The organism is Candidatus Arsenophonus nilaparvatae, from assembly GCF_045346035.1.
Classification (GTDB): domain Bacteria; phylum Pseudomonadota; class Gammaproteobacteria; order Enterobacterales; family Enterobacteriaceae; genus Arsenophonus; species Arsenophonus nilaparvatae.
In genome coordinates this window covers 2,593,362-2,708,704 of the sequence record NZ_CP158507.1, presented here as the reverse complement: position 1 = coordinate 2,708,704, position 115,343 = coordinate 2,593,362, and the positions used below count along the sequence as shown (strand labels likewise).

The following is a 115,343-nucleotide window of genomic DNA, read 5'->3' as shown; positions in this document are numbered from 1 at the left end:
TTTTTTTCCTGTTTTGTTAATGTATTCCAAGTTGGAATATCATTTGAAAGTGGAATTTTTTCTGGTAACCAAAAATTGGAGGTTAATTTATTCCATACTTCTAGATCCTTATCATCCTCAATACGGTTCCAGTTGATTGCTCGTACTATCGAATTTTTTATCGCCATTTGATAAACCTATAAATTATAGTGCACATGAAACGCAGCCTTTGACTTCTGTTCCTTCTAATGTTGATTGGCGGATCCGTATGTAATAAAGGGTTTTAATCCCTTTTTTCCAAGCATATATCTGAGCACGATTAATATCTCGCGTGGTTGCGTCATCAGTAAAGAAAAGGGTCAATGACAGCCCTTGATCGACATGTTAGGTAGCAGCAGCATATGTATCAATGATTTTTTCAGCACCTATTTGATAAGCATCTTGATAATACTCTAAATTTTCGTTCGTCAGGTAAGGGGCTGGATAATAGACGCGGCCAATTTTTCCTTCTTTACGAATTTCAATACGCGCAACAATAGGATGAATGCTGGAAGTTGAATGATTAATATAAGAGATAGAGCCTGTGGGTGGAATGGCTTGTAAATTCTGATTATAGATCCCGTGCTCTATAATAGATTGCTTGAGTTTTTGCCAATCTTCAGTAGTTGGGATATGGATGGCTGAGCGTTGAAATAGCTGTTTTACTTTTTCAGTTTTAGGTTGCCACTGCTGATTAATATATTTATCAAAATATTCGCCAGAGGCATATTTAGAGTGCTCAAAACCGCTAAAATATTGTTGGCGCTCAATAGCTAGCTTATTCGATGCCTGTAATGCGTAGTAAGTTACGGTATAAAAGTAGATATTGGTAAAATCAATTCCCTCGTCTGAACCATAATGAATATGCTCACGTGCCAGATAGCCATGTAAATTCATTTGTCCTAAACCAATAGCGTGTGATTTTTTATTACCTGCTTGAATCGAGGGCACTGATTGGATCTGGCTCATATCTGAAACAGCTGTTAATGCTCTAATGGCAATCTCAATTGAATGAGCAAAGTCAGGGGAATCCATCGTTTTGGCAATATTCATTGAGCCTAAATTACAGCTAATATCTTTACCTACATGCCGATATTCTAAATTCTCGTCGTAGATGCTGGCATCATTGACTTGTAAAATTTCTGAGCACAGATTACTCATATTAATCCGACCATAAATAGGATTTAGACGATTGGCATTATCCTCAAATAAAATATAGGGATAGCCTGATTCAAATTGAATTTCTGCTAAGGTGAGGAAAAACTCACGGGCGTTGATTTTCTGTTTGCGAATGTTTTTATTATTTACCATTTCTGAATATTTTTCAGTAATGTTAATTTCCGACATAGGGACACCATAACAGCGCTCAATATCGTAAGGTGAGAAAAGATACATATCTTGATTATTTTTAGCTAGATGAAAGGTAATATCCGGGATCACTACACCCAGTGACAAGGTTTTAATCCGGATTTTTTCATCGGCATTTTCACGTTTAGTATCTAAAAAGCTTAAAATATCAGGGTGATGGGCGTGCAGATAGACTGCTCCAGCCCCTTGTCTTGCGCCAAGTTGATTGGCATAAGAGAAGGCATCTTCTAGCATTTTCATTACAGGTACTACGCCAGAAGATTGGTTCTCAATCAGTTTTATCGGTGCCCCAGCTTCACGTAAATTCGTCAATAAGAAAGCTACACCACCGCCACGTTTTGACAGTTGCAAGGCGGAGTTGACAGAACGGCCTATCGATTCCATGTTATCTTCTATCCGTAGTAAGAAACAAGATACCAGTTCACCACGCTGTTTTTTACCGCAATTTAAAAAAGTGGGCGTTGCTGGTTGGAAGCGGCCACTAATAATCTCATCCACCAGTCGACTAGCTAACTCTTGATTTCCTTGGGCAAGAGTCAAAGCAACCATGCAAACTCTATCTTCATAACGCTCTAAGTAACGCTTACCATCAAAAGTTTTTAAGGTGTAGCTAGTATAATATTTAAAGGCACCAAGAAATGTTTGAAAACGAAACTTGTGGTTATAGGCTTGCTGGAAAAGTTTTTTAATAAAAGTAAATGCATATTGTGCCAGTATTGCCGAGTCGTAATAATTTTCTGCTACTAAAAAATCCAGTTTTTCTTGTAAATTATGAAAAAAAACCGTGTTTTGATTGACATGGTGGCGAAAGTAATGATGAGCTGCCTGCTTATCTTTATCGAGTTGAATTTTATTATCTTTATCATACAGGTTTAGCATGGCATTGAGTGCATGATAATCGAGTTGTTCTTGAGGCTGTACTGTCATAAGGAAGCTCCGTATTACTTCACTGCATTTGTTGTTGCCAAAATTGTTGTAACCCTTGGCGTACTTGTTGAAGATCCCGTTCAGTACCGAGTAATTCAAAACGATAGAGCAATGGTACTTGGCATTTAGCGGAAATAATGTTACCTGCTATAGCGTAAGTTTCACCAAAATTACTATTTCCTGATGCAATGACGCCCCGTAAAAACTTTCGATTTTGGGGTTGATTTAAAAAGTAAATAACAGCTTTGGGCACAGCACCGGTTGTACCACCGCCACCATAGGTAGGGAGCAGTAAAACGTAAGGTTGGGTCGCACTTGGTAGTATCTCATTCGTATCAATAGGAATGCGTGTAGCAGGGAAGCCCAATCTTTGCACAAAGCGATGGCAATTTTCCGATTTACTGGAATAGTAAATAAGTGACTGAGTTTTCATCATATTATGTTAATTACTAGCTAATTGATTGATCATATCAGGGCGAAAGCCTGACCAATGTTGTTTACCAGCTATAACAACGGGTACTTGCTGATAGCCCAATTTGGTAATAAAACGCAATGCTTCATGATCTTGGGTTAAATCCACGACATCATAAGGTAAATTTTTACGTTTTAGTGCTAGACAAGTTGCATTGCACTGTACACAATCTGGTTTACTGTAGACGATAATATTCATTGTTGGCTCCTTAATTTGGTAATAACTAAGTTTACAATTGATCAGCCATTATAAATACTATATCTTGATTTATTTTTATTCAACCATACTATATATAGTGTTATCTAATTTGTGGTGGGAATTTTATCTAACTTATTATTTCAACAAGAAATAAAAAATTTGTATTTTTATTATATTTTTTTAACAAATATTCCAATAGGCAGAAATATTTTTGCCAACAGCGGTAATTTTGCTTGCGGGATAAAATGAATTGTTAAAATAGTTCACTATTTTAAGGAAGTTGTTATGTACCACCATTATTTTTCTACTCCAAAAGGTTTTCCAAGACCTTTCATTCACATTACCGCTGATCATAATGGAATAATCGGTGTTGATTTTGTTAACCAAATAAATGAAAAAGAACGTAAAAATGTTCATACCGAACAGTGTATAAAAGAATTAGAGCAATATTTTAATGGTGAAAGAGACAATTTTTCTGTCATCTTGAATCCTTCTGGTACCCATTTTCAGAAAAGAGTTTGGCAGCAACTTGGTGAAATTCCATATGGCCAATGCTGGAGTTATAAGGAACTCGCAATTGCACTAGGTTCTGCTAATTTCTGTAGAGCAGTTGGTATGGCAAATTCGCGTAATCCTATTGCGCTTATTATTCCGTGTCATCGTGTTATTGGTCATGATGGTAAATTAGTAGGTTACAGCGGTGGGTTAGATATAAAAAGTTGGTTTTTAGATTATGAAAAGAATGGAAATAGTCGAAAAATTGGCTAAAAATGTTATAATAAACATTTATAAACACTATTATTGGTTTTTTTGATTGTTTTTTTAGGCTTTTATCCTATATTACAATGATAATTTAAGTTTTTAATTAATTTCGTGATCTTAGTAGTAGACAATGAAGCATAATTTTTGCTGTACTATATAAGACACAAACTGTGTGTTTTTATTTATGTAAAGGTAATATTGATGTCAAAAGTTAAAGGTAGCGTTAAGTGGTTCAACGAAGCAAAAGGTTTTGGTTTTATCACTCCAGAAGATGGCAGTAAAGACGTGTTCGTTCACTTCAGTTCTATTACAACCGAAGGTTTTAAGACTTTGGCCGAAGGTCAGAAAGTTGAGTTTGATATTACTGAGGGGGAGAAAGGGCCATCTGCTATAAACGTTGTCGCTATTTGATTTACTATAAGAATTTATAATAGTCCGTCTCAATTATTGAGACGGGTTTTTATGTTGGCATGAAATTAAATGATTTATCATTTAATTTCTATGCCTTTCGCTTGTAAATCTGCATGATAAGATGAGCGTACTAATGGGCCACATGCTGCATGCGTGAAGCCCATTGCTATTGCCTCATTTTTCATTTCTTCAAATTCTTTAGGGCTGACATAACGTTTTATTGATAAATGATGTCGACTGGGTTGGAGATACTGGCCTAAGGTTAGCATGGTAACGCCGTGTCGGCGTAAGTCTCGCATAACATCAACTATTTCTTCATTAGTTTCACCTAGTCCAACCATTAATCCTGATTTTGTCGGTATTTCAGGATGCATTTGCTTGAATTTTGCTAGTAGTTGTAATGACCATTCGTAATTAGCGCCAGGGCGTACTTGGCGATAGATACGCGGAACATTCTCAAGATTGTGATTAAAAACGTCGGGTGGCGCAGCGGCTAAAATTGCTAAGGCGCGATCCATACGACCGCGGAAATCAGGCACTAGCGTTTCTATTTTGATGTTTGGATTTTTCTCTCGAATAGCGGTAATGCTGTCAGCAAAATGTTGGGCTCCTCCATCGCGCAGATCATCACGATCTACTGAAGTAATAACAACGTATTTTAATCCCATATCTTTAATGGTTTCTGCTAATTTTGCTGGTTCATTAGGATCAGGAGCATTAGGACGTCCATGGGCAACATCGCAGAATGGACAGCGACGAGTACAGATAGCCCCTAAAATCATAAAAGTGGCGGTACCATGATTAAAGCATTCAGCGAGGTTAGGACAAGAGGCTTCTTCACAGACTGAGTGTAAGCCATTCTTACGCATTGCGTTTTTTATCTCTTTTATTCTGCTGGAATCAGCGGGGAGTTTTATTTTCATCCACTCAGGTTTAGGTAAAATTTCTGTATGATCCGTTCTTATTGTTTTGACAGGGATCAGTGCCATTTTATCAGCGTCACGGTATTTAACGCCACGCTCCATTTGAATTGGTCTACTCATAATTATGCCAGTTCCATTAGGTTCCTGCTGCGGATCAATAATAGATATATTTTATGCTATCATATGTGATCATTATTTATGTCATATTTAAATTTTTTTTTAATAATTATAAAAAAATTATAACAACTTATTCTGCAAGTTGAAATCCTAGTAGGTTGCAGAAATGTTTTATTAATAAAGGTTCGACATCTTTAACCTGGCTGCCAGGGACTAAATCATTTAGTTGCGTCATTTGCATGCCGGCATAGCCACAAGGATTAATACGTTCGAAGGGCGCAAGATCCATATTAATATTTAATGCTAAGCCATGAAACGAACAACCTTTATGGATACGTAACCCGAGAGAGCATATTTTTTTTTGTTCAACATAAACCCCGGGGGCTTCGCGCTGTGCGTAGGCGGTAATACCAAATTCGGATAAAGTATTAATTACCGTATTTTCCAGTGTAGTTACCAGCTCTCTCACACCAATTTGATTACGCTTTAAGTCTAATAAAATATACATTATTTGCTGACCGGGGCCATGATAAGTGATTTGTCCACCACGATCAGATTGGATAACTGGAATATTCCCAGGCGCGAGTAGGTGCTCTTTTTTACCCGCTTGGCCTTGGGTAAAAACAGGGTAATGTTCCACTAGCCAAAGTTCATCTGGTGTATCAACCGCGCGTTTTTTAGTAAACTGATGCATCTCATCAGAAATGGGTTGGTAAGCATGCAGCCCAAATTGACGTAATATAATGGTTTTTTTTAACAAACTTTTTCTGCCACTGATAGGGGTATGCAATAATTATGCAGTATAACCTGCATAAATTATTCTTGCTAGTATAGTTTCAAGTACATCAATAATTTGTGTCTACAACACCATACGAACTAATTCTAGTTTAGCTAATTCTTCGTACAGTTTTTCTATTTGTTCAATGTTGGTTGCTGTGATGGTAATTGATACTGAGTGAAAGTTACCTTTACTACTTGGTTTAACCGATGGTACATAATCACCCGGAACATGTCGTTGAACCACTTCAACGATTTGATCTGTTAACTCAGGTTTAGCAAGCCCCATCACTTTGTAGGTAAATGAGCAAGGAAACTCTAGGAACTCATGTAGTTTGGTTTTCATAGCTTCTCCTAAAATACTACCACCACGCTTATTGCCATATTAAATGTTATATGATTTAGATAGTATATTTATTCATATTTCTTAAATAAAAAATTAAGTTATAAATTGAACATATTTACCATAATGGAGGTTGCAATGTTATTTTTCAATCTTTAGCCAAACCAGCGCTGAAAAAACAATTTAATATAATCTAATATTTTACTAAAAAATCCACCTTCATCGACCTCTTTCAAGACAACAAGCGGCCGTTGTTCAATGATCTTATTATCTAATTGTAAGTTAATGGTGCCAACAACTTGGTTTTTCGCTAATGGTGCCTGTAGTTCAGTATTGTTTAATGTATAGCTAGCTTTTAAATCTTTCATACGACCACGGGGAATGGTCAGATAGAGATCGTTTTCAATACCTAATTTTACCTGATCAGTATTAGCAAACCAAACCGGTTGAGAGGCAAACTCCACCCCGCCTTCTAATGGTTTGACGGTTTCAAAAAAGCGAAAGCCCCAAGTGAGTAATTTTTTGCTTTCGGTGTCCCGACCTTTACTGCTATGGCCACCTAATACAACAGATATGAGTCGCATATTCCCTTCGGTAGCGGAGGCAACCAGGTTGTAACCTGCCGCGGCAGTGTGTCCTGTCTTAATGCCATCTACATTCAGGCTTTTATCCCATAACAAACCATTTCTATTTAATTGGCGGATCTTATTAAAAGTGAACTCTTTTTCTTTGTAAATGGCATATTCTTCCGGAACATCTCGGATCAGCGCTTGGCCGATTAGTGCCATATCATGTGCGGAACTATATTGTCCATCAGCATCTAAGCCATGGACAGTAAGAAAGTGGGTGTTTTTTAAACCAAGGCGTTGAACATTGTTGTTCATTAATTTGACAAAACTCGCTTCGTCACCCGCCACATACTCAGCCATTGCCACACAAGCATCATTACCAGATTGTAAATTAATACCACGTATCAATTGAGATACAGAGACACGATCACCGGGTTTTAAGAACATCAGCGAGGAGCCTTTAAACACGGGGTTACCTGTGGCCCAGGCATTCTCGTCGATAGTGACGATATCGTTCATGCTAATTTTACCTGCTTTAATTGTTTGACCAATGATATAACTCGTCATCATTTTAGTCAGACTGGCAGGGTCACGACGTTGATCGGCATTTTTTTCCGCTAACACTTTGCCTGAATAATAATCAATAAGAATATATGCTTCAGCGTCAATATTTGGTGCAGAAGGGATCACGTTGATTTGCATAGCATTATTGCTATTAGCAAATAGAGTGCTGGAAAATATAAGACTAATATTAAGTATTAGGCTACCGATAGAACGGGAGAAAATTGCATATTTCATAATAATATACGGGATCCGCTGGCAATATGTTAATAGAGTGGGCATCGTAATATCAGCTTAAAAAGTCATATACTATTTCTGAAACAGAGATGCCTGGTTAGTTGCTTTTTATTTTACTCTAATGAGATTTTATTGATTAATCAATAGATTATTCGGTATTTATGATAATGCTCGATTGATTTAATTCTATTAATATTTTGTTTTGTATTTGTTCCGCTATTTTAGCATTTTGAAAAGGGCCAAGTTGCACACGGTAGATATTATTAAATGGTTGAATACGCCCAGGTGTATTTAGCTTTTTTGAAACAGACTGCTGCCATGCTGCTGCTTTAGCCTGATCACTTAACGCACCTATTTGTACGAAATAACGTTCAGTAGCCACGCTTGCTAATTTCATTGACGACGGATTAGCAGGATTATTTTGACTCACCATATTGGTTGATACCGTACTAGGAATTTTTGTTGATTGTATTGATTGAGATAAAGCGGGTTGGTGAGTGTGATTTTCTGCTGTTGATTGATTGCTGCTTGAGGAGTGAGTCTCTAATTTTGGTGGTTTAGGCAAGGCATAACTCTGCTTGGTAATATTAACACCAATCGTGCCAGGTCCAGTTAAGGTGCCGGTAGGGGAAACTAAAATCGGATCAATTTTAATACGCGTTGTTAGCATTAAATTTAACCGATCGGCAGCTGCCTGTGATAGCGCTATATTTTTACCGGCTATATAGGGGCCTCGATCATTAATGCGGACTATCATCATTCTGCCATTGATTAAATTAGTAATACGGGCATAACTTGGAATAGGTAAAGTAGGGTGTGAAGCTGTGAACTCATAAGGGCTGGCTTTTTCACCCGTCGTAGTTGTTTTACCGATAACTTCAGAGCCAAAAATGCTAGCAAAGCCTGTTTCACTGAAATAGGCAGGATCTTTTATTATTTGATAAGTTTGGCCATTAAGTTGATAGTCATTATTAGCGCCAGAGTGATAAGGTTCGTAACGTGGCTCTGCTCCTGATATATCTTGTACCGGCGCCATAGGCATATTGGTATTTTGTTTAGTTTGAGAAACACAGCCTGCTAAAAGTGCTATAGTAATGCTAAATATAAGCCAGTGATAGTGCATTACAGACCTCGTGATTATAAGCTTTTTGACAGAAATTTTCGATGGGTATGGATTGACATAATAATTCCAAATCCAGCCATTAAAACGATTAATGCCGAGCCGCCATAACTTACCAAAGGTAAAGGAACACCCACTACAGGTAAGATACCGCTAACCATGCCAATGTTGACAAATATGTAGACAAACAGAATTAACATTAAGCCACCAACCATAACTCTACCAAAGGTATTTTGTGCATTAGCTGCAATTATTAACCCTCGCATGATTAGTAGTAGATATAATACCAGTAAAATAACTACGCCAATTAACCCGAGTTCTTCAGCTAATACGGCAAAAATAAAATCAGTATGACGTTCTGGTAGAAATTCTAATTGCGATTGCGTGCCATGTAACCAGCCTTTGCCAAATAATCCTCCTGAGCCAATAGCAATTTTAGATTGGATAATATGATAACCAGCACCGAGTGGATCTGTTTCTGGATCGAGTAACATCATAACACGATCTCGTTGATAGTCGTGCATCAGAAAGAACCATAGAATGGGAATAAAGCAAGCGATGCCCGTGGCTGCAATGGCAATCAATTTCCAATTCATACCCGCTAAGAACAGGATAAACAAACCGGAGGCAGCAACTAAAATAGATGTGCCTAGATCAGGTTGAGCGGCAACCAGTAGTGTGGGGAGAAATATAAGTATCAATGCCAGCAGGGTATTTTTTAAGGTGGGAGGGCAGAGATCGCGATTGACAAAACGTGCAACCATCAATGGAACCGCAATTTTAGCAATTTCAGACGGTTGAAAACGAACGAAGCCAAGATCTAACCATCGTTGTGCACCTTTACTGATTTGCCCAAATGCATCGACAAAAATTAACAGCATTAAGCAAAAAATATACAGGTAGGGCGCCCAATTTTCATAGATACGCGGTGAAATCTGCGCCATAACAATCATGATAACAAATCCAATCGCGATTTGTATCAGCTTACGCTGCATCATATCAATATCTTGCCCACTAGCACTCCACATGATCATGACACTGTATATCGTTAAGGCGAGAATAATCAGCAACATTGGAATATCAATATGTAAACGCGTCCAAATAGGTAATTTATGTGATTTATCGGTCATATATTACTGATCTTCTTCTGGAGATACACTGGTATCTGGTGTTTGTGATATCGTTTTTTTACCAAGCAAAACATAATCAAGAATATTGCGGACAAGATCGCCAACGGCCGGTCCAGCCCCACCATTTTCTAGAATAATAGCAACGGAAACGGTCGGCTTTTGATAAGGGGCAAATCCTATCATTAATTTATGATCACGCAAGTGCTCAGCTAATTTACTTGCATTATAGGTTTCATAACTGAATACCTGCGCCGTACCTGATTTGACGGCAGCCTTGTAGGGAGTGTTGGCAAAACTTCTACGTGCTGTACCATTTGGTGCATTAGCAACGCCATACATACCTTCTTTAGCTAACTCCCAAAAGCCTGAATGAATATCACCAATTTGGATATGCTCTTTCTGCTCATAAGGCAGCATAGCATTACCTAATTTAGTGCCATAAAGTAGATGGGGAATTTTAACCGTGCCGTCATTAATTAACGTCACTAATGCTTTTGCCATTTGGATCGGTGTTGTGGTCCAATAACCTTGGCCGATGCCGACTGGAATAGTGTCTCCTTGATACCAAGGTTTTTTGTAGCGTTTTAGTTTCCATTCCCGGGTTGGCATAATGCCAGAGCGTTCTTCGGCAAGATCAATACCAGTATAATGCCCATAGCCAAATTTCTGCATCCAATCGGAGATACGATCGATACCCATATCATAAGCAACCTGGTAGAAAAAGGTGTCGGCTGATTCGATAATGGCTCTAACGACATTTAATCTACCGTGTCCCCATTTTTTCCAGTCTCGGTAACGTTTTTCGGAATTTGGTAATTGCCACCAACCAGGATCAAATATGGTGGAGTTGGCGGTGACAATGTTTTCACTTAACGCTGCGACCGCCATGAATGGTTTAACGGTTGAGGCGGGCGGATATAATCCCTGGGTAGTTCTATTAATTAGCGGACGATTAGGATTATTTAATAAAGCTTGGTAATCTTTATTAGAGATACCATTAACAAATAGATTAGGGTCATAGCTTGGAGTAGATACCAGCGCCAGTACTTCTCCGTTGCGAGGATCGGTTACAACAACGGCAGCTCGGCTGGTGGTGAGCAACTTTTCGACCTCAATTTGTAAATTGAGATCAATAGTGAGATAAATATCTTTGCCTGCCTGAGGTGCTTGTTCATGAAGTTGGCGTATGACTTTTCCCCGACTATTAACTTCGACCTCTTCATAGCCTGTTTTGCCATGTAAAATATTTTCGTAATACCGTTCTATACCTAATTTACCAATATCATGGGTGGCAGTGTAATTTTTTAGTAGACCATCATTTTCTAGACGTTCGATATCCTTATCATTAATTTTGGCTACATAACCAATAACATGCGTTAGCGCAGAGCCATAAGGATAATAGCGGCGTTGGTAACCTTTGACTTCTATCCCGGGAAACCGGTATTGATTAACGGCAAAACGTGCAACTTGTACTTCATCTAGTGAGGTTTTTAACGCTATAGAGGTAAAGCGGCGTGAACGTTTACGCTCTTTTTTGAAGTTTGTAATGTCGTCGTCAGTGAGATCAACTACATCACGCAATTGTGCCAATAGCTCTGTTAAATTAGGGACTTTTTCAGGAATGACTTCTAACTGATAAAATGTTCGGTTTAACGCGAGAGGAATCCCATTTCTGTCATAAATAATACCTCTACTAGGTGGAACAGGAACCAATTTTATCCGATTATCATTGGAGCGAGTTTGGTAGTCTTCATGGCGAACCACTTGTAGATGATAAAGATTAGCAATTAAAATACTTACTAATATCACAATGATAATAAAAGCTATCAACGCTCGACGAATGAATAGAGTAGATTCAGCGGTGTAATCGCGAAAAGGGGTGCGTTTCTTTTTTTTTGTTTCTTTCTTCGCATTCACACTAATAACCTACACAAATATGTTATTCCCGATGGTAAGGATGATTTGTTGTAATGCTCCATGCCCGGTAAAGACTCTCTACAACAAATATTCGAACTAAAGGATGAGGCATTGTTAAGGATGACAGTGACCAACTTTGTTCTGCTGCTGCTTTACAGGCAGGGGCAAGACCTTCTGGGCCACCAATTAGAAAGCTAATATTACGTCCATCTTGTTTCCATTGATCTAATTGTTCAGCAAGTTGTCGAGTTGTCCAGCTTGTACCTGGTATATCAAGGGTAATTATACGGTTACCTTTGCCAACTGCAGCTAGCATCTGTTCTCCTTCTTTCTCGATGATACGTTTGAGATCAGCATTTTTCCCACGTTTTCCCGCAGGGATCTCAATGAGTTCAAAAGCCATATCTTTTGGAAAACGATGAAGATAATCTTGAAAACCGGTCTGGATCCAATCAACCATTTTGCTACCAACGGCAATCAGTTGTAATTTCAAATTCAACTCCAGAGTTTTTCAAGTTCATACATACGGCGACTATCTTCTTGCATGATATGAACAATTGCATCGCCTAAATCGACAACGATCCAGTCAGAAACACCTTGTCCTTCAACACCCAGAGGAATTATTCCTGTCTTACGGAATGCTTCAATTAATTTGTCCGAAACTGATGTTAAGTGGCGATTAGATGTTCCGGTACAGATTATCATGCAATCGGTAATGCTAGATTTTCCACGTACATCAATAGTGACAATATCTTGCGCTTTTGTATCGACAAGCTTGTCGATAATAAATTGTTGGAGTTCAGTTCCTTGCAAAGGTTCACCTTTAATTTCAAGTTAAATAAAAAATATTAATGTTATATTTTATTCAGTTATAAAATTCTGTTGAAAGAAATAAGCATAAGATAATCTATATTTTAATCTAATTTTTAGTAAAACCAGTTGAATATTTATAATTAGTTTTAAGATAAATTATCGGAAATTATGCCTTATTTTCATCAGCAATATAAAAAGCGCCAAGATATTACCAATCACCTTATATACTCACAATAGTTTAAGGGAGTTTTTGTCAATTTTTTATATTTATTGGTTAATTATGAGCAATTTTGATAAAGATGATGTTTATCAATATAGCGCAAAACTGCAGGTGGCAATATATCTTTGCAACTTTTTCTATCACGTTTTCGTTCACGAATTTCAGTTGCAGAAATATTTAACAAGGGGGTATCAGCCAGATATATGGCACCACAAGGTTTATGGCTGAGTATTTCCGGCTCATGCACTTGATGATTTTTTAGCCATTGTTGCATTGATGGAGTTGAAAAATAAGTGCTATAGCCTGGGCGAGCGCAGACTAATAAATGACAAAGATCCAAAATTTTTTGCCAATCAAACCAGGTATTGATTGATAGTAGTGAATCTTGTCCGATAATAAAGGCTAGTGGTTTTTGCCTACCGATTTGTTGCCGAAAAGAGAGTAGTGTTTCAACGGTATAAGAGGGAGTTTTACGTTTAAGTTCACGGGTATCAATACTAAATAGCGGATTATTTTTGATAGCTAATTTTATCATTGCCAATCTTTGTTGAACGGTTGCTTCAGGTTGTGGGCGATGGGGTGGCACATGATTGGGAAGTAAAACAACCTGTTGTAAACCGACTTGCTTAGCTAGCGCTTCAACGGGAAGTAAGTGACCATAGTGAATAGGATCAAAGGTACCACCAAATAGTGCTTGAATAGATTTAGAATTAGCTGTTTGCTTAGTTTGTTGAGTCATTAATAAAACTCTCGGGCAGTGATTTACCGCACAATAGCATAGATAAAGTTTCTAATTTTGGCCAAATTGACTGGCCATAATCTTGTTTTAAATGTAATTCAGCATGGGTAATTAACTGTATTGCAAGCTGTAGTTCGCGAATGGATAAACGTTGTAGCGCAGCGCTAATAAGAGGGCGGCGGGCTTGCCAAATTTTATGCTGATCAAATAATTTTTTTAAATTTTCATCGCTATTTTGTTGTGTTAATGTCAAAAGCAATATCAGTTCACGTTGAATTATACGTAATAGAATCACTGCTTCATAATCTTCGCGTTGTAATTGTTGTAGGATATGCCAAACGCGTTTAATTTTACCTGCAAGTAGCGCATCAACCCAATGATAAGGTGTAAAATTAACGGCATTATTTACAGCCTCTTTGACACGAGGTAGGGTGAGGTTACCATCGGGATATAAGAGTGATAAACGTTCAAGAGCTTGGTTAAGAGCTAGTAAGTTGCCTTCATAACAGTAACAAAGAAGCTCATTAGCTTGTTTATCTAAGGTAACAGATATGGCTTTTGCTCGTTGGTTTATCCATTGAGGTAGTCTGGACTGTTCTGGTGTCAGACAATTAATATAAACTGCATCTTGGCCTATTTTTTTGCACCAGGCACTATTTTCTTGTGCTTTTGTTAATTTGCCGCCGCATAATATGAGTAATAAATCAGGATGTAATAATTCAGCCAACTTAAGTAGCTTTTCCGCTATGACGGTTGTGGGGCCACTTTCAGGTAATATTAAGATTAGGATTTGTCGGCTAGCAAATAGGCTAAGCGATTGACTAAGATGATAAATAGTGTCCCAGTCGGTGCTTGTATCTAGCGAATAGGTATAACGTTCAGAAAAACCCTGCTGTTGAGCAACTTGACAAATTTTATCCATGCTTTCTTGTGATAAAAGCGGATCATTGCCAAAAATCAGATAACAGGTTCGCAGCTTATCAGTAAGCTGCGAAGTTAGCTGCTCCGGGTAAATACGGATCATTCTGAGTCTACCGATAGCGCTTTCTCGACAACCACAGATCCTTCTGGCTCATTCTGAATAGTGCTATGAACGATCAGTAATTTACGAATTAACTGGCGAGCCGCTTGTTCACGCATTTCTTGTTTAACAAGTTCGCTTTCGGCGTCTTTAGCTAGTGTTTCTAACGGATTGTCGAAGAAAGCGCGCTCGACGCGTGTTTTTATCGGATAAACAGTGCCGTTAGGGAGGATAATTTGTGCGCTGACCCAGAAATTTAATTGTTTTTCTGCACTTTTACCGTCTTGATAGATGGAAACGGTTTTGGTGTTTTCTGATGAACCCACTATTTTTAAAATTGGCACATTCTGAAGATTTTCATCGATTAAGTTGACATTATTTAGGCGTAATTGCTGCCTAATTGCACGTGCTAGCGGGCCGTAGGGATCACCACTACTTAATCTTAATGTTTTTAGTTCTTCAGGTATTTGCGTCGTACCTTGTAGGCGAAATCCGCAGCCAGCCGTGATCAACACTGCTAAGCTTAGAAATAAGGTAATTAAATAACGCACATGGTCTCCTTATTAAGTTAGCCGACAACAAGGTTTAACAGCTTGCCTGGCACATAAATTACCTTACGGATGTTCATACCTTCAAGGTATTTTGCCACACCATACTCTTGCGTTGCCATAGCTAACACAGAATCTTGTGATGCATTGATATCGACAGTAATACGCCCACGAACTTTACCATTAACTTGAATAATGACTAATTTAGTATCGTCTATTTTTGCTTGTTCGTCAGCAACTGGCCAAGGCGCATTATCGATATCTCCCAGCTGACCAAGTGCTTTCCACAGGATAAAGCAAGCATGGGGGATAATGGGCGATAGCATCCGTACAATAGCTTCTAGAGATTCTTGTATTAATGCTCGATCCTGTTCACTATCATGGGAGGCTCGCGTCAGTTTATTCATGAACTCCATAATAGCAGCAATCGCAGTATTAAATGCATAACGGCGGCCGATATCATCAGTCACTTTGGCGATGGTTTTATGTAGGTCACGCCGCAGGTTTTTCTGCTCTGGAGTAAGGTTGGTGCTATTTAATGGCGCTGTTTTACCTTTTTGCGTATGTTCAAAAACGGTACGCCAAAGACGACGAACAAAACGATTTGCACCTTCTACACTTGATTCTTGCCATTCTAAAGTAAGTTCCGGCGGAGCGGCAAACATCATAAATAAGCGAACCGTATCCGCCCCATATTTTTCTACCATTAATTGTGGATCAATACCGTTATTTTTCGATTTAGACATTTTACTCATCCCGGTATAGGAGAGTTGATGCCCATGCTTATCAGTTGCTTTGACAATCTTACCTTTTTCATCCCGTTCAACAGTCACATCAACGGGTGACACCCAAACTCGTTGTCCATTTTCACCTAAGTAATAAAAAGAATCGGCTAATACCATTCCTTGACATAACAGACGTTTAGCTGGTTCATCAGAATTTACTAAGCCTGCATCACGCATTAGTTTGTGGAAAAAACGGAAATATAATAGATGCATAATGGCATGTTCAATACCACCGATATATTGATCAACAGGCAACCAGTAATTGGCCGCGGCTGGATCTAGCATCCCTTGGTCATAATTAGGACAGGTATAACGGGCATAATACCAGGAAGACTCCATAAAGGTATCAAAGGTATCCGTTTCACGTAATGCTGCATGACCATTGATGTTAGTCTTGGCCCATTGTGGGTCGGCTTTGATAGGACTTGTGATGCCATTCATCACCACATCTTCAGGTAAAATGACAGGTAGTTGTTGTTCGGGTACTGGCATGACAGAACCATCTTCCATGGTTACCATAGGAATTGGTGCTCCCCAATAACGTTGGCGAGAAACTCCCCAATCGCGTAGACGATAATTGACTTTACGTTGCGCCGAAGCTTGTGAAACCAGTTTATCGGCAATCGCATTGGCGCCTGTTTTATTGTCCATGCCACTAAATTCGCCTGAATTAATCAGTGCATTTTTGTCAGTCAACGGACCTGCTTTTAGATCGGGCATCTGGCCTTCATTATCAGCAATAACCGCTTTGATCGGTAAATGATATTTGGTTGCGAATTCCCAGTCACGTTGGTCATGCCCTGGAACTGCCATTACTGCCCCTGTACCATATTCCATTAACACAAAATTGGCTATCCAGATCGGAATTTTTTCATTAGTTAGCGGGTGAATTGCGAACAGATTGGTGGCAATACCTTTTTTCTCCATGGTTGCCATTTCTGCTTCAGCAACCTTGGTATTACGACATTCATCAATAAAAGCGTTAAGTTTAGCATTTTTTTCTGCCGCGCTTTTTGCTAACGGATGAGTTGCTGCAATAGCGAGATAAGTCACCCCCATAAAAGTATCTGGCCGAGTAGTATAGACAGTTAGCTTTTCATCCATGTCTGCCAGCTCAAAGGTAATTTCAACCCCTTCTGAGCGGCCGATCCAATTACGCTGCATGGTTTTAACTTGCTCTGGCCAGCCATCGAGTTTATCTAAATCATTGAGTAGCTCTTCTGCATAAGCGGTAATTTTTATGAACCATTGGGGAATTTCTTTGCGTTCGACCGGGGTATCGCAACGCCAGCAGCAGCCATCAATGACTTGCTCGTTTGCTAACACCGTTAAATCATTTGGACACCAGTTAACGGCAGCGGTTTTTTTATAAACCAAACCTTTTTCATAAAGCTTAGTAAAAAACCATTGCTCCCAACGATAATACTCCGGTGTACAAGTTGTGACTTCTCGACTCCAGTCATAACCAAATCCGAGCATTTTTAATTGATTTTTCATGTAATCAATATTGGTATAAGTCCAAGGCGCTGGAGCAGTATTATTTTTTACTGCGGCACCTTCTGCCGGTAAACCAAAAGCATCCCAGCCGATAGGTTGCAGTACATTTTTGCCTAGCATGCGTTGATAACGTGAGATAACATCACCAATGGTATAGTTGCGTACATGCCCCATATGTAGCTGACCAGATGGGTAAGGTAACATTGACAGGCAATAGTATTTTTCTTTGTTATTATCTTCTATTACTTTAAATGTTTGTTTTTCTTCCCAATGACGTTGTACGTATTGCTCTATCTCTTCTGGTCGATATTGTTCTTGCATGACACCGATGTTCCTATGGCGATAATGCGGCATTGGCCGCGAATGATATAGTTTATTTTAGATCTGCATAGAATAGCGGATAAATGCCTCTAACAACAACTATTGATAAATATTTAACGAGCAAGTTAAATTAATTTTATTAATGCAAATAGTGGGTTGTTTCAGAGGGTAGTATGTTAGATGGTAAGTCTAGCCCGCTTTAGGCGCTATTTTAATATTATTATTTAGCCGATTGGGCGACGATTTTTGTCACCCAACAAGGATAGAGGGATTAATGTATGATCTTAGCAAGAAATTCTTTAGCACGCTTTGATTTCGGCGCAGCAAAGAAATCATCTTTATTGCTATCCTCAATAATTTTTCCTTCGTCCATAAAAATCATTCGATGAGCAACTTTTTTAGCAAATCCCATTTCGTGAGTGACTACTATCATGGTCATTCCTTCATTAGCAAGCTTTATCATTACATCAAGTACTTCGTTGATCATTTCTGGATCTAATGCGGAGGTCGGTTCGTCAAAAAGCATCGCAATCGGATCCATACAGAGTGCTCTGGTAATGGCAACGCGTTGTTGTTGCCCACCAGATAACTGAGCTGGAAATTTATTGGTATGGTTAGCTAATCCAACTCGCTCTAATAATTTTAAGGCAGTACTTTCAGCGGTTTTTTTATCTCTGTTTAAGACTTTTATCTGTGCTAGTGTTAAGTTTTCAATAATTGATAGATGAGGGAATAATTCAAAATGTTGAAATACCATACCGACTTTTGAGCGCAATTTAGCCAAATCTGTCTTTTTGTCATTAACATGAATATTATCAATATATATTTCACCATGTTGAATTGGTTCTAAGCCATTAATGGTTTTTATTAATGTTGATTTACCTGAACCGGAAGGGCCACAAATAACGACAACTTCCCCTCTTTTGACATTCATCGAACAATCAGTAAGCACCTGAAACTGTCCATACCATTTAGAAACATTTTTTAAAGAAATCATTAATAGTCCTTTTTCAGATAGCTAACTAGCATAAATCTATATAAATTAATGAAATATTATTTTTTTTAACAAATTATTATAATAAAAAAGCTCATTAACTAAATTTAATGATAAATATCAATAACAAGATAAAACCGTATCATCGGTTGTTAAGACATGATGATAATTAATATATGCTAAATTGATTAGTCTTCTTTTTGCTTAATAAAACATGCCAATATGATAAATAGGGCAACCAATGCCCACATAGGCCAGTTACTCCAACGTGCATAAGGTGTAAGACCAGATGTTGGTGTTACCTCAGTATTTAATACTGAGCGAGTGAATTGAGGAAGTTCTGCCTGAATATCACCATTAGGTTTGATTACTGCTGTAACACCATTATTAGTGGCACGTAATAGTGGTCGACCAAGCTCGAGTGCCCGCATGCGCGCCATTTGAAAGTGCTGCCATGGGCCAATAGAATGTCCAAACCATGCATCATTTGAAAGCGTTAATAGAAAATCGGTATCTGATTTAAAGTTGTCTCTAACTTGGGAGCCTAAAATAATTTCATAGCAGATAGCAGCAGTTAGATGAATATTACCAGCAATTAACTGCTGCTGCTCATAATCACCACGACTAAAACCTGACATTGGTAAATTAAATAAAGGGGCAATTGGTCGAAGAATAGTTTCTAATGGTACAAATTCACCAAAAGGCACCAGGTGGTGTTTCTGATAACGATTACTGGTTGGATATTGGTAAGGTTTATTTTCTCCCAACACAATAATACTATTAAAAAAATTACTCACACCCTGTGTGCTTGGTTTAGCATCAACTATACCAGTAATTAGGCGAGTATTTTGTAAGCGCAGTAGTTTATCTAATGAGGTTAGCCAAACGTTATTATCCAATTCGATAGATGGAATAGCGGATTCTGGCCAGATAACGATATTGGCATTGCCAAAATAAGGTTTAGAGAGATCGAGATAAGTACTAATGGTTTGTTCAAGAAATCCTGGTTGCCATTTTAAGCTTTGCGGGATGTTACCTTGAACTAAAACAATTTGTGATTTTTTTTCTGCGACCGGCGTGAACCACTGATAATTTTTAAATATTAGGGGTAACAATAATAAGATAATTGCTGTAATTAGCGGAATAATTCTGCGTTTTAGGCAAGTAAACACTAAGCAGCTGCTAATGATCAGCAGTAGTAATGTTATCATCTCAACGCCAAATATCGGCGCGATGCCTTTAAGCGGCCCGTCGATTTGACTATAACCAAATTGTAGCCAAGGGAAACCAGTTAGTATCCAGCCACGTAAATATTCAGTTATTTGCCATATTGCTGGTGCGGCAAAAATAAAGCGAGCAATATTAAGGTGCGGAAAGAATCGATTGAGCAGATAAGCAAATAGCACGGGATAAAGTGATAAATAAGCTGCCAGTAAGATGACTAAAAAGACATTAACCACTAATGGCATACCACCAAAATCGGCAATACTGACATAAACCCAGTTAATACCACTGCCAAAAAGACCAATTCCCCAACAAAATGCTATTAAACTTGCTTGTTTGCTTGAGCAATTAACAATTAGCAGCTGTAAGCCAAAAAGAGAAAAAAGCGCGGCTAACCAAATATCAAAAGGTGAAAAAGCCAGTGTTCCGCAGAGCCCGAAAATTAACGCGATCAAAGCTCGTAACCACTGACGTTGATAGAGTGGCATTTTTTTCATTAATGCTATTCTTCTATAAGATTTGGGATTGGTGCTTCATCAGGAATTTTCACCTGAACTTGAATGATTTTGCGGCTATCGGCCATGGTAATTTTAAACATATAACCATCAATTGTGATAACTTCCCCTCGGGCAGGCAAATGTCCAAAGGCTTGCATCACCAAGCCACCAATGGTATCAACTTCTTCATCATTAAAGCGCGTGCTAAATGCTTTATTGAAATCATCAATTTGGGTTAGCGCACGAACAGAATAAGCATGTTTGCTTAACTGGCGAATATCAATGTCTTCTTCATCATCATATTCGTCTTCAATCTCACCAACAATTAATTCGAGAATATCTTCGATTGTTACCAAACCAGAAACGCCACCAAATTCATCGATGACTATTGCCATATGATAACGTTGTGAGCGGAACTCTTTTAATAACAGATCAACACGTTTACTTTCAGGCACAACAACGGCGGGACGTAATACTTTATCGATTGTGAAAGGTTCAGCATCAGTACGCATAAATGGCAGTAAATCTTTAGCCATTAATAGACCTTCAATATGGTCTTTATCTTCACTAATTACTGGAAAACGAGAATGTGCTGAGTCGATAATCACATCAAGGCATTCATCTAACGATTGATTTCGTTTTAAGGTTACTATCTGAGAGCGTGGGATCATGATATCCCGAACACGCTCGTCGGAAATATTCATTACCCCTTCAAGCATTTCTCTGGTATCAGGATCAATAACATCTTTTTGCTCTGAATCACGAATGAGTTCAACTAAGTCATCACGATTTTTGGGTTCACCGTGAAATAGTTGATTTAGGCGCCCGAAAAAACTCTTTTTCGAGTGATGATTATCATTGTTTGTAGGATGGTCGTCGCTCATGGCGTTTTATTAAAGTTTCTCTAAGTAGTTTATCGTATCATAATTATTTAGCACAAAAGTAGCATTATAGTTATGCTTTTTCATGCTGATAAGGATCAGGATAACCCAATTTTTGCATAATTTCAGTTTCTATTGTCTCCATTTCTTCTGCTTCAAAGTCAGTTAGATGATCATAACCTAATAGATGAAGACAACCGTGTATTACCATATGCGCCCAGTGAGCATCCTGGTTTTTTTGTTGTTCAATCGCTTCTTTTTCAACAATTTGACGACAAATAATCAGATCGCCAAGTAAGGGTAATGTAATGTTTTCTGGCGCTTCAAAAGGGAAGGATAGCACATTTGTTGGTTTATCTTTTCCTCGATATGTCAGATTTAAATTTTGGCTTTCTGCTATATCGACAATACGAATTGTGATTTCACTTTCAGATTGAAATTGTGGCAGGAAAGCTTCAAGCCAGTTTTGGAATGTCGTTTCACTGGGTAATCCATTATGATCTCTACAGGCCAGCTGGAGATCAAGAATAACTGATTGCAAGCAAATGTCTCCTTTTCTATAGGGCGCTTGATGGTTCTTTTTGTTGACGAAGTAACTGTTTTCGTTCTTGTTCTTTTGTTTCCCAGTTTTCGTAGGCAATAACCACTTTTGCTACTACAGGATGGCGTACTACATCATCACTATGAAAAAAATTAAAGCTCAGTTCTTTAACTTCAGAAAGTACTTCAATTGCATGGCGTAAACCTGATTTGTGGTCACGAGGCAGATCAATTTGAGTTACATCGCCGGTGATCACGGTTTTAGAGTTAAAGCCGATGCGGGTCAGAAACATTTTCATCTGTTCAATGGTGGTATTCTGGCTTTCATCAAGAATGATAAAAGCGTCATTGAGTGTGCGACCTCGCATATAGGCTAATGGCGCCACTTCAATCACATTGCGCTCAATCAATTTTTCTACTTTTTCAAAACCCAGCATTTCAAATAGGGCATCATAAAGCGGCCGTAAATAAGGATCAACTTTTTGACTAAGATCACCTGGCAGAAAGCCGAGTTTTTCGCCGGCCTCAACAGCGGGGCGAGTGAGTAGAATACGACGTATTTCTTGACGTTCTAAAGCATCAACCGCAGCAGCAACGGCGAGATAGGTTTTACCTGTTCCGGCAGGGCCAATGCCGAAAGTAATATCATGGCTATGTATATTAGCAATATATTGAGCCTGATTCGCTGTTCGTGGTTTGACAACGCCTCGTTTGATTTTAATGTTTACAAATTTGTCGTAACTGCCAACATTTTCAACGGATTGCTCAAGAAATTGATTTTCCATAATAGATAAGTGGATTTGTTCAGGGACAATGTCAGGGATAATGCCACGTATAGGGGCTGTATCAACATATAGGCGGCGTAAAATGTTGCTAGCTGCGTTGATATTAAGTGGTTTGCCAATCAATTTGAAACGGTTATTTCGACGATTAATTTCGATAGCGAGTCTACGTTCCAATTGCTTTATATTATCATCGAACGGGCCACAAAGGCTGATTAACCGTTGGTTATCGGCTGGCTCTAAAAATATTTCGCTAGTGGCAATTTGTGGATTATCTTTTGCGATCACTGAGTCTCTCTACTTAATATTAAGGTTGGTAATTTGCTACACCGAGCTCGTCTTCTTTGCGTGTCCGTGCAATAACCGATTCGGGTGATTCTTGGCTCCTTAATGCCATACTATCTTCTGTTTTAACTACTTTACCGCGTAAAGAATTGGCATAGACATCGACAATTTCGACATCAACAAACTTTCCGATCATATTTTGGCTACCTTCGAAGTTTACCACCCGATTATTTTCGGCGCGGCCGGAAAGTTCCATAATATTTTTACGTGAAGGCCCTTCAACCAGAATACGTTGAATGCTACCCAACATTGTTCGGCTATAATTCATTGCTTGCTGATTAATACGTTGCTGAAGTAGATAGAGGCGTTGTTTTTTTTCATCTTCGCAGACATCGTCAGGTAAATCAGCAGCTGGAGTACCAGGGCGTGGTGAGTAGATAAAACTAAAACTCATATCAAAATTAACATCGGCAATAAGCTGCATGGTTTTTTGAAAATCATCTTCTGTTTCACCCGGAAAACCAATAATGAAATCTGAGCTAATAAGAATATCGGGTCGTGCTTTACGTAATTTTCGGATAATGCTTTTATACTCAAGGGCTGTATGAGACCGTTTCATCATCGTCAAAATACGATCTGACCCACTTTGAACGGGAAGATGCAAGAAGCTAACAAGTTCAGGGGTATCTTCATAGACAGCAATAATATCGTCGGTAAATTCAATTGGATGACTGGTGGTAAAACGGATGCGATCAACGCCGTCAATGGCGGCAACTAGACGTAATAATTCGGCAAATGAACAAATTGCACCGTCAAAAGTTGTTCCACGATAGGCATTGACATTTTGACCCAATAAGTGAATTTCACGCACACCTTGCGCAGCTAATTGTGCGATTTCAAATAAAACGTCATCACATGGTCGGCTGACTTCCTCACCACGCGTGTAAGGAACGACACAAAATGAGCAGTATTTATTACAGCCTTCCATAATGGAAACATAAGCTGAAGGGCCTTCTGCTCGAGGTTCCGGTAATCGATCAAATTTTTCAATTTCTGGAAAACTGATGTCGACGATTGGACTACGTGTACCTTTGACTTGATTGATCATCTCTGGTAGACGGTGTAAAGTCTGTGGGCCAAAAATAATATCAACACTGGGAGCCCGTTGACGAATGAAATCCCCCTCCTGTGAAGCGACACAACCACCAACACCAATAATAATATCGGGATTAACATCTTTTAGATTTTTCCAACGCCCTAATTGATGAAATACTTTTTCTTGCGCTTTTTCGCGAATTGAGCAGGTATTTAGCAGTAGAATATCGGCTTCTTCGGCTATTTCTGTTAATTGATATCCATGGGTGCTGTTGAGCAGGTCAGCCATTTTTGATGAATCGTATTCATTCATCTGGCAGCCCCAGGTTTTAATGTATAGTTTTTTATTCGTCAACATTTTGTATATCCGAAGTTTTCAGTAGCAAAATCTGTCATACTGGGAACATTATGTATTAAATTAGAAAATTTTGATATGTATTGTATTCGTTTGGGGCATCGGTGACCAGTATGTTGGATAGATTATTAGTAAATGACTTAAGAAAAACTAGGCCTACTATTAGATTGATGACTATTGATAGCTAAGTTGATATGAATAGAATAGATGAAAATTATGACATTGTAGTGGTTGGTGCCGGTATGATAGGTGCAGCCATGGCAATTGGATTAGCCAAAGAAGGTTGGCAGATCCTGTTACTTGAACACACTAAACCTGCATCTTTCGATCCGTTAGAGCAGCCTGATTTACGCGTTTCAGCGCTAAGTTATACTTCGGTGGATCTACTTAAGCAACTTGGTGTGTGGGATAATGTTTTAAATATGCGTGCCGCCCCTTATCGAAGGTTAGAAACGTGGGAAGGGGAAAACTCACATGTGATGTTTGAAGCAGACAGCCTTGGTTTACCTGAACTGGGTTATATGGTTGAAAACCGTATTTTGCAATTGGCATTATGGCAGCAATTTTCTCAATATCCCAATCTTAGCTTGTTATGTCCCGCCAAATTGGTAGCAATGCAGCGTCAGAATCAACAGTGGGAAATAACTTTAAATAATAATCAGCAACTATCGGCAAAGTTAATTATTGCGGCTGATGGTGCATGTTCTCAGGTGCGATCTTTAGCTGGCATTGGCAGTAGCGGTTGGCAATATAATCAATCATGTCTGCTTATTACAGTTAAGATGGAGCAACCGCAACAGGATATTACTTGGCAGCAATTTTTTCCTTCTGGTCCGCGAGCATTTTTGCCGTTATTTGATCATTGGGCCTGTTTGGTTTGGTATGATAAACCTGCTCGAATTAGACAACTGCAAGCTATGTCCCTAGAGCAGCTTAAGCAAGAAATTATGGCAACTTTCCCAGCTCGCTTTGGCTCACTGCAAGTTGTTGCTAAAGGGAGTTTTCCACTGACCCGCCATCATGCTAATCGTTATGTTGAAGAAGGGCTAGCTTTGATTGGCGATGCGGCTCATACTATTAATCCACTTGCTGGTCAGGGCGTTAATCTTGGTTACCGTGATGTTGATAGTTTGTTGAAAGTATTGATTAATGCTAAAACCTATTTATTACCTTTTTATACTCGAAAAACTTTACTGACTTATCAACAGGATAGGATGCCAGATAACAAATTGATGCAGGCAGGTATGGATGCTATTTATACACTGTTTAGTTCTCAGCTAGCGGGTGTGAAATCGGGCCGAAATTTAGCATTAATGTTAGTACAACGACTAAATACAGTTAAGAAAAAGCTACTTAAATATGCTTTAGGTTTATAATATAAAGTCGATTATGATATTTTTTGACTGTTATGTTGTAAAACGTTGTTTTTCAGGTTGAGAGAATGTCAAGATTAATTAAATTGTGAGATGGATCAAAAAAACATTATTTTTGTTATTTTTTTATGATTCACGTGTTATACTGTATCTAGATGTTTGTTTTTATTCATAAAGTTTATCGTTTTTACTGGTGTTGGTAGTCCAACTTGGCATATGTTTTTGACTATTTCTGTCATGTTACTGTGATATTAATAGCTATGTTTTGATGCTTTTTATTTTACGCGTTTGAAGTAGATCGCCGCTGTTTTTCAGCGGCGCTATTAATTCTTATAAACCATCAACCATCAACTTCCTTTTCTTTAACTGGTTATAGAGCTAAGCTTTTGGCAAAACAAAGCGTATTACAATAATTAATAAAAAGTAATTAATGGCTATTTTATGATGGTTTGTAATTGTTTGAATAAATTATCAAACAATTCTTAATTAGATTTTTAGGTTATCTCACTTTGGGGATTTTTTACCCTTAGCCATGTTTAACTAAAATACTAGAGATATGCCGGTAAATCATTATTAACAAAAAATAATTTTTTATATGTAACTTATTCTTATTCAATGCCGCTCGGGATTTTTGATTTGCCTAATTAACTAAGTTAGCTGGCTGTTTGTGGTACACCTTCAGTCAGCGACATTTTTAAATCATATTTAAATTAGATAAAAATCACTCCATTAAGTATGTCGTATCGTTGCTTTTAAATTTAATTTATGGAAAGTAAAATATTCTTACTGGATATTCTTTTTGAATTCTTTGCAAAATTATTTAATTTTGTAGCTAATTGAAAGCTGATGGCTGGGGTACCAGGATTCGAACCTGGGAATGCCGGAATCAGAATCCGGTGCCTTACCGCTTGGCGATACCCCAATCGGGGATAATTGATATAATAATTAAAATCTATAATATGGCTGGGGTACCAGGATTCGAACCTGGGAATGCCAGGATCAAAACCTGGTGCCTTACCGCTTGGCGATACCCCAACTGGATAAACTAATATCTATAATATGGCTGGGGTACCAGGATTCGAACCTGGGAATGCCAGGATCAAAACCTGGTGCCTTACCGCTTGGCTATACCCCAACGAGAATATAAATAATTTTTATAAAGAATGGTGCGGGAGGCGAGACTTGAACTCGCACACCTTGCGGCGCCAGAACCTAAATCTGGTGCGTCTACCAATTTCGCCACTCCCGCAAATATGGTGGCTACGACGGGAATCGAACCTGTGACCCCAGCATTATGAGTGCTGTGCTCTAACCAGCTGAGCTACGTAGCCATCTTTTTGCATAACCTTTATCGGCGTTGCGGGGCGAATTATGCGTATATCGACCCGAGTCGTCAACTGATTTTTTTACGATTTCTACAGAAAAGTATCTGTTTGTTTGGGTTGTAATCATTTTGTCGATAAAATCGACAAAAAATAACGACGTGGTTGCCAAATAATAATAGCTTGATATGTTAAATATAAAAACTAATTAAGTTAAGATATTTTTGCTCATGAAGTGAAGCGATGCCTTTTATTTCAATGGTAGTGATAATTTCCATTAACAACCAAAAGCATCTTATTGGTATCTTGCGATAAAATGTTGATGGCCATTGAGCAACTTGTCAGTGGGCAAAAGTAAACAAATTAGCGCGTAATATTGTATATCTATGCAGCTAGTTTGCAGCGATTAATAATTGCTGTTGTCTATTAAAATAAAAGATAAATGTGAGTGGCACCATAAATTCTTTATATTCGAGCTAGTAAAAGCATAGATAAATGTATTACAACGCTATTGCTATTCAAGCAAATGTTGTAAAAGTTCGCCATTTAACATAGCACGTTTAGTTAAGGCGAAAGCGCCAATAGCTGAATTATGTACCAGTTGTGAAGTAACAATCGGTAAATCATTGCGGAAATCTTTTAGCGCTTGGGTTTTGATACAGTTTTGCACGGCGGGTAGGAGAACTTTTTCAGCTGCTGTAATTTCTCCTGCAATGACCACTTTTTGCGGATTAAATAGGTTAATAATAATGGCAATTGCTTTACCAAGATGATGGCCTACGTGTTTAATTACTTCAATTGCTAACGGATCGTTTTTATTTGCCGCCTGGCAAATTACTTTAATAGAACAGTTATTTGCTTTTAATTGGCTCGGATAATTTTGGTCAAGTTGTTGCCTAATTCTATTTTCAATAGCGCTATTAGCTGCAACGGTTTCCAGACAACCAAAGTTACCACAATGGCAACGTTCTCCTAATGGATCTATTTGTATATGGCCGATTTCACCCAGATTGTAACGGTTGTTCAATAAAATTTCACCCCCCATAACCACACCTGCACCAGCGCCATGATGAATGCGTACAAAAATGGAATCGGCGCAATTTTGTGTAGCGCCGAAATAATGTTCTGCCAGTGCAAAACTACGAATGTCGTGACCGATAAAACAGGTTATTTTGAAATGCTCTTTCAGATTACGCAGTAATTGCCAGTTATGTACTTTTATATGGGGCATATAATGGACAATTCCTGCTTGTGGATTGACTAAGCCAGGTAAAATAACTGAAATAGCAATCAACTCGCGATTAGGGCGTTGATGTTGTTGAATGAAATTTTCAATGGCGGCAATTAAATGATTTTCTGTTTCTTGTTGACCGGTTTCTGGCAAGGGTGAATGCGCTTCGGCGAGCATTTTGCCGTTTAAGGTGTAAAGTGCTAATGTACAGTCACGACGGCCTAATCTGACACCGATGCTATGAAAAATATGATGTTCAGAAATAATTGAAATTGGTCGGCGACCACCGGTAGAGGCTTGTTGAGCGACTTCTTTAATTAAACCACGCTCCAGTAGTTGGCGGGTTATTTTGGTTACACTAGCAGGCGCCAACTGGCTTTGTTCTGAGATCTGAATTCGAGAAATAGGGCCATTTTGATCAATAATTCGATATACAACAGCACTATTTAATTGTTTAACTAAATCAATATTACCAATTTGCTTCAAGATGTAATTGTTACTCATCAGTATATATGCTCGTTACAGTTCTATTTCACGGCCATTAACAATGGTTTTGCGGATGATGAAGTCGTGATCAAATACGATAAGGTTTGCAACTTTATCTTTTTCTATGCTCCCAAGTTTTTTGTCGACACCAATAGCACGAGCTGGATAAAGTGTGGCCATTCGTAATGCTTCATCTAATGCAATACCTACATGTTCAACGATATTTTTGACAGCATCTATCATCGTTAAGGATGAACCACTTAATGTACCATTTTTATCAACACATAATCCATCGCGATAATATATGGTTTTACCAGCAAAGGTAAAATAATCCATTTCACTGCCATTAGAATCCAGGCCAGCAGGTGCGGTGGCATCTGTTACTAGAACTAATTTATCGCCTTTTAATTGTTTACTGTCACGAATATTAGCCCAGTGAACATGTAATCCATCGGCAATAATTCCTGCATATACATTAGGAGTGTTGTAAATAGCACCCACTAATCCCGGGGCTCGACCTGAAATAGCAGGCATGGCATTGAAAAGATGGGTTGAGAATTGAATACCTGCCTTGAAGCCATTTTGTGCTTCTTCATAAGTGGCATTGGAATGGCCTGCTGAAACAACAATACCGGCTTCAACTAATTGGTGAATATATTTTTCTGCAACTATTTCTGGTGCTAAGGTAATTTTAGTGATCACATCGGCATTTTGACATAGATAGTTGATCATTTCGGCAGAAGGCTGACGAATATATTCAACATTGTGGGTACCTTTTTTGACTGGGTTAATGTAAGGCCCTTCAATATGTAGCCCTAATGCTTGGTTTTTATATTTGGCCAGGTAGTCACGCATCGTCTCTATTGCTGTTTTAATCAGCGGATCAGGGCTGGTGATCAATGTAGGCAGGAAGCTGGTACAGCCATTTCGTTCATTTGCTTTTTGCATAATTTCCAGCGTCTGAATAGAGATATTTGCTGGATTATCATTGAACTGTACACCACCGCAGCCATTAACTTGTAAATCAATAAATCCCGGCGCTAGGATCGCATTTTGTAAATCATGAATTTCAATATCCTGAGGTAATTCTGCAATTGGACAAACTTGTTTTATCTGTTCTTTTTCAATAATAACTGCATGATTGTCCAGTCGTTCATAACCTGTGTAAATAATGCAGTTGATTAATGCATACATGATATTTTACTCTTCTATAATGGCTAAAAAATAGTATAATTTATCGAATTTTTTGTATTTTTTGGTTTATTATATTGAATTTTGCTATTTTAATTTAACTAGCAAATTGATTAATGATGTCAGATTCTAATTGACAAAAATATTTTAAAGTTTTTACTTTTAGCTCAAGGGTTGCTGGTTCATCACAAACTAAAGCCGATTTTGCATGCATTTGTAGGCAGCTAATCGTCCACATATGGTTAATCGAACCTTCGACCGCAGCCTCAACGGCTAATGCTTTATTTGCACCGGTTGCTAAGATTAAAATTTCTTCCGCATCAAGTAGGGTTCCTACCCCAACAGTGACAGCATATTTAGGCACCCTATCAATATTGTTATCAAAAAAACGAGAATTTGCCTGTCGGGTTTCTGGTGTTAGCGTTTTGATCCGGGTGCGAGAAGAAAGAGATGAAGCAGGTTCGTTGAAGGCAATATGGCCATCACTACCAACGCCTCCCATAAATAGATGTATTTTACCATAAGACTTAATTTTATCTTCGTAACGTTTGCATTCAGCGTCGATATCTTTTGCATTACCGTCGAGTAAATTAATATTATTTTCTGTAATATCAATATGGTTAAACAGATTTTCATACATGAAAGTGTGATAGCTTTGTGGATGATTTTTTGGGATGCCGACATACTCATCCATATTAAAAGTAACTACATGTTTAAAACTAATTTTACCTGCTTTATAGAGATTAATTAGCTCATGGTAGGTAGCTAGTGGTGTTCCGCCTGTGGGCAGCCCTAATACAAATGGATTTGTAGCCGTTGGATTAAATTGATTAATTTTGTTTGCAATGTAATTGGCGGAAAAAAGACCAACATCTTTTGCTGTTGTTAGAGGAATAAGCCTCATTATTTTTTTACCTCACTTAATTTTGTTTCATATCAGCTATATTTCAATAATTTTGTATTATTCTTTGTTATTACTTGAGTTTTTATAACTCAAAGATTGTCTATTTATTAACGCCTGAATTCTAGTAAAATAAGATATTTTTCATGAAAAAAAAAAGGTTTTTTGTTTAGCCACTATTTTAATCAAATAACAGGGTGATATTTAGACTTTTATCACAACTTTAGCTGATATAATTTGTGATGCAAAATAATTGGGTCTGAATTACTTAATGAATATATGCAAAAAATTGAATATTTATAATATTTAGCAATAAGATCTCAGTAATGAGGTTATTCAAGGGGAAAACATAGTGAATGTGTTAAGTTATTTACAGCGAATAGGCCGTGCTTTGATGGTGCCTGTCGCTGTGCTGCCTGCCGCTGCGATTTTAATGGGGATCGGTTATTGGATCGATCCTAATGGCTGGGGAGCTAATAGTACTATTGCTGCTTTACTGATTAAATCAGGTTCAGCAATTATAGATAATATGTCAATATTATTTGCAATTGGCGTTGCGTATGGTTTATCAAAAGATAAAGATGGTTCGGCGGCATTAACCGGTTTTGTCGGTTTTTTAGTGGTAACAACCCTATGTTCACCAGCGGCTTATTCGATGATTATGGGTATTGCTATCGAGCAAGTTCCTGCAGCATTTAGTAAAATTAATAATCAGTTTGTTGGGATATTGGTTGGGGTATTGGCGGCGGAACTTTATAATCGCTATAGCGGTGTCGAGTTACCGAAAGCATTGTCGTTCTTTAGTGGCCGCCGTTTAGTACCTATATTGACTTCATTTTTGATGATCCTGTTATCTTTCGTTCTGATGTATGTTTGGCCATTTATCTATAATGCATTAGTACTGTTTGGTGAAAATATTAAAGATTTGGGTTCATTAGGTGCCGGTATTTATGCTTTTTTTAATCGTCTATTAATCTCGGTTGGATTACATCATGCATTAAATTCAGTATTTTGGTTTGATGTGGCTGGTATTAATGATATTCCTAACTTTTTGGCTGGCGCTAAATCGTTAGCTACAGGTTTAGCCGAAAAAGGTATTACTGGGCGTTATCAAGCTGGATTTTTCCCTATCATGATGTTTGGTTTGCCTGGTGCGGCATTGGCCATTTATCAGTGTGCTCGTCCTGAAAATAAAGCAAAAGTCGCAGGTATCATGATGGCAGGTGCTTTCGCCGCCTTTTTTACTGGGATCACTGAGCCGCTCGAATTCTCATTCATGTTTGTGGCGCCGGTTCTTTATGTCATTCATGCTCTATTAACTGGATTTTCTGTTTATATTGCAGCTGCAATGCACTGGATATCGGGTTTTGGTTTTAGTGCTGGTTTAGTCGATATGTTACTGCAGAGTCGTAACCCATTAGCAGTGCATTGGCATATGTTGATTTTCCAAGGGATAATTTTCTTTTGTTTATACTATGTCATATTTCGCGTTGTGATTAATAAGTTCAATTTAATGACCCCAGGTCGTGAAATAATAAACGACTATCAAGCCGTTGATGATTATGACAAAGATATCACCACCAGTGCTAAGGATATTACCCATGAAGCATACCAATATCTTGCGGCGGTGGGCGGAACCGATAATTTAACAGTAATCGATGCCTGTATTACTCGTTTACGTTTAGGTGTAAAAGCCGTTGATATCGTTAATGATGACTTGGTAAAAAAACTGGGTGCATCAGGCATCATTCGTTTAAATAAACATAGTGTGCAAATTATTGTTGGAACCCGGGCAGAAATGATTGCGGAAGCAATGAAAAAGATCGCCGCACGAGAAGTTGTTGCACCGTTAAATTTTGTTGAGAAAGATAATCGACAGTCAGCAGTAAAAGTAAAAAATAAGCATGTGGGGCAAACAATTTTAACGCTGGTGGCACCGGTTAGTGGTAAAATTTATTCCCTTGATGAAGTTCCGGATGAAGCTTTTGCTAGCCGCATTGTCGGTGATGGTTTAGCGATTAAGCCAACGAGTGGTGAGGTATTAGCGCCTGTATCCGGTAAGATTGTGAAAATTTTTGCTACCAATCATGCTTTCTGCATCGAGACAAATGAAGGTGTTGAAGTGATCGTTCACATGGGTATTGATACTGTAACGTTAAAAGGGCAGGGTTGTGAGCGTTTAGTTGAAGAAAATAGTGATGTAAAGGTAGGTCAGCCTATCCTGAAATTAGATCTCGATTATTTGGAACAGCATGCTAAGTCAATGATAAGTCCAGTCGTTATCAGTAATATTGATGATTATCAGGGATTGACAATAGTTGCAACTGGTGAAGTAATCGCTGGAGTAACACCAATTTATGATGTATTGAAGTAATGTGTTTTATCATTATGATTTGATATGATAACCATATAATTAATAATGAATAAAAACGGGAAGGGTTATGAACCTCCCGTTTTTCCTTTATGAGCTTTTTATTGATTAAATAAAGCCTAATAATATATGTTAATAAACGGTTGTTTCTAATTCGGATATCGTAGATGATAAAAGCGTTATTAACATGCTTTTGCATTGAGGAACTATGACAATGAATGAGGCAGATACTCGCCCAACAAATTTCATTCGCCAGATTATTGAAGAAGATTTGGCTACAGGTAAGCATACTCATGTATATACCCGTTTTCCACCTGAACCTAATGGTTATTTACATATTGGTCATGCCAAATCAATCTGTTTGAATTTTGGTATTGCAGAGGATTATCAGGGTCAATGCAATTTGCGTTTTGATGATACTAATCCAGTTAAAGAAGATGTTGAATATGTTAATTCCATTCAAGAAGATGTGAAATGGTTAGGGTTTAATTGGAGTGGTAACGTAAAATATTCGTCAGATTATTTTGATGACCTATATCAATATGCTATTGAGCTGATTAAAAAAGGCTTAGCTTATGTTGATGAATTAAGTCCCGATGCTATTCGTGAATATCGCGGAACTTTAAAGCAGCCAGGTAGAAATAGTCCATATCGTGATCGCACTATTGAGCAGAATTTGCAGCTATTTGACAAGATGCGAGCGGGTGGATTTGAAGAAGGAAAGGCCTGTCTACGTGCTAAAATTGATATGTCATCCTCTTTTATTGTCATGCGCGATCCGGTGTTATATCGAATAAAATATGCTGAACACCACCAATCGGGTAATAAATGGTGTATTTATCCAATGTATGATTTTACTCATTGTATTTCGGACGCATTGGAGGGGATTACCCACTCACTTTGTACCCTGGAATTTCAAGATAATCGCCGATTATATGATTGGGTATTAGATAATATTACCATTGATTGTCATCCAAGACAGTATGAGTTTTCGCGTCTAAATCTTGCCTATACGGTGATGTCAAAACGTAAACTAAATCAGTTAGTGGCGGAGAATAGGGTTGAAAACTGGGATGATCCCAGAATGCCAACCATTTCAGGTTTACGTCGTCGTGGTTATACGGCAGCGTCGATTCGTGAATTTTGTCGGCGTATTGGCGTGACTAAGCAAGATAATACTGTTGAAATGGCAGCATTGGAATCTTGTATTCGTGATGATCTAAATGAAAATGCACCACGGGCAATGGCGGTATTAGATCCCATAAAGTTAGTGATTGAAAATATGTCTGCTGATGAGCAAATGCTGACGATGTATAATCACCCTAATAAACCTGAGATGGGCGCTCGACAAGTGCCATTTAGTCGGGAACTTTATATCGATCGAGCTGATTTTCGTGAAGAAGCTAATCGGCAATATAAGCGCTTAGTTTTGGGTAAAGAAGTACGTTTACGAAATGCCTATATTGTACAAGCTAATCGGGTTGATAAAGATGCAGAAGGCAACATTACCACGATTTATTGTACTTATGATGCTGATACATTAAATAAAGATCCTGCTGATGGACGTAAAGTCAAAGGGGTTATCCATTGGGTCAGTGCATCACATGCCTTGCCAGCAGAGATCCGATTGTATGATCGCTTATTTACTGTGCCTAATCCTGCCGCAGAAGAGGACTTTTTAGCTACCATTAATCCTGATTCTTTAGTGATTCGCTATGGGTTTGTTGAACCAAGTTTAATTACCGCGCAACCGGGAAAAGCTTATCAGTTTGAACGCGAGGGTTATTTTTGTGCAGATAGCCATGATCATACAGCTAAGCAGCTGGTATTTAATCGGACTGTAGGCTTAAGAGATAGTTGGGCAAAAATAGCAAGCTAAGAAATTACTCCGTTAAGAGTTATGGTAAAAAGCGTGGTTTATAGCCACGCTTTTTATTAAAAAATATCGTCATTATTGTTCACGAGATATTTTTATTAACAGAAAAATGGCTTTCTGTTATAAATTTTTATTCGTTTAGAGCAAGTCAAAAAAATATGTAGTCAATATCCTTATCAAAAAAATCAATTGGTTACTAACAAGGATGTTATATCATGCTTAAGTTTATTAATTCATCTCTTCCAATAGAAAAAGCGGTTTTACAAGCAGAGCTGCAAACGATATCACCTAAGATCAATTTCACCTGTCCATTAAAAAGTATTTATAACAGTGATGTTTTTATATCGGTACAAAAAAGACCATTAAAGGGTTTGCATACTTGTCAAAAATTAAGTTTTCCAATAGATAAAGTCAGCAGTGAGCAACGTTATCATAATGCTCTATTGGCTGATTTTGTTTACAATCGTGACTTTACAATTTTAGAAGCAACCCAGTGGGGAATTGATCGTGAATTGGCAAGGTTTGTGTCTAAAATGACTAATATAAAACTTTATCCACAAGATGGTCTATTAGAAGATAGTCATACTGGATTGGTGGCTTATATCTTCCGCAATAAGGTTGAGCGGGAAATTCGATTGGTATTTGGTGGGACAACCAGCGGTCATGGAGTGAGCGGTGGAGCTCCGCGTTATATAAAAAATATTAATAATTTTATTAAGCAATGCGAGGCGAATGTTCATAATGTATTTGGTGGTGTTCCAGCTTGCTATAAGCAGGCTGCGCAATTAATGCATAATCTGCAACAACTGGTTCAAATGGATGGGGAATGGAATGGATACAGGCTTTCAACCAGTGGTCATTCATTAGGCGGTGGTTTAGCTGCTTATGCAGCACTGAAGGTATCTAGCAAAGAAAATGTTATTTTGGCGGAATGTTTTAGCAGTGCTCAATTTGGCCGAGGTTTACAGCGCGATTTGTTAAAGCAACATGGTAGTTTAGATTTAGAGAAGGCTATGCATAATGTCAATCATCATTATGTCGAAGGTGATGTTATTCCGAAGATGGATAAATTTTTTGCGGTTGATCATATTGGTAAAATTAATATTATTCCCCAAGCAACGAACAAAAAAGACAACTTTTTAGCGGCACATTCAAATTATGTCAAGCATAGTCTTATTTATGCGCTACAAACTTGAAAATAAAAGGAGAAATTGGATTGCAATTCTCCTTTTATTTTTAACTGATTAATAACAAAAATAGTAATAGGCTGGGTTATTTTTCTTCTTTACTATTGCGGGCAGGGTGGCCCAAATCGTTTTCATCACAATGATCTTTTTTGGAGCAATGTCCATATAGATAGAGACTGTGATTAGAGAGCTTGATGCCATGACGTTCCGCAATATTTTTTTGTCGTGTCTCAATGGATTCATCGCTGAATTCAATGACTTTACCACAATCCAAGCAAATTAAGTGATCATGGTGATGTTGTTGTGTCAACTCAAAAACCGATTTACCGCCTTCAAAATTATGGCGAGTAACAATACCCGCGTCATCAAATTGATTTAGAACACGATAAACCGTTGCGAGGCCAATCTCTTCCCCCATATCAATGAGTTTTTTATAGAGATCTTCCGCACTGACATGATCGCATTCAGGCTCTTGTAATACCTCTAAAATTTTTAAACGTGGAAGTGTTACTTTAAGCCCTGCATTCTTCAATGCTTTATTGTTGTCGGTCATGCGGATCCTACCTTGTTGCATTAGCAGTGAATTCAATAATATCAAAACATCGTTAACAGTAGTATACTGTTTATTTCAAACTAATTTTACAATTATATATGTCATAATATCATTACACAATTTGCAGGAATTATCATATACAAAAAATATTGACAGCTATCAATCGATAATAGCTTGTAAATTTAGCTCTTCAGATATTTGTTTTACCCAGCTTTCCACTCGCTCAGCGGTTAGTTCCGGCTGTCTGTCTTCATCAATGGCAAGGCCAATAAAGTTAGAGTCATCAGCGAGCCCTTTCGATGCTTCGAAGTGGTAACCTTCTGTTGGCCAATGGCCAACAATGATAGCACCATTAGGTTCAATAATCTCTTTCACAGTACCCATAGCATCACAGAAATATTCCGCATAATCTTCTTGATCGCCACAACCAAAAATAGCTACTAGCTTATTGGTAAAATCAATTTCTTCTAATGTTGGAAAGAAGTCATCCCAATCACACTGTGCTTCACCATAATACCAGGTAGGAATACCGAATAGTAAAATATCAAATGCTTCAATATCCTCTTTACTGCTTTTAGCAATATCATGAATTTCAGCAATATCAGCGCCGCCAAGGGTTTCTTGGATCATTTTGGCAATATTTTCTGTATTGCCAGTATCACTGCCGAAGAAGATACCTATGATTGCCATAAAGTAAATAAACCTCTTAATTTTAATTTGAGTTGCTTTGTTATCTTATCTTATCGTTATTAACAGTAGTAATAGCAAAGATAATAACGATTGATTAATAAATAATTAAATAACCGTTATTTTGACGAAAATAACGGCATAATTCTGTCAATTTTGTGTGTTTTAGGCAAAATAAACCAGTAAAATTGCAATTCATCGGTTTTTCTTTGCTAATTGTGTCAGCAATATTTGTTCTATTAATTCACTACGGCTTATTTTTTGTTCTTGAGCTAGCATATTTAATGCCGCAACAGCACGCTCATTGATTTTTAGTTCAACACGGCGTAAACCTTTGCTTTTATCACGTTTTAACTGATTACGTTTATTAATTTTTAATTGTTCATGTCGAGATAAAGGATTGGTTTTTGGACGCCCTGGTCTAGGTTCATCGGCGAATAAATCCCGGGTTGTGCGATCAGTCTGCTCTTTTGCCATAAATTTAAATGTTGATGGAAATTTGCTAGTTACTTAAACCAATCATACCCTAGCATGATAACTATCGCTACTAACAGATAAAATATACTCAATTGATAAAGCAGCCTATTAGTGAGTAACTGAAGTTAGCAATAGCCAGTAAAACGTATAAAAAGTGATCTTACTGGCGCTGGCGTTATTTTTAAGCGTTAATTTTTGTTATTGTTCCTATTTGTTGATGCCAGAGTTGAGCATAAAAGCCATTTAACTTGAGTAGATTATCATGGCTATCGAATTCAATCACTTGACCTTCATTAATCACACAAATTTTATCAGCATGACGAATGGTATTGAGGCGATGGGCAATACTAATAACAGTTCGGCCAGCAGACAAATAATGCATATTTTTCATGATAGCGGCTTCTGAATCATAATCTAGTGCAGAAGTGGCCTCATCAAGAATTAAAATCCGTGGTTGTGTTAACAGGGCTCGGGCAAGTGCTATACGTTGCCGTTGTCCTCCTGATAAATTCATACCTCTCTCTGCTAACTGCATATTGAAACCTTGAGGAAGTTGTTGAATAAAATCCAGTGCGCCTGCTATTTGCGCTGCCTGGGTCATGGCTTCGTCAGAAGCTGCCGGTTGGCTTAAGCGGATATTATCTGCTATCGAGCCTGCAAACAAAATACTTTCTTGAAGTACTACACTCATATTAAGACGTAAAGCAACGGGATCGGCGACAGCTAGATCCATACCATCAATAGTAATTTGACCCTGCTGAGGAACATAAAGTCGTTGTAATAACTTTGTTAAGGTACTTTTTCCTGATCCTGAAGGGCCTGTGATACCGATAAATTGTCCGGCCTTAATTGACAAGGATAGGTTCTGCAATACTTCTGGCATGTCGTTAGCATAACGAAATCTGATATGATTAAATTCAATATTACCATTAATAGATGCTGTATTGGCTAACCCATTTTGGCCAAATTCAGTAGGTTCATCAAGAATATCACCAACACGTTTAAGGGCGATAAGGGTATGCTGAAAATCTTGCCATACTTGCGCCAGACGAAGGATCGGTTGAGTAACATGTGCGCTAAGCATATTAAAAGCAATTAATTCTCCAGGACTAAGTTGGTCTTGCATAACGGCTTTAACACCAAACCATAATAGAATAGCAGTAGTTATTTTATTGACCAGTGTAATAATTTGACTGGCAATGATACTGCTTTTTTGTACCTGAAAGCTTTTTTGTAATTGGTGACTTAAGATTTTTTGCCAGCGTTGTAAAAACCTATTCTCGGTGGCGGTTGTTTTAACGGTTTCAATACCCGTGATTGTTTCAGTAAGAAAAGTGGTATTATCGGCTTGAGCTTCATACTCTTTTTCTACCCGTTTACGAATAATCGGGCCAATTAATAGCCAAAAGATAAAATAGATAACCAATGAACCAACGACGATGCCAGCAAGTTGGGCACTGTAGTTGAATAACACGACAATAAATAATGTGACAAAAAATAGATCGATAAACAGCATTAATGTTGAGCCAGTGAGAAATTGCCTAATTTGCGCCATCTCACGAACTCGGGCAATAATTTGCCCCGTTTGTCGCTGTTTAAAATAGTCAAGCGGCAGTCCTAATAAATGACGATATAAGCGGCCGGATAATTCAGCATTAATTTGGCCAGAGGTATGATTAAAAATTTTATTACGAATAAAACTATAAATAGGTTCGGCTATTGCTAATGAGATAATGGCAAATGCTAAAACATGTAAGCTATTTAGGCTACGTCCTACCAAGACTTTATCAATCAGATGTTGAAAAAGAATTGGGTGAATAAGGGCAAATATTTGTACAACGCTGGCGAGTATAAAAATATCTCTTAGTTGTTTATTTTGCCTAAGAACTGAAGGGGAAAACCAATCTAATCCAAACTTGATTTTTTTAGCAGTTAATTTTTTTTCCGCCACGAGCAGTACTTTAAATTTGATTGGTTTTTTGGGCTTATTATAATGAGGAAAAGTTAATGTTTTCTCTGAACACGGATTTATTACTTCAATAATTTGTTGCGTTATATTGGTAAATATCCACCATACGCCTTCTATTTCAATTAAAGCGGGTAACGGAATATGTTCCAGTTCAGCTGGTGTAAAAAAGCTTACTTTGCTTTTTAATTGCATATAATCCGCACACTCTCGTAACTGCCAGTCGGTTAGATGTTCAGATTCTAATCCTAAGGAGTGAGTTAACTGTTCAATTGTGATGGATTTACTCAGTTGTTTACCCAGCCAGATTATTGCATCTAGGGCTTGGTTAGTGGCGTTATTAGCTATTGCTACGCTAGGAAAAGTTTCCATCGCTTATTTCTCCCGCATTGATTCGGACAGATATTCACGAATTGGGCTTAAGAGATAATCAATCACACGCCGTTTATCGGTTTTGATTTCTGCCACAATGGACATGCCTGGTGTGATATCAATTGAATGACCATCAACCATCAGATTATTTTGTTTCAGACTGATTTGCGCGGGAAAGATAAGTCCTAATTGCTCATCTTGGGCTGAATCACGGGAGATTGATAATACTTCACCCTCGATAGTACCATAACGGGTATAAGGGAAGGCATCAACTTTAACGGTGACGTTTTGCCCAGGGCGAATAAAACCAATGTCTTTATTTAAGATCTTAACTTCAGCAATTTGCACATCGTTATCTGGTACAATGACCATCAAGTTTTGTGCTGGTTGTAATACTGCGCCTAAAGTATAAATGGTTAACTGTTGAACGGTGCCAATAACCGGTGAGCGTACAATTTCTAACTGCTCTCGTTCATCAAATTTTGCGTATTTTTGTTCTAGCATTGACAGCTGGATCTCTGACTGCTTTTTTTTATCGTTCCATTCATGGTGTTTTTGCGATTGAAATGCATTGAGTCGCTCTTTTAGGTTTTTTTCTTGTGAAACTAAGATATTCAACTCAGATGTTTGTTGGGCAATTAAGCGCTTAGTTTCTAATAATTCTTTTTCCTGCTCTAAATATTCTGATTTACTGATCATCTGTTTTTGACTTAAGGTTTGACGGGCCTCTAAACGCTGTTCGATATTCTTTTTTAATAAAAAAAGCACATTAAGATCATTATTTTTTGCTGTTTGTGATGAATGATTAACTTCAATTTCAGAGGTTAAACTAGCGATTTGCGCATCAAATTGGGCTTTTTCATGGTGATAGTTTTGGCTGATTTTTTCTTGTTGTCGTTTTGTTAATTGGTGAAAGGTGAGTTGTTGGTGAGGAATTTTGTTTTCCAGTAGCGATTGGTAAAGTAATTTCTCAATTGTATGATACTCGATTTGATATGAAATACCGATGATATCCTGACTAACACCCAGTGCGTCAAGAGTGAGCAGCGGTTCCCCTTTTTTCACATGTTGGCCGTTTTTCACATGTAATTCAGTTAATCGGCTCTGCTCATAAGCTTGAATAACTTGTGAGTGCCCCGACACAATAAGTCGTCCAGTTGAGGTGGCTTGAACATCTAATTGTCCCCAGTAGGCCCAACCAATAGTAATAACAACACCGATACTTAAGGTCAGTGCGGTTAAACGTGCAAAAGGTGATGGCGGGCTATTCATCAACGCCAGGTGTGGGGGCAAGAAGTCATAATTATATGGCGGGAAAAACTGCTTTAACTTCCGTGTAATACGATTTGTCATGAAGTTTCCTACTGCTGCTTTAACGATTGTTGTAATGACCACAGATAGTGGTAATGTTTTTTAAGTTGCAATAATTGTGTATGGCTTCCTTGCTCAATAATTTTGCCTCGATCCATGACAATAATATGATGGTGATGACTAAGCGTTGATAAGCGGTGTGCAATAGTAATTACGGTACGCCCTTGGGCAATTTTTTGCATATTTTGTTGGATCATGGCTTGTGTTTGATCATCCAAAGCGCTGGTGGCTTCATCAAAGATCAGAATACGAGGATTGCTAAGTAGTGTGCGAGCAATGGCAATACGCTGGCGCTGACCGCCTGATAATGATTGGCCACCTTCAGCAATTAGCGAATCGTAACCTGAAGGCATTTTTAAGATGAAATCATGGGCACCGGCTAATTTAGCGGCGGTAATCACTTCATCTAAAGTCGCATCAGGTTTTGATTGAGCAATATTGTTAAATACCGATTGGTTAAACAGAAAATTTTCCTGTAATACGATACCAATTTGTTGCCGTAAGCTAGCTATGTTGATTTGGTAAAGAGGAATATCATCAAGTAATATACCGCCTTTTTCTGGTGTATAAAGGCGTAATAACAGACGCGCTAAGGTACTTTTACCGGAACCTGAAGCACCAACAATGCCTATCATCTCTCCGGCTTTAATGGATAAATTATATTGATTAATAATAAGGGGAAGATCTGGTTGATAGCGAAAATCCACATTTTGAAACTGGATTTTGCCGGTTAATTGCGGGTGCAAACCATCACTATGTTGTTCGGCTGGTAAATTAATGATTTGTGCTAGTTTATCAATGGCAACCCGAGTACGGATATAATCCCCCCATAATTGCACCAATTTCCCCAATGGTTGACTACTGTGAGAGACCATCATTTGAAAGGCGATTAATTGGCCTATCGTCATATTTAATGCCAGTACTTCGGCAGCCCCAATCCATAAAATTATCGCCATAGTCAATTTTTCAATAAGCATGACAATATGACTGCCTTGTGAATTTATTTGCTGTGCCTGAAAGTTACTCGCAACCATGTCGGCGGTTTGCGCATCCCAACGGCGGATAAAACGTGGCTCAACTGCCAAACTTTTAATGGTTTCACTGCCAGCGACGCTTTCAGTTAAAAAAGAGGTATTGATTGCCGCATGCATAAATTGTGTTTCGGCCGCTTTTTCTATCTTTGGCGTTATTCGCCAGGCTAACAGTAAATAACAGGGGATCGACAGCAAAAAAATGAGTGTTAGTGTCGTTGATAGAATCGACATTACATAGATAAAGATGAATAAAAAAAGCACGTCGACCATCAAAGTAAACATACTGCCGGTTAAAAATTCACGGATTGTTTCTAATTCTCTAACCCGATTAACAATTGCGCCTACTTGACGGGTCTTGAAAAAGGAGAGTGGTAAGTGTAATAGATGCCTAATCAGTTTTAATCCGAGCCGGATATCAATACGGTTGGCGGTATGGACATAGATATATTCTCTGAAACCTTTTAATATAACTTCAATAAACGCGGCGATTATTAAGGCAAAAATAAGCACATCTAAAGTGCTAAAGGCTTGATGGATAAGTACCTTATCCATAATAACTTGAATAACAATCGGTGATAATAGAGCCAGTATTTGTAATACAAATGAGAAAAACAAGATTTCAATGAATGTCTGTTTATGCTTTAAGAATTCAGGTATAAACCAACGAATATCAAAGCGGGATTGTTTTTGATTTATTTTGAGCTAATTTCCATTCCACTGTTGAAGAAAAGCTTGTTTCTGCCAAATTTCTGGTGGTTTATTACCAGCAGCTTGTATTAAAACTTGCTCATCATTATAGCTCGCTAAAATATAAGGGATATTAGTGTTATCATAAATAATAGCGGGTAGAGTCAGACGCGATAGCTCTTTTTTTTGGCAGCGTTTTTTCTTTACGGTAATTTGATATTTTTGTTGGATTTTTTTTATACAATCAACATAATTGTCATTCTGAGTTATTTCTTTATTATATTCATTTAAATTTATTTTATTATTCAATCTTATGATAATAGAAATTAATTCAAGGGTTTTTTGGTTATATTCATCCATATTAAATAATCACAAATTAAAATATAAAGCAATTTAAATATATTTAATATTAATAAAAGGCTTTATTATTATTAGTTGGAAAGTTTATTCTATCGGCTTATTTTTTTATGAAAAGAATAAAAACAGAGTTTTATTATTTTTAAGACTAGTTATATTTTTAGGCTGAATTAAAATTATTATTTGTTGCAAATTAGTTTATGAATATGAAAAGAATTAAAGGAATAATATATTGTAGATGATTTATTGTTTATCAGCTGGAATAGCGAGAAAACGATGAATAGCTCGGATGACAGCTGCTGGATTTTCAGCATGCACCCAGTGACCACATCCCATAATAATCTGTCCATGAGCTTGTGGAAATTGAGCAATAATATCTTTGCGATAAGCTTCGCTAATATAATCGGAAAGGCCACCACGAATAAAAAGAGCGGGATGCGGCCAGGCTGGAATCGTTTTCCAACTCATCAATTGACGATATTCTTTTTTTAAGACAGGCAAATTAAATTTCCATTTACCTTTATCAAATGATTTTAATAAAAATTGAATTTCACTTTCTTCACTGATCATATTACGCATAATAATAGCCGCGTCTGGCCGTGAAGTTACGTCTGCTTGTATTACTGCTTCTAAAGCGGAAAATATATTCTCATGGCGATTAATTTGATAAGTGACTGGCGCAATATCAAGAACCACAATTTTTTCTATTAGTTGTGGCGCGATTGCGGTCATCGCCATTGCTATTTTTCCACCCATTGAGTGTCCGATAGCGATAACACTTGTTTGCTTTAAATGCGTTAGTAGCGTTAAAACGTCTGTTGCCATTTCAGAATACAGCATCGTTTCCGCCCATGGCGAGTTGCCATGATTGCGAATATCGAGTTGAATAACGGTGAAATAATCTTGTAAATTGCGTGCCAATAGGCCTAAATTTTGTCGATCGCCAAACAGGCCATGGATGAGTACAATCGCAGCAGAAGAGATAGGATTTTCCGGTTGATGGATGCGATAATTTAGCCAGTTATTTAGCAACATAGTCATATTAGCTTTTGTTAATTAATAATTATTATAATGACATGGATATAATGAGAAACCAACAATTATCAACTCGATAGGTAGCAAAATTTAAGTTAATGTTGGTGAGTGAAAGGGTGAGTACCACGATAATATTTTACTATTTATATAAATAATGTGACTAATATCCGATTTCAATAAAGATATCTTTATTCATCGTAAGGTAAAGTTATTAAGCTGTTTCTATACTCATTGAGAATCAAGACAAAAAACTTTTTTATTAAAAGACTAAGCTTAAGTAATTGAAATATTCATTGTTTTGTTTTTTAAGTTTATATCTTATAATTGGCAGGTAATTTTAATTAAAACAGATTGAAATAACATGAAAACGATTGAAGTTGACGAAGAACTTTACCGCTATATCGCTAGTCATACCCAGCATATAGGTGAAAATGCATCGGTTATATTACGACGTCTATTAGGGTTTGACGTTAGTCAGTCGCATATTCCACTCTCGGTCACCGTAAGTAATATAACGACAGGAGTGAAAAAAGATAAAGCAGTTTTTTCCCATGATGCAGCAAGAGTGATACATGATTTATTGCTTTCCAACAATTATGCAACTAAAAGCAAAGCGATTGATCGCTTTATGCTTATTTTATCCACTCTATACAATTTAAATAAACAAGCTTTTGTGGCAGCAACAGAATCAACCCATGGGAGGACGCGCATTTATTTTGCTAACGATAAACAGACCTTATTGGCCAGTGGTAAGCAGACAAAACCTCGCCTAATACCCGATACGTCTTTTTGGGTAATTACCAATACCAACACCAATCGTAAACGCAATATGATTGAACAAATTATGCAAGATATGAAGTTTCCTGTTGAATTGGTTGATAAGGTATGTGGTACGATTTAAACAAATATTATTGGTCACTTAGTTATTATTGCTATGTGTACCGCTGTTGCTGCGGAGAGAAATAAGTGGCATTACATAAACGTGCTGGGCAATCTGCCCAACAAAGTGATTTAATAAATGTTGAACAGTTGGTCGCACAATATTATTCACTACAACCGCAAGTAAAAAATCCTGCTCATAGCGTTAAGTTTGGTACATCAGGTCATCGTGGTAGTGCTTGTCGTCATAGTTTTAATGAGCAACATATTTTAGCGATTACCCAAGCTATCATTGAAGTCCGTCGATTAAATGGAATTACTGGCCCTTGTTTAGTGGGAAAAGATACTCATGTTTTATCCGCGCCTGCTTTTATGACTGTTGTTGAAGTGTTGATCGCGAATGGCGTTGAAGTCATCGCGCAACAAGACGATGGTTTTACACCAACTCCGGCTATTTCTCACGCTATATTGGATTATAATCGTCAGCATCAAGCAAAAGCCGATGGTATTGTGATCACGCCTTCACATAATCCTCCAGAAGATGGTGGCATCAAATATAATCCACCCCATGGCGGCCCGGCTGATGAAGCACTAACGGTTGAAATTGAACGCCGAGCAAATCAATTTATTGCCGATCAATTATCAGCTATTCAACGTATCAATTATCAGGCCGCTATTAAAGATCCTCACTATCAACAACAAGATCTTGTTGAGCCTTATGTGGTTGCTTTGAGTGATGTTATTGATATGGCTGCGATCAAAAAAGCTGGATTAAAAATAGGTGTTGATCCGTTAGGGGGCGCCGGAATAAATTATTGGAAACGCATTGCTGAATATTATCAACTCGATTTAGAGTTAGTTAATGAACAAATAGATCCAACATTTAGCTTTATGCCTTTAGATCATGATGGTGTGATCCGGATGGATTGTTCTTCGCGCTGGGCGATGAAAGGCTTATTGGATTTGCGTAATAAATTTGATTTAGCTTTTGCTAATGATCCGGATTATGATCGTCATGGAATTATAACGCCAGCGGGATTGATGGATCCAAATCATTATCTCGCGGTTGCTATCGATTATCTCTTTCGCCATCGGCCTCAATGGAAAAAAGAGGTTGCGGTGGGCAAAACATTAGTCTCCAGTGCCATGATCGATCGTGTGGTTGCAGATTTAGGACGTAAATTAGTTGAAGTACCGGTTGGTTTCAAATGGTTTGTTGATGGTTTATATCAGGGTAAGTATGGTTTTGCTGGTGAAGAGAGCGCTGGTGCTGCTTTCTTACGATTTGATGGAACGCCATGGACGACCGACAAAGATGGTATCATTCTCTGTTTGTTAGCCGCTGAAATGACGGCGGTGACAGGGAAAAACCCGCAGCAGCGCTATCAAGAACTTGCTCACCTTTTTGGTGAACCTTGCTATAGTCGTATCCAGGCTAAAGCTAGCCATCAACAAAAACAACGTTTAGCTAAATTGTCCGCTGAAATGGTATCTGCAGATATGCTGGCTGGTGATCCGATTATTGCCCGCTTAACCAAAGCGCCAGGCAATGGCGCAGCGATTTGTGGTTTAAAAGTAATAACAGATTATGGTTGGTTCACGGCACGACCATCAGGTACTGAAGAAGCTTATAAAATTTACTGTGAAAGTTTTCGTGGTAAGGAGCATCTTAATTTGATTGAACAGGAAGCTATCCAGATTGTTAATCAAGTTATTGCAGATTGAGCAGTTTATTATCCATTGCACCGTAAAATCCCATCCTTCCGGGGGTATATAAAGCGTGCTTTTCAGACTAGCCAGGTGTTTGCTGCTGTTCAATGTATTACCAAATGATCAATATTGGAGTACCCGGACATAAGTGCCAGGTATGCGGATATAAGGCGAGCGCAGATATCAACAGTGCCGTATATTTTAGCGACAGGACAAGCCGTGCTTACCTGTAGAGGGATGGTGCAATTAGACCGCCCGTTGAAGCAGGAACCCACTGAAATGATCCAGACTTCAGTCTGAACCTAGTAGGGATCCTCGCCCTTCAGGGCGGCGAGGATTTTAATCAATATTGTTTCTTAGTTAAATGAAGTAACATTCTGTTTTAACACCCACTAGACGCAGGATTGTTTGCAATAGAATATTCAGTATTGATTCCTCAAATATATTAGCTCTTCCCAGGTTCCAAAACGAGCGTGTGGGCCGTTTTTCCTGGTTGCAAAGGAAGTGGCTCCCCTTTTACCCAGTGATCATGTCCGGCAAGGAACCATGGACTTATCGGATTACCACTTTGCCCGCCAGGCATTGTTAGCGTACCTTGATCCTCTTTTGCCGGAGCAACAACCAGCCGACTGGATGCACCAAAGCCAGGACGATTAACATGGGGCACATTATGATCACCTGATAATGGATCCGATGGTACCGCAAACCAGGGGCGTAAAAAACTGAACACATGTACAAACGGATGAACAATATCAGCCTTGTTGTTCTGTCCCCAGGTTGCCTCAGTGAGTTTTTTTCTCCACTGGTCAGTGAAGTCAGTACGGTATCCAGTTGATTAACAAGAAAATCAGCCCAACAATTGTATGGAGAAGGGATCCATTTTTTAGCCTTGATTAAGGTTATCACCGTTTCATCCCAACGGGTATTGGCTTTCATATAGCTGGCTTGAGGCCATTGCGCGGTTAGTATTTTATCAACCTTACTGAATATGCCACTATAAATCATGTCACGCCATGCTGATAATAGCAGGTATCCGACAGAATCAATGCAAGCAGAATCCTGCCATTCAGTAATAAAACCCGCAGCCTCCTTACGAAGTTCATGACCTATTATTTGTTCATTTAGTAACGGTAATAGTACCTTTTTCCATTTTTGTATAAGAGGCGCTCTATTATCTAGTTGAATCGCTCTCATAACATCGGCAGAGATTTTGTCAGCCTGTTTAAGGCAGCGTTTTATTTCCCAGGAGCGAACCCCAATATCTGCTCCACCATCGCCAATATAAAGGTATTTATTATTGAAACACTGTCTGTTATTGGCTGACCAGAGAATACCATCAGGCGGATCAATAATATCCGGGTGTTTTTCAGCGGCGAGTAGAGATGCTCCCCATGCAGAATTTTCATCCAGTGGATAAGTATAATTTTCATACGGATCCAATCGCTGTGGTAATCCTCCTGCCAGAGTCCAGCCTATGTGTCCTTCTTTATCTGCCAGCATCATGTTAACAGCTGGCATGCCTAATGCCTTGGCAATATCGATCGCCTCATGAACATTGTTAGCCTCGTTTAAAGATAAGAAATTCAGTGAAATGGCTTGTGGTAACTGGAGAACCCAACGCATGGCCAAATTTCCTTCCTGGGTCGACACCACAGGCCCCCAGGGACTGACAGGGATATTTAGTTCAACAGTGTCATATCCTCCCAACAATTTTCTTACTTTTATCATTTCTTGATGAACTGGCCAGTGCGTTATTGGTTCCTTGGTTCGTATAAAATCAAAAGTACTGGCATAAGCATTTGTGAGCCCCCAGGCAATACTGCCATTACTTCCCACAACAGTCGCCGGTAATCCCGGAAGAGTTAGTCCAGCAAGGGTGATATTTTCACCTTTGTCGGTACAATATGTTATTTTTGCCCGGTACCAGTAATTAGGCAGCATAAGCTCAAGATGCATATCATTGGCCAGCATAGCTTGTCCGTTTTCGCTATGCTGACTATCGACAACCCAGCCATTACTCCCGACATATGTATGCTCCGAAGGTAATAAGGGAGCGCGGTCACTGCTTTGTCTCCACCATGCAGGTGGTGTGGCGTCCGGCGCGACAGGTGGTGCAGGTGGAGTACCGGTTAATGGGGTATCCCATTCGCTCGTATCTGGCATAAGAAACGCCAGTTGTTCTGTCTGGGTGTGTCTGGCAAACCAGCCACGCGCATAAAGACGCGGAGCCTGATTTTGCTGAAGCGCGGATGACAACGCATACAAAACGAGTAAGGTATCTTCATCCCTCCAGTCAGCGGGAGTTGTCAGTAATGCAAGATATTCAAAATGGTGGCCCGCTAATGAAGCTCGCCCGGCGTTAACTCCCCGACTGTATTGAGTGAGAATTTTCTTTTCTGAGACAGGGAGTGTGGTCAGAGTGTCGCGTGCTTTTGTGTGAAATTGCCATAGCCGGTTTTGCTGGTCCGTTTTTAGCGCAAGAACCCCTAACAATTCAGCCAGTTCACCTGCGGCCAGACGACGCATTAAATCCATTTGTGGAAATCGATCCTGTGCGTGAATAAAACCTAGAGCGTAGCTGACATCTTCCCTGGTTTTACCGGTAATACCTGGTATACCGAGCTCTGCATCTCGGGTGATAGTGACCTTACCGTTTAGCAGTGGTTGTTTCAGTATACCATCCAGATTGGGTAAACTAGGCTTACATAGTGCCTGTAGCCAGGCGGGCATACCTGATTTATTATCAGAAAGGAATTCAGCTCCTGAGATAAGACCACTCAGAATTTCGGTACTGATGAGTTCTTTAATCATGTGTTCAAAATACATTCCCGGACCAAGTCCTTATTCGTACCCCCTAAATAACACCTTGTCCTTTCAGTATTTTCCTGTTGTTGATTAAGGTAATTTATCTTTCCGGTATATATTTTCAGTTTGTTTATCTGCCTCTATATTGCTTATCAAAAATTACATTTTGAATTTTTACTAAATTACAGGGCATTAACCATATGTGCGAAAATGTATCGAATAAGTTTGATATCATGGCAAAAAAGAGAAGAAACTAACACAGTCATCAGTAGTAAAATATCTGATATTGAGTTTAGCTATCTTTTACTTTTGACAAATGAATAACCTGATTTTGTTTTATTTACGTGAAGATTGTTCGAACTAAATTAAATGAAACAAAATTTTTTGTGATAGAGGAGGTATATATCCTGGAGGGAAAAGAATGAAACTCTCGATTAATAAAGATATTGATATTCGCTTAAACATTCTGATGCTTTCATATATGAAACATAGTAATGATTTTGGGATTATAAAAGATAAAGAATCAAGGTTTGTTTATGCTAATAAGGCTACCATTAATTATAGTAATTTCTCTAAAGGTCTTTATATATAAACTCTTTTAATAGTCAATGCTCCGTATCTGATTAGAATTTGAAGCTGTTATACAAGAAAACGATAAAAACGTAATGCAAAATCAAAAAACAATTCAAGTTTTCCATATTATTTTTTTAGATTATTTATTTGTTTAAAGTATTATAAATTTTTAGACAGGTAAAAATATTTATTCTTAAATGTTTATTAAATCGTTTTATAATAATAAAAGATATTTATCGTCTTTAAATAGATTAAGGAGACATTGAATGCGGCTTTTTGGGTATGCCAGAGTGTCAACCAGTCAACAATCGCTCGATATTCAAATTAAAGCGCTTAAAGAAGCCGGTGTACGAGCAAATCGAATTTTTACTGATAAAGTCTCAGGTAGTCATACTAATCGGGACGGACTCAATCTATGGCGCTGTTGCAAATATCGTGACGTGGTAGCCTTATTTGTTGGTGAAAGTCTTAACATTTCAAAAATCCTGTTCACCGGGCACATCTCACCTAAGGGATAGCTGAAGTAAAACGACTTAGCCTGACCTTTACGCAGCGCCAGCATTACTTCAATCCCTTTTTATCGTGGCATAAGCGGTCTTCATCGATTTAAACCACAGTGTGGCGCTGATTATCCGTTTCAATTTGCCATGCTCGCATTCGAAAATGTTATTTCGGTACTTAATCTGTCGATGCTCAACTTCAGACGGATATTGACCTTCACGTTTAAGCTGAACGAGCGCACGAGTGTATGTCGGAGACTTATCCGTATTGATAACGCGTGGCAGCTGCCACTGTTTTATGTTGTTTAAAATTTTACCCTGAAACAGGTATGCCGCTTTGCTGTTACGCCGTGGTGAAAGGTAAAAATCCAGGGTATGCCCTCTGTTGTCTACAGCACGATACAGGTAAGCCCACCGGACATCACCTTTACATACGTTTCATCAATGTACCACGGGCAGAGAGCGGAAGGATTACGCCAGTACCACCTCAGCCGTTTTTCCATTTCAGGCGCATAACGGCTGGACCCAGCGATAGACGGTGGTATGAGCAACATGCACGCCACGTTCAGCCAACATCTCCTGCAATTCGCGATTAACGGCACTGTTGCAAAGCTCGGGTCGGATTGTAATTCCTCCAAAATAAAACTTTTTTCATTAGCAAATTAAGTTATTTTAATGTAATTAAGTTGTTAATTTTAGGTTAAGTCTGGAGTTCGTTATGCCAAATGTAAATTCTCGTTTTTTATCATTAAACTGGATGTCGTCTGTATTACATCGTACTAACCATGAAGTTGAAAATAGGTTAATGGAAGAGCAGCGATCAAGCGATATAGTAGTTTCAAACAATCAGTTACAATTAAATGAATTACAGCATGAAGAATTAGCTACTTCAGTAGGGAATAGCACTGAAGCAACTAGTAAGCCGCTTGTTAATAATTTAGTGGCTCTTCTACAAACTTCAAACCATCCAATAAATATTACTTTACCCGCTTCAGAAGCCCCATTTTTTTATTCAATTGCACGTAAAGAACAAAATCGACTCTTATGTTCCATGTTAACTCAAGAGGGTCATACAATAAATCAGCAAGATGATGAGACTCTATCTTATCGTTTAGTCAATCATATCACCGATTATCTTTCCCATAATAAAAATGAGGAAGATAAGATAGAAACTCTCGCAAAGTTACTATTAAAACCCTTAGGTGAATATGGTGCCAATGAAGGGGAAAAAATTCCACCTGCTCGCCAGCAGGCTATTATTGCCGATTGGCTGCAATATGCAGTGTTAGGTTTATCTTCCGATATATGCAGTGTTAGGTTTATCTTCCGATAAATGGTTTTTAGCGCAACTCAATATTGCGACAACACCCGGTGCTGATATAACAAAAAATAATTTGGGATTTCATCATCAATATTTAACACACTGTTTTTTTGAACAATTTAATCGTACAGGCGAACTTGCCATATTATCTCCACAAACTCGCACTTATTACCAAGAAAATGTATTGAGTAGAATTATGCCGACCTTCTGTCTGCAACCGAAGGATATTGCTGATCAGATAAGATTGAAAAATATGATGATAAATCAACCAGAGTGGGGTTACTTGCATGCGGGTGCGATGCTACTCAAAGAAAGTGGAGCTGCACTTAATGACATAAGTTTAGATGAGATTATTAATATAGGAATTCTAATAGAAACACTTATCATTGAGGAAAAAGTACCCGCTGAATATTCTCATTATTTCAAATTACCGGCCCTCATCCATCATCAATTAAAAACTGAAAATAAAAGAGATAGCGCAGAAATTAATGAACAAACTATACCATCTATTTATCCACACTATTTTAATTACTTACATCAATCGAGCCAGAATAATCCGTTTATCCAACTTAGCTATTTATTACAGAACCGGCAAAGTCGTCCCGAACTTGCTAGTCAACAATTAAAAGATCATGGTGTGGATGAGGATTGGTTAAATAATTATTTGTATAAAAATAGAGAGGTGGACTATCCAAATCAGCAGGGCAAGATAAGCACATTACCTAATATCGATACAATTTTTGAACAACAAAACCAGCACATTGTGGATGTTTTTAAGCAAACAGAACACGTTCTTTTACCTCAAGCATTTAATGCACTCAGCGAAGAAGAACAAATATTTTTGCAACGAGCAGAAATAAACCAGGTAAAAGTTGAATACAATGCCAGGGATAGTAACATTCATTTTCTACCACCCGGTGTAGCTGGATTAGTTGCTAACAATGGACTTATTATTCATATTCCTGATGCCACTGATATGCTTATGTGTTCCTTTAATGGAGAAGAACGGATTTATGCCTTAGAAAAAGATCAAAAAATGGGGAACTATAAATTATCGCGCGTTGACCGCAACAGAGATTTAATCTTTGACTTAATAAAAGATCATAAAAATACTCGCTATAACAAAAATTTCGCTTTGAAGATCCACTCTCCTATTTTGCTAAAAAAAACAGATGAGCAGCCAAAAATGGCGTTGGAAAAATTGGCGGAAATACATAGTAATAAGCTGTTTATAAAATTCCATGATGATGGTTATCAGAAAACCACTCGGCAAAAAGTAGACGATTTTTTCTTAAGTCTTATTCCTTTTTACACCTGCATTAATGAAGCGCAAAAAGGTAATGTTAGGGAATCTATTGCCGCCGGTATATTTGATATTTTAAGTTTTTTACCATTTTTGGGTAAAGGACTGCAAATTGGTGGGCGATTTAGTATTGCAATGGGGGAAGCGACGACTCAAGGACTCAAAATCGCAGCAAAACAGGCAACAATTGCGCAGTTCTTAAAACAAGGAGGTAAGCAGTTTATCAGCGTTGGTATCCCCCATATAACAAAAAGTGTACCACCAGAAGCCTACATTGGATTAGGTATAGATTTTTTTCGCAGTGCAGATCCAGGGTTTGAATTACTCACATCTGGCGGCATAAAAGGTATCAATAGTTTAAAAAATACGGCGTTAAAATTAAAACCAAAAATTAATGGCTTAACAAAGCTAGCAGAAACTCTGGAAAAGCAGGTAAAAAATTTTCCGGTAACACCGGCTAAATCATTTAAAATTGAGACCGCTTACCGCACTGAGTTAAAAAAGAAAGTTTTTGTCGTTAATATTGGTAAAAAACAGGGTAAAGATATCTTTGTTCAGATTAATTCAGAAACCGGAGCCCTGTATGGTCGAAGATATCTTAAAGACGATGAGGGTAATCTAACATTAGCGCCTATTTTAATACGAGAACGACTTTATCATCTGAAAACGCAAGGTCTGGGTGGAATGGGTTCTAAAATGGTGGATAAATTTTGGGGTGGGTCATCTGATGTTTTTTTAACTGGATCGACAGAGGAAAAACTCGATGCATTAAAAAAATCATTAGCTAATCGAAATGATAATTCTGTTATTGATTTATCGGGAGCAAATTTAAACGATATGAATCTTTCATTTCTTTTTAATGGTAAAACTAACCTCTCATTAGCGAACTTATCCGGCGCTAATCTAGAAAAAGCGACGCTACAAAAGGTTAATCTAAAAGGCGCTAACTTGCTGCAAGCTAATCTGATTAGTGCAAAAATGGATGGTAGTAATCTAGCCAACGCTAAGCTGAAGGGTGTTAAAATGATGGAAGCTGACTTGACGAAAGCTATCCTGACAGGTGCTAAAATGATGGAAGCTGACTTGACGAAAGCTAGCCTGACAGGTGCTAAAATGACGGGAGCTGACTTAACGAAAGCTAAATTAATAAACGTTAATCTAGCTCAAGCTCATCTGGCAGATGTTAGCTTGGTAGAAGCTAATCTAAAAGGGGCTAATCTAAACGTAGCTAATCTAAATAACGCTAATTTGTCTCAGGCTAATTTGGTCGGTGTAAAAATGGATGATAGTGATTTAGTCGGCGCTAATCTGATAGAAGTTGACCTGACAGGCGCTAATCTAACTCGGGCTAAGCTGGGAAACACCATATTAATTGAGGCTAATTTAACCAATGCTAACTTAATGAACGCTAATTTAGCTCACGCTGATTTGACAGAAGCTAATCTGACAGGAGCTAATCTAACAGAGGTTTACTTGGAAGGAGTTACTTTAGCTAAAGCTAACCTGACAGCCGCTAATCTGACGGGAGCTGACCTGACAGAAGTTGATTTTACAGGAGCTAATTTGACAGGAGCTAATTTGACAAACGCTAGCCTGACACACACTGATTTGATCGGGGCTAATTTAACCAATACTAATCTGACAGGAGCTGGCTTGATAGGCGCTAACTTAAGTAAAGTTGACTTCAGTAATGCCATTTTAAAAGAGCTAAATATTAATGCTGCTAATTTTTCAGATGCCATCCTAAATAATACTTTAACTTTATCTCTTCCAAAAATATGGAATAATGACAGCTTAGATATTACACTTAATCACTTTAACAATCAGAGTAGTTTATTAACGAGTATCAATAGTATTGATAATAAATATAATGAACTAAAAATAAAGTTGGCCTGCCAGTTAATTACTTCGTTAGAAAAATCTAATGCAAATCTTATTAATGTCACATTACCATTACTAGACATTTTTGGCAAAACGTCATTTATGACCAATGGGTATATTAGTCATTTTGTTAATACACTAACGAGCAATTATCTAAAAAATCTTTCACCAAATTTACTCAGTTTGCTAGAAAATCGTTCTACAATAACTAACCTATTTCTTAATTATTTTGACCAACATCCACATCTAATGGTCTCTTCTGAATTTAATAGTAACTTTATTCAAGTCTTATTGGCAGCCAGAACTCAGGGTATTGATGCAGGCCACAGTCTGTATGAAAAGTATCTCAGTATGCCTGAAATTCAGCAACAACTAAAGCATGAAGATATTAAAGAAATTTTTGGTGATTACAAAGGCAATGCAGACTGGTCAGATAACAATGCGCAAAATTTTCTATTATTATCAACGACACCTAACAGAGTACTAGTTGCTTCTGAAAATATTTTATCACAAATGCTGCATCCGGGTCTGGATACTAAGTGGGATCACGTTTATCTTTTTCAAGATGGAAAATGTTTAAGCCCAACAGAATACAGTTTGAAGCAATGTTACAACGAAAGTTTTCCCCTTTTTGCGCCGCACTTTTCTTATAGCTTGAATCAATCAAAATTTTATCAGTTGATCGAGACCTTAGATTTAGGTGACCAGCTTAAATCGTTATTCATAGATGCCACAAAATCTAAAGCCTATGCTACAAAACTAGTGGATGACACTTATCAACAGGAATTAAGTGAAGTTTTCTCTCGCGTACTTGATTTGAAACAAGGTTATATATTGAATGATGAAAATTACAACCGGATTATGAAATTATATGATTTAACGTCAAGTACAGATAGGAGAAAAGCTGAACATCTTTTTTCGTTATCTGCAGTTTTCACCCGTTATTCATCCAGTGCTATTTTTGGAACTGAGACGCACTCTCCTCTGATGCTCAGATATTATGCTTATGCCCTAATGGAAAAAGCTCACACAATTGATCCAACACTGATTGGTCAGGATAAATTCAATGATTGGAAAAATCGACTACTCGGGACAAATAAAGCCTTCACTTGTACAGCGGTTTTATCTGACATAATGACTGGTTATGCCATAAAACACTATAATGATGTTTTAAAAACAATCCAACCACCAACCTGGCGATAATTATCAATGGCACTATTGCAACAGTGCCGTTTTATTGAATCAGACCTGCGTAGTCAATGCTCTGATATGCTCTATTCTGTGCAAACTACAACAGGAAAGGGGTATATTTATACTCTCATTGAACATCAGAATAAGCCGGAAAAATTGATGGCTTTTAGGTTGTTAAGATATAGTGTGGCGGCTATGCATCGGCACCTTGAGCAAGGTAATAAAACGTTGCCGGTCGTGATACCGCTGTTGTTTTATCAAGGTAAAATTTCACTCTATCCTTACAGTACTTGATGGCTGAATTGTTTTGCTGATGCGGAACTGGCAAAATCTGTCTATATGCAGGCATTTCCGTTGGTTGATATCACAGTGATCCCGGATGAGGAAATTTTAACCCATCGACGAGTGGCGCTTATGGAACTGGTACAGAAACATATCAGAACCCGCGATATGCTAGAATTTAGTCAGCAGATAGCTGATTTATTAAATCAGTATGCAATGGGGCCGGAGTTGTTTAAGGGATTAATATATTATAATTGTTGAGCGGGGGAATACTTCTCATGCAAAACAATTTTTGCATCAGATTGCAGAAAAAGCGAAAGCGGATGATTATCGGGAGATCGTAATGACTATTGCAGAACAGCTACGTCGAGAAGGCGAAAAAAAGCATTCTGAAAGGAATTCAAAAAGGAAAAATTGAAGGCATTCAAGAGGGTATTGAGAAAGGAAAACGGGAAGGTGAAAAATAAGCTTCGATGAATATTGCCTGTCAGATGCTTGAAAGCGGTATCGACAGAAAATCTATTATGAAATTCACTGGATTAACAGAGCCTGAATTAAGAAACCTATTTAAAGATTAAAGATCTATCACAAAGGAATTATGGTGATATTTTTATCTAATATTGGACGACTGATATTAATCAGATTGCTATCGTAAAATGTTAAACAAATCTTATTAATAGAAATTCACAGGTTGAACAAAAATTGAATTGAATGCTTATTCGAAAGATAGGGCGCGAGAAATTAAGCCTACATGCGACAAAACACCCCTTGTTCATCGAAAAAGCTATTTTTGTAAATCAATTCCGATTAGTATGACAATAAATTACATTAACAGTGATGTGGTAGAAATGGTTTTTGGTAAACTTCTTTGCAAGGAATTTCCCCTTACCGTTAGTCAAGGGGAAAAATTCATTTTACCAAAAGCGATACTGAGCAGGGATTTTTAGCTAACAGTGTCTATCAGTCTAAGTCAGAGATCTCATCAATCATTAAGGAATTTTAAGAAAATATCATCATCACTTACAATAGGAACAAATTTAATGCCTAAAAATTTTTTTTCGAATACAGAAAAAAATAATTACATCAAGCAGCATCTGGATAAACAATTAGCGAAATATAACAAGGTAAACTACGTCTACGCTGTGATGAATAAAAAAAACACAGATGACATGATGATTATTAGTGATTTATCTGATGATCTTGTTAATAACTATCTTAATAAAAAAACTCAAGACATTGATCCGGTCATTATTAAGGCATTAAATCAGGTTTCGCCTTTTTCTTGGGATGAAAATATTAAAATTAATTCCATATGGCCAGTTAAAAAAGTCTTTGAACCAATCAAAACACTTAATATTATCGGGCATGCTTTTGTTTTGCATGATCACCTAAATAACTTAGCGATACTATCTCTCTATATAGATAAATTTTTAATAAAGGATATTAATTTTTTTATTAATAGTAATAAAGATGAGCTTCAAGGACTTTTGATTCATACCCATGAAATGTTGATTTCACTATATAAGAATGAAAATACAACCGAAAAGATTATATTTTCACCCCGTGAATCAGAAGTACTATACTGGTGCAGTATTGGAAAAACCTATTCAGAAATAGGCACCATACTTAATATAAGTACTTATACTGTAAAATTTCATATTGGAAATGTTGTAAAAAAGCTTGGAGTTATTAATGCTAAACATGCCATCAGCTTAAGTGTAAAACTTAATCTTATTTCTCGTCCACCTGAGGATAACGCATAATCGGATATAATTTAGGGAAACCATCAATACTGATCGGCGAACCAGCATCAATATACCCCCATCGTCTAATCAAGGTTCGTGTACTAAACCTTGTGCATTCAGCGTAACAGGGTAAGTTTTCTTTATCGAGAATAGTATTCAATTCGCTGAATAAATCATCAACTAAGCTTTTACCTCTGAAGGAAGGTTTTACCGCAAGAAGAGATATATAGTAATGACGAAAGGCATGTGGATGATATTGCTCAAGTCCGTCTATAAACGCTACAGCTTTCGAATAGTCTGCTCCACACACTTTGCGTAACTGGTTATCAATTTGAGTGAGTTCTTCTTTTGGCATTGGCATAGATTCAGGCCGGAAATAGACCAAAGCGCCAGCATCATTTTCTGTAAGAAGTATGCCGCCATATTTGCTTGCAAGGTTAACGTATATACGAAAAAAATTCCGTAATACATCAATAAGACTATCACGGTCACGACCTGGAAATATAAGCTTGTGTACCGGTTCTTCAGAAAAGGCCGTCGCTAGAATATCATTGACGTTTTCTAAATCAGTATTTTTTGCGTGTCTACATTTCATTATTGTTCCTCATCATTAAAATATAATAAAAAGCAATCTTATCTTATTATTTTTTAAATAATAATGAGATTAAAAAAGAACAATAATGAAAGTAAAAAAGGAAAAATTATTTTAAATAAAATAGAAATGTTAATATATTATAATAGATGATAAGATAATTCAGTTGAGTTAAATCTATTTAACTTAAATCAATGCGCATATATCAATAAAAACTATTTTGGCGTTGGGGAATAATTTTTCTATTAATTTATTTTATGTTTGATTTTTTATTTTCTTTTTGATTAACATTTAAATTTATTTTTATAAATGGATTTAAAACACCGTCAAAATAACGGTGTTAAATTCAATTTTTATTTTATTGTAGTGACGATAAATTTTTTGCGCATAGGGTAGAGATTTTTAATTGCGAACCCCCAGTGCTCAAAACGATTGGTACAGTTACAGCGATCTCATTTTGCCATCATTTGAGATCCCAGTGCGTTTAATCAACTTGTAAGTTGATATCTTAGTCATGTCAAATTCAAGTTTTCGATATTATTTTTTTAGGTTATTTGTTTGAAATATTATGAAATAGTTCATTTATTAACAATGCTTACCGATGATGAAAACAGCCAGCATATCAGAGAGCCTATTGTCGAGTATACCAATATTATTCTTAAAGAAATGGGGAGATAACAAACTGACAAGGTTTAGCTATCAATGACTGATTTCTGCGGGAGAGCTTGTGTTTTTACCTTTTGTCATTTAACGCATTAATAATGAGATTATATTGCATTATTAATGGGTCATGTTTAATTAAATTATTTGAATAGAAAACTGTCAGTTTAAATTTTAGCTTTTATCTCACGTTAATAATGAAAAATTAACACAAGGAAATTATTCTCATTAAAAAATAAATAATTAAAACTGCTGGATATATAAAAAATATATTTCCTTGATTTATATAATTATAACTATTGATTCTATGTTATTGCTCTGCAAGCTCACATTCATGATCCTGAATCCGTTCAGCAGATACTCCTTTGGACTTTGTTCCTATCCCTGCTAAAATAATAAAGGTGTCTGAATTTCTATTAATTAGCCCAACTCCTGTATATTCTAATTTGCCTTGTTCTTTTTTAACTTTCTCTGCTACAGATTTAAATAGATTGCTATTCATTAATTCATTTAGACTTATTTTTCTGTAATAAAAAGAATAAGGTGGTATTGTTATCTGTTTTTTAGACCAGTTTGTATCTATTTCTCTTTCTGGTATTTTTGAAATGATTTTATTTGCGGAATTAGATAAGCATGATATATGAATATGAAGCTGGTCCTGACTACGAGCATTTTTGGCGTTTAATGTTAATGAAATAAAACGTTCCTTAATCGGCTTACCAAGTCGTTCTGTCAAAAATGTTTTTGCCAGCCATGCGTTATAAAGGTAATTTGGTGAATTGTTTTTTTGTAATTTATCATCCTCAATACCCGTTACTTTGTCAGTTGGTAATAAAAGATATTGATATTTATCATTATCAACTTTGTATATCGCAATTTTTTCATTGATATCAACCAGGCTGCATGGTTGATAAGTGTCTTTATTAATGTATCCCGGTACACAGTTTTCATTTATTTTATGCCATAAAAAATTTCTGTCAGCATGTGCTGTATTTTCAGTATGTATTAATACAACCAGTGAAAAGAATAAACATTTTGAATAATTCATTTTTTAAATAATCCTTTATTTAAAATAAAACTTATTTATAGTTATACCCGTATCTAAATTATATAACTTAAATAGTGGTAGGGAAATAATGGAAAAGTAAATTTTCTGTTACAATAATAGTGAGAAGTTAAGAGTGGTGCTGAGTATTAGTCGCTAAAACATAAAAGGTGTTTAGCGGATTGATTTATTGTCCCTGTAGTGGAAACTGATGTTTATATAACATAGACAAGATTTTCATTTCTTATAATAAAAATTTCCCTATCTGGTAAATTTTAATTCCCAGAATTGCTTTATTTGATTCTAACTTAAATTAATTATCCGAAATAAGAGCAGATCGGTTAGGTTCTATATTAATATCCCTTTGACACCCCCCTTGCCCTATAGGGCCGGAAGGATGTTAATCTATAAAGGTCACATAATAGATTTGTTGGGTTAAATATTGATAAAAGCAGTGATAATGCAAAATTAAGTGCATTATCATAATAAAGATAAAGTTGATTTTTATTAAGGCATAAAGCGGTAGCCAATTCCAGTTTCAGTCAGTAGGTGTACTGGTTGAGTTGGATCGTCTTCCAATTTTTGCCTTAAATGCCCCATATAAATACGTAAGTAATGATTATGTTCAACATAGTTAGGACCCCATATTTGCCGTAACAGATGACGTTGAGTTAACACTTTGCCGCTATTAGCGATAAATTCACTGAGCAAACGAAACTCAATTGGAGTAAGGTGGAGTTCTTGCTGATTTTTCGTTACTCGTCGATTGATTAAATCAACACTAATATCACCAAATCGAAATATTGGGTCTAGCTGATTTTTACGTGCATAGCGGCGTAGGGCAACTCTCACTCTGGCCAGTAGTTCACTGATGCCAAATGGCTTGGTTAAATAATCATCTGCACCGGCATCCAGCGCCATCACTTTATCTGTTTCATCTGCCCGTGCCGACAATACTAATACTGGAATATGGCTCCATTGGCGTAAGTCACGGATCAAATCAATACCGTCACCATCAGGTAAGCCAAGATCGAGGATCAACAAATCCGGCTTGCGGGTCGCTGACTCGATTAGTCCTCGCTGATAGGTTTTTGCTTCATATACACGAAAATTTTCACCTTCTAATGCCAGTTTGACAAATCGTCGTATCTCTTTTTCGTCTTCAATGATTAAAATATTGTGCTGGATCACTCCGTTTCAATTCCCTCTTCTATAGTAGGAACTTCTTTTAAAGGTAAAACAAAGTGGAAAGTTGCTCCACTTTTTTTGTTATTCTCCGCCCAAATTTCGCCATTGTGCAGCTCAATAATCGCTTGGCAAATGGCCAGTCCCAAACCCACACCAGGAATGGAAGATTCTTTTTTAGCTCGAGAAAATTTATCAAAAATAAATTTTTCCTGTCCTTCCGGTATGCCGATACCTTTATCCCAAATTTCAATATGGACATATTTACCTTGAGGGTAGGCATCAATGCCAATAGGAGAGTTTTCAGCCGAGTATTTAATTGCGTTTTCCAGTAAATTAATGATCACACGTTCGAGTAAATTGGCATCGCAATAAAGTAATAGATCAGCAGGAACATTAATTTTAGTTGGATGGCTTTTTAATGCATATTCGAGAGAACGTAATGCGCTACCGATAATTTCTTGTAATGATTCCCAGGTAAGAGTTGGTATAATGCCACCGGACTGGATCCGCGCCATATCTAGCAGATTATTGACTAATCTTGAGGTACTTAGGATTTGCTGACGTATTTGGTTAACCTTTTCGGTATGAGGTGAATGTTCAGCACTTAATTCCAACATCAATATTTCTGTTTGGCCAAATATTACCGTGAGTGGGGTCCGCAAATCATGAGAAAGTGCTGCCAATAAAGAGTTTCTCAGTTGTTCGCGTTCAGCATCCAGTTTGGCAGATTCTGCTTGTCTAGCAAGTTGTAATCGTTCAAATGCATTGGCAATTAAGCCAGTAAAAGTTTGTAGCAGTCGTTGCTGTTCCGGGATCAGTAATTGACGCAAATTTTGTGGTTCGATAGCTAATATGGCTAAAGTTTCTTTTGAAGTCGCAATCGGTTGTAATTGATAAGGCACGCTAGGTAATGTATCTGTTCCGGCACCCGCTGGTTGATTTTTATCAAAGCTCCATAATGCAATTGCTTGATCAATTTGTACTTGACCATAGTCAGCCAGTTTAAGCGGAACCAGTTGTTGATGATCATTGGGTAGCAACAGACTGACTTTTGCTTTAAATGCATTGGAAAGGAAATGATAACCTGTTTTTGCAATATCAATTTCATTCAGAGCTCGGCTTAGCTCTTTGGTCATTTCATAAAGATGGCGAGTCCGTTGTTCACGATAACGAGCGACTTTAGCTTGATAGCGCATACCAGCAGCGAGATTACCTACTAAAAGACCAACAACCAGCATGACAATGAAGGTTATCAAATATTGCATATCAAAAACAACAAAGGAAAAATGGGGCTGGACAATAAACAGATCAAAACCGATAACATTAATAAATGCAGCAAAGATAGAAGGATTTCGGCCATACAGCAGAGCGATAATAACAATCGCTAATACATACACAGTGACAACATTAGCCTGATCGAAATTAAGCAAAAAACGATTAGAAAATAGGGTGATGGTAATACATAACAGAGCGGCGAATAGATAACCCTGGATATTTCCTCGCCATTTGTCACTTAGCGGCCGGCGTTCAGTCTCCTTTTCCCATGAGGTATTTTCATCCAGTGCAATGATAATCAGATCTAAATCAGGTCCTAACTTGCCTAAGCGTTCAGCAAAATCAGGGCGAATTTTACAGTTTAGTAGTCTCCACGTTTTATTTTGCTTACGACCAATAATAATTTTACCTAAGTTATGCTCGCGAGCATAATCTAAAATAGCCTTTTCTTCATTTGCATCAGCTAGGGTTGAGGTTTCTGCGCCTAAATCTTGCGCCAATTTTAGTGCTTTGAGAATAGCGCGTCGTTTCTCCTCAGCTATGGTATGTAATTTAGGGGTTTCTACATACACGGCATGCCAACTACAACCAAGCTTAGCGGCAAGTCTGGCTGCCGATCTAACCAATTTTTCATTTCCTATGTTGTGACCAATGCAAACTAATAAGTTATCGTGAGTATGCCAAACTTGAGAGTAACCTTGGGTATCGCGGTACTCACGCATTTGATTATCGACACGATCGACGGTACGTCTTAGTGATAACTCTCTTAGGGCAATTAAGTTGCCTTTACGAAAGAAATGTTCAATTGCTCGTTCGGCTTGTCCGGCAATATAGACTTTTCCTTCATTCAGCCGTTGGCGTAGGTCGTCAGGTGGTAAATCGACTAAAACAATTTCACTGGCTTGGTCAAAAATATGATCAGGTACCGTTTTACGCACGCGAATACCGGTAATACTGCCGACAATATCGTTTAAACTCTCTAAGTGTTGTACGTTGATGGTGGTTAAAACATCAATACCGGCATCTAATAACTCTTCAACGTCTTGCCAGCGTTTAGGATGACGACTGCCATGCGGGTTACTAAAAGCTAATTCATCCATTAAAATAATGGCCGGGTGACGTGCTAAAGCACCGTCAATATCAAAGGTATTAATTTTACGTCCGTGGTAGCGGATCCGTTTTGCTGGCAGTTGTGGCAAACCTTCCAATAACGCAGCAGTTTCTGATCGATTGTGCGTTTCTACCACACCAATGACAACATCAAGCCCTTGAGAGCGAAGCCGTTGGGCTTCTTGTAGCATTGCATAGGTTTTTCCTACTCCAGCGTAGGCGCCGAAGAAGATCTTTAAGTTGCCGCGAATTTTTTCATTGGCAATACTCAATAAATCTTCTGGGGTAGGGCGTTTCGGTTCCTGGCTCTCCATCTATCAACCTTATTGTATTTTTGCATTCTCAGATTGTTCAAGCACATCAAGAGCTATATTAAGTTTAAGCACATTAACGACAGGTTCACCTAAGAAACTAAAGAAAGGTCGTTCGGTGTTATCGGCAATTAAGTGTCTAATTTTATGTAAAGCGAGTCGGCGCACTTTAGCAACTCTAGCTGCTTGATAATATGCTGCACTTGGTGAAATATGAGGATCTAATCCACTGGCTGAAGCCGTTATCAGATCGACAGGAACGGCCACGTTATTTTGATTATTGAAAATTTTAATTTGTTGAGAACGAACAGCAAACTGTTTTTGCAATTCGGGATTATTGACCGCCAAGTTACTGCCACTCGAGGCTAATCCATTATAAGGGCTATCAGGTGTTGCTGACGGCCGCCCATGAAAATATTTAACATCAGTAATCGATTGGCCAATCAGTGCCGAACCAATAGTACGGTTATTCTTTTCAATCAATGAGCCTTTAGCTTGATAATTAAAGAAAGCATTTGATAAACCAGTGATAAATAATGGATAAACAATTCCGGTTGTAATAGTTAGAAAAATGAATAACACAAATGAAGAACGTAACACATTCATATTCAATACCTTATTAGGACATAAACAGGCTAAGCAGTAGATCAATCAGCTTGATACCAATAAATGGTATAACTAAACCACTTAATCCATAAATCCATAAATTACGGCGTAGTAATGCTATTGCACTCATCGGATGGTAACTAACACCTTTTAGCGCTAATGGGATCAGGGCAACAATAATTAATGCATTAAAAATAACTGCTGACAGGATCGCTGAAGAAGGTGAGTGTAATTGCATGATATTTAATATATTAAGCTGAGGATAGGTCACTGAAAAAGCGGTAGGAATAATGGCAAAATATTTGGCAATATCATTAGCAATACTAAAGGTTGAAAGAGAGCCTCTGGTCATCAACATCTGCTTACCAACATGAACGACTTCGATAAGCTTAGTTGGATTTGAGTCAAGATCGACCATATTACCGGCTTCTTTTGCTGCTTGAGTGCCAGAATTCATGGCAACAGCAACGTCGGCTTGTGCCAGAGCTGGCGCATCATTAGTACCATCACCTGTCATAGCAACCAGGCTCCCATCTGCCTGATATTGGCGGATCAATGCCAGTTTAGCTTCAGGGGTTGCCTCGGCCAGGAAATCACCAACACCGGCCTCAGCGGCAATGGCTGCGGCCGTCAAATGGTTATCACCGGTGATCATCACGGTTTTAATTCCCATCCGGCGCATTTCAGCAAAACGTTCTTTGATGCCTCCTTTTATAATATCTTTTAAGGCGACAACCCCAAGAATTTGTTGATTCTCAACAACAACTAATGGTGTTTCCCCTTTACGGGCAACTTCTTCGACTAATTTTTCTGTTTCAGCTGGGACTCTGGCATGACTGGTTTCCAAATAACGACGAATAGAATCGGCTGAGCCTTTTCTGATCACTCGATCACCCACATTTACGCCACTCATACGTGTCATGGCAGAAAAGGGAACAAAAGTGGCATTTAATGCCTGTAGATCACGTTCACGTAAATTAAACAATTGCTTAGCTAAGATAACAATGCTACGTCCTTCTGGTGTCTCATCAGCCAGTGACGATAGTTGGGCAGCATCAGCCAGTTGTTGCTCTGAAACACCTTTAATGGGTAAGAATTTAGACGCTTGGCGATTACCTAAGGTAATAGTACCTGTTTTATCGAGCAATAAGACATCGACATCACCGGCAGCTTCTACAGCGCGTCCACTGGTTGCGATCACATTGGCGGCTAACATTCGGCTCATACCGGCAACGCCAATTGAAGAGAGTAATCCGCCGATCGTAGTCGGGATCAAACAAACTAATAACGCAATCAGTACCACGATAGAAATTGGGCTACCGCTACCATTGATTTCAGCGCTAAATAAACTGAAAGGATAGAGGGTTGAACAGATTAATAGAAAAATAATCGTTAATGCAGTTAATAGTATGATTAAGGCGATTTCATTAGGTGTTTTGCGTCGTTGAGCACCTTCAACCATCGAGATCATGCGATCAAGAAAAGTTTCACCAGGATTGACCGTACATTGGATAATTAACCAATCAGATAGTACCCGCGTTCCTCCCGTTACTGAAGAAAAATCACCGCCAGACTCTCTAATAACAGGGGCCGATTCACCGGTAATGGCACTCTCATCAACGGAAGCTCCGCCTTCAAGTACTTCACCATCGCAAGGAATAATTTCGCCCGCTTCAACCAGTACGATATCGCCTTTTCTTATTTGATCAGAGTTAATTTTCTCTTTTACTGCCTGATAATCGGCACTGGCTAAACGAGTAGTAATGCTTTGTTTTTTAACACCTTTAAGGCTAGCTGCTTGCGCTTTACTGCGACCTTCAGCCAATGCTTCGGCAAAATTAGCAAATAGAACGGTAAACCATAACCAAACCGCAATTATGCCGGTAAATAGCGTACTGTTGTCAATTGAAGGCGTGAATAATTGATAAAACCAAATTAATGTCGTTAATATACTACCGATATAAACGATAAACATAACTGGATTGCGCCACTGAATTTGTGGCGCACATTTTTTAATAGCGTCAAATAATGCTTGGTGGATCAATTTACTATCAAACAATAGGCTGATATTTTTGTTCATTTATATTCCCTTATTGGACGGAATGCCAAAGTTGTAAATGTTCAGCAATTGGTCCAAGTGCCAGGGCAGGCACAAAAGTGAGTGCACCAATAACGAAAACAGTTAGTATTAACAAGCCAATAAAGAGTGGGCCATGAGTGGGTAATGTGGCAAAGCTCTCGGGCTGGCGCTTTTTCCTTACCATAATACCCGCAATAGCCATTACTGCAGTAATTAAGCCAAAACGACCGACAAACATAACAATACTCAACGTAATATTATAAAATAGGTTATTGCTATTTAATCCTGCAAAAGCGCTACCATTATTATTCGCAGCTGAGGAAAATGCATAAAGAACTTCACTAAAGCCGTGAGCGCCAGGATTTAAAATAGCACTGCGTCCTGCTTCGGTAAAAAGCGCCAGTGTTGTTCCTAGCAATGTTAAAGCGGGGGTGATTAAAATAGCGATAGCGGTTAATTTCATTTCCTGAATTTCGATTTTTTTCCCCAGATATTCAGGTGCTCGACCTATCATTAAACCCGCCAAGAAAACGGCTAGCATAACAAATAGTAGCATGCCATATAACCCGGAACCTACGCCACCAAATACCACCTCACCAAGTTGGATAAGCCACATTGGTATCATCCCGCCCAATGCAGTAAAAGAATCATGCATGGCGTTTACTGCACCGCAGGAGGTTGCTGTTGTGATGACAGCATAGAGTGCCGAATTTAAAATCCCAAAGCGACTTTCTTTACCTTCCAGATTAATATTACTGTTAGCACCTGAAAGCATCAATTGTGGGTTACCTTGCATTTCTGCGTAAACAACGATAGCGATAGCAAGAGTGAAAATGATCCCCATTGTCCAAATTAATGTTGTACCTTGCCGACTATCACCGACCACGCGGCCAAATGCAAAATAGAGTGCAGTGGGGATTAAAAGAATAGCAATCATTTGGCTAAAATTGGTTAACGCGGTAGGATTTTCGAAAGGGTGTGCTGAATTGGTGGCAAAAAATCCACCGCCATTAGTACCTAATAATTTGATTGCTTCCTGCGAAGCGACGGGTCCCATTGGGATAATTTGGTTTTGGTTTTGTAATGTTTCTACCACTAGATACGGCGAAAAATTTTGTAACACACCTTGGCTGACAAAAAATAAGGCAAAAATAATCGCCAGTGGTAGTAAAAGATAGAGTGTAATACGAGCAATATCTATCCAGGCATTGCCCAGCGTTTTTACCCCTTGGCGGGCAAAGGCGCGGATCAGCGCAAAAGCTACTGCAATACCGGTAGCAGCAGATAAGAAATTCTGTACCGTTAATCCCGTCATTTGACTAAAATAACTTAAGGTGTGTTCTCCACTATAGGCTTGCCAATTAGTATTGGTGATAAAACTAATTGCGGTATTAAGTGCAAGATCCCAATTTAGATTGACAAATTTTTGTGGATTGAGCGGTAGATTGTATTGATTGATTAATAGCAGAAAGAGAAATACGCCACCAATAACGTTAAACAGCAGCAGCGCAGTAACGTATTGTCGCCAATTCATTTCATGTATTTCACCGCCGGGTTTGCGCAACCGACAGCAGCTCCATAAGCCGGATTCTATTTTGAAAACCCAGATCGGTAAATCACTTTCAATCAATAAAGCGATATAATTTCCTACAAATTTAGCGATAACAAGCAGGAGAATTAAAAAACTGGCAATTAATAAAGCACTACTTACCATTTAAAAATCCTCCGCATGAGTAAGCGCATAAATCAAATAGAGAAATAATATTCCAATTAGAATGATCCCTGTGATAGAAAAGATGGACACAGTTTGTCTCCTCATGATTTTAATGTACTGAGCTTAAGTCTTTCAATGCAAAGAATCTGATAAAAAGTCTACTCATAGTGTAAAAATAGTATAAAAATACCAATATAATAGTTTGTCTGTTATTACTATTATCGCTATTTTTTGTTACAATAAATAAACCGTAGTTAATATAATGTTTATTTATTGTAATAATGACTGCTTTTTTATTGTTTAATAAGCAAATAAATTACGATATAAAGAAAAGTGCTGATAAAAACAGCAAAAAAGTGGTCTGATGAGTAGTAATGCTGGTTTTTATCAGATAAAATTTTCATTCATTACATAATATATCTCAATTGTTTATATCAATTGATAACTTTATAAGGAGGATCTTTATGTCTGAGTATCGTCAATATCCTTGGCATCAAGTTCTCTTGCGTCGTGTTGGTGTTGTATTATTAGGCATTGTGGCTTTTCCTATCATGATTTTTCGACATGATCGTAGCCGCTTTTATAGTTACCTACACCGCATGTGGCTAAAGACTAGCGATAAACCCGTTTGGTTGGCCAGCGCTGAAGATACCGAATCGATGAAGTAATTAATTGATTAAAAAATAAAATGTCCTATTACTGTTTGTGATAGGGCGTTTTTGTTTTAAGTCGTTGTGAAACATATTTTTAAGTTTAATATTTAATAAAATAAATCAGTTTTACAAATAGGATAGTAAGTAATGCATAATATTGAATTAGAACAACTAATCAATACGCACTTGAATATTTATGAATATCAAGACTATGCGCCCAATGGGCTTCAGGTGGAAGGGCGCTCAGAGGTAAAAAAAATCGTGACCGGTGTGACTGCATCGCAAGCGTTACTTGATGAAGCGGTAAAATTAGCTGCAGATGCGATTATTGTTCATCATGGTTATTTTTGGAAAAATGAAGCCGCCGTTATTCTTAATATGAAGCGTAATCGATTAAAAACATTGCTTTGCAATGATATTAACCTTTATGGTTATCATTTGCCCCTTGATGCCCATCCCATTTTGGGAAATAACGCGCAGTTGGGGAATATCATGGGGGTTCGGTTTGAAAAGCTTATTTCGCCTTTATTGCCAATGGGTAGTTTTGCTCAACCGATAACGGCTGATGATTTAGTGTCGCGTTTAACCAATAAGTTAGCTCGTCAACCCTTGTATTGTGGTGATAATGGCCCAAAAGAGATCAGTACCATTGCCTGGTGTACAGGGGGCGGACAAAATTTTATTCAACAAGCAGCCGAGGCAGGTGTTGATGCTTTTGTGACAGGTGAAGTTTCTGAGCAAACGATCCATATTGCCAGAGAAATGGGGATCCATTTTTATGCCGCAGGTCATCATGCAACGGAGCGATTTGGCGTTAAAATGTTAGGTGAATGGCTGCAAAAAGATTATGGATTTGAGGTGACTTTTATCGATATAGCCAATCCAGCCTAATTTTTGTAAGGATAAACACCAAGCCAGCTAAAAAGTATTAAAACCAAGGGTTATCACCAAACTGTGTCTTGTATTCTATATGATGATTGTTTATGCAAAATAAAATAGTAAGACACAGTTTATTTATCAATAATAATTAACTATTTTTTGGTTAAATCGCTATGAAAATCTCTTTGTTTATAGCCGGTATATAATTGACGGGGACGTGCTATTTTTAATTCTTCATCATGCATTTCGTTCCAGTGAGCAATCCAACCAATTGTACGAGCAATAGCAAAAATAACCGTAAACATGGTTGTTGGGATCCCTATTGCTTTTAAAATGATGCTAGAATAGAAATCCACATTGGGATAAAGTTTTTTCTCAATAAAATAGGGGTCATTTAGGGCTATATGTTCTAATTGCTTGGCGATTTCTAATATATTATCATTTAATTTAAGTTCTTTAAGTACTTCATCGCAGGTCTGTTTCATCACAGTTGCTCGGGGATCATAATTTTTATAAACCCGATGGCCAAATCCCATTAAACGGAAGGGATCATCTTTGTCTTTTGCCCGTTTGATAAATTTAGGAATATTTTCGACAGTTTGAATCTCTTCTAGCATGCGTAAACAGGCTTCATTGGCACCACCGTGAGCCGGTCCCCAAAGAGAGGCGATTCCAGCAGCAATACAAGCAAATGGATTAGCGCCAGAAGAACCAGCAGTTCTTACTGTTGAAGTTGATGCATTTTGTTCATGATCAGCATGCAGAATAAAAATGCGATCCATGGCCCGTTCTATGATTGGATTAACCTGATATTTTTCACAAGGTGTAGCAAACATCATATGAAGGAAATTCGCAGAATAAGAGAGGAAATTTTGTGGGTAAATAAAAGGTTGACCAATAGAGTATTTATAACACATTGCTGCAACGGTCGGCATTTTTGATAGTAACCTAAATGCTGCTATTTCACGATGACGCGGATTATTAACATCCAATGAGTCGTGATAGAAAGCCGCTAGTGCGCCGGTTACACCACAAAGGATTGCCATTGGATGAGAATCACGACGGAAACCTTGCAAAAGCCGAGTAATTTGATCGTGGATCATTGTATGTTCAGTGACAATTTTTTTAAAGTTGTCATAGTCGTTTTGTGAAGGTTTTTCACCGTAAAGTAGTATATAACAAACTTCTAAATAAGTAGAATTGGTAGCCAATTGATCAATAGGATATCCGCGGTGCAAAAGAATACCTTTATCTCCATCTATATAGGTAATTTTAGACTCGCAGGATGCGGTTGAGGTAAAGCCAGGATCGTAGGTAAAATAACCTTTGGAGCCTAATCCTCGGACATCAATTACATCGATCCCAAGTGTAGGGTTTAGTACTTCAAGCTCAATTTTTTCTGCATCTTTATCGACTAATTCTATAGTCTTTTTTTCTTTGCCTGCCATTACGGGTCTCCTTAGCGCTAAAACGCAATTTCCGACAACCATGAAAGCATGATAAAACGCTTAGAAATTGCATGATATTTCATTTATTAAAAGGCTTGAATCATGTTTTTAACGAAGTTTTTATCTAATAAAATTTTTTATTAACAATTCATAATCTATTCTGTTCCTTATATATTTTAAATTATACCAACAATAACATTAGGTTTTTTATGGGTAACAATCTAGCATGTTTATTTTACATAATTTCTTCTTTTGTGTGGCGATAATCACTAATTAATTCAACTTAATCATATGTAAGATAAATGTTTGTTTCTTGTCAAATTACATTATCAATTTAATGACCGATGTTTAAATCGTGATCACACTCACTGTTCAAGCTAAATCTCTCCAAACCTAATGTGTTGTAATTGTAATGGGCATGTGAAGGTCATATACTGCAAATGAGGTCTCCGGATTACCTTGTGGTAGGAGTACCCAGCGTTAATGAGTAACAACTTTTGCCAATGTGTTAGGGATTAATTTATAAGCTGAGTTGTGCTTTGTTATCACGATCGCTGTTTGATTTCTGCTCCAGGTCCGGAGGTAGGAAAACAATAAAGAGCTGTGTGGGCATAAATTGTGAAAAAACAAAGACCTATCAATCTTCAATTGCAGACAATTCATTTTCCGATTACTGCAATAGCTTCGATTTTACATCGTGTCTCTGGCGTTATTACCTTTATTGCGGTCGGTATTTTGTTATGGCTGCTGGGATTATCGCTTTCTTCACTGGAAGGTTTTCAATATGCTACTGAAATTATGGGTAGCTTTTTTATAAAATTCATTATTTGGGGTGTCTTGACTGCACTAATATATCATATTTGTGGCGGTATTCGTCATATGTTAATGGATTTTGGTTTTATCGATGAGAGTTTGTCTGTGGGACGTATTTCAGCGATAGTTGCGTTTATTATCACCGCTATTTTGTCGATCTTAGCGGGGGTTTTTGTATGGTAGTTAATGCATCAACATTAGGCCGCACTGGCACACAAGATTGGCTACTACTTCGTGCGTCTGCCATTATTATTGCCCTTTATACGTTTTATATTGTTAGTTTTATAGTCACAACTGATTTAAATTATACTGTTTGGCGGACTTTTTTTGCTTTTCCAATAACAAAAATTTTTACTATTTTAACGCTCATTTCCATATTAGTACATGCCTGGATAGGTTTATGGCAAGTATTAACCGATTATGTTAAGTCAATCGCCTTGCGATTATCATTACAACTATTTTTTATTGTTATATTAATGACTTATTTAATTTATGGAACAATAGTAGTGTGGGGAGCGTAAATGAAATTACCAGTAAGAGAGTTTGATGCCGTTGTTATTGGTGCTGGTGGCGCTGGGATGCGAGCTGCGTTGCAAATTTCTCAGTTAGGTTTGTCATGTGCATTAATTTCTAAAGTTTTCCCGACACGTTCACACACCGTATCTGCTCAGGGCGGGATCACCGTTGCGTTAGGTAATACGCATGAAGATGATTGGCAATGGCATATGTATGATACTGTCAAGGGCTCTGATTATATAGGTGATCAAAATGCCATCGAATACATGTGCAAAACCGGACCTGAGGCCATACTAGAACTTGAGCATATGGGGTTACCATTTTCACGTTTAGACGACGGTCGTATTTATCAACGTCCATTTGGTGGCCAGTCAAAAAATTTTGGTGGTGAGCAAGCCGCTCGAACCGCGGCGGCGGCAGATAGAACTGGCCATGCCCTTTTGCATACTCTTTATCAACAGAATTTAAAAAACCATACCACGATTTTCTCCGAATGGTATTCACTTGACTTAGTTAAAAATCAGAATGGTGACATAGTCGGTTGTACCGCATTATGCATGGAATCCGGTGAGGTCGTTTACTTTAAAGCTAAAGCTACTATTCTTGCGACAGGTGGAGCGGGAAGAATTTATCAATCAACAACTAATGCCCATATTAATACCGGTGACGGTGTTGGTATGGCTGTCAGGGCAGGTGTGCCATTGCAGGATATGGAAATGTGGCAATTTCATCCAACTGGAATTGCTGGTGCGGGTGTATTAGTGACAGAGGGATGTCGGGGAGAGGGCGGCTATTTACTTAATAAAGATGGCGAGCGCTTTATGGAGCGTTATGCGCCTAATGCAAAAGATTTGGCTGGTCGCGATGTTGTTGCTCGCTCAATTATGATAGAGATCCGTGAAGGAAGGGGATGTGATGGCCCCTGGGGACCACACGTTAAATTAAAACTGGATCATTTAGGTAAAGAAGTGCTGGAATCACGATTACCCGGTATTCTCGAATTATCCAGGACTTTTGCTCATGTTGATCCGGTTAAAGAACCGATTCCTGTTATCCCTACTTGTCATTATATGATGGGTGGGATCCCAACTAAAGTAACCGGACAGGCATTGATGATTAATGAAAAAGGTGAAGATGTTGTGATCCCGGGATTATTTGCTGTTGGTGAAATAGCTTGTGTTTCCGTTCATGGAGCAAACCGTTTGGGCGGAAATTCATTGCTTGATTTGGTGGTATTCGGGCGTTCTGCCGGTTTACATCTGAAAGAATCTTTACTGGAACAAGGCTCAATGAGTGATGCTAGCGAATCTGATATTGATGCGGCCTTAATGCGTTTAAATCGCTGGGATAATACACAAAGCGGTGAAGATCCGGTAGAAATTCGCAAAGCATTACAAGCCTGTATGCAACATAATTTTTCCGTTTTTCGTGAAGGCGATGCGATGGCTAAGGGCTTAGAAGAATTAAAGGTAATTCGTGAACGTTTGAAAAATGCCCGTTTGGATGATACTTCACGCGAATTTAATACCCAACGCATTGAATGTCTAGAGCTGGATAATTTGGTAGAAACAGCGTTTGCAACGGCAGAAGCGGCAAATTTTCGTACTGAAAGTCGGGGAGCACATAGTCGTTTTGACCACCCTGATCGTGATGATACAAATTGGTTATGTCATACGCTATATTTACCACAATCTGGAACTATGACTCGCCGAGTAGTCAATATGCAACCTGAGTTACGTGATCCCTTCCCACCTAAAATACGTACTTATTAATGCGTGGCGTTAATAGTGTTGCGGAGAAAGTAGATTATGAAAATTGAATTTTCCATTTATCGTTACAATCCAGACGTCGATAATATGCCACGTATGCAAGGCTACAGTTTGGAGATCGCTAAAGGGCGTGACATGATGTTGCTGGATGCTTTAATTCAACTAAAAGAAAAAGATCCTACTTTAGCATTTCGTCGTTCTTGTCGTGAAGGCGTTTGTGGTTCTGATGGATTAAATATGAATGGTAAAAATGGCTTGGCCTGCATTACTCCACTGTCAGCTTTGTGTCGTGATAAAAAAAAGGTTGTTGTGCGCCCATTGCCAGGCTTACCGGTTGTTCGAGATTTAATTGTTGATATGGCTCAATTTTATACTCAATATGAAAAAATTCGGCCTTACCTTATCAATGATGGCAAGAATTCACCAGCTCGTGAGTATTTACAGACTCCTGCACAACGAGAAAAATTGGATGGCTTATATGAGTGTATTCTTTGTGCTTGCTGTTCAACCTCATGTCCATCATTTTGGTGGAATCCGGATAAATTTATTGGTCCTGCCGGTTTATTAGCTGCTTATCGTTTTTTAATCGATAGTCGGGATACCGAAACCGATAACAGATTAGATAATTTAAATGACGCTTTTAGTGTATTTCGCTGTCATAGCATTATGAATTGTGTCAGTGTTTGTCCAAAAGGTTTAAATCCAACTAAAGCTATTGGGCACATTAAATCGATGTTATTAAAGCGTAGTGCATAGCTTTGGCAAAAATTCCCGTAATCGAAATGTTACGGGAAATAAAAAATGGAAAACTATTATTTAAAATTGATATTTATTTTATGTGGTAAATTACAGAAGGAACCTTTAAAAACCGGTTGCGGTTTTTAAAGGTTCTTATAAATAAGGGGAATTTAATTAAGCGCTCCTTTATTAATAATCGTGCATAGAACACGTTCAAAGAATCTTTATTGAAACCGTCTATATAAAAAGCGGTACTGTTAACTACGACGAAAACTAAAGCCTATAAGCTTAAGGGATCACAATGCACAACGGCGTAATGAAGGACTGGCTAGATTCAAGTTTTCTAGCTGGTGCAAATCAGTCTTATATCGAACAGCTTTATGAAGACTACTTAATTGACCCTAATTCCGTTAATGCAGACTGGCGAGACTTTTTTAATAAACTACCAGGTGCAAGCTCCAACGGTGAATACTCCCATTCTCAAACACGTGAATATTTTCGTTCATTGGCGAAAGATTCTACACGTTATCAAACTTCGGTTAGTGATCCGTCTTTGGATGCGAAGCAAGTTAAAGTCCTCCAATTAATAAACGCCTTTCGTTTTAGAGGACATCAAAATGCAAATCTTGATCCATTAGAGCTTTGGAAACAAGAAACTGTACCTGATTTAGATCCTGCATTTCATGATTTAACCGATGCTGATTTTGAAAAAACGTTCAATGTTGGTTCTTTTGCTATTGGCCAGGAAACAATGAAATTAAGTGAGCTGTATACTGCACTGAAGCGTATTTATTGCGCTTCAATTGGTGCCGAATACATGCATATTACTAATACTGAAGAAAAACGTTGGATCCAACAGCGCCTAGAACTGGCAACACCGGTTAGTCAACAATTTAGCAAACAAGAAAAGATCCGCTTCTTATCAGAATTAACTTCAGCTGAAGGATTAGAGCGCTATCTTGGGGCAAAATTTCCTGGCGCAAAACGTTTTTCCCTTGAAGGGGGTGATTCGCTCATTCCCATGTTAAAAGATTTGATCCGTTATGCAGGTCATCAGGATACGCGTGAAGTCGTATTGGGGATGGCGCATCGTGGGCGATTAAATGTTTTAGTTAACATTTTAGGTAAGCAACCAAAAGAGCTGTTTGATGAGTTTGCAGGTAAGCATAAAGATCATTTAGGTACTGGTGATGTTAAATATCATCAGGGCTTTTCTTCTGATTTTAAAACAGAAGGTGCTTTGGTTCATTTAGCCTTGGCTTTTAATCCATCACATTTAGAAATAGTTAGTCCAGTAGTCATCGGTTCTGTTCGTGCTCGTCGTGATCGTTTAGATGAAGGTCGTAGTAATATGGTACTGCCCATTACTATCCATGGTGATGCAGCGGTAACAGGCCAGGGAGTTGTTCAGGAAATGCTGAACATGTCTCAGGCTCGTGGTTATGAGGTTGGCGGTACAGTGCGGATCGTGGTTAATAATCAGATAGGTTTTACCACCTCCAATCCTAAAGATGCACGTTCAACACAATATTGCACTGATATCATGAAAATGGTACAAGCACCTATTTTTCATGTTAATGCCGATGATCCAGAAGCGGTTGCTTTTGTTACTCGATTGGCATTAGATTTTCGCAATAAATTTAAACGCGATGTGGTCATTGATTTAGTTTGCTATCGTCGCCATGGTCATAATGAGGCGGATGAGCCGAGTGCTACCCAACCAATTATGTATCAAAAAATTAAAAAACATGCGACACCGCGTAAAATTTATGCGGATAAATTGATAGCGGAAAAGACAGTTACTAGCGACGAAGTAACAGAAATGGTTAATCTTTACCGTGATAAGTTAGATCACGGTGATTGTGTCGTTGATGAATGGCGTCCAATGGGAACTGACTATTCGGTCTGGAAACCCTATTTAAATCATGAATGGAATGATGCTTACCCTGCTAAAGTTAAGAAGAAACGACTACAAGACTTAGCTAAACGTTTAAGTACTATTCCGGCAGAGATTGTCATGCAGCCTCGGGTTGAAAAAATTTACAGTGATCGCCTGGCAATGGCGAACGGTAAAAAATTGCTCGATTGGGGAGCAGCAGAAACTTTGGCTTATGCAACATTAGTTGATGAAGGGATACAAGTTCGTTTATCAGGTGAAGATGCCGGCCGAGGTACTTTTTTTCATCGTCATGCCGTTATTCATAATCAAACTAATGGTTCAGTTTACGTCCCTCTGGCTAATATACGTGAAAATCAAGGAATATTTGACGTCTGGGATTCCGTTTTGTCTGAAGAAGCGGTACTTGCTTTTGAATATGGTTATGCATCAGCCGAGCCACGGGTTTTGACTATTTGGGAAGCTCAGTTTGGTGATTTTGCTAATGTGGCGCAAGTAGTTATCGATCAATTTATTAGTTCTGGTGAACAGAAATGGGGGCGATTGTGTGGATTGGTGATGCTGTTACCCCATGGTTATGAAGGGCAAGGTCCGGAGCACTCTTCAGCCCGTTTAGAGCGTTATTTACAATTATGTGCGGAACAAAATATGCAAGTCTGTGTTCCGTCTACTCCAGCTCAGGTCTATCATATGCTCCGTCGTCAGATACTTCGTAATATGCGACGTCCATTGATTGTTATGTCACCCAAATCATTACTGCGTCATCCTCTTGCGGTTTCTAGTTTGGAAGAGTTAGCAAATGGTGAATTCCAGCCGATAATTAATGAAATTGATCCCATAGATGCGAAAAAGGTCAAACGTGTCGTTTTATGTTCAGGTAAAGTTTATTATGATCTACTTGAACAACGTCGTGAAAACAAACAAAAAAATATCGCTATCGTTCGTATTGAACAATTATATCCGTTTCCCCATAAAGATTTAGAAACTACGCTCAAGCCTTATGCGCATGTTCGCGATTTTGTCTGGTGTCAAGAGGAACCTCTCAATCAGGGGGCATGGTACTGTAGTCAGCATAATATTCGGGAAGCAATTCCAAAAGGTTCATTATTAAGTTATGCGGGACGCCCTGCATCTGCTTCACCAGCCGTAGGCTACGCGTCTGTTCATCAAGAACAGCAAAAAGCATTGGTTGATGATGCACTAAAAATAAATAAATTAAAGGATAGAAAATGAGTAACATAGAAATTCTTGTTCCTGATCTTCCTGAATCTGTTGCAGATGCTACAGTTGCAACTTGGCACAAGAAACCAGGTGATCGGGTAGAGCGTGATGAAGTGTTAGTGGAAATTGAAACGGATAAAGTTGTACTTGAAGTACCAGCAGCAGATTCAGGTATTCTGGAATCAATTTTAGAAGAAGAGGGAGCTACTGTTTTATCAAAACAGCTATTGGGTCGCATACATCTTAGTGATAGTACCGGGATTCCTGCTGAGGTAAAAGAGACTACTGAGTCAGCGCCAGCGAAACGCCAGACTGCTAGCCTTGAGGAAGAGAGTCATAGTGCACTAACACCGGCTGTCCGTCGTTTAATTGCAGAACATGATTTAAACCCGAGCAATATAAAAGGTAGCGGCGTAGGCGGGCGTATAACGCGTGATGATGTTGAGAAATATATTAAAAACCAATCAACAGCAAGCGAAAATAGACCGATTAAGCAACAGAATGACGCATCTACAACGCCATCATCAACTTCTTCTCATCGAAGTGAAAAACGAGTACCAATGACGCGTTTGCGTAAGCGTATAGCAGAGCGTTTACTGGAGGCAAAAAATAATACTGCCATGTTGACTACCTTTAATGAAGTTAACATGAAGCCTGTTTTTGATTTGCGTAAACATTATAGTGAAAGCTTTGAAAAGCGGCATGGTGTGCGTTTGGGTTTTATGTCTTTCTATGTGAAAGCAGTTGTTGAAGCCTTAAAGCGTTATCCTGAAGTGAACGCATCGATTGATGGTTCAGATGTGCTTTATCATAGTTATTTTGATATTAGTATTGCTGTTTCCACACCTAGAGGTTTAGTTACACCAGTATTACGTGATGCAGATGCGCTTAGCATGGCAGAAATTGAAAAGCGTATTAAAGAGTTGGCAGTTAAGGGGCGTGACGGCAAATTAACGGTTGAAGAATTGACCGGTGGAAACTTCACTATTACTAACGGTGGTGTTTTTGGCTCTTTAATGTCAACTCCGATCATTAATCCGCCGCAAAGTGCAATTTTAGGTATGCACGCCATCAAAGATCGGCCAATGGCAGTTGATGGTAAAATCGAAATCTTGCCAATGATGTATTTAGCACTTTCTTATGATCACCGTTTAATTGATGGACGAGAGTCTGTTAGCTTCTTGGTGACAATAAAGGATATGTTGGAAGATCCGGCTCGTTTATTGTTAGACGTCTAGATAACCAATTTAGAGTGAAGTTATTTACTCAGTCTGGAGCAAAGCTTGGTTAATTTTTTATTGACCAATGTTTAAATAAAAATATATAGAGAATTGTTAACTCTCTGTCAGGCTAAATTATGGATAGTGCATCATGAACTTACACGAATATCAGGCAAAACAACTGCTTGCGCATTATGGTTTGTCAGTACCGACAGGTTATGCTTGTGAAACAGCAAAAGAGGCAGAAGAAGCAACAACAAAATTGGGTAATAGTCCTTGGGTTGTAAAGTGCCAGGTACATGCTGGTGGTCGAGGCAAAGCGGGTGGCGTAAAAGTTGTTAATAATCGCGACGAAATCCGGTTATTTGCTGAAAAGTGGTTAGGAAAACGCTTAGTGACTTACCAAACCGATTCCCATGGACAGCCCGTTAATCAAATTTTGGTAGAAGAAGCAACGGATATTGATAAAGAGCTTTATTTAGGTGCGGTGATAGATCGCGCCTCTCGTCGAATTGTCTTTATGGCATCGACTGAAGGTGGGGTCGAAATTGAAAAAGTTGCAGCAGAGACACCAGAACTTATTCATAAGGCTATTATTGATCCATTAACCGGCCCTATGCCTTATCAAGGACGCGAGCTTGCTTTTAAGCTAGGTTTGAGCGGCAAACAAGTCCAGCAGTTTACCCAAATATTTATCGGATTAGCGACAATTTTTCTCGAGCGTGATCTGGCTTTAATCGAGATTAATCCTCTCGTGATAACTAAGCAAGGGGATTTAATCTGTCTGGATGGCAAGCTTAGTGTGGATAGTAATGCACTATACCGCCAAGTAGAATTAAAGGAGATGCGTGATATTTCTCAGGAAGATCCCCGTGAAGCCCATGCGTCGGAGTGGGAATTAAACTATGTTGCTTTAGATGGCAATATTGGTTGTATGGTTAATGGTGCCGGTTTAGCTATGGGAACCATGGACATTGTGAAGTTACATGGCGGTGCTCCAGCTAATTTTCTTGATGTGGGTGGTGGGGCAACTAAAGAACGTGTAGCAGAAGCATTTAAAATTATCTTATCTGATGAAAATGTTAAAGCTGTTTTGGTCAATATTTTTGGTGGTATTGTTCGCTGCGATTTGATTGCTGATGGTATTATTGGAGCAGTTAAAGAAATTGGGGTAACAGTCCCGGTCATTGTTCGTCTTGAAGGCAATAATGCTTAGCTTGGTGCGCAAAAGTTAGCGGATAGTGGCCTAAAAATTACTGCTGCAACCAGCTTGACCGATGCGGCAGAAAAAGCAGTAGCAGCAGCGGAGGCGAAATAAGTAATGTCTATTTTAATTGATAAAAATACTAAAGTTATCTGCCAGGGATTTACAGGTAGCCAAGGAACTTTTCATTCAGAGCAGGCAATTGCTTATGGGACAAAAATGGTCGGTGGTGTAACGCCAGGTAAAGGTGGAACAACACATTTAGGATTACCTGTTTTCAATACAGTCCGTGAAGCTGTACAAGCAACAGGTGCAACCGCATCGGTTATTTATGTTCCTGCTCCATTTTGTAAAGATTCGATTCTTGAAGCTATCAATAGTGGTATCAAACTGATTATTACCATTACCGAAGGGATCCCCACGTTAGATATGCTAACGGTGAAAGCAAAGCTAGATGAAACTGGGGTAAAAATGATAGGACCGAACTGTCCAGGTATTATTACCCCAGGTGAATGTAAGATTGGTATCCAACCTGGACATATTCATAAACCGGGTAAAGTAGGTATTGTATCGCGCTCTGGTACATTAACTTATGAAGCCGTTAAGCAGACAACTGATGCAGGATTAGGGCAATCTACTTGTGTTGGTATTGGTGGTGATCCTATTCCGGGTTCAAATTTTATTGATATATTGAAACTATTCCAGGCAGATCCCCAAACTGAAGCTATCGTTATGATTGGTGAAATTGGTGGTACAGCGGAGGAAGAAGCGGCCACTTATATTAAACAACATATAACAAAACCAGTCGTTGCTTATATTGCCGGCGTAACAGCACCAAAAGGTAAGCGTATGGGGCATGCTGGCGCCATCATTGCTGGTGGCAAAGGTACTGCGGATGAAAAGTTTGCTGCATTAGAAGCAGCAGGTGTAAAAACTGTTCGTAGCTTAGCTGAGATTGGTGAAGCTGTTAAGCAATTAGTGACTAGTAAATAACCTGATTTCGACTATGATTAGTAAAAGCCACTCATAGATAGTGGCTTTTTTTATGTTTAGGCCGTGAGTAATGCTGGTAAACTTGATTTTTTCGATATTAAAAGTGGCATTATGTGGATTAAAAATATTCTGTTGATGGTTTTTTTAATAGCGTTTTGGCGAGTTTTCCCAAGTCAACAACAAGTACATGGTTAAAATGAATTATTGCCTATTTTCTTGGCATGAACAAAACAATAAACAGCTATTTAATATATTGATAACTTTAATAAAAATTGATTTAAATCAAACAATAAAATAGGTTTTATTTATTTTTTCGATGAAATTGATCATTGATCAAATTTAGTCAGTATTTAAATGTAGCGGTATGTTGATTTAATCGCAAAATTTCAATCTTAATCGTATTAAATCTATTTATTATAAGTGTATATAAGCGTACTATTATTAAGATGTTTGTTGTATTTTGATAAATTTTTTATCGTTATTTTAAGATGTATAAAGCTGGTAGTTATGAGGCTTTCATCTTTTGCATTATGAAAGTCAGGTCGCCGCAAGTCGGTGTCTTCCTGCTAGGAGCAAGGAGTCAAGATGTTTGATATTGTCGAACTGTCCCGGTTACAGTTTGCCTTAACTGCAATGTATCATTTCCTGTTTGTACCATTAACACTTGGTATGTCGTTTTTACTAGCGATAATGGAAACGGTGTATGTCATTTCAGGTAAACAGATATATAAAGATATGACAAAATTCTGGGGTAAGTTATTTGCTATTAACTTTGCCTTAGGTGTTGCAACAGGTTTGACCATGGAATTCCAATTCGGGACTAACTGGTCATATTATTCACATTATGTTGGTGATATTTTTGGTGCGCCATTGGCAATTGAAGGATTAATGGCGTTCTTCCTGGAGTCAACATTTGTTGGTTTATTTCTTTTTGGCTGGGATCGTTTAAGTAAAACCCAACATTTAGCTAGCACATGGCTGGTTGCGTTAGGTTCTAATTTCTCTGCGCTGTGGATTTTAGTTGCTAATGGTTGGATGCAAAACCCGATTGCTTCTGATTTTAACTTTGAAAGCATGCGGATGGAAATGCTCAGTTTTTCAGAATTAGTTTTAAATCCCGTGGCACAAGTTAAATTTGTTCACACCGTTGCCGCTGGCTATTGTACAGGTGCCATGTTCGTCTTAGGTATCAGTGCTTATTACTTACTTAGAGGCCGTGATCGACCTTTTGCTAAACGCTCTTTCGCAATAGCGGCAAGCTTTGGTATTGCTTCAGTACTATCTGTTATTGTTTTGGGTGATGAATCTGGCTATGAAATGGGTGATGTTCAGAAGACCAAGTTAGCCGCCATTGAAGCTGAATGGGAAACCCAACCGCCGCCGGCTTCATTTAATCTTATTGCTGTGCCAAATAGCGAAAAAATGAAAAATGAATTCGCAGTAGAAATTCCATGGTTAATGGGAATTATCACTACCCGTTCTATTGATACCCCGGTTTTGGGTTTAAAAGATTTAATGGCGCAACATGAAGTTCGTATCCGCAATGGTATGAATGCCTATGCTCTGTTAAAAAAATTACAAGCTGGTGATAATGATCCTGCTATACGAAAAGCATTTGATGCGAATAAAAAAGATCTTGGTTATGGATTGTTGTTAAAACGCTATACACCTAATGTTATTGATGCCAGCGAAGAACATATTAAAGCGGCCGCTAAAGATAGTATTCCTAAAGTCGGGCCTCTATTCTGGGCATTTCGCATTATGGTGGCTTGCGGTTTCTTAATGTTACTTATTTTTGCTTTATCATTCTGGTCTGTTATTCGTAACCGCATTGGTGAGAAAAAATGGCTTTTACGTTTAGCCATGTTTGGTATTCCATTACCATGGATTGCCGTTGAAGCAGGTTGGTTTGTTGCTGAATATGGTCGTCAACCGTGGGCAATTGGTGAAATTTTACCGACAGCGGTTGCACATTCATCATTAAGTAGTGCAGATCTACTTTTCTCGATGGGGCTAATATGTGGTCTGTATACTTTGTTCTTGGTTATTGAATTGTTCCTAATGTTCAAATTTGCACGTAAAGGGCCGAGTAGTCTTAAAACAGGTCGTTATCATTATGAGCAACAAAATATTTCAGCCCAAGACGCTTAGTAAACAGGAGTCCATTCATGTTTGATTATGAAGTTCTAAGATTTATATGGTGGCTACTGATTGGTGTGTTGCTGATCGGTTTTGCCGTGACCGATGGTTTTGATATGGGTGTTGGTATCTTATTGCCATTTATGGGAAAAACTGATACTGAGCGTCGGATCATGATCAATTCAATCGCACCTCATTGGGATGGTAATCAGGTTTGGTTAGTAACTGCTGGTGGTGCACTATTTGCGGCTTGGCCGATGGTTTACGCTGCGGCATTCTCAGGTTTTTATGTTGCCATGATATTAGTCTTGGCTGCACTATTTTTCAGACCGGTAGGTTTTGATTATCGTTCTAAGCTTGAAAATTCCAAATGGCGCAATATGTGGGATCGTGGCATATTTATTGGTAGCTTTGTTCCTCCGTTGATCATTGGTGTTGCTTTTGGTAATTTGCTACAGGGCGTTCCTTTTACAGTTAATGACCTATTGTATTTGAATTATACCGGGACTTTCTTTGGTTTACTCAATCCTTATGGCTTATTAGCAGGCATTATTTCTATTATGATGATAATCACCCAAGGCGCGACTTATCTCCAAATGCGCACGCTAGGTGAATTACATCTACGTTCACGTAATATCACTTATATCACCGCCTTTTTCACCTTAATTACTTTTGCTGGAGCTGGTTTTTGGTTGATATATGGAATTGATGGTTATGCGATTAAAAGTACAATCGATACCTACGCTGTTTCTAATCCGTTACACAAAGAAGTAGCAAAAGAAGCAGGGGCATGGTTGGTTAATTTTAATAATAATCCAGGACTATGGTCATTACCGGCACTTGGCTTATTTTTTCCAATACTGACTATCCTATTCACCAAGCTTGATAAAGCAGGATGGGCATTTTTATTTTCATCACTGACAATTGCTTGTATTATTTTAACTTTCGGTATTAGTATGTTCCCATTCATTATGCCTTCAAATATACAGCCTAATGCCAGTTTGACGATTTGGGATGCCACGTCGAGCTTATTTACATTGCAAGTGATGACAGTTGTTGCCATCATTTTTGTGCCAATTATATTGGCGTATACTACCTGGTGTTATTACAAAATGTTTGGTCGAATTGACAAAGCGCATATTGAAAATAACAAACATTCATTATATTAAGGAGCGAATGGCATGTGGTATTTTGCTTGGATTTTAGGAACGCTTCTTGCCTGTAGTTTCGCTGTCATTGCAGCTCTGGCTATCGAACAGGTTGAGGCTAATGCTGCTAACAAAGCTAAACATACTGGTGAATGATAATGGTAGATAAAATCTACTCATCAATGCATAAGGGTCCGTTTCGGATCCTTATTCTCTTTATGGCATTTGCCATGGCTTTTTGTGTGATGTGGGATCCAACCTTATTTGCCTCAAATACCAGTTCTCTTACTATATGGCAGGGGCTATTGCTTATTTTGGCAACATGTAGTGGGATAATTTTTGGTATTGGGTTTTTACCTAAAAATGCGTTTTGGCGTTATCTTTTTCATCCTTTACCTGCTGTTTTGATCCTAGCTTGTGGACTATTTTATTTCTTTCGTATTAGTTTCATTTCATAAGATAAGTTTATATTTCACTATTTTTTTGTAACTTTATTTATAAATCATTCCAATAGATGATTCACTTAAGTATAGTGACGGGTAATTTATTGATAACAAGGGGAGTAAAAATATGCTGTTTTGCTGGCCTATCCGTATTTATTATGAGGATACTGATGCGGGAGGTGTAGTTTATCATGCTCGTTATGCGCATTTTTTTGAACGAGCGAGAACGGAAATGTTGCGAGAAAAAGGATTTGAACAGCAGAAATTACGAAAAGAAAATTTAGCTTTTGTCGTACGTAAAATGACAATTGACTATTTACACCCCGCTAAATTGGATGATTTATTGACCGTTGAAACCACAATTAGCTATGTTCAACTTACATCATTGGCTTTTTTCCAACGGTTAATTAATCAGCAAGGGAAAGAAATTTGCACAGCAGAAATAGTTATTGTTTCAATTGATACATTTAAAATGAAGCCAACTAGGCTTCCTGAGTCTATTGTCGCGGAGTTTAAGCAGTGACTGACATGAATATCTTAGATTTATTCTTAAAAGCGAGTTTTTTGGTTCAACTTATCATGTTGATTCTAATAGGATTCTCTATTGCTTCTTGGGCAATTATTATTCAACGAAGCAAAATTTTAAATGCCGCAACCCGAGAAACGGAAGCTTTTGAGGATCGTTTTTGGTCTGGTATTGAGCTATCGCGTCTCTATAAAGAATGTCAGGATCGGCGTGATGCATTAACGGGAGCAGAACAGATTTTCTATTCTGGATTTAAAGAGTTTGCTCGTTTACGTCAAGCCAATCTTCATACACCAGAAGCGGTAATGAATGGTGCTTCTAGAGCTATGCGAATATCGATGAATCGTGAGTTAGAATCACTAGAGACGCATATTCCCTTTTTAGGTACTGTAGGATCAATAAGCCCCTATATTGGATTATTTGGTACCGTTTGGGGAATTATGCATGCTTTCATTGCATTAGGCTCGGTTAAACAGGCAACATTACAAATGGTCGCCCCGGGTATTGCTGAAGCGTTAATTGCAACGGCAATCGGCTTGTTTGCGGCCATTCCAGCTGTGATGGCATATAACCGACTAAACCAGCGGGTCAATAAATTGGATCAAAGTTATGACAATTTTATGGAAGAATTTTTAGCCATCCTGCATCGTCAAGCTTTTGCTTCTGAAAAGCAATAAATGCGGAGAACAGAAAGATGGCACGGACTCGACATAGGCGTGAACTGAAATCTGAAATTAACATCGTTCCTTTATTGGATGTACTGTTAGTATTGTTATTGATTTTTATGGCAACGGCGCCGATTATTTCACAAAGTGTGAAAGTGGAATTACCCGATGCGACTCAATCAAAAATTGTGTCAGGTAGTGATAATCCACCGATTATTCTTGAAGTCTCTGGAGTAGGGCAATACAGTGTCATTATTGATGGTCATCGAGAAGAGCTTTTACCGCCAGAACAGATTGCAGCAATAACAAAAGCCGCATTGGCAAAAAACCCGCAGGCCATTTTTTTAATTGGTGGCGCTAAAGATGTACCATACGAAGAAGTTATTAAAGCGCTGAATATACTTCATCAAACTGGCATCAAATCAGTTGGTTTTATGACTCAGCCTATTTGATGTAATTGCATAATTACTTGTTTGGAAATCTGTTGTGAGAAAGACAAAAGAGCAAAAAAATAAATTGAGTCGCTCTGTGGTACTCTCTATTATATTCCACGTTTTGTTATTTGGTTTTATTATTTTGGGTTCATTGGATGAAATTATTAAGCTTGGTGGCGGTGGTCAAGGCGGTGAAGTGGTTGATGCGATCATGGTTGATCCCGGCGTAGTAATAGAACAGTATAACCAGCTACAACGGCAGCAAAATAGTGCCAAACAAGCCGATACTGAGCGAAAAAAACGTCTTCAACAGCAAGAAGAAGAACTCCGAAAACAGCAGGAAGAAGAACAAAAACGCTTAAAAATGGTTGAAGAGGAGCGTATAAAAATAGCAAGAGAAGCCGAGCAGCAACGCAAGCAAGCAGAAGAAGCGGCGCAAAAAGCCAAGGAGCAACAGAAAATTGCAGAAGAAGCGGCGGCTAAAGCTAAAGCAGAACAAGAACGGCTAATAAAAGAGCAGGCAGAGGCAAAAGCGAAAGCTCAAGCTAAAAAAGAAGCTGAAATAGCTAGGGCTAAAGCACAAGCAGAGGCAAAAGAAAAAGCCGAAAAAGCTGCTAAGGCGCTGGCAGCTAAGAAAAAAGCAGATGCGGCTAAACAGGCTGCTACGGTTGACTCTCTGCTTGGTGGATTAACTGCCCAACAACCAACTCAGCAAATGGGAGGTGCAGCCGCAGCGGGTCAAGGAGGAAATAGAAAAAGCGGGGCATCCAGTTCGGATGTGGCTAATTATGCAGGTAAGATCAAAGCCGCAATTGAAAGCAAATTTTATGATGCTGATATTTATCGTGGTAAAACATGCGAATTAAGCATAAAACTCGCTCCTGACGGCATGTTAATTAGTATTGCAGCTAAAAGTAATACAGCAAATGATCAACCACTTTGTGACGCAGCGATACGTGCAGCCAAAACAGCAACAATGCCTAAACCGCCTAGTCGTAGTATTTATGATGCATTTAATGAACAGGGAAGTACTTTAGTATTCAAGCCTTAGTTAATGAATGTTATGAATAGCATAAGGCTAGGAAAATTAACAAAAGTTTTTCAGTTATCTGGTTTTGTGCATTCACCTTTGTTAATATTCAAATTAATTATTACGGACGTGAATACGTGATAAGGGAGAAAAAATGAAGCAGGCATTTAAATTATTGTTAGGTTTTCTAATATTATGGGCGGCATCTGCTCAGGCAGAAATTCGGATTGAAATTACCCAAGGTATCAATACTGCACAGCCTATTGCTATTGTGCCTTTTAAATGGACTGGAACTGGTACTTTACCCGATGATGTAGGACAAATTGTTGCTGCAGATTTACGCAATAGCGGTAAATTTAATCCTATTGATCCCAGTCATATGCCTCAACAACCAACTACCGCATCGGAAGTCACACCGAATGTTTGGACGGCATTAGGTATTAATGCAGTTGTTGTTGGTCAGGTACAACCGGCTGCTGATGGTCAGTACATTATTAGTTATCAACTGGTTGATGTGGTGAATTCTCCTGGCGCAGTATTGACGCAAAACCAATTAAAAGTGGCAGCCAAATGGCTACGCTATGCGGCACATACTATTAGTGATGAAGTCTTTGCCAAATTAACCGGTATTCGAGGTGCATTTCGTACACGTATCGCTTACGTGGTTAAAACTAATGGTGGAAAGTTTCCTTATGAATTAAGGGTCTCAGATTATGATGGTTATAATCAATTCACTGTCCACCGCTCGCCTGAACCGCTGATGTCGCCAGCTTGGTCGGCTGATGGTGAAAAGTTAGCTTATGTAACCTTTGAAAGTGGTAGTTCAGCATTAGTTATGCAAACGTTAGCGACAGGCGAAGTCCGCCAGATTGCTGCTTTCCCGCGTCATAATGGTGCTCCTACTTTTTCCCCCGATGGAAGTAAGCTTGCTTTTGCCCTGTCAAAGAGCGGAAGTTTAAATCTTTATGTAATGGACTTGGCCAGTGGTCAAACTCGCCAAATAACAGATGGTCGTAGTAACAATACTGAACCTAGTTGGATGCCAGACAGCCAAACGCTGATTTATACTTCTGATCAAGCAGGGCGTCCACAAATATACAAACTAAATATTAATGGTGGTGTGCCAGAGCGTATTACTTGGGAAGGCAACCAAAACCAGGATCCAAGCGTCAGCCCTGATGGTAAATTTATGGTAATGGTCAACTCGAGTAATGGTAAACAGCACATTGCTAAACAGGATCTGGCAACGGGTAACGTTGAATATTTGACGGATACGTTTCTGGATGAAACGCCGAGTATCGCACCTAATGGTACTATGGTAATTTATAGTGCCTCACAAGGGTTAGGTACTGTATTACACTTGGTGTCAACGGATGGGCGTTTCAAAGCGCGTCTGCCGGCGACTGATGGAAAGGTTAAATTTCCTGCCTGGTCGCCGTATTTGTGATGCATAATAATAAGTATGGCAATAATAATTAAAGGATCGAACAAGATGCAATTGAATAAAGTGCTTAAAGGGCTAATGTTAGCGTTACCTATGATAGCCGTTGCAGCATGTAGCTCAAAAAAGGGCAATGACAAAACGGGTGCTGAAAACAATGTAGCAGATAGCAATGCTAGCTTGACAGCTGAGCAACTTGCTAGTCAGCAAATGCAAGAATTGCAAAGTAACAACATTGTTTACTTTGGTTTTGATAAGTATGATGTTACCCCAGAATATGCACAGCTGTTAGATCAACATGCAACATTCCTACGCGGTAACCCTTCAGTTAAGATTACTGTAGAAGGGCATACTGATGAAAAGGGTACACCAGAGTATAATATTGCACTTGGTGAGCGCCGTGCTAATGCTGTGAAAATATATTTGCAGAGTAAAGGCGTAAACGGTGAGCAAATTGCTATCGTATCTTATGGTAAGGAAAAACCGGCTATACAAGGTAATGACGAATCGGCATATGCCAAAAACCGTCGTGCGATACTTGTGTATTAAGAGTATTATATGAACAGTAACTTCAGACATCTTTATTTGAGTCTGTCGTTATTGGTTGGCGTAGCGGCTCCAGTAGTCGCTACCGCCCAAGCGCCAATCATTAATGTCGGCTCAGGCTCTACAAGTGATCGTCTAATGCAAATTGAGACAGCGGTCAATTCTCAAGGGCAGTTATTATATCAAATTCAGCAGCAGTTATCGGATGCTCAGCGGGACATTGATACATTGCGTGGTCAAATTCAGGAAAACCAATATCAATTAAGTCAAGTTATTGAGCGGCAAAAAGATCTCTATACGCAGTTGGATTCATTGACGACTGGTGCAAATAAAGTCAAGGCAAGTACCGACAGTAGTAATAGTAATAATGCTGTTGTCACGGCTAAACCAGCAAATGAAAAAGCTGAGTATGATGCAGCCGTTGCACTTGCAATAAAGAGCAAATCTAAACAGCAGATTGCGCAGGCAATTAGTTCTTTTCAGCATTTTATCAAAACTTACCCTAAATCTAATTATCAGCCTAATGCGAATTATTGGCTTGGACAATTAAATTATAATCAGGGAAACAGAGATGATGCGGCTTTTTATTTTGCTACCGTTGTTAAAAATTACCCTAATTCAGCCAAAGGGGCAGAATCCCTTTATAAAGTAGGGTTACTGATGCAAGAAAAAGGGCAAAATGATAAAGCACGTGTTGTTTATCAACAGGTGATTAAAGCATATCCTAGTAGCCCTAGCGCGAAATTGGCAGAAAAGAAATTAGCGTCACTCTAATGAATAACCCCGAAGTATTTATTGCTATCTATTTCGGGGATAATTGTATGATTAATAAACATTTAAATGTTTTCGGTAAAAAAAACATTGCACCCTTAGCAAAAATAAGTAATATACTCCGCCATCACCTCAGGTAACTTCAGATGGGTCGTTAGCTCAGTCGGTAGAGCAGTTGACTTTTAATCAATTGGTCACAGGTTCGAATCCTGTACGACCCACCATCTAACAATATCTTGTTACTTTCCAAAGAAACAGAAATAACATATAGCACTGTGAGTACAGGATGAGAAGCTGTGTAGGTTCGAGCCGAGCGAAGCGAGACAGCGTTATGCGAAGCACAACGACCCGAAGGGCGAGGGCGTAGGCCGAGTTATCCTGTACGACCCACCATCTAACAATATCTTGTTACTTTCCAAAGAAACAGAAATAACATATAGCACTGTGAGTACAGGATGAGAAGCTGTGTAGGTTCGAGCCGAGCGAAGCGAGACAGCGTTATGCGAAGCACAACGACCCGAAGGGCGAGGGCGTAGGCCGAGTTATCCTGTACGACCCACCATCTAACAATATCTTGTTACTTTCCAAAGAAACAGAAATAACATATAGCACTGTGAGTACAGGATGAGAAGCTGTGTAGGTTCGAGCCGAGCGAAGCGAGACAGCGTTATGCGAAGCACAACGACCGCAGGGCGAGGGCGTAGGCCGAGTTATCCTGTACGACCCACCATCGAAAGATATTCGGACTATTTCTGTCAAAAGCTAATTTCATGTTATCTGTCTTACTTTACTGTAGATACAGAATATAGATGAAAAATAGTATTCTTCTTTATTACAACCAAATGGAAAAATAGGTTATTGAGAACAATTTGATAATAAAAATTAAGCGACAAAATTTTAAATATTGATTATCTTGTTTAGTATACGAAACAAAATTAGCAAATAAATAGTTTTTTTGCTAAAAAATATCATTTAAAACATTAAATACTAAACATAAGAGTACAAAATGCCTAATTTTATCGATTTCAATTTAGCTAGCTACCCATTTCCTGTTAAATCAGCGCCTTTGACGGATAATGAAAAAAAACATTGTAAACGGTCTATTAAGCTATTGTTGGAAAAAAGAAATGCGGTTATAGTCGCGCATTATTATACCGATCCTGATGTTCAAGCTCTGGCCGAAGAAACTGGTGGGTGTGTAGCAGATTCACTGGAAATGGCACGTTTTGGCTCACGACATTCTGCATCGACTTTAATTGTCGCTGGCGTTAGATTTATGGGTGAAACGGCTAAGATCTTAAATCCTGAAAAGACAATATTAATGCCTACATTGAAAGCGGAGTGCTCATTAGACTTAGGTTGTCCTGCAAAGCCTTTTGCTGAATTTTGTGATCAACACCCAGAGCGAACGGTGGTTGTTTATGCCAATACTTCTGCGGCGGTTAAGGCTAGAGCTGACTGGGTTGTAACTTCTAGTATTGCAGTTGAATTAATTGACTATTTAGATAGTCAAGGGCAAAAAATTATCTGGGCGCCGGATCGTCATTTAGGTAATTATGTACAAAGAAAAACCGGGGCAGATATGCTTTGCTGGCAAGCTGCTTGTATTGTACATGATGAATTCAAAATTCAAGCCTTGCAGAAAATGAAAATGTTGTATCCTAATGCGGCAATATTAGCGCATCCAGAATCCCCTGCAGCGGTTGTTGATTTAGCAGATGCAGTTGGCTCAACCGGTCAATTGATTCAAGCTGCACAAAACTTGCCTAATCAGCAAATAATTGTGGCAACGGATAAAAGTATTTTTTATAAAATGCAGCAAGCATGTCCAGAGAAATCATTTTATATTGCACCAACGGCAGGTGAAGGTGCGTCCTGCCGGACTTGTGCACATTGTCCTTGGATGGCAATGAATAGCTTAAAAACTATAGAACAAGGACTAAAAAAAGAGGGTGAATTACATGAAATATCGATTAATGATGAATTAAGAGAGAGAGCATTGAAGCCTTTGGAGCGGATGTTGTCGTTTGCTGCTAACATTAAGTAGCTGAATTATAAGTGTTAATAGGGTAATAGGGTAATAGGGTAATAGGAATGGAGTTTTTCAATACTAGTAATACTATGGTACATATTGCTCTTGGCAGCAATGGTTATAATTTATCTTATATTGAAGCCGTGGCAACAGTAGCTGGATTTTTATGTATTTGGCTTGCCAGTCAGGAAAAAATTATCAATTATCTTTTTGGTCTAATAAACGTTACATTATTTGCGGTTATCTTTTTTCAAATACAATTGTATGCAAGCTTGTTGTTACAAATTTTCTTTTTCGCAGCGAATACCTATGGTTGGTACGCTTGGAGTCGAGTAGATGCTTATCATGAAGCAAGTCTTAAGATCCGCTGGATGAGTTTTTCTAAAGTAGTGGTAACTCTATTTATCGCCATTATTTTAACGCTGCTATTAAGTTTTAACATTGATAAAGTGTTTATTTTTCTTGCCCACGTCACTTGGGACATTGCTCATTTATTAGGTTTTTATCTTGAACCTGTACAAATAGAACCCGATGCATTCCCTTTTTGGGATTCAACCATGATGGTATTATCAATTATTGCGATGATATTAATGACACGAAAGTATGCTGAAAGCTGGTTACTGTGGATCATTATCAATGTTATTAGTGTTGTTATTTTCTACTTACAAGGTGTTTTAGCAATGTCATTTGAATATTTGATGCTACTTGGTATTTCAATCAATGGTTTTCGCCTTTGGGCTCGGTCAGCTAAAGAAAATGGTTCAATATTTTTAGCAGGTTAATAGTTATTTACATTGGCCTAACAGTATGGTTTTAAAAATATTAACAATTTTTATATCATATTATATATTACCACTAAATATTTATAATATAAGTATGAGTACATATTTACACTTTTATCACTAGAGGTTAAATTGAGTTCATCTTTTATTTTTAGAGAATATACTGGCTAAAGAGCTATACATTGAGTAGAAAAGATGACTTATAAGAATGATGACATCAGAATTAAACATATTAAAGAGTTATTACCTCCAGTTGCCTTATTAGAAAAATTTCCGGCAACAGATAAAGCCGCTTTGACAGTTCAAACAGCTCGTGAATCAATACATCAAATTCTAACTGGTAAGGATGATAGACTTTTGGTCGTTATTGGCCCATGTTCAATTCATGACCCTAAAGCAGCCATTGAATATGCCCAAAAACTAAAAAAAATTCATGATGAATTGAAGAATGAGTTAGAAATTGTTATGCGTGTTTATTTTGAAAAACCGCGTACTACTGTTGGCTGGAAAGGTTTAATTAATGATCCTTTTATGGATAACAGTTTTGATATTAATCAAGGATTGCGTATTGCACGTAATTTATTGGTAACTATTAATGATTTAGCTTTACCAACTGCCGGTGAATTTCTTGATATGATCACTCCGCAATATGTTGCAGATCTTACTAGTTGGGGAGCAATTGGTGCACGTACTACTGAATCTCAGGTACATCGTGAATTAGCATCTGGTCTTTCTTGCCCGGTAGGTTTTAAAAATGGTACCGACGGAACAATAAAAGTGGCTATTGATGCAATTAATGCTGCTAAAGCTGCTCACTGTTTTTTATCGGTTACCAAATGGGGGCATTCAGCAATTGTAAATACTACCGGTAATGACGATTGCCATATTATTTTGCGCGGCGGTAAAAAGCCTAACTATAGTGAATCAGATATACAAGACGTTAAAGAGAGTTTGCAAAAATCAGGCTTATCAGCCCAAATTATGATTGATTTTAGTCATGCAAATTGTTGTAAGCAATATAAAAAGCAACTTGAAGTGGCTGAAAATGTTGCTAATCAAATACGTCAAGGTGAAAAAGCAATCATTGGAGTGATGATTGAAAGTCATCTTTTAGAGGGAAATCAAGATATAACTACCGATAAACCGCTAGCGTATGGTAAAAGTGTGACAGACGCTTGTATTGGTTGGCAAAATAGTGAAAAATTATTATATCGTTTAGCAGACGCGGTTCGGATCCGTCGTGAAAAGAGCAACTAATTAATGCTTAATAAGGCCACAAAGTGGCCTTATACTTATAAAGTTTAATTTGATTATTTCGCTTTACCTTGATTAGCAACCGCGGCTGCTTTAGCGGCTATTTCAGCTTGATCACCAAGATAGTAATGCTTAATCGGTTGCATATTTTCATCAAATTCATAGACCAATGGAACGGCGGTTGGAATATTAAGTTCAAGGATCTCGTCTTCACTCATCTTGTCCAGATGTTTGACTAATGCTCGTAATGAGTTACCGTGAGCAGCAATGATGACTTTTTCACCTTTAGCAACTCTGGGTTTAATCACCTCTTCCCAATAGGGGACAACACGTTCAATTGTGGTAGCGAGACTTTCAGTGACAGGGAGCTCTGAGGGGTTCAAATTTGCATAACGAGGATCATTACCGGGGTAACGAGGGTCATCTTTGGTTAATTCTGGTGGTGTAATTTCAAAACCACGGCGCCATAGTTTAACTTGATCGTCACCATATTTTGCTGCAGTTTCTGCTTTATCTAAACCTTGCAGAGCACCATAATGACGTTCATTGAGCCGCCAATTTTTTTCGACGGTTAGCCACTGTTGATCTATTTGGTCTAGAATATTCCACAAGGTGTGAATAGCGCGTTTTAAAACGGATGTATAAGCATAATCAAAAACAAAACCTTCTTTTTTTAATAGCTGGCCTGCATCTGTTGCTTCTTCGCGGCCCTTATCGGAAAGTTCAACATCAGTCCAACCAGTGAATCGGTTTTCTTTATTCCATTCGCTTTCGCCGTGTCTTACTAGAACCAGCTTAGTTACTGCCATAGTTTAAACTCCTATTAGTACATTCATTAAAATCGATCTGAATTATTATATTATCCGTGCAACTGAATACCAATACAACTGATGGTAGTTTTTAAATTGCTGGGTAAGATCTATACTGATTTAACCTGTCTGTCATTAGATTAGCGGTTTAACACCGCAAAATAGCCTATTTTGCTATTATATAAATAAACATTATTTAAGTATCTTGATATTAAACTAATATTAGCTGGATAATTTTGAAATTAAAGAATGAATGCTAATTAAATAGGTAAATAATAGAATGGTTTTGATATTAAGGTTGCTTATTAAAGAAATTGTTTTTTTATCTATGATGACAAAATATTAAGTTATAATAATTATTAATTTTCGGTAAAATAAAATTTTTGGTAAAATAAGTGAAATATATGTTAATTATTTATATAATTAATTAATAAAAAAGATGAACGTAAATAAATAAATTGTTTAATTTGGTTGTTTATATATAAATATAGATGTAAATAAATTATTAATAATAGATTCTAGGGATAATATATAACTATTTTTAAATTATGTGGGTATATTTATATTTGTAACAATAGATAAAAAAATGGAGCCATTTGGCTCCATTTTTCCTTTTATAAGAGAAACTTCTCCGTTAGTTTCAGGCACAAAATAGAATAAAGCAATTAGTATAATAAAAAATACCAATTGATATGTTATATTTCCATATATTAAGTATGTTTCCAAATCAATTAAATAGAATATTCGTTTAACAATTATTAAGGTTTAGAGTGTAAATCTTTATATTCAATATCTGCTAGCTGTAGAGAATATTCAAAGTCAATTTGTTATTAAGTTGTTTTTATTTGGTTGTATTTATAATGAGTTATTTTGCAATATCATTTAATTTTATTTTCTATATTAGTTTTAAAGCAAATAATATGTAATTTTATAATCTCTGTATAGTTAAACTATAATTAAATATGTATCTAAATGTTTTCATTTTTTATATCTCATTGATTTTTATTAATTTAACTCATTGGAGAAAACGATCATAAGTTGATAATTGATAGCTGGCATCTATTAATGTTTGATTTAAGATCGATTAAAACGATTTGCCGTTTTAATATTTATATATATCATTTCACTCACTACAAGCTTAACTTATAGAATTTATTCTTTTTTTTTTGTTTTAGTTCATACTTTAATCTAATCATCTATATGATGAGAATACTTGTTGTTGGAACTTTTAAATAATTTGTATTTGAATATAATTTAACCACTGTCATATTATTTATAAATATAGTTTATCTATGGCTAATAGTTATTCGATATTTTACTTTATTAAAAGTGAGCATTTTTACTTAACTTTATTATTAATAAAATTTTAAGGATTCACTTTTATATGTCGAAACGATTATCTTTTTTTATTAAAAAACTAGTACTACTTTTTTCTGTCATTTTTATGATGTTGTGTAGTACTGAATTATTAGTTTGGATCACTCGAAATGGCTCCTTAATGGAGCTTGTTAATTAGCTACGTAATTGAATAAAGGCTTTGTTATGAATGTTAATTTCCAAAAGTGCGCTTTAGTATTTGGTGCTATGTTTTTATTAAATGCTTGTTCTGTACCTGTGTCAAAAAAGATGAATAAAAAAGTCAATGATAAAACAGCGAGTCAAACTAATAATGGTACCGCTATTGTCAATAACCAGAGTAGTATTCCTGCGCGAAATTATATAGAAAAAAAAGGAATGTTATTTGATGGTATTACTATTGCCTCGTCAAATAATCAATGTGTTGATCGCTTTAATTTTTTAAAAGAAGCGAATGGTGGTAAATACCAACAATATTCTAATGATTATAATAAAATCAGCAGAGATTATACGTTTTTAAATGTTAATAAAAATATTATGGATAAAGATTCAAAAGAATTATTATCTATGACGTTGAGCACTAAATTAGATACTTTATGCTCGAAAGTTCAATTCTCTGGTTTTCAAAGCGTAAAAGAAAAAGTTAAAGCATTATCAAGTATTTAAATATTATTCATATCTTACCACCTTTAATTGATTGAAGGTGGTTTCTTGCTATGTGTGTACATATGAGAGTAAATTAATTATGACACCATTTTCATCCAAGGGAAGGAAAATAATCGCGTGGTGCCTGCTTTTAATACAATTATTTTCTCCCTTCTTTTTTTCTTCAATATCAATAGCTAGTGCAGTTGAAAATGCTGAGATGGCAGATACTATCTCAGGTATTCAATCTTTAGGGCACCTCGAAAAACTCGAAATCTTCAATGGCTCTCCGGCTTGTCTCTAAATAATTAGATGTTTTTTGATCCCCCCGCTACTAATCCTACCGTCCATTGCCATGGACAGTGTCATTTTGTCCATTCTGGGCGTTAAAAAGCTAAGATGCCGGTACGCTGGAAGTACGCCAACCGCTTTAGGTTGTAACATGCTGCCATCATCGTCATGGCAAAATTAGCGCGCACTTGCCCAATGGTACGGATCAGTTTTCTACCCATTTGTTCCATCGCCGCGAATGCATGTTCAACCCGTGCCCTAATCTTTGCAATCCGGTGGTTGCGCCCTTGCTGAGTCTTGGACAACGGTTTATTTCGATGGCCTTTACGCTGAATCTGGCTCCTATAGCCGTTTGCCTTGAGCCAAGCTTCCCGTTCCGCAGAGGGATAGCCTCGGTCGGCGTAGATATTACGGTTGGTGTTGGCCTTGTCGATGACCCTCTCGAAATGCTGACTGTCGTGAGTGCTGGCCGTATCGGTGACGATTTTTCTGATGAACTTGTACTTCTTGTCCATGTTCACAGAAAGCTTATAGCCATAATGGCTCTTACCGTGTTTTTTAGTCCACGTGGCGTCTAAATCTTTTTGCCGCCGCTTGGTTGGTTTCCAATGAGCAGGTATCGCTTCCTGCTTGAGTTGCTCCTTTTCGTCCTTCGTGAACGACTGCTTCGGAGCAGGTACCAAGGTGGCATCGATGATTTGGCCTCCCCGAGCTATAAAGCCTTTCTTCAAAAGCTGTGAGGTTACACCATCGAAAATGGCTTTAGCACCAGCTTCACCGATCCTGTTCTCGAACGTCCACACAGTGGTACGGTCAGGTATATTGATGGCATGGAGCAACCCACAGAAACGCTTGAAGCTCATTCTGTCCAAAAGCTGGTACTCCATCTGCTCGTCAGACAGGTTGTAGATACGCTTTAGAACTAAAATGCGAACCATGGTCTCGGTTGGAAATGGTGGACGTCCTCCTTTTTTGCTGACAGGGCGTGGTACCACATGGTCGATTTCCGCTGCCAGATGCGCAAAGTCTATACAGGTTTCGATCTTGACCAGAGGGTCGACCAACTGGTCAATCGTCTGTAGGTGATACTGGTCTGCAAGGAGGTCATACTTAATGGCGTTTCTTTTCTGCATGGTGGTCAGGGCAATAGGTCAGTTTTCGATAATTTTATCTGCGAAATCAAACTCTGGTTAGGTTTTTCGAGGTGCCCTTTAATGAATGGTGCAAACGCGGGTAATAATATCGTTACTGAAGATAATACTGCATCATCATCTCAGGGGGAAACTTCTCTATTTCCTTCTGAACGTTTAAGTTCAGGATATTATCCGTTAGAAATGCCACCAAGTCTTGAAACTAAAGGCAATAGTGCCAATACGATTAATACTATTTTACCTAATTTAGGTGGAACGGAAACACCACCTGAAGATAATACAGATCAAACTTTAGCTTCAATTGCCAGCCAGGTTGGTAATATTTTAGCAAATAGAAATGCAGTTGATGCTTCAATAGGTTATGCAAAAAATATTGGCGAAGGCTTGGTTAACCAGCGACTTAATGATTGGTTAAATCAGTACGGTACTGCCCGTATTTCTATCGGTACTGATAGAAAATTTTCGGGTGATTTTTTATTACCTGTTATTGATAGCATAAATAGTCTGCTTTTTACCCAATTGGGATTAAGAACCAATAAAGACAGAAATACTTTAAATTTAGGTTTAGGTTATCGCCAATATTGGGGCGATTGGATGTATGGCATTAATACCTTCTATGATTATGATTATAGCGGTGGCAATGCCCGATTAGGTCTTGGCGGTGAAGCTTGGACTGATTATTTAAAATTGGCCGCCAATGGTTATTTTGGCTTAACGGACTGGCACCAATCAAAAATAGCGGTAATGGATGATTATGATGAGCGTCCGGCAACGGGCTTTGATGTTCGTGCCGAAGCCTATTTACCGACTTACCCTAAACTGGGTGGTAGTATTAAATATGAAAAATATTTTGGCAAAGGTGTCCATCTTGGTACCGGTGTCGATCCAGATAAATTAAAAGACGATCCTTACGCCTTGACATTAGGCATAAATTACACGCCAATACCATTAATCACCTTGAAAGGAGAGCATGCGGCCGGTGATCGTAATGACACTATGGTTGGCATGGATATTATTTATCGCTTTGGCGTACCATTATCGCAACAGTTAGATCCTGATGCTGTTGATGTCATGCGTAGTTTGGTTGGTAATAAGTATGATTTTGTCGATCGAAATTATGATATTGTTATGCAATATCGGAAACAGGAATTAATTAATATTTCGTTACCAGCCGAAATGAGAGCGGAAGCAAAAGAAACAATTATTATTCCTGCCACTGTTAATAAAACCAAATATGGTTTGAAAAAAATCAACTGGACAGTCTCGCCTAGTTTTATTGCCAATGGTGGCAGTTATCAGGTTATTTCACCGACTCAATTAGAAATTATCTTACCGGCTTATGTTTATAAAACACAAAAGAATACTGCGCAAGAATATCAAATCAGTGCGGTGGGGATAGATAATAATGACAATGAATCAAACAGAGCGACGACCACAATACGGGTAAAACCTTCCAGAAATGTGGTTAATGATTTGATTGTTGAGCCTAATTCCGTTTTACCGGCTAATGATCGCGATCATTTTACCACCACCGCGGTGATCACCAATGAACATGGACAGCCCTTGAGTCATCAAGTAATTACTTTCCACGTTGATGGCTTAAAACAACAGGATGGCAAATTGGGGGCAACATTGTCTAATGGTTCCCAGAGTGCTACCAATGGGGATGGGATAACGGCAACCACCGATAGCCAAGGAAAAGCGGTAATTTATATAACCAGTAAAGTAGCTGGGGAAGGCAAGATCACCGCAACGATGGAAAACGGCAATTATAAAAATGGGCCGCTCAAATTTAGCGCTGATCGAAATTCAGCTCAGATTGCCAAGTTGAATGTTACTAAGGATAAAGCATTAGCTGATGGTAAAGAGAAGAATATGCTATATGCATTGGTGACTGATCAAAATGGTAACGCGGTAGAGAATATAGCTGTTAATCTTACAGCAACCGATGGCGCAGTCATTGAAAATGGAACAACGGCAAATACTAACCAGCGCGGAGAACTGATCTTTGGTGTTACCAGTACCAAAGCGGGTAGCAGCGAAGTCACTGCCGAAATTAATGGTAGTCAAAAAACCCAGTCGGTTGCTTTTGTCACCGGTCACCCGAGCGCAGAAAAATCATTATTGACAGTACAACCTGCAACGATTGTTGCCAATGGTAAAACCGCCGCTAACTTGAAACTTGAACTGAAAGATGCGCAAGGCAATCCTATTTCTGGTGATAAAGTGGACTTTACCACGAGTTTGACCAATAGTCAGATCAAAAATACTAAAGAGGTAGGCAATGGGGTTTATACCGCTGAACTGACAGGTATTACTGCCGGAGAAAGCACCGTTGGCGTTAAAATTAATGGTTCAGTGCTGAAAGTTAAGCTAGTAACTGTAGTATTAGAAGCTGATCGCGATACGATGATCATTAAAAAAGGTAATTTGATTATATTAAAAGATTATCAATTTGCCGATGGTAAAGCAAAAAATCAGTTAAAGGCGGTAGTAACTGATGCAAATAATAATTTAGTGCCAAATGTAAGTGTAAAATTTGAGGCAGATAATGGGGCGATGCCTGCATTGCAAACAGTTGACACTAACGTTAATGGTGAAGCAAAGTTCGATACCACTAATAAAAAAGCGGGTGGAGTTACCATTAGGGCAAGTATTAATAATTCAACTCAACAGCAAGAGGTTAATTTTGTTGCAGATACTTCAACGGCTGTTATTACGGATAGCAATTTGGTAATCAAGCCAGATAACTCGCCGGCAGATGGTGTTACCAAGAATGAGGTTACTGCCACGGTAACTGATGCAGAAGCTAATCCGGTACCGAATATGGATGTTACTTTTACTGTAAGTGAAGGTGCGACAATTACTACCGTAAAAGGTAAAACCGGTGAGGATGGTAAAGCGACGGCGACAGTAGTCAGTAAAAAAGCCGGTGTTTATACGGTGACGGCTAAGGTTAATGGCAAAGCGACTGACAAAGAAACTACCTTTAAAGCCAATGGAGCAACGGCGGAAATTATTAAAGAGAATTTGGTGATCAAGCCAGATAACTCGCCGGCAGATGGTGTTACCAAGAATGAGGTTACTGCCACGGTAACTGATGCAGAAGCTAATCCGGTACCGAATATGGATGTTACTTTTACTGTAAGTGAAGGTGCGACAATTACTACCGTAAAAGGTAAAACCGGTGAGGATGGTAAAGCGACGGCGACAGTAGTCAGTAAAAAAGCCGGTGTTTATACGGTGACGGCTAAGGTTAATGGCAAAGCGACTGACAAAGAAACTACCTTTAAAGCCAATGGAGCAACGGCGGAAATTATTAAAGAGAATTTGGTGATCAAGCCAGATAACTCGCCGGCAGATGGTGTTACCAAGAATGAGGTTACTGCCACGGTAACTGATGCAGAAGCTAATCCGGTACCGAATATGGATGTTACTTTTACTGTAAGTGAAGGTGCGACAATTACTACCGTAAAAGGTAAAACCGGTGAGGATGGTAAAGCGACGGCGACAGTAGTCAGTAAAAAAGCCGGTGTTTATACGGTGACGGCTAAGGTTAATGGCAAAGCGACTGACAAAGAAACTACCTTTAAAGCCAATGGAGCAACGGCGGAAATTATTAAAGAGAATTTGGTAATCAAGCCAGATAACTCGCCGGCAGATGGTGTTACCAAGAATGAGGTTACTGCTACGGTAACCGATGCAGAAGCTAATCCGGTACCGAATATGGATGTTACTTTTACTGTAAGTGAAGGTGCGACAATTACTACCGTAAAAGGTAAAACCGGTGAGGATGGTAAAGCGACGGCGACAGTAGTCAGTAAAAAAGCCGGTGTTTATACGGTGACGGCTAAGGTTAATGGCAAAGCGACTGACAAAGAAACTACCTTTAAAGCGGATAGTAAAAGTGCAGCATTAGCTCAGGTTCAATTAGATGGCAAAATCACTGAAAAAGCGGCTAATGGCAAAAATTCATTCACTTTTATCGCAGTGGTAAAAGATGCGAATGACAATTTGGTGCCGGATGTTGAGGTGACATGGCAACAAAATAGAGGTAATGATGTTACATTGCCAAAACCTGCGAGCAGTAATACCAATACTAAAGGGGAAGCTAAAATTATCCTAACAAGTACGATTAAAGCGGTTGGGGGTATTCAGGTGAGTGCACAATTAAAAGGTGGTGAGGCAAAAGATGCGGATAAGAGAGTGAGTTTTGTTGGAGATATTTCAACTGCTAAAATCCAAATTAACTCATTAAAACAAAATAATATTGTGCCAGCGGATAACCAATCAGAATATCCATTTGAAATTAGTGCAACTGATACCAATGGTAATGTTCTGAAAGATTATGCTTTAGATGTGGTAATTCCAGAATTATCGATTAGTGAAAAATTTACAACCGATAATCAAGGTAAAGTTAAGTACTCACCGAAGAGTGCAAAAGCGGGTAGCTTTGAGGCCACAGTGACTTCGTCTACCAATACGGCTGTGTCTGACACGCTCAAAGTACAGTATACCATTACAACCTTATCATCATCGCATTAGTAGTAACCCGTTGATTTTCAGAGAGATATGGAGTTTTCAATGAAAAAAATAGCACTCATGATATCAATGCTGTTTTTCTATACCGGCAGCGCGTTAGCGTTGGAATGTAAGGTTTTAGGTAGTTCTGGTGATACTTATCGTGAGACTCAACCGGTGGGGAATGTCTTGATCCCTAAGAATTCTAAAAAGGGTGAAAAGATCTGGATATCTGATCTATTCACTAGAGAGGTAGAATGTAAATCTGGAGAATCAGAGCCGGTCTATTTTTATTATTTTCCAAAAGTAAGTGAGTCAGATATTCCCCGGGGAATGAAATTTGGCATAACCTATAATGGTAAAGATACCGATTTAAATATGTCAGCCTCAGAAAATGAGAGAAGGATACAAACAGATATTAATATGAAAGCCAATAAGCCGGAAAAAGGAATCATTAAAGTAAGACTTTATATAAAAAAAGATGATGATATTGATTCAAGTAGTTTTTCTGGGCAACTAAATATTTATCAGCTTGACGGCAAAGGTGGTTTAAATAGTGCCCCAAAAGGAAATTATCGATTTAGCCTATCTCAATTAAATAATATTACTGAAGTTACATGTGGTTCTAATTATTCCTGGCGTAAATTTAAGGTTGATATCAATAATGATTTAACGTTGAAAGAACAAGACGTATCGAATATTGGCACTTTAAACTTAACTTGCCATGCTAATAATAATTTCGGTCTTAGCGGTAAGCGCGTTACGCTAGATGTTTATCCAGATACCACCAAATCTGCTGAGGCATTTACCACTAATTTAAACGGATTAAATTTTATATTTAACGTTGATGGTGAGGAGTTAAAACCAAATAACAGTATTAATAAGCCTAAAAAAATAGTTGTAGAACTTGATAGTGGTGGTAATGCCAACCTTAATGTCGATGGGCTGTTTAAATTAAATTATCAGGAACCAGGTCAGGATTGGCTCTATAACCCTGCGACCTCAACTGTTACGCCTGAAAATGTGAAAATTAAATCAGATTTAAGGTTAATAGAATAAGAAATTAGTAGGAAATCGTGATAAAAATTTTTATCAATAAATTATTATTATGTTTTGCACACTAATGAAAGGGTTGTTTACATTATTATTTGATAGGGATATCTAGTAAATTTTATTGCAATTAATTTTAAAGGATGTAAGCGGTATTATGAGTGTAAAAAAGAAAATTTACACTAATCTACCGATAGTAAGTAAAAGTAAGGGATTAATATTTATAATAATTATTATTTAGTTGTTGTTTGAAAATTAAACTTATTTCGCCTTAAATAATAGTTATAGGACGTAGTTAACCTGCCAGGGATGGCAACCTATATTTTAAAGCTATGGTGATTAATATGAGAGGTAGATCGCTTTATTAATCGTTAGATAAAAAAGTTGTTTACTTCTTTTATCAGTTAATTTACCATTCGCAATTTCGTGTAGATCAAAGAAAATAATATTTTTAGGATTCAATGACATGACGTACAGTAAAAAAAATCTGTTTAGTGTATTATTGGCTATTATGATGTTGACAGGATGTGCGGGTTTCGCTAAAAAAAATAGCGATATCGATAGTCAGACAGCTGCGGTTGAATCTCCAGTCGACAAATCTGGAATATTATTTAATGGTATTATTATTTCCTCAACGAATAATCAATGTATTGATCATTTAAATCTACTTAAAAAAACTGAACCGGTTAAATATCAAAAATATATTAAAGATTACGTCATGATTATGGATGATATTAAATATTGGAATATCAATAAAAATATTATGGATAGTGATTCAAAAAATCTGTTAGCGATGGCGCTCAATACCAAGCTTGATTTATTATGTGCAAAGGTAAAATATAATAATTTTGTTAGCACTAAAAAGAAAATACAGAAGTTAGTTGATTCCTATCAAAAGTAGTTAATCTTCTATTATATGCATGATATCTATATTAATTTTTTATATTTTATCATATAAAAAGTTTAATTATTTGCTAGTTTAATTAAGCTTTTTATATCTTAAAATAAATTTTATCAAATTAATCTGATGCTATGGTTGGTAATTATTGTAGTGTTGCGATGATAATCTGGCTAGCGGCAAAAATCGCTGTCACTTTACTACCAATTTTTATCTTCTGTTCTGCTATTTCTTGATTTGACATGATTGAGCAAAGTAATAATCCATCCTCCAGTTTCACCTTAAGCTCACTATCTTTATCATCTTTTTCTATATCAGCTACCGTGCCAATTATTATATTATCGGCTGCTGGAGTTGTTGTTTGTTGTGGCAGCAATTTTATTGCTGGCGCTTTGATCAAAATTAAAACTTCTTTGCCAGCAGTTAAGTGTAATCGTTTGCTACTTTGCTTGGTTAATGATGCATTGATAATGGTGTTACTATTAGTTAACTGAATTTTGATATTTTGCTGAATTGAGTGGTTATCATACTCAATTAAAGTACCAAAAAATTGATTACGCGCGCTGGTTTGTAATGAAAAACGTGAAATTGCCGCCAGTAAGCTATCGAGCGGTAAATTTTCATCATTTAACACATGATAGGCTTGTTGCTGGATCTGTTTTAATAATCCATAAAGTTGCAATAACCGTTCGCCATAGGGTGTTAAAGTGGTACCACCGCCACCTTTACCGCCAGTTGCACTGGCAAGTAGCGCTTTATCGGCTATTTGGTTCATTTCGTTTATTGCATGCCAGGCGCTTTTATAACTCATGCCCGCCAATTGTGCTGCTTGCTTGATCGAACCAGAAGATTTTATATATAGAAGTAAGTTGATCCGCCGTGCGTCAGCAAATAGCTGATCATGACGTTTTAGCGTTAAGAAAATATCCATAAAAACAACCTTATTAGCCTAAACACGGTTAATTAATTTATTGTGTTATTACTCTTTGTTATATCAAATAGTGAGAATAGAATGAAGGCTTGTTGATTGTTTCTAAGAAATATCTGCTGATAGAGAATTAGTATTGTTAAAATATAGTAATATCTGTCACTAACCGTATTATTGGTGTAAAAAAATGAAAATATCTAGTGCTAGCCTTCAAAAGAGAAAATAAATAGAATAATCTAAGTTATAAGGTTACTATTTAGTTATGTTCATATTTTACGTAATTGAATAGATCATTATTTTGCTGAGGCTCTCAATGCTAGAAATTTTAAAAAGTATGCTTTTTGCACTGTGTATGGTGCCTATCGTGATGGGCGGCATTATGTTATTAATTTATGGCATTGGCGAGCTTTTTAACATATTGTCGAAGGCACAGTTCCGTCATTCAAAAAAACAACATTAATTCGTTTATCTTCTCTTGATAGTTAGCCAACATTTTTTGGCATTGCCTGAAAAAGTGTTTTATGCTTTTTCAGGCGCTTTATTATTTATTTTTAATCTGAAATGACATATTTAATTTAGACATAACAAATAGCTCAATTATCTCACCGTTCTCTATTCTTTGCTGTTTATTACTTGATCGGCAATAAGCTTAATACTCTATTTAATGTCGTACAGATGCCAAAATATTAAATAAAACAATCCTTTTAAGTTTAAAGGTATAAATAAACTATAAAACTATAAATTGACCAAGTGATTGCGTCGAGCGGTTAATTATTTATTAGATCTACAGGCGCACGAAAGTATTGCTTATGCGCAGTTTCTGGCCGGGATGGCTTTTAATAATGCTTCACAGGGATATGTACAAACCTTAGCCTGGCAAGTGAGCCATTTTTATCATCAACCGTTAACAATTTGCAATGCCGTTTTGTTGCCTTAAGTGCAAGCTTTTAATTTAAAGGTAGTAGCGAAAAAGTTAAAAAATATTGTTGGAGCAATGGGTATTCGAGTTGCTCATATGACCGATCAACGTGGTGCAGAAGCTTGTATTGCTGAAATAAGGCGGCTAAATTGTGATCTTGGTCTGTCTTCGGGACTGAGAAGATTGAATGTTCAGGATAGTGATTTAGCTAAATTAGCTCAAGCCGCATTAAAAAGTGCCACCGGTATCACTAATCCTGTTCAGGCTAATATGACTGATTTGATCACTATTTATCAATTAGCAATGTAGTCTTCATTTTATAACTAATTATTGTTAGAGAATTGTGATCTTTGAATTATATTAATAAGTAGGTAAGTATAATGTAACTACTGAGTTGATCGGAGGTGGTGAGATTTATGAAGAAGGTCGCTATCATTGGTTTAGGCTGGTTAGGATTACCCTTGGCACTTGAGTTAATGCGGTCAGGAATGGCAGTGGTTGGTAGTAAAACCACGTCAGATGGTGTAAATGCAGCAAGGATGTCAGGTATTGATTGTTACCAGCTTCGGTTTACGCCAGATATTGAATGTGAGGCCGAAGATCTGGAACAGTTAATGAATGCTACGGATGTGCTGGTTATTATGTTACCGGTCAATAAAACCGCTGAAGGTGGTATTGGTTATTTGAAGGCGGTACAACTTTTAGTTGATACTGCACTTTCTTACGCTATACCACGTATTATTTTTACCAGTTCAACATCAGTATATGGTGCACAAAGTGGAACTTTAAATGAAGATGCTAAGTTATATCCTAATACCGAGGAAGGCAAAACGTTGGTCGAGGTAGAAAATTGGTTACACCAATTGCCAAATATATCGGTAGATATTCTTAGGTTAGCGGGTTTAGTGGGTGAAGCTCGACATGCAGGACGGTTTTTAGCTGGTAAAACAGCCTTAACTGGCGGAAATGAGCCGGTTAATCTTATTCATCAAGATGATATCATTACTGCGATAAAATTATTAATATTACGGCCAGAGGGTGGCAATATTTATAATTTATGCGCACCTGAACATCCGGTTAGATCATCTTATTATACTGCGGCGTCGCAACGGGTAGCTTTACAACCGCCAGAGTTTATTGCTGAATCAACGCCTATTATAGGGAAAATCATTGATGGTAGCCGTATTTGTAAGGAGCTTGGTTTTGAATATAATTACCCTGATCCTGGCAATATGCCAATGAGTTTATAATTAGTGAATTGATTGTAAGATATATTTGCAGCTAGGCCGTTTGCAAAATTGTCGGTTAGCGCCAAAAATTAGTAATTAAAGGCTTTTGGGCTGATTTATTTGTGCCATCGGCGAACAACTATTGCCTGAAGATTATCGGTTTTTCTGCTTATGGTGAGTAATTATATTATCTCAATTTTATCAACTGAAACAGTTGACAATCCATTTTTTCTACCTCAATTTGTGTAGTAGATCAAAGATAGCGATATTCTTTATGTTTTTTAGCTAACTGTAATCATTATAAGCTCTTTATAGTAGCATACTTGATATATTTTAATCAGAAAGCGCGGGAGATCGATAATGAAAAAGAGCTTGATGAAAATAATTAATCGTTTGACAACTGGATTAGGTCTATTATTTATTTTTGTTTCCTCGATGAATGTTCATGCCGATGGATCGCAGGTTACACCGCAACTTGATGTAAAAGCTTATGTACTGATGGATTACCATAGTGGCAAAGTTTTAACAGCCAATAATCCAGATGAACGTTTAGATCCAGCTAGTTTAACAAAAATTATGACCAGTTATGTAGTGGGTCAAGCAATTAAAGCGGGTAAAATTAGCGTTAATGATCTGGTCACCGTAGGAGAAGATGCTTGGGCAACCGGTAATCCTGTTCTACGAGGCTCTTCTTTAATGTTTTTAAAACCCGGTGATAGGGTTTCAGTGCTGGATTTAAATCGTGGTATTGTCATTCAATCTGGTAATGATGCCTGTATTGCATTGGCTGATTATGTTGCGGGCAGTCAAACTGTTTTTGTCGATCTCATGAACCAGTATGTTACCTCATTAGGCTTAAAAAATACTCATTTTAAGACCGTACACGGCTTAGATTCAGAAGGCCAATTTAGTACTGCCCACGATATGGCGGCATTGACTAAGGCATTAATTAGAGATGTGCCGGATGAATATTTATTACACAGCGAAAAAGTGTTTACCTACAATAAAATTAAGCAATACAATCGCAATCGTTTATTGTGGAGCAAAAGCTTGCAGGTGGATGGGGTCAAGACTGGACATACCAGCGGGGCGGGGTATAATCTTATCACTTCGGCAACGAATGGTCCAATGCGATTAATTGCTGTTGTGTTGGGGGCATCGAGTGATCGCATTCGTTTTACCGAAAGTGAAAAGCTGCTAAATTGGGGATTTCGTTTTTTTACAACCATTGTTCCTATAACGGCAGATAAGCCATTTACTACTGAAAAGGTATGGTATGGTAACCAGTCTACGGTATTATTGGGAACTGAAAAAGATGCAGCAATCACTATCCCGAAAGGAAGAGAACAAGACCTAAAAGCGACCTATAGCCTGAACTCAGATTATCTCAAAGCTCCATTAAGCCAAAATCAGGTGGTTGGGACAATTAATTTCTTTTTAAACGATCAATTGATTGATAAACGCCCGCTCGTAGTGAAACAAGCAATAGAGCAGGGTGGTTTTTTGAGTCGATTATGGGACTATATTGTTGTCACTATTTCCAGTTGGTGGCATGCATTATTTGGTTAGTTAAATCGTTAGATTATAAAAAAAGACCTGTGGGTCTTTTTTTATATAATTAATTTTAATAAAAATAAATAAATAGTTATTAAATTAAATTAGATTTATATTTAATTAATATTTAAAAGTTATTTTAATATAATATTATTTATTCATTATAAATTTATTTTTTATTTACAGACAAACTTCATTGCGACGTGAAATTAATTAACTCATAATTGTTTTAGGTATTATAAAATAATAAATAATTATGTATTAATTTAAATTATTTTAATTTTGCCTATTAATTACTTCGGATTAACAAAAAGTTATTCCGCATTCCCTATTTTTTATTAAATAAAATCTTGTGATGGAGTTTGTGTAATGGATACTGATAAATTTAAAGTCAGAAATCATAAATTAAAAGGAGAGATGAAAAATAAAATAAAGGAAAAAATAAAATTCGGTCCTTCTGTAACGGTAAATGATAATGGAGCTGTTGTAACAGTTAGAGCGATTAACAATATTAATATAGTAGTAGCGGATGGTGGTAAATCACAGATTGGCAATATCACTTCGGGTAAAGAAAACCACATTACGGCAACAGCAAAACAGCATGGTAATGCAGAGATAGGCGATATTATTGCCTGTGAAAAGAATACTATTAGACAAACGGCTAAAGAGAGCGGTCGCTCAATTATTAAGAATGTTACTGCGGGTAAAGAGAATGATATTACGGTAACAGCAGTACAGTATGGTAGTGTAGGGATCGGTGATGTCACAGCAGGTCACAATATTAATATAACGGGAGCGTTATCATGTGAAACACCGGCAGTGGAAAAACCGTGTGTGTATCCAGAGCAAGTGCTGACGGAGGATAGCCCAACAGAGGAAAGCCCGACCGTGAAAACACCATCGGTGGAAGAACCGTGTGTATGTCCAGAGAAAACCAAGGAAAACCTAACAACGCAATCACAGATAGATCTAGCCCCAAGATTGGGTGTGCAAACTCGTAAATCTGCTACTGATAACAATCTAATTAATATAAATTATAATCAAATAAATATAATTAATATCGATAGTTATAGTAGCTTTTCTATTGAAGGAAATATATTTGATATTAATATGCGAGAGGAAAGATTGGGGCAAATAATGTCAGAATTTAAAAATAAAGAATCGACCGCTTATAATATCTGTACTCCAGTGCCTATCAGCAATCAATGCTCAAGCATATATGTGCCGCAAGTTGTTTGACATGTATACTAATATAATAGTGAATAAAATAATTTATTAACATTGAATAAGCCAGTTGTTAAAACTGGCTTATTATCTAATTGTTGTAACAGTTTATTAAATAGTTTAATCGCAATATGTAATTTTAATCGCTAACCCACCTTGTGAAGTTTCACGATATTTGGCATTCATATCTTTGCCGGTTTCATACATGGTTTCAATTACTTTATCCAGACAAACACGCGGATCACTAACCCGACGTAAAGCCATTCGGGCAGCATTAACCGCCTGAACTGCTGCAATCGCATTACGCTCAATACAGGGAACCTGGACTTGACCGCCAACCGGATCACAAGTAAGCCCAAGATGATGTTCCATACCAATTTCTGCTGCGATACAGACTTGGGCAGGACTCCCTCCCATTAATTCGGTTAGCGCAGCTGCAGCCATAGAACAGGCCACACCAACTTCACCTTGACAGCCAACTTCAGCACCAGAAATTGAAGCATTCATTTTATAAAGGGTGCCGATAACGCCAGCAACCAAAAAGAAGCGGGTATAGGAATTTTCGTTAATGGGGCGAATAAATTTATCATAATAAGAAAGTACGGCTGGAATAATACCACAAGCACCATTGGTCGGTGCGGTAACCACTCGTCCACCGGCTGCATTTTCTTCATTGACTGCCAAGGCGAACATATTGATCCAATCAACAACTGCCATCGGATCCGTTGTCGTATTATCGGAGGTGACTAGCATTCTTCTTAATGCTGCTGCACGGCGTGGTACCCGAAGTGGGCCTGGTAATAGACCTTCGGTATTAACACCTCGTTCGATAGCTTGCTGCATAACCTGCCAAACTGCATCGAAATGAGTTTGGATTTCTTCTTTACTACGTAGCGCTAATTCATTTTGCATCACCAGTGCAGACAGTGAAAGGCCGGTATCTTTACAGTGCCGTTGTAGATCAGCTGCTGACTGGTATGGGTAAGGTACTTTAACCGGCGATCCACTTTCTTGACCAAAATGCTGCTCATCAACGATAAAACCACCGCCAATAGAATAATAGGTATTACTATACAGTTTATCTTCAGCTGCGAAAGCGGTAATTACCATACCATTTTCATGCAGTGGTAGATTGGTGGTATGAAAATTCATACCACCTTGTGTAGGAAAATCCACTACATGTTGTCCATTGGCAAGTGATAAGCGCTGAGTTTGTTCAACATTTTTAACAAAAGTGGAGATAGAATCGATAGCTACCGTATCGGGTAGATTACCGGCTAATCCTATAATAATGGCAATATCAGTGGCATGTCCTTTACCGGTTAAAGATAATGAACCATAAACATCAACGCTAATACGCTTTACAGAAGTCAGAATCTCTTTTTCAATTAGATCATCAACAAATTGTTTCCCGGCTTTCATTGGTCCGACAGTATGAGAACTGGATGGGCCAATGCCAATTTTAAAAATATCAAAAACACTACTCATATTTTATTCGCCTCCTTGTTAAAGGCGCTAATTTTTAGTAATAAGCTGGCCGAAGAGTTGAAGTTAATATTGCGGCCTTACGATATTTGGGAAAGCTAATTCGTTTATTCCAATAAATCAAAGCCATCCCAAAATCATTAAACGTTAAAGAAATAATTTATATACTGCAGCTGAAATAGCGATAATACCGACAATGACTACAAAAATATTACTAATATGACCAGAATACTTACGCATAGCGGGTATTCTACTCATTGCGTACATTGGCATCATGAATAATAAAATTGCAATAACAGGTCCACCTAAACTTTCAATAATGCTCAGAATACTTGGATTTAAAGTAGCAACTAACCAGGTAGTGACTAACATAAAAATCGCAGTTGCTTTATTTAGTTTTTGGATATTGATTGTTTTACCTTTTGCCCGATAAGCACGTTCAACCAAACCATTAAAACCCTCACGCGCACCGAGATAATGTCCTAGGAACGATTTTATAATTGCGACGAAGGCAATTAGTGAAGCGGCAAATTTAATAAAAGGTTTATCGAAATAGCCAGATAAATAGTCGAGGATACTGATGTTTGCCGCTTTTGCTTTTACCAAATCAGCAGGAGATAAAGTAAATACACAGCTAAAAACGAAAAACATTACGGTTATAACCATTAAAATATGTGCTGAAGCTAAAATTCGAGAAGCTTTTTGATCCGCATGCTCGCCATATTCTTTACGATTAGCAACGGCAAATGCAGAAATAATAGGTGAATGGTTAAATGCAAAGACCATAACAGGGATAGTTAACCAAATCGTAACCAACATACTCTGGTTATTTTCGGTACTATCCATATTAATATTGGAGAATGAAAGTGTTTCTAATGCAGCGCCATGCCAGTGAGGGATCATATAGAGTGAAAATATCACCAAAACCGCAATAAACGGAAATACTAGCATACTCATTATTTTGACTATATATTTCTCACCCAGGCTAACAATAGCCATGATACCACCGACAAGAACAAGTGCTAA

General features: G+C 37.9%; 87 protein-coding genes, 6 tRNA genes, 3 other RNA genes and 10 pseudogenes (2 of these 106 cut by a window edge). 52 read left to right on the top strand and 54 right to left on the bottom strand.

All coding sequences use genetic code 11. The annotated features are described in order from the left end of the window. The 4 genes and pseudogenes from nrdF to WH390_RS12595 all read right to left on the bottom strand — a co-directional run. Positions 1-167: the start of a class 1b ribonucleoside-diphosphate reductase subunit beta gene (gene nrdF / locus WH390_RS12610; RefSeq protein WP_032116213.1), read on the bottom strand. 799 nt of this gene lie to the left of the window's left edge; the window shows 167 of its 966 coding nt (coding positions 1-167); its start codon is at positions 165-167; its stop codon lies beyond the left edge, outside the window. Positions 168-183: 16 nt separating this feature from the next. Continuing rightward, positions 184-2,313 (bottom strand): annotated as a pseudogene (nrdE, locus tag WH390_RS12605) (class 1b ribonucleoside-diphosphate reductase subunit alpha). A gap of 19 nt (positions 2,314-2,332) precedes the next feature. Next, entirely contained in the window at positions 2,333-2,746 is a 414-nt protein-coding gene (gene nrdI, locus WH390_RS12600) for a class Ib ribonucleoside-diphosphate reductase assembly flavoprotein NrdI (RefSeq protein WP_032116214.1), read from the bottom strand. Positions 2,747-2,755: 9 nt separating this feature from the next. Beyond that, a complete protein-coding gene (locus WH390_RS12595; RefSeq protein ID WP_032116215.1) occupies positions 2,756-2,983 on the bottom strand; it encodes a glutaredoxin family protein in 228 nt (75 codons plus the stop codon). Positions 2,984-3,268: 285 nt separating this feature from the next. Here WH390_RS12595 and WH390_RS12590 point away from each other — a divergent pair, with 285 nt between their 5' ends. Both WH390_RS12590 and cspE read left to right on the top strand, forming a co-directional pair. Beyond that, a complete protein-coding gene (locus WH390_RS12590; RefSeq protein WP_032116216.1) occupies positions 3,269-3,751 on the top strand; it encodes a methylated-DNA--[protein]-cysteine S-methyltransferase in 483 nt (160 codons plus the stop codon). Positions 3,752-3,946: 195 nt separating this feature from the next. Next, positions 3,947-4,156 (top strand): transcription antiterminator/RNA stability regulator CspE, encoded by a 210-nt coding sequence (gene cspE, locus WH390_RS12585; RefSeq protein ID WP_032116217.1) that lies wholly within the window; start codon positions 3,947-3,949, stop codon positions 4,154-4,156. 77 nt (positions 4,157-4,233) lie between these two features. Here cspE and lipA read toward each other — a convergent pair whose 3' ends face one another. The 19 genes from lipA to miaB form a co-directional block, all read right to left on the bottom strand. Beyond that, positions 4,234-5,199 (bottom strand): lipoyl synthase, encoded by a 966-nt coding sequence (gene lipA, locus WH390_RS12580; protein WP_032116218.1) that lies wholly within the window; start codon positions 5,197-5,199, stop codon positions 4,234-4,236. 127 nt (positions 5,200-5,326) lie between these two features. Next, a complete protein-coding gene (gene lipB / locus WH390_RS12575) occupies positions 5,327-5,956 on the bottom strand; it encodes a lipoyl(octanoyl) transferase LipB (protein ID WP_032116292.1) in 630 nt (209 codons plus the stop codon). 99 nt (positions 5,957-6,055) lie between these two features. Further along, positions 6,056-6,319, bottom strand: coding sequence for a DUF493 family protein YbeD (gene ybeD, locus WH390_RS12570; RefSeq protein WP_032116219.1), 264 nt, complete (start codon positions 6,317-6,319; stop codon positions 6,056-6,058). A 152-nt stretch (positions 6,320-6,471) separates the two neighbouring features. Beyond that, positions 6,472-7,683, bottom strand: coding sequence for a D-alanyl-D-alanine carboxypeptidase DacA (gene dacA / locus WH390_RS12565; protein WP_032116293.1), 1,212 nt, complete (start codon positions 7,681-7,683; stop codon positions 6,472-6,474). 148 nt (positions 7,684-7,831) lie between these two features. Continuing rightward, positions 7,832-8,806 carry an endolytic peptidoglycan transglycosylase RlpA gene (gene rlpA, locus WH390_RS12560; protein ID WP_032116220.1) on the bottom strand — a complete coding sequence of 325 codons (975 nt, stop codon included), beginning with the start codon at positions 8,804-8,806 and terminating at the stop codon, positions 7,832-7,834. A gap of 14 nt (positions 8,807-8,820) precedes the next feature. Next, the gene (gene mrdB, locus WH390_RS12555; RefSeq protein ID WP_032116221.1) at positions 8,821-9,933 is read right to left on the bottom strand and encodes a peptidoglycan glycosyltransferase MrdB; all 1,113 of its coding nucleotides are present in this window, start codon (positions 9,931-9,933) and stop codon (positions 8,821-8,823) included. 3 nt (positions 9,934-9,936) lie between these two features. Continuing rightward, positions 9,937-11,850 carry a peptidoglycan DD-transpeptidase MrdA gene (gene mrdA, locus WH390_RS12550; protein ID WP_032116222.1) on the bottom strand — a complete coding sequence of 638 codons (1,914 nt, stop codon included), beginning with the start codon at positions 11,848-11,850 and terminating at the stop codon, positions 9,937-9,939. Positions 11,851-11,872: 22 nt separating this feature from the next. Next, positions 11,873-12,343, bottom strand: a complete 471-nt coding sequence (rlmH, locus tag WH390_RS12545) for a 23S rRNA (pseudouridine(1915)-N(3))-methyltransferase RlmH (RefSeq protein WP_032116223.1) — start codon at positions 12,341-12,343, stop codon at positions 11,873-11,875. Positions 12,344-12,345: 2 nt separating this feature from the next. Beyond that, positions 12,346-12,663, bottom strand: a complete 318-nt coding sequence (gene rsfS / locus WH390_RS12540; RefSeq protein WP_032116224.1) for a ribosome silencing factor — start codon at positions 12,661-12,663, stop codon at positions 12,346-12,348. A 278-nt stretch (positions 12,664-12,941) separates the two neighbouring features. Beyond that, positions 12,942-13,622: a nicotinate-nucleotide adenylyltransferase gene (nadD, locus tag WH390_RS12535; protein ID WP_032116225.1), complete on the bottom strand. Its 681-nt coding sequence runs from the start codon at positions 13,620-13,622 to the stop codon at positions 12,942-12,944. Next, complete coding sequence (gene holA / locus WH390_RS12530; protein WP_032116226.1) at positions 13,606-14,646, bottom strand: DNA polymerase III subunit delta; 1,041 nt, start codon at positions 14,644-14,646, stop codon at positions 13,606-13,608. Before holA ends, nadD begins: the two co-directional genes overlap by 17 nt. Then, positions 14,643-15,194 (bottom strand): LPS assembly lipoprotein LptE, encoded by a 552-nt coding sequence (lptE, locus tag WH390_RS12525; RefSeq protein ID WP_032116227.1) that lies wholly within the window; start codon positions 15,192-15,194, stop codon positions 14,643-14,645. Before lptE ends, holA begins: the two co-directional genes overlap by 4 nt. Positions 15,195-15,211: 17 nt before the next feature. Then, positions 15,212-17,794 carry a leucine--tRNA ligase gene (leuS, locus tag WH390_RS12520; protein ID WP_032116228.1) on the bottom strand — a complete coding sequence of 861 codons (2,583 nt, stop codon included), beginning with the start codon at positions 17,792-17,794 and terminating at the stop codon, positions 15,212-15,214. A 271-nt stretch (positions 17,795-18,065) separates the two neighbouring features. Then, entirely contained in the window at positions 18,066-18,791 is a 726-nt protein-coding gene (locus WH390_RS12515) for an amino acid ABC transporter ATP-binding protein (protein WP_032116229.1), read from the bottom strand. 185 nt (positions 18,792-18,976) lie between these two features. Further along, positions 18,977-20,509, bottom strand: coding sequence for an apolipoprotein N-acyltransferase (gene lnt / locus WH390_RS12510; protein ID WP_406850593.1), 1,533 nt, complete (start codon positions 20,507-20,509; stop codon positions 18,977-18,979). Between the two features lie 5 nt (positions 20,510-20,514). Then, positions 20,515-21,393 (bottom strand): CNNM family magnesium/cobalt transport protein CorC, encoded by an 879-nt coding sequence (gene corC, locus WH390_RS12505; protein ID WP_032116231.1) that lies wholly within the window; start codon positions 21,391-21,393, stop codon positions 20,515-20,517. Positions 21,394-21,463: 70 nt separating this feature from the next. Continuing rightward, the gene (ybeY, locus tag WH390_RS12500; protein ID WP_032116232.1) at positions 21,464-21,931 is read right to left on the bottom strand and encodes an rRNA maturation RNase YbeY; all 468 of its coding nucleotides are present in this window, start codon (positions 21,929-21,931) and stop codon (positions 21,464-21,466) included. A 16-nt stretch (positions 21,932-21,947) separates the two neighbouring features. Beyond that, on the bottom strand, positions 21,948-23,000 hold the full coding sequence (locus tag WH390_RS12495; protein ID WP_052044940.1) for a PhoH family protein: 1,053 nt from the start codon (positions 22,998-23,000) through the stop codon (positions 21,948-21,950). A gap of 19 nt (positions 23,001-23,019) precedes the next feature. Beyond that, entirely contained in the window at positions 23,020-24,450 is a 1,431-nt protein-coding gene (miaB, locus tag WH390_RS12490) for a tRNA (N6-isopentenyl adenosine(37)-C2)-methylthiotransferase MiaB (protein WP_032116233.1), read from the bottom strand. A 191-nt stretch (positions 24,451-24,641) separates the two neighbouring features. On the opposite strand from miaB, the gene ubiF reads away from it, so the two are divergent. Next, the gene (gene ubiF / locus WH390_RS12485; protein WP_032116234.1) at positions 24,642-25,823 is read left to right on the top strand and encodes a 3-demethoxyubiquinol 3-hydroxylase; all 1,182 of its coding nucleotides are present in this window, start codon (positions 24,642-24,644) and stop codon (positions 25,821-25,823) included. An 844-nt stretch (positions 25,824-26,667) separates the two neighbouring features. Here ubiF and WH390_RS12480 read toward each other — a convergent pair. The 8 genes from WH390_RS12480 to nagB form a co-directional block, all read right to left on the bottom strand. Further along, positions 26,668-26,742: transfer RNA gene (locus tag WH390_RS12480), tRNA-Gln, on the bottom strand. Between the two features lie 38 nt (positions 26,743-26,780). Beyond that, positions 26,781-26,855, bottom strand: a tRNA-Gln gene (locus WH390_RS12475). A gap of 25 nt (positions 26,856-26,880) precedes the next feature. Continuing rightward, a tRNA-Gln gene (locus WH390_RS12470) sits at positions 26,881-26,955 on the bottom strand. A 29-nt stretch (positions 26,956-26,984) separates the two neighbouring features. After that, positions 26,985-27,069, bottom strand: a tRNA-Leu gene (locus WH390_RS12465). 5 nt (positions 27,070-27,074) lie between these two features. Further along, a tRNA-Met gene (locus WH390_RS12460) sits at positions 27,075-27,151 on the bottom strand. A gap of 505 nt (positions 27,152-27,656) precedes the next feature. Next, entirely contained in the window at positions 27,657-28,877 is a 1,221-nt protein-coding gene (locus WH390_RS12455) for an ROK family protein (protein WP_032116235.1), read from the bottom strand. 15 nt (positions 28,878-28,892) lie between these two features. Beyond that, complete coding sequence (gene nagA / locus WH390_RS12450) at positions 28,893-30,053, bottom strand: N-acetylglucosamine-6-phosphate deacetylase (RefSeq protein ID WP_032116236.1); 1,161 nt, start codon at positions 30,051-30,053, stop codon at positions 28,893-28,895. Positions 30,054-30,147: 94 nt separating this feature from the next. Further along, on the bottom strand, positions 30,148-30,954 hold the full coding sequence (nagB, locus tag WH390_RS12445) for a glucosamine-6-phosphate deaminase (RefSeq protein ID WP_032116237.1): 807 nt from the start codon (positions 30,952-30,954) through the stop codon (positions 30,148-30,150). A gap of 349 nt (positions 30,955-31,303) precedes the next feature. On the opposite strand from nagB, the gene nagE reads away from it, so the two are divergent. From nagE to WH390_RS12430, 3 genes are all read left to right on the top strand, one after another. After that, positions 31,304-33,325 (top strand): N-acetylglucosamine-specific PTS transporter subunit IIBC, encoded by a 2,022-nt coding sequence (gene nagE / locus WH390_RS12440; protein WP_032116238.1) that lies wholly within the window; start codon positions 31,304-31,306, stop codon positions 33,323-33,325. Positions 33,326-33,536: 211 nt separating this feature from the next. Beyond that, positions 33,537-35,201: a glutamine--tRNA ligase gene (glnS, locus tag WH390_RS12435; protein ID WP_032116239.1), complete on the top strand. Its 1,665-nt coding sequence runs from the start codon at positions 33,537-33,539 to the stop codon at positions 35,199-35,201. Positions 35,202-35,413: 212 nt separating this feature from the next. Beyond that, the gene (locus tag WH390_RS12430) at positions 35,414-36,394 is read left to right on the top strand and encodes a lipase family protein (protein WP_032116240.1); all 981 of its coding nucleotides are present in this window, start codon (positions 35,414-35,416) and stop codon (positions 36,392-36,394) included. Between the two features lie 76 nt (positions 36,395-36,470). Here the strand turns inward: WH390_RS12430 and fur are convergent, their stop codons facing one another. The 7 genes and pseudogenes from fur to WH390_RS12395 form a co-directional block, all read right to left on the bottom strand. Next, on the bottom strand, positions 36,471-36,938 hold the full coding sequence (fur, locus tag WH390_RS12425) for a ferric iron uptake transcriptional regulator (protein ID WP_032116241.1): 468 nt from the start codon (positions 36,936-36,938) through the stop codon (positions 36,471-36,473). Between the two features lie 159 nt (positions 36,939-37,097). Beyond that, positions 37,098-37,628 (bottom strand): flavodoxin FldA, encoded by a 531-nt coding sequence (gene fldA, locus WH390_RS12420; protein ID WP_032116242.1) that lies wholly within the window; start codon positions 37,626-37,628, stop codon positions 37,098-37,100. Positions 37,629-37,820: 192 nt separating this feature from the next. Further along, positions 37,821-38,102: a LexA regulated protein gene (gene ybfE / locus WH390_RS12415; protein WP_032116243.1), complete on the bottom strand. Its 282-nt coding sequence runs from the start codon at positions 38,100-38,102 to the stop codon at positions 37,821-37,823. A 181-nt stretch (positions 38,103-38,283) separates the two neighbouring features. Next, entirely contained in the window at positions 38,284-40,440 is a 2,157-nt protein-coding gene (locus tag WH390_RS12410) for a type I secretion system permease/ATPase (RefSeq protein ID WP_032116244.1), read from the bottom strand. Between the two features lie 3 nt (positions 40,441-40,443). Further along, on the bottom strand, positions 40,444-41,793 hold the full coding sequence (locus WH390_RS12405) for an HlyD family type I secretion periplasmic adaptor subunit (RefSeq protein WP_032116245.1): 1,350 nt from the start codon (positions 41,791-41,793) through the stop codon (positions 40,444-40,446). An 8-nt stretch (positions 41,794-41,801) separates the two neighbouring features. Next, positions 41,802-43,892: pseudogene (locus tag WH390_RS12400) on the bottom strand (peptidase domain-containing ABC transporter). A gap of 240 nt (positions 43,893-44,132) precedes the next feature. Then, entirely contained in the window at positions 44,133-44,924 is a 792-nt protein-coding gene (locus WH390_RS12395) for an alpha/beta fold hydrolase (RefSeq protein WP_032116246.1), read from the bottom strand. A gap of 361 nt (positions 44,925-45,285) precedes the next feature. Between WH390_RS12395 and seqA the strand changes: the two genes are divergently transcribed. The 3 genes and pseudogenes from seqA to WH390_RS12380 all read left to right on the top strand — a co-directional run. Continuing rightward, entirely contained in the window at positions 45,286-45,825 is a 540-nt protein-coding gene (seqA, locus tag WH390_RS12390) for a replication initiation negative regulator SeqA (RefSeq protein WP_032116247.1), read from the top strand. A gap of 65 nt (positions 45,826-45,890) precedes the next feature. Then, positions 45,891-47,528, top strand: coding sequence for a phosphoglucomutase (alpha-D-glucose-1,6-bisphosphate-dependent) (pgm, locus tag WH390_RS12385; protein ID WP_032116248.1), 1,638 nt, complete (start codon positions 45,891-45,893; stop codon positions 47,526-47,528). A gap of 131 nt (positions 47,529-47,659) precedes the next feature. After that, a pseudogene (locus WH390_RS12380) lies at positions 47,660-47,813 on the top strand (RNA-guided endonuclease TnpB family protein); the annotation flags it as partial. 145 nt (positions 47,814-47,958) lie between these two features. Here the strand turns inward: WH390_RS12380 and WH390_RS12375 are convergent. Beyond that, a pseudogene (locus WH390_RS12375) lies at positions 47,959-50,243 on the bottom strand (penicillin acylase family protein). A 914-nt stretch (positions 50,244-51,157) separates the two neighbouring features. Between WH390_RS12375 and WH390_RS12370 the strand changes: the two are divergent. Then, positions 51,158-51,313, top strand: a pseudogene (locus WH390_RS12370) (recombinase family protein); the annotation flags it as partial. A gap of 50 nt (positions 51,314-51,363) precedes the next feature. On the opposite strand, the pseudogene WH390_RS12365 reads toward WH390_RS12370, so the two are convergent. Beyond that, positions 51,364-51,982: pseudogene (locus tag WH390_RS12365) on the bottom strand (IS6 family transposase); the annotation flags it as partial. Between the two features lie 127 nt (positions 51,983-52,109). Here WH390_RS12365 and WH390_RS12360 point away from each other — a divergent pair. The 4 genes and pseudogenes from WH390_RS12360 to WH390_RS12345 all read left to right on the top strand — a co-directional run bounded on the left by WH390_RS12360 (position 52,110) and on the right by WH390_RS12345 (position 59,132). Next, positions 52,110-52,724, top strand: coding sequence for a hypothetical protein (locus WH390_RS12360; RefSeq protein WP_032116250.1), 615 nt, complete (start codon positions 52,110-52,112; stop codon positions 52,722-52,724). Further along, positions 52,702-57,099 carry a pentapeptide repeat-containing protein gene (locus WH390_RS12355; RefSeq protein WP_052044942.1) on the top strand — a complete coding sequence of 1,466 codons (4,398 nt, stop codon included), beginning with the start codon at positions 52,702-52,704 and terminating at the stop codon, positions 57,097-57,099. Before WH390_RS12360 ends, WH390_RS12355 begins: the two co-directional genes overlap by 23 nt. Before the next feature lie 6 nt (positions 57,100-57,105). Then, positions 57,106-57,630 (top strand): annotated as a pseudogene (locus WH390_RS12350) (Rpn family recombination-promoting nuclease/putative transposase). A gap of 779 nt (positions 57,631-58,409) precedes the next feature. Further along, positions 58,410-59,132: a LuxR family transcriptional regulator gene (locus WH390_RS12345; protein ID WP_032116251.1), complete on the top strand. Its 723-nt coding sequence runs from the start codon at positions 58,410-58,412 to the stop codon at positions 59,130-59,132. Here WH390_RS12345 and WH390_RS12340 read toward each other — a convergent pair. Further along, positions 59,101-59,709: a hypothetical protein gene (locus WH390_RS12340; protein WP_032116252.1), complete on the bottom strand. Its 609-nt coding sequence runs from the start codon at positions 59,707-59,709 to the stop codon at positions 59,101-59,103. The genes WH390_RS12345 and WH390_RS12340 overlap by 32 nt on opposite strands. A 564-nt stretch (positions 59,710-60,273) precedes the next feature. Here WH390_RS12340 and WH390_RS12335 point away from each other — a divergent pair. Next, positions 60,274-60,384: pseudogene (locus WH390_RS12335) on the top strand (PipA/GogA/GtgA family type III secretion system effector); the annotation flags it as partial. Positions 60,385-60,676: 292 nt separating this feature from the next. On the opposite strand, the gene WH390_RS12330 reads toward WH390_RS12335, so the two are convergent. The 7 genes from WH390_RS12330 to kdpF form a co-directional block, all read right to left on the bottom strand. Then, positions 60,677-61,414, bottom strand: a complete 738-nt coding sequence (locus WH390_RS12330; protein ID WP_032116253.1) for a CDP-diacylglycerol diphosphatase — start codon at positions 61,412-61,414, stop codon at positions 60,677-60,679. A 504-nt stretch (positions 61,415-61,918) separates the two neighbouring features. Then, on the bottom strand, positions 61,919-62,602 hold the full coding sequence (kdpE, locus tag WH390_RS12325; RefSeq protein WP_032116254.1) for a two-component system response regulator KdpE: 684 nt from the start codon (positions 62,600-62,602) through the stop codon (positions 61,919-61,921). After that, the gene (kdpD, locus tag WH390_RS12320) at positions 62,599-65,298 is read right to left on the bottom strand and encodes a two-component system sensor histidine kinase KdpD (RefSeq protein WP_032116255.1); all 2,700 of its coding nucleotides are present in this window, start codon (positions 65,296-65,298) and stop codon (positions 62,599-62,601) included. The genes kdpE and kdpD overlap by 4 nt, the downstream gene beginning before the upstream one ends. A 9-nt stretch (positions 65,299-65,307) precedes the next feature. Beyond that, positions 65,308-65,901, bottom strand: a complete 594-nt coding sequence (kdpC, locus tag WH390_RS12315) for a potassium-transporting ATPase subunit KdpC (protein WP_032116256.1) — start codon at positions 65,899-65,901, stop codon at positions 65,308-65,310. Between the two features lie 13 nt (positions 65,902-65,914). Next, positions 65,915-67,981, bottom strand: a complete 2,067-nt coding sequence (kdpB, locus tag WH390_RS12310) for a potassium-transporting ATPase subunit KdpB (RefSeq protein ID WP_032116257.1) — start codon at positions 67,979-67,981, stop codon at positions 65,915-65,917. 10 nt (positions 67,982-67,991) lie between these two features. Then, positions 67,992-69,695 carry a potassium-transporting ATPase subunit KdpA gene (gene kdpA, locus WH390_RS12305; RefSeq protein WP_032116258.1) on the bottom strand — a complete coding sequence of 568 codons (1,704 nt, stop codon included), beginning with the start codon at positions 69,693-69,695 and terminating at the stop codon, positions 67,992-67,994. Continuing rightward, positions 69,696-69,800, bottom strand: coding sequence for a K(+)-transporting ATPase subunit F (kdpF, locus tag WH390_RS12300; protein WP_148305596.1), 105 nt, complete (start codon positions 69,798-69,800; stop codon positions 69,696-69,698). It lies immediately after the preceding gene. A 359-nt stretch (positions 69,801-70,159) separates the two neighbouring features. Here kdpF and WH390_RS12295 point away from each other — a divergent pair, with 359 nt between their 5' ends. Continuing rightward, positions 70,160-70,363 (top strand): YbfA family protein, encoded by a 204-nt coding sequence (locus WH390_RS12295; RefSeq protein ID WP_032116259.1) that lies wholly within the window; start codon positions 70,160-70,162, stop codon positions 70,361-70,363. A gap of 132 nt (positions 70,364-70,495) precedes the next feature. Continuing rightward, positions 70,496-71,239, top strand: a complete 744-nt coding sequence (locus tag WH390_RS12290) for a type 2 GTP cyclohydrolase I (RefSeq protein WP_032116260.1) — start codon at positions 70,496-70,498, stop codon at positions 71,237-71,239. 140 nt (positions 71,240-71,379) lie between these two features. On the opposite strand, the gene WH390_RS12285 is transcribed toward WH390_RS12290, so the two are convergent. Then, complete coding sequence (locus WH390_RS12285) at positions 71,380-72,675, bottom strand: citrate synthase (protein WP_032116261.1); 1,296 nt, start codon at positions 72,673-72,675, stop codon at positions 71,380-71,382. Between the two features lie 615 nt (positions 72,676-73,290). Here WH390_RS12285 and sdhC point away from each other — a divergent pair. From sdhC to aroG, 26 genes and pseudogenes are all read left to right on the top strand, one after another. Further along, entirely contained in the window at positions 73,291-73,671 is a 381-nt protein-coding gene (gene sdhC / locus WH390_RS12280) for a succinate dehydrogenase cytochrome b556 subunit (protein WP_148305597.1), read from the top strand. Beyond that, positions 73,665-74,009: a succinate dehydrogenase, hydrophobic membrane anchor protein gene (sdhD, locus tag WH390_RS12275; RefSeq protein WP_032116263.1), complete on the top strand. Its 345-nt coding sequence runs from the start codon at positions 73,665-73,667 to the stop codon at positions 74,007-74,009. Before sdhC ends, sdhD begins: the two co-directional genes overlap by 7 nt. Then, positions 74,010-75,776, top strand: a complete 1,767-nt coding sequence (gene sdhA / locus WH390_RS12270; RefSeq protein WP_032116264.1) for a succinate dehydrogenase flavoprotein subunit — start codon at positions 74,010-74,012, stop codon at positions 75,774-75,776. Positions 75,777-75,812: 36 nt separating this feature from the next. Further along, positions 75,813-76,529, top strand: coding sequence for a succinate dehydrogenase iron-sulfur subunit (locus tag WH390_RS12265; RefSeq protein WP_032116265.1), 717 nt, complete (start codon positions 75,813-75,815; stop codon positions 76,527-76,529). A 283-nt stretch (positions 76,530-76,812) separates the two neighbouring features. Next, positions 76,813-79,641: a 2-oxoglutarate dehydrogenase E1 component gene (gene sucA, locus WH390_RS12260; protein WP_032116266.1), complete on the top strand. Its 2,829-nt coding sequence runs from the start codon at positions 76,813-76,815 to the stop codon at positions 79,639-79,641. Further along, on the top strand, positions 79,638-80,867 hold the full coding sequence (gene odhB / locus WH390_RS12255) for a 2-oxoglutarate dehydrogenase complex dihydrolipoyllysine-residue succinyltransferase (protein WP_032116267.1): 1,230 nt from the start codon (positions 79,638-79,640) through the stop codon (positions 80,865-80,867). The genes sucA and odhB overlap by 4 nt, the downstream gene beginning before the upstream one ends. 133 nt (positions 80,868-81,000) lie before the next feature. Further along, positions 81,001-82,167, top strand: a pseudogene (gene sucC, locus WH390_RS12250) (ADP-forming succinate--CoA ligase subunit beta). Between the two features lie 3 nt (positions 82,168-82,170). After that, complete coding sequence (gene sucD / locus WH390_RS12245) at positions 82,171-83,046, top strand: succinate--CoA ligase subunit alpha (protein WP_032116268.1); 876 nt, start codon at positions 82,171-82,173, stop codon at positions 83,044-83,046. Positions 83,047-83,631: 585 nt separating this feature from the next. Continuing rightward, a complete protein-coding gene (gene cydA, locus WH390_RS12240) occupies positions 83,632-85,197 on the top strand; it encodes a cytochrome ubiquinol oxidase subunit I (protein ID WP_032116269.1) in 1,566 nt (521 codons plus the stop codon). A 17-nt stretch (positions 85,198-85,214) separates the two neighbouring features. Then, positions 85,215-86,354, top strand: coding sequence for a cytochrome d ubiquinol oxidase subunit II (gene cydB / locus WH390_RS12235; RefSeq protein ID WP_032116270.1), 1,140 nt, complete (start codon positions 85,215-85,217; stop codon positions 86,352-86,354). Positions 86,355-86,366: 12 nt separating this feature from the next. Continuing rightward, entirely contained in the window at positions 86,367-86,489 is a 123-nt protein-coding gene (gene cydX / locus WH390_RS12230) for a cytochrome bd-I oxidase subunit CydX (RefSeq protein ID WP_063657031.1), read from the top strand. Next, positions 86,489-86,791: a cyd operon protein YbgE gene (gene ybgE, locus WH390_RS12225; RefSeq protein ID WP_032116296.1), complete on the top strand. Its 303-nt coding sequence runs from the start codon at positions 86,489-86,491 to the stop codon at positions 86,789-86,791. The genes cydX and ybgE overlap by 1 nt, the downstream gene beginning before the upstream one ends. 112 nt (positions 86,792-86,903) lie before the next feature. Next, positions 86,904-87,299: a tol-pal system-associated acyl-CoA thioesterase gene (ybgC, locus tag WH390_RS12220; RefSeq protein ID WP_032116271.1), complete on the top strand. Its 396-nt coding sequence runs from the start codon at positions 86,904-86,906 to the stop codon at positions 87,297-87,299. Then, positions 87,296-87,979: a Tol-Pal system protein TolQ gene (tolQ, locus tag WH390_RS12215; RefSeq protein ID WP_032116272.1), complete on the top strand. Its 684-nt coding sequence runs from the start codon at positions 87,296-87,298 to the stop codon at positions 87,977-87,979. The genes ybgC and tolQ overlap by 4 nt, the downstream gene beginning before the upstream one ends. A gap of 17 nt (positions 87,980-87,996) precedes the next feature. Continuing rightward, positions 87,997-88,419: a colicin uptake protein TolR gene (gene tolR / locus WH390_RS12210; protein ID WP_032116273.1), complete on the top strand. Its 423-nt coding sequence runs from the start codon at positions 87,997-87,999 to the stop codon at positions 88,417-88,419. Positions 88,420-88,453: 34 nt separating this feature from the next. Continuing rightward, positions 88,454-89,452, top strand: coding sequence for a cell envelope integrity protein TolA (tolA, locus tag WH390_RS12205; protein ID WP_032116274.1), 999 nt, complete (start codon positions 88,454-88,456; stop codon positions 89,450-89,452). Positions 89,453-89,585: 133 nt separating this feature from the next. Beyond that, positions 89,586-90,878, top strand: coding sequence for a Tol-Pal system beta propeller repeat protein TolB (gene tolB / locus WH390_RS12200; protein WP_406850592.1), 1,293 nt, complete (start codon positions 89,586-89,588; stop codon positions 90,876-90,878). Positions 90,879-90,923: 45 nt separating this feature from the next. Further along, positions 90,924-91,421: a peptidoglycan-associated lipoprotein Pal gene (gene pal, locus WH390_RS12195; protein WP_032116276.1), complete on the top strand. Its 498-nt coding sequence runs from the start codon at positions 90,924-90,926 to the stop codon at positions 91,419-91,421. A 9-nt stretch (positions 91,422-91,430) separates the two neighbouring features. Next, positions 91,431-92,192 carry a tol-pal system protein YbgF gene (gene ybgF / locus WH390_RS12190; RefSeq protein ID WP_032116277.1) on the top strand — a complete coding sequence of 254 codons (762 nt, stop codon included), beginning with the start codon at positions 91,431-91,433 and terminating at the stop codon, positions 92,190-92,192. Between the two features lie 145 nt (positions 92,193-92,337). Beyond that, positions 92,338-92,413 (top strand) — tRNA-Lys (locus WH390_RS12185). 41 nt (positions 92,414-92,454) lie between these two features. Continuing rightward, positions 92,455-92,582, top strand: a non-coding RNA gene (locus WH390_RS12180) — RtT sRNA. Between the two features lie 41 nt (positions 92,583-92,623). Next, a non-coding RNA gene (locus WH390_RS12175) (RtT sRNA) lies at positions 92,624-92,751 on the top strand. A 41-nt stretch (positions 92,752-92,792) separates the two neighbouring features. After that, a non-coding RNA gene (locus WH390_RS12170) (RtT sRNA) lies at positions 92,793-92,919 on the top strand. A 276-nt stretch (positions 92,920-93,195) separates the two neighbouring features. Next, a complete protein-coding gene (gene nadA / locus WH390_RS12165; RefSeq protein ID WP_032116278.1) occupies positions 93,196-94,236 on the top strand; it encodes a quinolinate synthase NadA in 1,041 nt (346 codons plus the stop codon). Between the two features lie 47 nt (positions 94,237-94,283). Beyond that, positions 94,284-95,003, top strand: a complete 720-nt coding sequence (gene pnuC / locus WH390_RS12160; RefSeq protein ID WP_032116279.1) for a nicotinamide riboside transporter PnuC — start codon at positions 94,284-94,286, stop codon at positions 95,001-95,003. A gap of 195 nt (positions 95,004-95,198) precedes the next feature. Further along, complete coding sequence (aroG, locus tag WH390_RS12155) at positions 95,199-96,260, top strand: 3-deoxy-7-phosphoheptulonate synthase AroG (RefSeq protein WP_032116280.1); 1,062 nt, start codon at positions 95,199-95,201, stop codon at positions 96,258-96,260. 53 nt (positions 96,261-96,313) lie between these two features. Here aroG and gpmA read toward each other — a convergent pair whose 3' ends face one another. Next, a complete protein-coding gene (gene gpmA, locus WH390_RS12150; protein WP_032116281.1) occupies positions 96,314-97,066 on the bottom strand; it encodes a 2,3-diphosphoglycerate-dependent phosphoglycerate mutase in 753 nt (250 codons plus the stop codon). Between the two features lie 1,542 nt (positions 97,067-98,608). Between gpmA and WH390_RS12145 the strand changes: the two genes are divergently transcribed. After that, complete coding sequence (locus tag WH390_RS12145; protein WP_032116282.1) at positions 98,609-99,088, top strand: hypothetical protein; 480 nt, start codon at positions 98,609-98,611, stop codon at positions 99,086-99,088. Positions 99,089-99,453: 365 nt separating this feature from the next. Here the strand turns inward: WH390_RS12145 and WH390_RS12140 are convergent, their stop codons facing one another. Then, positions 99,454-100,491, bottom strand: a complete 1,038-nt coding sequence (locus WH390_RS12140; RefSeq protein ID WP_032114985.1) for an IS5 family transposase — start codon at positions 100,489-100,491, stop codon at positions 99,454-99,456. 81 nt (positions 100,492-100,572) lie between these two features. Here WH390_RS12140 and WH390_RS12135 point away from each other — a divergent pair, with 81 nt between their 5' ends. The 3 genes from WH390_RS12135 to WH390_RS12125 all read left to right on the top strand — a co-directional run bounded on the left by WH390_RS12135 (position 100,573) and on the right by WH390_RS12125 (position 106,981). Continuing rightward, entirely contained in the window at positions 100,573-105,054 is a 4,482-nt protein-coding gene (locus tag WH390_RS12135; RefSeq protein ID WP_406850591.1) for an Ig-like domain-containing protein, read from the top strand. 39 nt (positions 105,055-105,093) lie between these two features. Next, entirely contained in the window at positions 105,094-106,089 is a 996-nt protein-coding gene (locus WH390_RS12130; RefSeq protein ID WP_032116285.1) for a hypothetical protein, read from the top strand. A 457-nt stretch (positions 106,090-106,546) separates the two neighbouring features. After that, the gene (locus tag WH390_RS12125; RefSeq protein WP_052044946.1) at positions 106,547-106,981 is read left to right on the top strand and encodes a DUF4041 domain-containing protein; all 435 of its coding nucleotides are present in this window, start codon (positions 106,547-106,549) and stop codon (positions 106,979-106,981) included. Between the two features lie 142 nt (positions 106,982-107,123). On the opposite strand, the gene WH390_RS12120 is transcribed toward WH390_RS12125, so the two are convergent. Further along, complete coding sequence (locus WH390_RS12120; protein WP_032116286.1) at positions 107,124-107,909, bottom strand: TOBE domain-containing protein; 786 nt, start codon at positions 107,907-107,909, stop codon at positions 107,124-107,126. Between the two features lie 310 nt (positions 107,910-108,219). Between WH390_RS12120 and WH390_RS12115 the strand changes: the two genes are divergently transcribed. The 5 genes and pseudogenes from WH390_RS12115 (at position 108,220) to WH390_RS12095 (ending at position 112,847) form a co-directional block, all read left to right on the top strand. Beyond that, positions 108,220-108,366 (top strand): AcrZ family multidrug efflux pump-associated protein, encoded by a 147-nt coding sequence (locus WH390_RS12115; RefSeq protein ID WP_032116287.1) that lies wholly within the window; start codon positions 108,220-108,222, stop codon positions 108,364-108,366. Between the two features lie 294 nt (positions 108,367-108,660). Then, positions 108,661-109,134, top strand: a pseudogene (locus tag WH390_RS12110) (iron-containing alcohol dehydrogenase). Positions 109,135-109,241: 107 nt separating this feature from the next. Then, complete coding sequence (locus tag WH390_RS12105) at positions 109,242-110,075, top strand: SDR family oxidoreductase (RefSeq protein ID WP_032116288.1); 834 nt, start codon at positions 109,242-109,244, stop codon at positions 110,073-110,075. A 339-nt stretch (positions 110,076-110,414) separates the two neighbouring features. Next, the gene (locus WH390_RS12100; RefSeq protein ID WP_032116289.1) at positions 110,415-111,623 is read left to right on the top strand and encodes a serine hydrolase; all 1,209 of its coding nucleotides are present in this window, start codon (positions 110,415-110,417) and stop codon (positions 111,621-111,623) included. 354 nt (positions 111,624-111,977) lie between these two features. Further along, entirely contained in the window at positions 111,978-112,847 is an 870-nt protein-coding gene (locus WH390_RS12095) for a hypothetical protein (protein ID WP_032116298.1), read from the top strand. A 105-nt stretch (positions 112,848-112,952) separates the two neighbouring features. Here the strand turns inward: WH390_RS12095 and WH390_RS12090 are convergent, their stop codons facing one another. Further along, a complete protein-coding gene (locus WH390_RS12090; RefSeq protein ID WP_406850590.1) occupies positions 112,953-114,320 on the bottom strand; it encodes an L-serine ammonia-lyase in 1,368 nt (455 codons plus the stop codon). A gap of 144 nt (positions 114,321-114,464) precedes the next feature. After that, on the bottom strand, positions 114,465-115,343 hold the 3' portion of the coding sequence (locus tag WH390_RS12085) for a serine/threonine transporter (RefSeq protein WP_032116300.1). Its footprint extends 432 nt past the window's final position; the window shows 879 of its 1,311 coding nt (coding positions 433-1,311); the start codon falls outside the window, past its right edge — the gene reads right to left on this strand; the stop codon is at positions 114,465-114,467.

Bases quoted from the DNA above. Each gene is read 5' to 3' on its own strand.
- nrdI (WP_032116214.1), bottom strand. From the start codon at position 2,746: ATGAAAACTCAGTCACTTATTTACTATTCCAGTAAATCGGAAAATTGC.
- WH390_RS12595 (WP_032116215.1), bottom strand. From the start codon at position 2,983: ATGAATATTATCGTCTACAGTAAACCAGATTGTGTACAGTGCAATGCA.
- WH390_RS12590 (WP_032116216.1), top strand. From the start codon at position 3,269: ATGTACCACCATTATTTTTCTACTCCAAAAGGTTTTCCAAGACCTTTC.
- cspE (WP_032116217.1), top strand. From the start codon at position 3,947: ATGTCAAAAGTTAAAGGTAGCGTTAAGTGGTTCAACGAAGCAAAAGGT.
- lipA (WP_032116218.1), bottom strand. From the start codon at position 5,199: ATGAGTAGACCAATTCAAATGGAGCGTGGCGTTAAATACCGTGACGCT.
- ybeD (WP_032116219.1), bottom strand. From the start codon at position 6,319: ATGAAAACCAAACTACATGAGTTCCTAGAGTTTCCTTGCTCATTTACC.
- dacA (WP_032116293.1), bottom strand. From the start codon at position 7,683: ATGAAATATGCAATTTTCTCCCGTTCTATCGGTAGCCTAATACTTAAT.
- rlpA (WP_032116220.1), bottom strand. From the start codon at position 8,806: ATGCACTATCACTGGCTTATATTTAGCATTACTATAGCACTTTTAGCA.
- mrdB (WP_032116221.1), bottom strand. From the start codon at position 9,933: ATGACCGATAAATCACATAAATTACCTATTTGGACGCGTTTACATATT.
- nadD (WP_032116225.1), bottom strand. From the start codon at position 13,622: ATGACTCAACAAACTAAGCAAACAGCTAATTCTAAATCTATTCAAGCA.
- holA (WP_032116226.1), bottom strand. From the start codon at position 14,646: ATGATCCGTATTTACCCGGAGCAGCTAACTTCGCAGCTTACTGATAAG.
- leuS (WP_032116228.1), bottom strand. From the start codon at position 17,794: ATGCAAGAACAATATCGACCAGAAGAGATAGAGCAATACGTACAACGT.
- WH390_RS12515 (WP_032116229.1), bottom strand. From the start codon at position 18,791: ATGATTTCTTTAAAAAATGTTTCTAAATGGTATGGACAGTTTCAGGTG.
- lnt (WP_406850593.1), bottom strand. From the start codon at position 20,509: ATGAAAAAAATGCCACTCTATCAACGTCAGTGGTTACGAGCTTTGATC.
- corC (WP_032116231.1), bottom strand. From the start codon at position 21,393: ATGAGCGACGACCATCCTACAAACAATGATAATCATCACTCGAAAAAG.
- miaB (WP_032116233.1), bottom strand. From the start codon at position 24,450: ATGTTGACGAATAAAAAACTATACATTAAAACCTGGGGCTGCCAGATG.
- ubiF (WP_032116234.1), top strand. From the start codon at position 24,642: ATGAATAGAATAGATGAAAATTATGACATTGTAGTGGTTGGTGCCGGT.
- WH390_RS12455 (WP_032116235.1), bottom strand. From the start codon at position 28,877: ATGAGTAACAATTACATCTTGAAGCAAATTGGTAATATTGATTTAGTT.
- nagA (WP_032116236.1), bottom strand. From the start codon at position 30,053: ATGTATGCATTAATCAACTGCATTATTTACACAGGTTATGAACGACTG.
- nagB (WP_032116237.1), bottom strand. From the start codon at position 30,954: ATGAGGCTTATTCCTCTAACAACAGCAAAAGATGTTGGTCTTTTTTCC.
- glnS (WP_032116239.1), top strand. From the start codon at position 33,537: ATGAATGAGGCAGATACTCGCCCAACAAATTTCATTCGCCAGATTATT.
- WH390_RS12430 (WP_032116240.1), top strand. From the start codon at position 35,414: ATGCTTAAGTTTATTAATTCATCTCTTCCAATAGAAAAAGCGGTTTTA.
- fur (WP_032116241.1), bottom strand. From the start codon at position 36,938: ATGACCGACAACAATAAAGCATTGAAGAATGCAGGGCTTAAAGTAACA.
- fldA (WP_032116242.1), bottom strand. From the start codon at position 37,628: ATGGCAATCATAGGTATCTTCTTCGGCAGTGATACTGGCAATACAGAA.
- ybfE (WP_032116243.1), bottom strand. From the start codon at position 38,102: ATGGCAAAAGAGCAGACTGATCGCACAACCCGGGATTTATTCGCCGAT.
- WH390_RS12410 (WP_032116244.1), bottom strand. From the start codon at position 40,440: ATGGAAACTTTTCCTAGCGTAGCAATAGCTAATAACGCCACTAACCAA.
- WH390_RS12405 (WP_032116245.1), bottom strand. From the start codon at position 41,793: ATGACAAATCGTATTACACGGAAGTTAAAGCAGTTTTTCCCGCCATAT.
- WH390_RS12395 (WP_032116246.1), bottom strand. From the start codon at position 44,924: ATGTTGCTAAATAACTGGCTAAATTATCGCATCCATCAACCGGAAAAT.
- seqA (WP_032116247.1), top strand. From the start codon at position 45,286: ATGAAAACGATTGAAGTTGACGAAGAACTTTACCGCTATATCGCTAGT.
- WH390_RS12360 (WP_032116250.1), top strand. From the start codon at position 52,110: ATGCCAAATGTAAATTCTCGTTTTTTATCATTAAACTGGATGTCGTCT.
- WH390_RS12345 (WP_032116251.1), top strand. From the start codon at position 58,410: ATGCCTAAAAATTTTTTTTCGAATACAGAAAAAAATAATTACATCAAG.
- WH390_RS12340 (WP_032116252.1), bottom strand. From the start codon at position 59,709: ATGAAATGTAGACACGCAAAAAATACTGATTTAGAAAACGTCAATGAT.
- WH390_RS12330 (WP_032116253.1), bottom strand. From the start codon at position 61,414: ATGAATTATTCAAAATGTTTATTCTTTTCACTGGTTGTATTAATACAT.
- kdpD (WP_032116255.1), bottom strand. From the start codon at position 65,298: ATGGAGAGCCAGGAACCGAAACGCCCTACCCCAGAAGATTTATTGAGT.
- kdpC (WP_032116256.1), bottom strand. From the start codon at position 65,901: ATGAATGTGTTACGTTCTTCATTTGTGTTATTCATTTTTCTAACTATT.
- kdpB (WP_032116257.1), bottom strand. From the start codon at position 67,981: ATGAACAAAAATATCAGCCTATTGTTTGATAGTAAATTGATCCACCAA.
- kdpA (WP_032116258.1), bottom strand. From the start codon at position 69,695: ATGGTAAGTAGTGCTTTATTAATTGCCAGTTTTTTAATTCTCCTGCTT.
- kdpF (WP_148305596.1), bottom strand. From the start codon at position 69,800: ATGAGGAGACAAACTGTGTCCATCTTTTCTATCACAGGGATCATTCTA.
- WH390_RS12295 (WP_032116259.1), top strand. From the start codon at position 70,160: ATGTCTGAGTATCGTCAATATCCTTGGCATCAAGTTCTCTTGCGTCGT.
- WH390_RS12290 (WP_032116260.1), top strand. From the start codon at position 70,496: ATGCATAATATTGAATTAGAACAACTAATCAATACGCACTTGAATATT.
- WH390_RS12285 (WP_032116261.1), bottom strand. From the start codon at position 72,675: ATGGCAGGCAAAGAAAAAAAGACTATAGAATTAGTCGATAAAGATGCA.
- sdhD (WP_032116263.1), top strand. From the start codon at position 73,665: ATGGTAGTTAATGCATCAACATTAGGCCGCACTGGCACACAAGATTGG.
- sdhA (WP_032116264.1), top strand. From the start codon at position 74,010: ATGAAATTACCAGTAAGAGAGTTTGATGCCGTTGTTATTGGTGCTGGT.
- WH390_RS12265 (WP_032116265.1), top strand. From the start codon at position 75,813: ATGAAAATTGAATTTTCCATTTATCGTTACAATCCAGACGTCGATAAT.
- sucA (WP_032116266.1), top strand. From the start codon at position 76,813: ATGCACAACGGCGTAATGAAGGACTGGCTAGATTCAAGTTTTCTAGCT.
- odhB (WP_032116267.1), top strand. From the start codon at position 79,638: ATGAGTAACATAGAAATTCTTGTTCCTGATCTTCCTGAATCTGTTGCA.
- sucD (WP_032116268.1), top strand. From the start codon at position 82,171: ATGTCTATTTTAATTGATAAAAATACTAAAGTTATCTGCCAGGGATTT.
- cydA (WP_032116269.1), top strand. From the start codon at position 83,632: ATGTTTGATATTGTCGAACTGTCCCGGTTACAGTTTGCCTTAACTGCA.
- cydB (WP_032116270.1), top strand. From the start codon at position 85,215: ATGTTTGATTATGAAGTTCTAAGATTTATATGGTGGCTACTGATTGGT.
- cydX (WP_063657031.1), top strand. From the start codon at position 86,367: ATGTGGTATTTTGCTTGGATTTTAGGAACGCTTCTTGCCTGTAGTTTC.
- ybgC (WP_032116271.1), top strand. From the start codon at position 86,904: ATGCTGTTTTGCTGGCCTATCCGTATTTATTATGAGGATACTGATGCG.
- tolR (WP_032116273.1), top strand. From the start codon at position 87,997: ATGGCACGGACTCGACATAGGCGTGAACTGAAATCTGAAATTAACATC.
- tolB (WP_406850592.1), top strand. From the start codon at position 89,586: ATGAAGCAGGCATTTAAATTATTGTTAGGTTTTCTAATATTATGGGCG.
- pal (WP_032116276.1), top strand. From the start codon at position 90,924: ATGCAATTGAATAAAGTGCTTAAAGGGCTAATGTTAGCGTTACCTATG.
- ybgF (WP_032116277.1), top strand. From the start codon at position 91,431: ATGAACAGTAACTTCAGACATCTTTATTTGAGTCTGTCGTTATTGGTT.
- nadA (WP_032116278.1), top strand. From the start codon at position 93,196: ATGCCTAATTTTATCGATTTCAATTTAGCTAGCTACCCATTTCCTGTT.
- pnuC (WP_032116279.1), top strand. From the start codon at position 94,284: ATGGAGTTTTTCAATACTAGTAATACTATGGTACATATTGCTCTTGGC.
- aroG (WP_032116280.1), top strand. From the start codon at position 95,199: ATGACTTATAAGAATGATGACATCAGAATTAAACATATTAAAGAGTTA.
- gpmA (WP_032116281.1), bottom strand. From the start codon at position 97,066: ATGGCAGTAACTAAGCTGGTTCTAGTAAGACACGGCGAAAGCGAATGG.
- WH390_RS12145 (WP_032116282.1), top strand. From the start codon at position 98,609: ATGAATGTTAATTTCCAAAAGTGCGCTTTAGTATTTGGTGCTATGTTT.
- WH390_RS12140 (WP_032114985.1), bottom strand. From the start codon at position 100,491: ATGCAGAAAAGAAACGCCATTAAGTATGACCTCCTTGCAGACCAGTAT.
- WH390_RS12135 (WP_406850591.1), top strand. From the start codon at position 100,573: ATGAATGGTGCAAACGCGGGTAATAATATCGTTACTGAAGATAATACT.
- WH390_RS12130 (WP_032116285.1), top strand. From the start codon at position 105,094: ATGAAAAAAATAGCACTCATGATATCAATGCTGTTTTTCTATACCGGC.
- WH390_RS12125 (WP_052044946.1), top strand. From the start codon at position 106,547: ATGACGTACAGTAAAAAAAATCTGTTTAGTGTATTATTGGCTATTATG.
- WH390_RS12120 (WP_032116286.1), bottom strand. From the start codon at position 107,909: ATGGATATTTTCTTAACGCTAAAACGTCATGATCAGCTATTTGCTGAC.
- WH390_RS12115 (WP_032116287.1), top strand. From the start codon at position 108,220: ATGCTAGAAATTTTAAAAAGTATGCTTTTTGCACTGTGTATGGTGCCT.
- WH390_RS12105 (WP_032116288.1), top strand. From the start codon at position 109,242: ATGAAGAAGGTCGCTATCATTGGTTTAGGCTGGTTAGGATTACCCTTG.
- WH390_RS12100 (WP_032116289.1), top strand. From the start codon at position 110,415: ATGAAAAAGAGCTTGATGAAAATAATTAATCGTTTGACAACTGGATTA.
- WH390_RS12095 (WP_032116298.1), top strand. From the start codon at position 111,978: ATGGATACTGATAAATTTAAAGTCAGAAATCATAAATTAAAAGGAGAG.
- WH390_RS12090 (WP_406850590.1), bottom strand. From the start codon at position 114,320: ATGAGTAGTGTTTTTGATATTTTTAAAATTGGCATTGGCCCATCCAGT.